At 66.7% G+C, this 112,144-nt stretch carries 105 protein-coding genes, 2 tRNA genes and 6 pseudogenes (2 of these 113 only partly in view); 67 read left to right on the plus strand and 46 right to left on the minus strand.

The window, feature by feature from the left end; genetic code table 11:
* From ISN38_RS18030 to ISN38_RS18050, 5 genes are all read left to right on the plus strand, one after another.
* On the plus strand, positions 1–1,106 hold the 3' portion of the coding sequence (locus tag ISN38_RS18030) for a cytochrome b (protein WP_003468206.1). 157 nt of this gene lie to the left of the window's left edge; the window shows 1,106 of its 1,263 coding nt (coding positions 158–1,263); the start codon falls outside the window, past its left edge; the stop codon is at positions 1,104–1,106.
* Positions 1,099–1,251, plus strand: a complete 153-nt coding sequence (locus ISN38_RS18035; protein ID WP_003468207.1) for a hypothetical protein — start codon at positions 1,099–1,101, stop codon at positions 1,249–1,251. Before ISN38_RS18030 ends, ISN38_RS18035 begins: the two co-directional genes overlap by 8 nt.
* The gene (locus ISN38_RS18040; RefSeq protein ID WP_047325029.1) at positions 1,248–1,994 is read left to right on the plus strand and encodes a cytochrome c1; all 747 of its coding nucleotides are present in this window, start codon (positions 1,248–1,250) and stop codon (positions 1,992–1,994) included. The genes ISN38_RS18035 and ISN38_RS18040 overlap by 4 nt, the downstream gene beginning before the upstream one ends.
* A 170-nt stretch (positions 1,995–2,164) precedes the next feature.
* Positions 2,165–2,800 carry a glutathione S-transferase N-terminal domain-containing protein gene (locus tag ISN38_RS18045; protein WP_003468210.1) on the plus strand — a complete coding sequence of 212 codons (636 nt, stop codon included), beginning with the start codon at positions 2,165–2,167 and terminating at the stop codon, positions 2,798–2,800.
* Between the two features lie 79 nt (positions 2,801–2,879).
* Positions 2,880–3,314 (plus strand): ClpXP protease specificity-enhancing factor, encoded by a 435-nt coding sequence (locus ISN38_RS18050; RefSeq protein ID WP_003468214.1) that lies wholly within the window; start codon positions 2,880–2,882, stop codon positions 3,312–3,314.
* 255 nt (positions 3,315–3,569) lie between these two features.
* Here the strand turns inward: ISN38_RS18050 and ISN38_RS18055 are convergent, their stop codons facing one another.
* The 4 genes from ISN38_RS18055 to ISN38_RS18070 form a co-directional block, all read right to left on the minus strand.
* On the minus strand, positions 3,570–3,914 hold the full coding sequence (locus ISN38_RS18055) for a DUF3301 domain-containing protein (protein WP_003468219.1): 345 nt from the start codon (positions 3,912–3,914) through the stop codon (positions 3,570–3,572).
* A gap of 271 nt (positions 3,915–4,185) precedes the next feature.
* Entirely contained in the window at positions 4,186–5,256 is a 1,071-nt protein-coding gene (locus ISN38_RS18060; protein ID WP_003468221.1) for a DUF2272 domain-containing protein, read from the minus strand.
* 64 nt (positions 5,257–5,320) lie between these two features.
* Positions 5,321–6,199, minus strand: coding sequence for a carboxylating nicotinate-nucleotide diphosphorylase (gene nadC / locus ISN38_RS18065; RefSeq protein ID WP_047325028.1), 879 nt, complete (start codon positions 6,197–6,199; stop codon positions 5,321–5,323).
* Complete coding sequence (locus ISN38_RS18070) at positions 6,196–6,465, minus strand: Trm112 family protein (RefSeq protein WP_003468224.1); 270 nt, start codon at positions 6,463–6,465, stop codon at positions 6,196–6,198. The genes nadC and ISN38_RS18070 overlap by 4 nt, the downstream gene beginning before the upstream one ends.
* A 58-nt stretch (positions 6,466–6,523) precedes the next feature.
* On the opposite strand from ISN38_RS18070, the gene purE reads away from it, so the two are divergent.
* Together purE and ISN38_RS18080 are read left to right on the plus strand one after the other, a co-directional pair.
* Positions 6,524–7,027: a 5-(carboxyamino)imidazole ribonucleotide mutase gene (purE, locus tag ISN38_RS18075; protein WP_003468225.1), complete on the plus strand. Its 504-nt coding sequence runs from the start codon at positions 6,524–6,526 to the stop codon at positions 7,025–7,027.
* Positions 7,024–8,175, plus strand: coding sequence for a 5-(carboxyamino)imidazole ribonucleotide synthase (locus tag ISN38_RS18080; protein ID WP_003468227.1), 1,152 nt, complete (start codon positions 7,024–7,026; stop codon positions 8,173–8,175). Before purE ends, ISN38_RS18080 begins: the two co-directional genes overlap by 4 nt.
* 106 nt (positions 8,176–8,281) lie before the next feature.
* Here the strand turns inward: ISN38_RS18080 and ISN38_RS18085 are convergent, their stop codons facing one another.
* Complete coding sequence (locus tag ISN38_RS18085) at positions 8,282–8,860, minus strand: superoxide dismutase (protein ID WP_047325027.1); 579 nt, start codon at positions 8,858–8,860, stop codon at positions 8,282–8,284.
* 127 nt (positions 8,861–8,987) lie between these two features.
* Between ISN38_RS18085 and grxD the strand changes: the two genes are divergently transcribed.
* The 5 genes from grxD to ppnN all read left to right on the plus strand — a co-directional run bounded on the left by grxD (position 8,988) and on the right by ppnN (position 15,777).
* Positions 8,988–9,308 (plus strand): Grx4 family monothiol glutaredoxin, encoded by a 321-nt coding sequence (gene grxD / locus ISN38_RS18090; protein WP_003468232.1) that lies wholly within the window; start codon positions 8,988–8,990, stop codon positions 9,306–9,308.
* Between the two features lie 14 nt (positions 9,309–9,322).
* Complete coding sequence (locus tag ISN38_RS18095) at positions 9,323–10,045, plus strand: SDR family NAD(P)-dependent oxidoreductase (protein WP_058362958.1); 723 nt, start codon at positions 9,323–9,325, stop codon at positions 10,043–10,045.
* Positions 10,042–10,641, plus strand: coding sequence for a MarC family protein (locus tag ISN38_RS18100; protein ID WP_003468237.1), 600 nt, complete (start codon positions 10,042–10,044; stop codon positions 10,639–10,641). Before ISN38_RS18095 ends, ISN38_RS18100 begins: the two co-directional genes overlap by 4 nt.
* A 347-nt stretch (positions 10,642–10,988) precedes the next feature.
* Positions 10,989–14,279, plus strand: coding sequence for a TonB-dependent receptor (locus ISN38_RS18105; protein WP_230811713.1), 3,291 nt, complete (start codon positions 10,989–10,991; stop codon positions 14,277–14,279).
* A gap of 109 nt (positions 14,280–14,388) precedes the next feature.
* Positions 14,389–15,777 (plus strand): nucleotide 5'-monophosphate nucleosidase PpnN, encoded by a 1,389-nt coding sequence (gene ppnN / locus ISN38_RS18110; RefSeq protein WP_003468240.1) that lies wholly within the window; start codon positions 14,389–14,391, stop codon positions 15,775–15,777.
* On the opposite strand, the gene ISN38_RS18115 is transcribed toward ppnN, so the two are convergent.
* A complete protein-coding gene (locus ISN38_RS18115; RefSeq protein ID WP_038237519.1) occupies positions 15,767–16,801 on the minus strand; it encodes a sensor histidine kinase in 1,035 nt (344 codons plus the stop codon). The two genes, ppnN and ISN38_RS18115, sit on opposite strands and share 11 nt — an antisense overlap.
* A 222-nt stretch (positions 16,802–17,023) precedes the next feature.
* On the opposite strand from ISN38_RS18115, the gene ISN38_RS18120 reads away from it, so the two are divergent.
* From ISN38_RS18120 to ISN38_RS18150, 7 genes are all read left to right on the plus strand, one after another.
* Complete coding sequence (locus ISN38_RS18120) at positions 17,024–17,530, plus strand: GspH/FimT family pseudopilin (protein ID WP_003468243.1); 507 nt, start codon at positions 17,024–17,026, stop codon at positions 17,528–17,530.
* Between the two features lie 14 nt (positions 17,531–17,544).
* Positions 17,545–18,015: a type IV pilus modification protein PilV gene (gene pilV, locus ISN38_RS18125; RefSeq protein ID WP_003468245.1), complete on the plus strand. Its 471-nt coding sequence runs from the start codon at positions 17,545–17,547 to the stop codon at positions 18,013–18,015.
* Positions 18,012–18,971, plus strand: a complete 960-nt coding sequence (locus ISN38_RS18130; protein ID WP_038237521.1) for a PilW family protein — start codon at positions 18,012–18,014, stop codon at positions 18,969–18,971. Before pilV ends, ISN38_RS18130 begins: the two co-directional genes overlap by 4 nt.
* A 2-nt stretch (positions 18,972–18,973) precedes the next feature.
* On the plus strand, positions 18,974–19,540 hold the full coding sequence (locus ISN38_RS18135; protein ID WP_039005208.1) for a pilus assembly PilX family protein: 567 nt from the start codon (positions 18,974–18,976) through the stop codon (positions 19,538–19,540).
* Between the two features lie 11 nt (positions 19,541–19,551).
* Positions 19,552–23,286: a pilus assembly protein gene (locus ISN38_RS18140; protein ID WP_051036311.1), complete on the plus strand. Its 3,735-nt coding sequence runs from the start codon at positions 19,552–19,554 to the stop codon at positions 23,284–23,286.
* Entirely contained in the window at positions 23,286–23,714 is a 429-nt protein-coding gene (locus ISN38_RS18145) for a type IV pilin protein (protein WP_047325024.1), read from the plus strand. The genes ISN38_RS18140 and ISN38_RS18145 overlap by 1 nt, the downstream gene beginning before the upstream one ends.
* Positions 23,715–23,800: 86 nt before the next feature.
* Positions 23,801–23,877: transfer RNA gene (locus ISN38_RS18150), tRNA-Asn, on the plus strand.
* 131 nt (positions 23,878–24,008) lie between these two features.
* Here ISN38_RS18150 and ISN38_RS18155 read toward each other — a convergent pair.
* From ISN38_RS18155 to avrBs3, 3 genes and pseudogenes are all read right to left on the minus strand, one after another.
* Positions 24,009–25,159 (minus strand): IS3 family transposase gene (locus tag ISN38_RS18155; RefSeq protein WP_206712231.1). Its coding sequence is split into 2 segments (ribosomal slippage): positions 24,009–24,904 and positions 24,904–25,159, totalling 1,152 coding nucleotides; the frame shifts between segments, so codons are not numbered across the junction.
* Between the two features lie 79 nt (positions 25,160–25,238).
* Positions 25,239–25,408 (minus strand): annotated as a pseudogene (locus ISN38_RS18160) (IS5/IS1182 family transposase); the annotation flags it as partial.
* Positions 25,409–25,550: 142 nt separating this feature from the next.
* Positions 25,551–27,632, minus strand: a pseudogene (gene avrBs3, locus ISN38_RS18165) (type III secretion system effector avirulence protein AvrBs3); the annotation flags it as partial.
* Between the two features lie 64 nt (positions 27,633–27,696).
* On the opposite strand from avrBs3, the gene ISN38_RS18170 reads away from it, so the two are divergent.
* Positions 27,697–27,990 (plus strand): transposase, encoded by a 294-nt coding sequence (locus tag ISN38_RS18170; RefSeq protein ID WP_038237253.1) that lies wholly within the window; start codon positions 27,697–27,699, stop codon positions 27,988–27,990.
* Positions 27,987–28,847: an IS3 family transposase gene (locus tag ISN38_RS18175; protein WP_206711954.1), complete on the plus strand. Its 861-nt coding sequence runs from the start codon at positions 27,987–27,989 to the stop codon at positions 28,845–28,847. The genes ISN38_RS18170 and ISN38_RS18175 overlap by 4 nt, the downstream gene beginning before the upstream one ends.
* A 42-nt stretch (positions 28,848–28,889) precedes the next feature.
* Here ISN38_RS18175 and ISN38_RS18180 read toward each other — a convergent pair.
* Positions 28,890–30,143: pseudogene (locus tag ISN38_RS18180) on the minus strand (type III secretion system effector avirulence protein AvrBs3); the annotation flags it as partial.
* A 242-nt stretch (positions 30,144–30,385) separates the two neighbouring features.
* Positions 30,386–31,411: pseudogene (locus tag ISN38_RS18185) on the minus strand (IS5 family transposase).
* A 9-nt stretch (positions 31,412–31,420) separates the two neighbouring features.
* Here ISN38_RS18185 and ISN38_RS18190 point away from each other — a divergent pair.
* The 3 genes from ISN38_RS18190 (at position 31,421) to ISN38_RS18200 (ending at position 34,095) form a co-directional block, all read left to right on the plus strand.
* Positions 31,421–32,191, plus strand: a complete 771-nt coding sequence (locus ISN38_RS18190) for an NAD kinase (RefSeq protein WP_087960525.1) — start codon at positions 31,421–31,423, stop codon at positions 32,189–32,191.
* A gap of 123 nt (positions 32,192–32,314) precedes the next feature.
* Complete coding sequence (locus ISN38_RS18195; protein ID WP_003473694.1) at positions 32,315–33,280, plus strand: 5'-nucleotidase; 966 nt, start codon at positions 32,315–32,317, stop codon at positions 33,278–33,280.
* Positions 33,277–34,095 (plus strand): spermine/spermidine synthase domain-containing protein, encoded by an 819-nt coding sequence (locus ISN38_RS18200; RefSeq protein ID WP_053008594.1) that lies wholly within the window; start codon positions 33,277–33,279, stop codon positions 34,093–34,095. Before ISN38_RS18195 ends, ISN38_RS18200 begins: the two co-directional genes overlap by 4 nt.
* A gap of 98 nt (positions 34,096–34,193) precedes the next feature.
* On the opposite strand, the gene ISN38_RS18205 is transcribed toward ISN38_RS18200, so the two are convergent.
* The 8 genes from ISN38_RS18205 to can all read right to left on the minus strand — a co-directional run bounded on the left by ISN38_RS18205 (position 34,194) and on the right by can (position 43,414).
* Entirely contained in the window at positions 34,194–34,730 is a 537-nt protein-coding gene (locus ISN38_RS18205; protein ID WP_003471809.1) for a DUF2939 domain-containing protein, read from the minus strand.
* A 277-nt stretch (positions 34,731–35,007) separates the two neighbouring features.
* A complete protein-coding gene (locus tag ISN38_RS18210; protein ID WP_108084885.1) occupies positions 35,008–35,694 on the minus strand; it encodes a DUF2461 domain-containing protein in 687 nt (228 codons plus the stop codon).
* On the minus strand, positions 35,691–37,130 hold the full coding sequence (sbcB, locus tag ISN38_RS18215; protein WP_206712232.1) for an exodeoxyribonuclease I: 1,440 nt from the start codon (positions 37,128–37,130) through the stop codon (positions 35,691–35,693). Before sbcB ends, ISN38_RS18210 begins: the two co-directional genes overlap by 4 nt.
* A gap of 163 nt (positions 37,131–37,293) precedes the next feature.
* Positions 37,294–38,658, minus strand: coding sequence for an FAD-dependent oxidoreductase (locus ISN38_RS18220; RefSeq protein WP_108084886.1), 1,365 nt, complete (start codon positions 38,656–38,658; stop codon positions 37,294–37,296).
* A gap of 49 nt (positions 38,659–38,707) precedes the next feature.
* Positions 38,708–39,979, minus strand: coding sequence for a kynureninase (gene kynU, locus ISN38_RS18225; protein WP_108084887.1), 1,272 nt, complete (start codon positions 39,977–39,979; stop codon positions 38,708–38,710).
* 37 nt (positions 39,980–40,016) lie between these two features.
* Positions 40,017–42,152, minus strand: a complete 2,136-nt coding sequence (locus ISN38_RS18230) for an FUSC family protein (protein ID WP_206712233.1) — start codon at positions 42,150–42,152, stop codon at positions 40,017–40,019.
* Between the two features lie 32 nt (positions 42,153–42,184).
* Entirely contained in the window at positions 42,185–42,709 is a 525-nt protein-coding gene (locus ISN38_RS18235) for a 3-hydroxyanthranilate 3,4-dioxygenase (protein ID WP_003473717.1), read from the minus strand.
* Between the two features lie 42 nt (positions 42,710–42,751).
* Complete coding sequence (gene can / locus ISN38_RS18240; protein WP_003471820.1) at positions 42,752–43,414, minus strand: carbonate dehydratase; 663 nt, start codon at positions 43,412–43,414, stop codon at positions 42,752–42,754.
* 275 nt (positions 43,415–43,689) lie between these two features.
* Between can and ISN38_RS18245 the strand changes: the two genes are divergently transcribed.
* The 9 genes and pseudogenes from ISN38_RS18245 to ISN38_RS18285 all read left to right on the plus strand — a co-directional run bounded on the left by ISN38_RS18245 (position 43,690) and on the right by ISN38_RS18285 (position 49,544).
* The gene (locus ISN38_RS18245) at positions 43,690–44,229 is read left to right on the plus strand and encodes a glycoside hydrolase family 108 protein (protein ID WP_003471823.1); all 540 of its coding nucleotides are present in this window, start codon (positions 43,690–43,692) and stop codon (positions 44,227–44,229) included.
* Positions 44,230–44,350: 121 nt separating this feature from the next.
* Positions 44,351–44,944 (plus strand): DUF2589 domain-containing protein, encoded by a 594-nt coding sequence (locus tag ISN38_RS18250; protein WP_047325018.1) that lies wholly within the window; start codon positions 44,351–44,353, stop codon positions 44,942–44,944.
* A 12-nt stretch (positions 44,945–44,956) separates the two neighbouring features.
* Positions 44,957–45,586 (plus strand): DUF2589 domain-containing protein, encoded by a 630-nt coding sequence (locus ISN38_RS18255; protein WP_003471825.1) that lies wholly within the window; start codon positions 44,957–44,959, stop codon positions 45,584–45,586.
* A gap of 39 nt (positions 45,587–45,625) precedes the next feature.
* Positions 45,626–45,886, plus strand: a complete 261-nt coding sequence (locus ISN38_RS18260) for a hypothetical protein (RefSeq protein ID WP_003471826.1) — start codon at positions 45,626–45,628, stop codon at positions 45,884–45,886.
* A complete protein-coding gene (locus ISN38_RS18265) occupies positions 45,886–46,344 on the plus strand; it encodes a hypothetical protein (protein WP_108085324.1) in 459 nt (152 codons plus the stop codon). The genes ISN38_RS18260 and ISN38_RS18265 overlap by 1 nt, the downstream gene beginning before the upstream one ends.
* Entirely contained in the window at positions 46,337–46,531 is a 195-nt protein-coding gene (locus ISN38_RS18270) for a hypothetical protein (protein ID WP_108084888.1), read from the plus strand. The genes ISN38_RS18265 and ISN38_RS18270 overlap by 8 nt, the downstream gene beginning before the upstream one ends.
* A 41-nt stretch (positions 46,532–46,572) precedes the next feature.
* Positions 46,573–47,352: a hypothetical protein gene (locus ISN38_RS18275; protein WP_108084889.1), complete on the plus strand. Its 780-nt coding sequence runs from the start codon at positions 46,573–46,575 to the stop codon at positions 47,350–47,352.
* 206 nt (positions 47,353–47,558) lie between these two features.
* Positions 47,559–48,462 (plus strand): annotated as a pseudogene (locus ISN38_RS18280) (hypothetical protein).
* Between the two features lie 371 nt (positions 48,463–48,833).
* Positions 48,834–49,544 (plus strand): response regulator, encoded by a 711-nt coding sequence (locus ISN38_RS18285; protein WP_003472146.1) that lies wholly within the window; start codon positions 48,834–48,836, stop codon positions 49,542–49,544.
* A gap of 167 nt (positions 49,545–49,711) precedes the next feature.
* Here ISN38_RS18285 and ISN38_RS18290 read toward each other — a convergent pair whose 3' ends face one another.
* From ISN38_RS18290 to asnS, 4 genes are read right to left on the minus strand one after another with little or no spacing between them, the layout of a single operon-like run.
* Positions 49,712–50,338, minus strand: coding sequence for an FMN-binding negative transcriptional regulator (locus ISN38_RS18290; protein WP_003472145.1), 627 nt, complete (start codon positions 50,336–50,338; stop codon positions 49,712–49,714).
* A 7-nt stretch (positions 50,339–50,345) separates the two neighbouring features.
* The gene (locus tag ISN38_RS18295) at positions 50,346–50,660 is read right to left on the minus strand and encodes a hypothetical protein (protein ID WP_003472144.1); all 315 of its coding nucleotides are present in this window, start codon (positions 50,658–50,660) and stop codon (positions 50,346–50,348) included.
* Positions 50,657–50,962, minus strand: coding sequence for a hypothetical protein (locus ISN38_RS18300; RefSeq protein ID WP_003472143.1), 306 nt, complete (start codon positions 50,960–50,962; stop codon positions 50,657–50,659). Before ISN38_RS18300 ends, ISN38_RS18295 begins: the two co-directional genes overlap by 4 nt.
* A gap of 19 nt (positions 50,963–50,981) precedes the next feature.
* On the minus strand, positions 50,982–52,382 hold the full coding sequence (gene asnS / locus ISN38_RS18305; RefSeq protein ID WP_003472142.1) for an asparagine--tRNA ligase: 1,401 nt from the start codon (positions 52,380–52,382) through the stop codon (positions 50,982–50,984).
* Between the two features lie 141 nt (positions 52,383–52,523).
* Here asnS and ISN38_RS18310 point away from each other — a divergent pair, with 141 nt between their 5' ends.
* Entirely contained in the window at positions 52,524–52,877 is a 354-nt protein-coding gene (locus ISN38_RS18310) for a HesB/IscA family protein (protein WP_038239536.1), read from the plus strand.
* Positions 52,878–52,892: 15 nt separating this feature from the next.
* Here the strand turns inward: ISN38_RS18310 and ISN38_RS18315 are convergent, their stop codons facing one another.
* Positions 52,893–53,681: a 4'-phosphopantetheinyl transferase family protein gene (locus tag ISN38_RS18315; protein ID WP_058363415.1), complete on the minus strand. Its 789-nt coding sequence runs from the start codon at positions 53,679–53,681 to the stop codon at positions 52,893–52,895.
* A gap of 434 nt (positions 53,682–54,115) precedes the next feature.
* On the opposite strand from ISN38_RS18315, the gene rpsF reads away from it, so the two are divergent.
* The 5 genes from rpsF (at position 54,116) to zipA (ending at position 59,885) form a co-directional block, all read left to right on the plus strand.
* Positions 54,116–54,550, plus strand: a complete 435-nt coding sequence (gene rpsF, locus ISN38_RS18320) for a 30S ribosomal protein S6 (protein WP_003473337.1) — start codon at positions 54,116–54,118, stop codon at positions 54,548–54,550.
* Between the two features lie 11 nt (positions 54,551–54,561).
* Positions 54,562–54,792, plus strand: coding sequence for a 30S ribosomal protein S18 (rpsR, locus tag ISN38_RS18325; protein ID WP_003473336.1), 231 nt, complete (start codon positions 54,562–54,564; stop codon positions 54,790–54,792).
* Positions 54,793–54,907: 115 nt separating this feature from the next.
* The gene (gene rplI, locus ISN38_RS18330; protein WP_003473782.1) at positions 54,908–55,357 is read left to right on the plus strand and encodes a 50S ribosomal protein L9; all 450 of its coding nucleotides are present in this window, start codon (positions 54,908–54,910) and stop codon (positions 55,355–55,357) included.
* 227 nt (positions 55,358–55,584) lie between these two features.
* Positions 55,585–59,088: a chromosome segregation protein SMC gene (gene smc, locus ISN38_RS18335; protein ID WP_206711955.1), complete on the plus strand. Its 3,504-nt coding sequence runs from the start codon at positions 55,585–55,587 to the stop codon at positions 59,086–59,088.
* A 59-nt stretch (positions 59,089–59,147) separates the two neighbouring features.
* A complete protein-coding gene (gene zipA / locus ISN38_RS18340) occupies positions 59,148–59,885 on the plus strand; it encodes a cell division protein ZipA (RefSeq protein ID WP_058363902.1) in 738 nt (245 codons plus the stop codon).
* 400 nt (positions 59,886–60,285) lie between these two features.
* On the opposite strand, the gene ISN38_RS18345 is transcribed toward zipA, so the two are convergent.
* Positions 60,286–61,410, minus strand: a complete 1,125-nt coding sequence (locus ISN38_RS18345; RefSeq protein WP_108084890.1) for a pyridoxal phosphate-dependent aminotransferase — start codon at positions 61,408–61,410, stop codon at positions 60,286–60,288.
* 243 nt (positions 61,411–61,653) lie between these two features.
* Between ISN38_RS18345 and ligA the strand changes: the two genes are divergently transcribed.
* The 5 genes from ligA (at position 61,654) to gyrA (ending at position 70,238) form a co-directional block, all read left to right on the plus strand.
* Positions 61,654–64,170, plus strand: coding sequence for an NAD-dependent DNA ligase LigA (gene ligA, locus ISN38_RS18350; protein WP_206711956.1), 2,517 nt, complete (start codon positions 61,654–61,656; stop codon positions 64,168–64,170).
* Positions 64,171–64,210: 40 nt separating this feature from the next.
* The gene (epmA, locus tag ISN38_RS18355) at positions 64,211–65,170 is read left to right on the plus strand and encodes an EF-P lysine aminoacylase EpmA (RefSeq protein ID WP_004425998.1); all 960 of its coding nucleotides are present in this window, start codon (positions 64,211–64,213) and stop codon (positions 65,168–65,170) included.
* Between the two features lie 141 nt (positions 65,171–65,311).
* Positions 65,312–66,019, plus strand: a complete 708-nt coding sequence (locus ISN38_RS18360; protein ID WP_038237548.1) for a DUF3011 domain-containing protein — start codon at positions 65,312–65,314, stop codon at positions 66,017–66,019.
* Between the two features lie 120 nt (positions 66,020–66,139).
* Complete coding sequence (gene mtnA, locus ISN38_RS18365) at positions 66,140–67,204, plus strand: S-methyl-5-thioribose-1-phosphate isomerase (RefSeq protein ID WP_058358642.1); 1,065 nt, start codon at positions 66,140–66,142, stop codon at positions 67,202–67,204.
* Positions 67,205–67,415: 211 nt separating this feature from the next.
* Positions 67,416–70,238: a DNA gyrase subunit A gene (gene gyrA, locus ISN38_RS18370; RefSeq protein WP_004425995.1), complete on the plus strand. Its 2,823-nt coding sequence runs from the start codon at positions 67,416–67,418 to the stop codon at positions 70,236–70,238.
* Between the two features lie 218 nt (positions 70,239–70,456).
* Here the strand turns inward: gyrA and ISN38_RS18375 are convergent, their stop codons facing one another.
* On the minus strand, positions 70,457–71,311 hold the full coding sequence (locus ISN38_RS18375) for a tetratricopeptide repeat protein (RefSeq protein WP_004425993.1): 855 nt from the start codon (positions 71,309–71,311) through the stop codon (positions 70,457–70,459).
* 143 nt (positions 71,312–71,454) lie between these two features.
* Between ISN38_RS18375 and ISN38_RS18380 the strand changes: the two genes are divergently transcribed.
* Both ISN38_RS18380 and ISN38_RS18385 read left to right on the plus strand, forming a co-directional pair.
* Complete coding sequence (locus ISN38_RS18380) at positions 71,455–71,862, plus strand: hypothetical protein (protein WP_003473808.1); 408 nt, start codon at positions 71,455–71,457, stop codon at positions 71,860–71,862.
* Positions 71,863–72,201: 339 nt separating this feature from the next.
* Positions 72,202–73,173: an IS110 family RNA-guided transposase gene (locus ISN38_RS18385; RefSeq protein ID WP_047324345.1), complete on the plus strand. Its 972-nt coding sequence runs from the start codon at positions 72,202–72,204 to the stop codon at positions 73,171–73,173.
* Between the two features lie 211 nt (positions 73,174–73,384).
* Here ISN38_RS18385 and ISN38_RS18390 read toward each other — a convergent pair whose 3' ends face one another.
* From ISN38_RS18390 to hutI, 7 genes are all read right to left on the minus strand, one after another.
* A complete protein-coding gene (locus tag ISN38_RS18390) occupies positions 73,385–74,011 on the minus strand; it encodes a TetR/AcrR family transcriptional regulator (RefSeq protein ID WP_058362653.1) in 627 nt (208 codons plus the stop codon).
* Positions 74,011–74,268 (minus strand): acyl-CoA-binding protein, encoded by a 258-nt coding sequence (locus ISN38_RS18395; protein WP_039009703.1) that lies wholly within the window; start codon positions 74,266–74,268, stop codon positions 74,011–74,013. Before ISN38_RS18395 ends, ISN38_RS18390 begins: the two co-directional genes overlap by 1 nt.
* A gap of 121 nt (positions 74,269–74,389) precedes the next feature.
* Positions 74,390–75,145 (minus strand): hypothetical protein, encoded by a 756-nt coding sequence (locus tag ISN38_RS18400; protein WP_047325011.1) that lies wholly within the window; start codon positions 75,143–75,145, stop codon positions 74,390–74,392.
* Between the two features lie 233 nt (positions 75,146–75,378).
* On the minus strand, positions 75,379–77,046 hold the full coding sequence (gene hutU / locus ISN38_RS18405) for a urocanate hydratase (RefSeq protein ID WP_004425984.1): 1,668 nt from the start codon (positions 77,044–77,046) through the stop codon (positions 75,379–75,381).
* A 64-nt stretch (positions 77,047–77,110) separates the two neighbouring features.
* Entirely contained in the window at positions 77,111–77,992 is an 882-nt protein-coding gene (gene hutG, locus ISN38_RS18410) for an N-formylglutamate deformylase (protein WP_206711957.1), read from the minus strand.
* Between the two features lie 96 nt (positions 77,993–78,088).
* Positions 78,089–79,630 carry a histidine ammonia-lyase gene (gene hutH / locus ISN38_RS18415; RefSeq protein ID WP_004425982.1) on the minus strand — a complete coding sequence of 514 codons (1,542 nt, stop codon included), beginning with the start codon at positions 79,628–79,630 and terminating at the stop codon, positions 78,089–78,091.
* Positions 79,627–80,829, minus strand: coding sequence for an imidazolonepropionase (hutI, locus tag ISN38_RS18420; RefSeq protein ID WP_004425981.1), 1,203 nt, complete (start codon positions 80,827–80,829; stop codon positions 79,627–79,629). The genes hutH and hutI overlap by 4 nt, the downstream gene beginning before the upstream one ends.
* 63 nt (positions 80,830–80,892) lie before the next feature.
* Between hutI and ISN38_RS18425 the strand changes: the two genes are divergently transcribed.
* From ISN38_RS18425 to ISN38_RS18435, 3 genes are all read left to right on the plus strand, one after another.
* The gene (locus ISN38_RS18425; protein ID WP_004425980.1) at positions 80,893–82,290 is read left to right on the plus strand and encodes a formimidoylglutamate deiminase; all 1,398 of its coding nucleotides are present in this window, start codon (positions 80,893–80,895) and stop codon (positions 82,288–82,290) included.
* 34 nt (positions 82,291–82,324) lie between these two features.
* The gene (gene hutC / locus ISN38_RS18430) at positions 82,325–83,056 is read left to right on the plus strand and encodes a histidine utilization transcriptional repressor HutC (RefSeq protein ID WP_004425979.1); all 732 of its coding nucleotides are present in this window, start codon (positions 82,325–82,327) and stop codon (positions 83,054–83,056) included.
* 164 nt (positions 83,057–83,220) lie between these two features.
* Complete coding sequence (locus ISN38_RS18435; RefSeq protein WP_004425978.1) at positions 83,221–85,209, plus strand: SDR family oxidoreductase; 1,989 nt, start codon at positions 83,221–83,223, stop codon at positions 85,207–85,209.
* 107 nt (positions 85,210–85,316) lie between these two features.
* Here ISN38_RS18435 and ISN38_RS18440 read toward each other — a convergent pair whose 3' ends face one another.
* The 3 genes from ISN38_RS18440 to ISN38_RS18450 all read right to left on the minus strand — a co-directional run bounded on the left by ISN38_RS18440 (position 85,317) and on the right by ISN38_RS18450 (position 88,516).
* Positions 85,317–86,321: a restriction endonuclease gene (locus ISN38_RS18440; protein ID WP_206711958.1), complete on the minus strand. Its 1,005-nt coding sequence runs from the start codon at positions 86,319–86,321 to the stop codon at positions 85,317–85,319.
* A 201-nt stretch (positions 86,322–86,522) separates the two neighbouring features.
* A complete protein-coding gene (locus tag ISN38_RS18445) occupies positions 86,523–87,158 on the minus strand; it encodes a phasin family protein (protein WP_003473848.1) in 636 nt (211 codons plus the stop codon).
* Between the two features lie 83 nt (positions 87,159–87,241).
* The gene (locus ISN38_RS18450) at positions 87,242–88,516 is read right to left on the minus strand and encodes a patatin-like phospholipase family protein (protein WP_038237550.1); all 1,275 of its coding nucleotides are present in this window, start codon (positions 88,514–88,516) and stop codon (positions 87,242–87,244) included.
* Positions 88,517–88,603: 87 nt separating this feature from the next.
* Between ISN38_RS18450 and ISN38_RS18455 the strand changes: the two genes are divergently transcribed.
* The gene (locus tag ISN38_RS18455) at positions 88,604–89,323 is read left to right on the plus strand and encodes a DUF8198 family protein (RefSeq protein WP_004425972.1); all 720 of its coding nucleotides are present in this window, start codon (positions 88,604–88,606) and stop codon (positions 89,321–89,323) included.
* Between the two features lie 58 nt (positions 89,324–89,381).
* On the opposite strand, the gene ISN38_RS18460 is transcribed toward ISN38_RS18455, so the two are convergent.
* On the minus strand, positions 89,382–89,657 hold the full coding sequence (locus tag ISN38_RS18460) for a polyhydroxyalkanoic acid system family protein (RefSeq protein WP_003473856.1): 276 nt from the start codon (positions 89,655–89,657) through the stop codon (positions 89,382–89,384).
* Between the two features lie 119 nt (positions 89,658–89,776).
* Between ISN38_RS18460 and ISN38_RS18465 the strand changes: the two genes are divergently transcribed.
* Positions 89,777–90,574, plus strand: coding sequence for an FHA domain-containing protein (locus ISN38_RS18465; protein WP_047325008.1), 798 nt, complete (start codon positions 89,777–89,779; stop codon positions 90,572–90,574).
* Here ISN38_RS18465 and msrQ read toward each other — a convergent pair.
* A complete protein-coding gene (gene msrQ / locus ISN38_RS18470) occupies positions 90,543–91,178 on the minus strand; it encodes a protein-methionine-sulfoxide reductase heme-binding subunit MsrQ (RefSeq protein ID WP_003468300.1) in 636 nt (211 codons plus the stop codon). The two genes, ISN38_RS18465 and msrQ, sit on opposite strands and share 32 nt — an antisense overlap.
* A 94-nt stretch (positions 91,179–91,272) precedes the next feature.
* Complete coding sequence (gene msrP / locus ISN38_RS18475) at positions 91,273–92,241, minus strand: protein-methionine-sulfoxide reductase catalytic subunit MsrP (protein WP_047325007.1); 969 nt, start codon at positions 92,239–92,241, stop codon at positions 91,273–91,275.
* A 149-nt stretch (positions 92,242–92,390) separates the two neighbouring features.
* Between msrP and serC the strand changes: the two genes are divergently transcribed.
* From serC to aroA, 3 genes are all read left to right on the plus strand, one after another.
* Complete coding sequence (gene serC / locus ISN38_RS18480; RefSeq protein WP_206711959.1) at positions 92,391–93,476, plus strand: 3-phosphoserine/phosphohydroxythreonine transaminase; 1,086 nt, start codon at positions 92,391–92,393, stop codon at positions 93,474–93,476.
* A 78-nt stretch (positions 93,477–93,554) separates the two neighbouring features.
* Complete coding sequence (pheA, locus tag ISN38_RS18485; RefSeq protein ID WP_003468293.1) at positions 93,555–94,739, plus strand: prephenate dehydratase; 1,185 nt, start codon at positions 93,555–93,557, stop codon at positions 94,737–94,739.
* A gap of 211 nt (positions 94,740–94,950) precedes the next feature.
* Positions 94,951–96,264 (plus strand): 3-phosphoshikimate 1-carboxyvinyltransferase, encoded by a 1,314-nt coding sequence (aroA, locus tag ISN38_RS18490; RefSeq protein WP_003468292.1) that lies wholly within the window; start codon positions 94,951–94,953, stop codon positions 96,262–96,264.
* Positions 96,265–96,347: 83 nt separating this feature from the next.
* Here the strand turns inward: aroA and ISN38_RS18495 are convergent, their stop codons facing one another.
* Together ISN38_RS18495 and ISN38_RS18500 are read right to left on the minus strand one after the other, a co-directional pair.
* On the minus strand, positions 96,348–96,566 hold the full coding sequence (locus ISN38_RS18495) for a hypothetical protein (RefSeq protein ID WP_003468291.1): 219 nt from the start codon (positions 96,564–96,566) through the stop codon (positions 96,348–96,350).
* A gap of 105 nt (positions 96,567–96,671) precedes the next feature.
* A complete protein-coding gene (locus ISN38_RS18500) occupies positions 96,672–97,331 on the minus strand; it encodes an energy transducer TonB (protein WP_003468290.1) in 660 nt (219 codons plus the stop codon).
* Between the two features lie 141 nt (positions 97,332–97,472).
* Here ISN38_RS18500 and serS point away from each other — a divergent pair, with 141 nt between their 5' ends.
* The 7 genes from serS to ISN38_RS18535 all read left to right on the plus strand — a co-directional run bounded on the left by serS (position 97,473) and on the right by ISN38_RS18535 (position 104,558).
* On the plus strand, positions 97,473–98,753 hold the full coding sequence (gene serS, locus ISN38_RS18505; protein ID WP_003468289.1) for a serine--tRNA ligase: 1,281 nt from the start codon (positions 97,473–97,475) through the stop codon (positions 98,751–98,753).
* 562 nt (positions 98,754–99,315) lie between these two features.
* Positions 99,316–100,302 carry a LysR family transcriptional regulator gene (locus ISN38_RS18510; RefSeq protein ID WP_003468288.1) on the plus strand — a complete coding sequence of 329 codons (987 nt, stop codon included), beginning with the start codon at positions 99,316–99,318 and terminating at the stop codon, positions 100,300–100,302.
* 218 nt (positions 100,303–100,520) lie between these two features.
* Positions 100,521–100,610, plus strand: a tRNA-Ser gene (locus ISN38_RS18515).
* An 83-nt stretch (positions 100,611–100,693) separates the two neighbouring features.
* Positions 100,694–102,160 (plus strand): site-specific integrase, encoded by a 1,467-nt coding sequence (locus ISN38_RS18520; protein WP_206711960.1) that lies wholly within the window; start codon positions 100,694–100,696, stop codon positions 102,158–102,160.
* A 308-nt stretch (positions 102,161–102,468) separates the two neighbouring features.
* Positions 102,469–102,822, plus strand: coding sequence for a site-specific integrase (locus ISN38_RS18525; RefSeq protein ID WP_241753968.1), 354 nt, complete (start codon positions 102,469–102,471; stop codon positions 102,820–102,822).
* Between the two features lie 69 nt (positions 102,823–102,891).
* The gene (locus tag ISN38_RS18530; protein WP_206711961.1) at positions 102,892–103,455 is read left to right on the plus strand and encodes a hypothetical protein; all 564 of its coding nucleotides are present in this window, start codon (positions 102,892–102,894) and stop codon (positions 103,453–103,455) included.
* A gap of 488 nt (positions 103,456–103,943) precedes the next feature.
* Positions 103,944–104,558 (plus strand): hypothetical protein, encoded by a 615-nt coding sequence (locus tag ISN38_RS18535; protein WP_206711962.1) that lies wholly within the window; start codon positions 103,944–103,946, stop codon positions 104,556–104,558.
* A gap of 65 nt (positions 104,559–104,623) precedes the next feature.
* Here ISN38_RS18535 and ISN38_RS18540 read toward each other — a convergent pair whose 3' ends face one another.
* Both ISN38_RS18540 and ISN38_RS18545 read right to left on the minus strand, forming a co-directional pair.
* Positions 104,624–105,112 carry a hypothetical protein gene (locus ISN38_RS18540; protein ID WP_206711963.1) on the minus strand — a complete coding sequence of 163 codons (489 nt, stop codon included), beginning with the start codon at positions 105,110–105,112 and terminating at the stop codon, positions 104,624–104,626.
* A gap of 1 nt (position 105,113) precedes the next feature.
* Positions 105,114–106,121 carry a toll/interleukin-1 receptor domain-containing protein gene (locus ISN38_RS18545; protein WP_206711964.1) on the minus strand — a complete coding sequence of 336 codons (1,008 nt, stop codon included), beginning with the start codon at positions 106,119–106,121 and terminating at the stop codon, positions 105,114–105,116.
* Between the two features lie 166 nt (positions 106,122–106,287).
* Between ISN38_RS18545 and ISN38_RS18550 the strand changes: the two genes are divergently transcribed.
* From ISN38_RS18550 to ISN38_RS18560, 3 genes are all read left to right on the plus strand, one after another.
* A complete protein-coding gene (locus ISN38_RS18550) occupies positions 106,288–106,620 on the plus strand; it encodes a GrlR family regulatory protein (RefSeq protein WP_206711965.1) in 333 nt (110 codons plus the stop codon).
* Positions 106,621–106,865: 245 nt separating this feature from the next.
* Positions 106,866–107,159: a transposase gene (locus tag ISN38_RS18555; protein ID WP_038237253.1), complete on the plus strand. Its 294-nt coding sequence runs from the start codon at positions 106,866–106,868 to the stop codon at positions 107,157–107,159.
* Positions 107,156–108,016 carry an IS3 family transposase gene (locus ISN38_RS18560; protein ID WP_060748765.1) on the plus strand — a complete coding sequence of 287 codons (861 nt, stop codon included), beginning with the start codon at positions 107,156–107,158 and terminating at the stop codon, positions 108,014–108,016. The genes ISN38_RS18555 and ISN38_RS18560 overlap by 4 nt, the downstream gene beginning before the upstream one ends.
* 41 nt (positions 108,017–108,057) lie before the next feature.
* Here the strand turns inward: ISN38_RS18560 and ISN38_RS20515 are convergent.
* The 3 genes and pseudogenes from ISN38_RS20515 to ISN38_RS18570 all read right to left on the minus strand — a co-directional run.
* Positions 108,058–108,273 (minus strand): annotated as a pseudogene (locus tag ISN38_RS20515) (hypothetical protein); the annotation flags it as partial.
* The gene (locus ISN38_RS18565; RefSeq protein WP_206711966.1) at positions 108,270–108,584 is read right to left on the minus strand and encodes a hypothetical protein; all 315 of its coding nucleotides are present in this window, start codon (positions 108,582–108,584) and stop codon (positions 108,270–108,272) included. The gene ISN38_RS18565 and the pseudogene ISN38_RS20515, both read right to left, overlap by 4 nt.
* A 71-nt stretch (positions 108,585–108,655) precedes the next feature.
* Positions 108,656–109,432, minus strand: coding sequence for a hypothetical protein (locus ISN38_RS18570; RefSeq protein WP_206712234.1), 777 nt, complete (start codon positions 109,430–109,432; stop codon positions 108,656–108,658).
* A 108-nt stretch (positions 109,433–109,540) separates the two neighbouring features.
* Here ISN38_RS18570 and ISN38_RS18575 point away from each other — a divergent pair, with 108 nt between their 5' ends.
* The 3 genes from ISN38_RS18575 to ISN38_RS18585 form a co-directional block, all read left to right on the plus strand.
* Positions 109,541–109,876: a helix-turn-helix domain-containing protein gene (locus tag ISN38_RS18575; RefSeq protein WP_206711967.1), complete on the plus strand. Its 336-nt coding sequence runs from the start codon at positions 109,541–109,543 to the stop codon at positions 109,874–109,876.
* A gap of 167 nt (positions 109,877–110,043) precedes the next feature.
* Positions 110,044–111,135: a nucleoid-associated protein gene (locus ISN38_RS18580; RefSeq protein ID WP_206711968.1), complete on the plus strand. Its 1,092-nt coding sequence runs from the start codon at positions 110,044–110,046 to the stop codon at positions 111,133–111,135.
* 9 nt (positions 111,136–111,144) lie between these two features.
* Positions 111,145–112,144, plus strand: the 5' portion of a protein-coding gene (locus ISN38_RS18585; protein WP_206711969.1) for a hypothetical protein. It continues 263 nt past the right edge of the window; only the first 1,000 of its 1,263 coding nucleotides appear in the window; it begins with the start codon at positions 111,145–111,147; its stop codon lies off the right edge, out of view.

Raw genomic sequence — 112,144 nt, forward strand, 5'->3', positions numbered from 1 at the left:
TGGTGCTGGTCAACCAGATCGTCACCGGCATCTTCCTGACGATGCACTACAAGACCAGCGCGGCCGAGGCGTTCAACTCGGTCGAGTACATCATGCGCGACGTCGAGTGGGGCTGGCTGATCCGCTACATGCACTCTACCGGCGCCTCGCTGTTCTTCATCGTGGTGTACCTGCACATGTTCCGCGGCCTGCTCTACGGCAGCTACAAGAAGCCGCGCGAGCTGGTGTGGATCCTCGGCATGCTGATCTACCTGGTGCTGATGGCCGAAGCGTTCATGGGCTACGTGCTGCCGTGGGGGCAGATGTCGTTCTGGGGCGCCAAGGTGATCATCTCGCTGTTCGGCGCGATCCCGGTGATCGGCAACGGCCTGACCGAGTGGATCATGGGCGACTACCTGCCGTCCGACGCTACCCTCAACCGCTTCTTCGCGCTGCACGTGATCGCGCTGCCGCTGGTGCTGTTGCTGCTGGTGGTGCTGCACCTGGGCGCGCTGCACGAAGTCGGCTCCAACAACCCCGACGGCGTGGAGATCAAGAAGGGACCCAAGGGCAACCGCTGGGATCCGAACAAGCCGGCCGATGGCATTCCGTTTCATCCTTACTACACGGTCAAGGACCTGGTCGGGGTCGGCTTCCTGCTGCTGATTGGCGCCTTCATCATCTTCTTCGTGCCGGCCTTCGGCGGCCTGTTCCTTGAGCACGATAACTTCACCGAGGCCAACCGCCTGGTCACCCCCGAGCACATCAAGCCGGTGTGGTACTACACGCCGTATTACGCGATGTTGCGGGTGGTGCCGAACAAGCTCGGCGGCGTGCTGGTGATGTTCTCGGCGATCGCGATCCTGTTCCTGGTGCCATGGCTGGACCGCGCCAAGGTCAAATCGATCCGCTACCGCGGCTGGCTCTCCAGGGTGATGCTGGGCGTGCTGGCGGTGTGCTTCGTGTGGCTCGGGGTGATCGGCTCCGGCCCCGGCACCGATGCCAGCGAGACCATCATCGGGCGCGTGCTGACCGTGCTGTACTTCGGGTTCTTCCTGACCATGCCGGTCTGGACCACGTTGGACCGGACCAAGCCGGTGCCGGAGCGGGTGACCACCCATGATTAAGCCCGTGATTGCCGTGCTGGCCTGCTTCGCGAGCGTCTCGTTGCTGTCCGCCATGCGCTACCTGCTGCCGTTGGGGCAGATCGCGTTCTGGGGCCGGCAGGCGCTCGGCTCCTGGTTCGGTGCGATGGCGGAGGGATCCCTATGAGCAAGCGCCTGCTGTCCGCCCTGGTCTGCTTCGTCTCCGCGCTGCTGTTGTCCGCCTCGGCGCTGGCCGCAGAGGGCGGCGCCACCCAGCAGGCCGGCAACGACCTCGGCGACCGCGCCTCGCTGCAGCGCGGCGCCAAGCTGTTCATGAACTACTGCTCCGGCTGCCATTCGCTGAAATACCTGCGTTATTCGCGCATGGCCGAGGATCTGGGCCTGAGCGAGGACGAGGTGATGGCCAACCTCAACTTCACCGGTGCCAAGGTCGGCGAGCACATCGAGGCGGCGATGCCGCACGATGCGGCGACCAAGTGGTTCGGCAAGGCCCCGCCGGACCTGAGCCTGATCGCGCGCGTGCGCGGCACCGACTGGGTCTATACCTACCTCAAGTCGTTCTACCTGGACCAGTCTCGCCCGTTGGGCTGGAACAACAAGCTGTTCGCCAATGCCTCGATGCCCAATCCGCTGTGGGAACTGCAAGGCCTGCAGCAGCCGATCTACGGCAAGGCCGAGCAGCCCGGTGTGGACAAGCCGGTGGAGCGGCTGCAACTGGCCTCGCCAGGCAGGGAAACGCCGGCGCAGTTCGACCAGACGGTCCGCGACATCAGCAATTTCCTCGAGTATGCCGGCGAACCGGCGGCGCTGAAGCGGCAGAGCCTGGGCGTGTGGGTGGTGCTGTTCCTGGCGCTGCTGACCTTCCTCGCCTATCTGCTGAAGAAGGAATACTGGAAGGACGTGCATTGAGCGTCGGCCGCGGTGCCGGCGCCCTGTCTGCATCGTTGCTGACCCGATCCCCTGTTCATCCTATTGGCTTTTGCGAGCGAGGGTTGCACACTCAGGGGCCGTGATGACCGTCAGCAGGGTGTTGGCGGCATCGATGCGGCCGGCGGATTCCGGTCGTCGGAGAGCCTTTAATGGCGGCGAGTGTGCGTATGCGAAATACCTTGACGTTGTTTTCTTCCACGGATGACGTGCTGTGCCACCGCGTGCGTCTGGTGCTCGCCGCAAAGGGCGTGACCTACGATTTCGTGGCGGTGGATCCGCAGAATCCTCCGGAAGACCTGATCGATCTCAATCCCTACCATTCGGTGCCGACGCTGGTTGAGCGCGAGCTGGTGCTGTACGCCGCCTCCGTGGTCAGCGAATACCTGGACGAGCGCTATCCGCATCCGCCGCTGATGCCGGTCGATCCGTTGTCGCGCGCGCGCCTGCGCCTGGCCATGCTGCGCATCGAGCACGACTGGGTGCCGCAGGTGCAGGCGATCCAGCTCGGCAACAAGGCCCAGGTCGAGGCTGGGCGCAAGCGGCTCAAGGAGCTGCTGACCGCCTCGGTGCCGCTGTTCAAGGCCAGCAAGTTCTTCCTCAACCCGGAAATGAGCCTGGCCGATTGCGCGATGGCGCCGATCATCTGGCGCCTGCAGGCGCTGGACATCCCGTTACCCAAGGACGGCAAGGCGATCGAGGACTACGGCAACCGCATCTTCCGCAATCCCGGTTTCATCCGCAGCCTGACGGATCAGGAAAAGAAGCTGCGCGACCTGCCGGCCTGATGCTCCGGCCGCGCGTGGCGCATCCGATATTTCCCGAGTTGCGCCGGCGCCTTCGCGTGCCGGCGCGTAGAATTGGCGCATGACCGACGATATTTCCCGCATGACCAGCCATCGCCCGTACCTGTTGCGTGCACTGGTGGAGTGGATCAACGACAACGGCATGACCCCGCACATCCTGGTGGATGCGGGCCTGCCCAACGTGCAGGTGCCGCCGAGCGCGGTCAAGGACGGCCGGGTGGTGCTCAACATCGCCGAACGCGCGGTGGTGCGGTTGCAGATCGACAACGACGGGGTCAGCTTCACCGCGCGCTTCGGCGGCGTCAGCTATCCGGTGCAGGTGCCGATGGCCGCGGTGCTGGCGGTGTATGCGCGCGAGACCGGGCAGGGCATGGCGCTGCCGGACGACATCCACGGCGCCGGCGAGCCGCCGGGCGACGACACCCCGCCGCCGCGGCCCAGCGGTTCCGACGATGGTGCCGGTGGCAAACGTCCGCATCTGCGCGTGGTGAAGTAACGGCGACCTCGGGTCCGCGCCGGCGCGGACGTGGCCGGAGCGATGGTCCGTCCGCTGTTGGTGTCGATGCCGCAACGATCGCGCCCACCGCCAGACGCTGCGCAGCATTCGCCACGGTTCCCGCACGCCAACGCCAGGGTGGATCGCGCGCTCTGTAGGAGCGCCTTCAGGCGCGACCGGCATCCATGCAAGACATGCGATCTGCCCTGCTGGACCTCTTGCCGACCCCGTCTTCGCGAACCATGAAGCGGTGCCTCACTCGCGCGGCGCACGTCCTTCGTGCAGCGCCGTCACCGTGGCCACCGAGGGGCCGGTGAAGGCGATCAGCTGATCGCCGAGCAGCACCAGGCGGCCGCTGTGGCGATCGACGCCATCGTAGGAGTAATCGAAGCGGAAGGTCCGCTCGAAGCCGAGCCAGCCGCTGGGCAGGCGCCGCAGGCGCAGGCCGGTGCCGTGCACGCTCTGGTCCAGCCACTGCACATCGGCGGCCTTGCAGGCATTGCGGCCGAGACTCTCGGCGCGTTCGGCGGCGGCGCGCGACGCGTTCCAGAACGCGAACACCGCAGCGCCGGCAATCATCCACAGGATCAGGCTAGGCATGCGTCACTGTAGCGAGGCGCGGGGTGGGGCGGCAATGCTTGGTTGGGGACTCGGGACTCGGGACTCGGGACTCGGGACTCGGGACTCGAAGCCGGAGCCGGGGCATGGATTCGAGGAGGCGTGGATTTCGAGCGGGGAGTTTGCGTGTACGGCTCATGGCCTTTTGTGGGAGCGACTTCAGTCGCGACGGGCCTCACCGACTGTCTACTGCGACCGATGGCCCGAGGCGAACCGGCATGGATGCGGAAGGTCGCAAGCGGTCGATAAGACGCTAGCGCTCCGGCAGCGGTTCGGTCGCTTGCGATTGCGGCACGGGTGTCGCCGGTGCCGCGGCCGGCGCAGTGCCGGATGCCGGCGCTGGCGCCATCGGCGCAGCGGCCGGCAGCGCGGCCGGCTCCACTGCGGGAACCACACCCTGCAGCGCCAGCGGCCGCAGCTGCGCCTGCGGTTGCAACTGCAGCAGCGCCGCCCAATCCTGGCGATTGAAGTCGCACAGTTCCTCCCGGCCGGGCGTACACTCCAGGCCGGCGCCGTCGTCGCCGACCTGGTCCTGCGCCAGTGGTGCCTCCAGTTGTAGGCGGCCGGCGCGGTCCAGCGGCAACTTGCGCATGGTCACCGCGTTGAGCACGTTGCCGCCGATCAGGTACAACGTGTGGTCGCCGCCGACGTTGGCCGCGACCACGATGTCGCAATGCGACTCCCACGGCAGCGCGCCGCCGCGCGCCAGCGCCTCGCGCAGCCCGGCCGCGCCCAGCGGCTGCTTGCGCCCGCGCAGGAAGCACAGTAGGTCGCCCGGCGCCGGCTTGTCCTGCTGCGGGTCGGCATAGCGGTAGGGCAGGCCGTCGCTACCGGCCTGGTAGGCGGCGCGGATGTAGTCGATGTGCCGCACCGAGGAATGGAAGCCATCGACCCCGGCGCGCACCATCGCCCAGGACACGAACGCCGCCGACCACGGGTTGTCGACCAGGAACGCACGGCAGTCCGCCTGCCGGTAGCGTGAGCCGTCCAGCTGCTGGCAGCTGGTGGCGCCGTCGCTGCCGCCCATCGCGTCCAGCGTGCCGCTGTCGCGCCAATACGCGGCCACGCGCTGCCAGGCCTCGATGCCGTGATCGGCCAGATAACTGCGCTCGGCCTCGGTCACGCGCAGGCCGGCGAGCCGGCCGTTGCTATCGATGAACGGCCGCCACCACAGCCGGTGCTCGTTGCAGGCGGTGTGCACGATGGCCACCGCGGCCGGGCTCAGGCCGAAGCGCGGCGGCAGATCGCACACCTCCGCGGCGGCCGCGCGGCCTGCGGGAAACAGGGCGGCGGCACACAACAACGCGAACCAGTGGCGGGCCATCGGCGAACTCGGGGAATAGGGAATGTGCGCAGCGTCGCAGAGCGGCGGGACCGCGGCCGTGAAGTCAGTGCGGCGGCGGTCCCAGCTTCAGCGACAGATCCACCGCCTGCACGTGCTTGGTCAGCGCGCCGATGGAGATGCAGTCCACGCCGTCGGCGGCGATCGCGCGCACGCCGTCCAGGTCGACGCCGCCGGAGACCTCCAACGGAATCGCCCGGTGGAACGGCGCCGCCGCGGCGATCGCCACCGCTTCGCGGCGTTGCGCCGCGTCGAAATCGTCGATCAGGATGCGGTCGCAGCCCACCGTCAACGCTTCGCGCAGTTGCGCCAGCGTTTCCACTTCGACCACCAGCGGCAGCTGCGGCCACTGCGCACGCGCCGCCTGCACCGCCGCGCTCAGCGAACCGGCGGCGTGGATGTGGTTTTCCTTCAGCATCACCGTGTCGTACAGGCCGAAGCGGTGGTTGCTGCCGCCGCCGCAGCGCACCGCGTACTTCTGCGCCAGGCGCAGGCCGGGCAGGGTCTTGCGCGTGTCCAGGATGCGCGCGCCGGTGCCGGCGACCGCGGCCACGTAAGCGGCGGTCGCGGTGGCGGTGGCGGACAGGGTCTGCAGGAAGTTCAGCGAGGCGCGCTCGGCGCTGACCAGCGCGCGGCTGCGCCCGTGCAACAGCGCCAGCACGGTGCCGGCGGCCACGTGCTCGCCCTCGGCGATGTGCCAGTCGATCCGCACCTGCGGGTCCAGTGTGCGGTGGCAGGCGTCGAACCAGGGCCGGCCGGCGATCACTGCGTCCTGCTTGCACAGCAGGTAGGCGCGGTCGGCGCGGTCGGGCAGCAGCGCGGCGGTGACGTCGCCGCTGCCGATGTCCTCGGCCAGCGCGCGTGCCACATCGGCGTCGATCGATGCCTGCGCCGGCGGCTGCAGCGGCGCCGCGGCGCCGCTCATTTGCCGGGGAAGTCGGTGAGCTGGGCGGTGCCGATCGCTTCTTCGGCCAACAGCACCGGGATGCCGTCGTCGACGCGGAACAGCTGCTTGCGGTCGCGGGTGATCAGCGCCTCGCGCAGCGCTTGCGCCTGCGGGCTGCCGTCGGCGCGCTGCACGCCGCCGGCGGCGATGGCGCGGTTCAGCGCCTCCAGCCCGCGCGCATCCAGCAGGGCCAGCGGTTGGCGGGTATCGGGCGAGCACAGCAGGTCGAGCAGTTTGCGATCCATCCGGTCTTCGTCTTGCGTGGAAGACGGCTAGAATACGTCTTTAAGGCAGGGGACGGCCATGACCTCCAAGCAAACCACGCCGCTCGTCGGCATCGTGATGGGTTCCCGCTCCGACTGGGAGACCATGCAGCATGCAGCGCAGAAACTCGATGCGCTGGGCGTGCCCTATGAAGTGAAGGTTGTGTCCGCGCACCGCACTCCGGACGTGCTGTTCGCCTATGCCGAAGCGGCCTCCACCCGCGGCCTGCGCGCGATCGTGGCCGGCGCCGGCGGCGCGGCGCACCTGCCGGGCATGCTCGCGGCCAAGACCGCAGTGCCGGTGCTCGGCGTGCCGGTGCAGTCCAAGGCGCTGAATGGCCTGGATTCGCTGCTGTCGATCGTGCAGATGCCGGCCGGCATCCCGGTCGCCACGTTCGCGATCGGCAACGCCGGTGCGGCCAATGCCGCGCTGTTCGCCGCGGCGATGCTGGCCGCCGAGCATGCCGACATCGGCACCGCGCTGCACGCCTTCCGCCAGCGCCAGACCGACGAGGTGATGGCCAAGGACGACCCGCGCCAATGAGTACCACTGTCGGAATTCTGGGCGGCGGCCAGCTGGCGCGCATGCTCGCCGTTGCCGGCGCGCCGCTGGGCCTGCGCTTCGTGATGCTGGATACGGTGGCCGACGCCTGCGCCGGGCAGGTCGCGCCGCTGCAGGTCGGCGACTACCGCGACGAGGCGGCGCTGGCCGCGTTCGCGGCCAAGGTCGATGTGGCCACCTTCGATTTCGAGAACGTGCCGGCGGCCAGTGCCGAATGGCTGGCGGAGCGGGTGCCTGTGTTCCCGAATCCGCGCGCGCTGGCAGTGGCGCAGGATCGGCTGGCCGAGAAGACCCTGTTTCGCGAACTGGGCATTCCGGTGCCGGATTTCGCCGCGATCGACAGCCGCGCCGAACTGGACGCTGCGTTGGCGCAGATCGGCACCCCGTGCATTCTCAAGACCCGGCGCCTGGGCTACGACGGCAAGGGCCAGTTCCGGATCAAGTCCGCGGCCGACGCCGATGCGGCCTGGTCCGCGTTGGGTGCGCAGGCGACCAGCGTGGGCCTGATCGTGGAAGCCTTCGTGCCGTTCCAGCGCGAGATCAGTGTGGTCGCGGCGCGCGGCCGCGACGGCGAGTTCCGCACCTGGCCGCTGACCGAGAACTGGCATGTGCAGGGCGTACTGTCGGCCAGTCTGGCCCCGGCGCAGGCCGATACGGCGCTGCAGCGGGCCGCCATCGCCCATGCGCAGGCGCTGGCCGAGCGCTTGCAGTATGTGGGCGTGTTCGCGCTGGAGCTGTTCTGTCGCGACGGCGAACTGCTCGCCAACGAGATGGCGCCGCGCGTGCACAACTCCGGCCATTGGACCATCGAAGGCGCGGAGACCTCGCAGTTCGAGAACCACCTGCGTGCGGTGCTGGGCCTGCCGCTGGGGTCCACGCGCATGCTCGGCCATGCCTGCATGCTCAACTGGATTGGGCAGATGCCCGACGCCGTGCCGGTGCTGGCGCAGCCGGGCGGACATTGGCACGACTACGGCAAGGAAGCGCGCGAAGGCCGCAAGGTTGGCCACGCCACGTTGCGCGAGGACACGCCTGAGGCCTTGGCGCAGGCGCTGCAGACGGTCGGCGCGCAGTTGCAGCGCGACGACCAGGTCGCCCCGGTGATCAAGGCGCTGCGCGCGCAGGGCTGAGCGGGTGCCGACGGCCGCGCCCCGGCCATGCCTGTGCGTGGTTGGGCGTGGCTGGGGCAATGCAACGATGCCGCCGGCCAGTCAGATCGAATCCCGAATCCCGGCTTCAAACCATGTTCGCCGTCACGAACTCCCAGTTCACCAGCTTCCAGAACGCTTCCAGGTAGCGCGCACGGTCGCCGCGGTAGTCGATGTAGTAGGCGTGTTCCCATAGGTCGCAGGCCAGCAGCGGGGTGTCCTCGCCGGTCAGCGGCGAGCCGGCGTTGACGGTGGCGAGCAGCGCCAGCGTGGCGTCCGGGCGTTGCACCAGCCACACCCAGCCCGAGCCGAACACAGCCAGCGCCATGTGTTCGAACTCGGCCTTGAAGCGGGCGAAATCGCCGAAGTTCCTGGCGATGCGCTCGCCGAGCGCGCCGCCAGGTTCGCCGCCGCCGCGCGGACGCAGTCCACGCCAATAGAACGCGTGGTTCCATACCTCGGCCGCGTGATGGAACAGGCGGCCCTGGGTGCGGCGCACCAGGTCCTGCAACGGCAGGTCGGCGAATTCGCTGCCGGCGATCTGGGCATTGAGCCGTTCCACCAGCGCGCGCTGGTGCTGGCCGTGGTGCTGGTCCAGGGTCTCGGCGGACAGGTGCGGCGCCAGCGCCGCGCGGTCGTACGGCAGGGGAGCGAGTTCGATGGCCATGGATCCTCTGGAGCGGTTTCGGGGGCGTGTTTCGGTACTGCCATGCGCAGGGCTTACACTATGCTGCTACGCGAAAGTCTAGCCGACCGCCAAGGTCGTTCTTTCGCCCCAGCAGGAGAAAACCCGCATGCAGGTGATGGAGCGCATCCAGGCCGACGTCGAACGCCATCCCATCGTGTTGTTCATGAAGGGCACGCCGCAGTATCCGATGTGCGGGTTTTCCAGCCGCGCGCTGCAGGCCCTGCTGGCCGCCGGCGCCGATCGGCTGCACACCGTCAATGTGCTCGACGAGCCCGAGATCCGCGCCAATCTGCCCCGCCATTCGAACTGGCCGACGTTCCCGCAGCTGTTCATCCACGGCGAACTGATCGGCGGCTGCGACATCACCATGGAACTGTTCGAATCCGGCGAGTTGCAGCGCATTGTGGCCGAGGCCTACCAGCCGTGACAGCGGCGGCGGCGATGCACGCGGGCGCGCTGGCGCAGCGCGTGGTGTTGGTGTGCGGCGCCGCCGGCGGGCTGGGCAGTGCCGCGGCCATGGCCTGCGCCCAGGCCGGCGCCACGGTGGTGCTGCTCGGGCACAAGCCGGCGCGCCTGAACCGGGTTTACGACGCGATCGCCGCCATCGGCGCGCAGCCGCTGCTGTATCCGCTGGACCTGCTCGGCGCCACGCCGGAAGACTATGCGACGCTGGCCGAGCGGCTGCAGGCCGAGCTCGGGCGGTTGGACGGACTGCTGCACTGCGTCGCCGATTTCGTCGGCCTGACCCCGCTCGAACACGCCGACCCGGCGCAGTTCGCGCGCGCCATCCACATCAACCTGACCGCCCCGGGCTGGCTGACCCAGGCTTGCCTGCCGCTGCTGAAGCAGGCGGCGGACGCGGCGATCGTGTTCGCGCTCGATGACCCGGCGCGTGTCGGCCAGGCTTACTGGGGCGGCTACGGCGTGGCCCAGCATGGCCGCCGAGGCCTTCTGGCGACCCTGCACGGCGAACTGGCGGCCTCGACGGTGCGCGTGGCCGGACTGCAGCCCGGGCCGATGCGCAGCGCGCTGCGCGCACGCGCCTACACCCACCAGGAAGACCTGGACGCGGTCGATCCGGCGCACTACGCGGCCGCCTGCGTGGAACTGCTGGCGCCCGCCGGCGCCGCGCACCGCGGCGCGATCTGGAATCCCCTGGCATGACCATCCTGTCGGCAGCCTTGCTGCTGTTCCTGATCCTCGACCCGCTGGGCAACATCCCGGTATTCCTCAGCGTGCTCAAACCGTTGCCGGCCAAGCGCCAGCGCGTGGTGCTGGCGCGCGAACTGCTGATCGCGCTGGGCGTGCTGATGGCGTTCCTGTGGGGCGGCAAGTACGCGCTGGAAGTGATGCACCTGCGCCAGGAATCGGTGTCGATCGCCGGCGGCATCGTGCTGTTCCTGATCGGCATCCGCATGATCTTCCCGCGCCCGGAAGGGCTGATGGGCGAGATCCCCGACGGCGAGCCGTTCATCGTGCCGCTGGCGATCCCGCTGGTGGCCGGGCCGTCGGGCATGGCCGCGGTGATGCTGATGGGCAGCAACGAACCCACCCGGCTGGGCGAATGGAGCCTGGCGCTGATCCTGGCCTGGATCGGCACCTCGGCGCTGCTGTTTTCCGGCACCCTGCTGTACAAGCTGCTCGGCATGCGCGTGCTGATCGCGGTCGAGCGGCTGATGGGCATGCTGCTGGTGGCGATCTCGGTGCAGATGTTCCTGGACGGCCTCGGCGTCTATCTGAAGCTGCCGGTCGCCGGCTGAGCGGCGGTCCGCCGCGCGCCTGCGCGGTGCCGTGCCATCTCTCTCGATCCGTGCCGATGCTGCGATGCGCAGGATAGTGGCGGCGATCGCACGCCAGCTGCGCTGGCGCCAACGCCACGACCACGCAAACTGTGATGTAGAGGACGTCATGTCCATTTGTTCCAGTTCGTCACGTTTCGGCAACAAATCGGCACTATGGTGTTAAGCTGATGTTAAACCTTGCGGGGGATCTAGCAAGGGGGCACGAACCTCATTCCGCTGCCGTGCGCCGACCAGGACGGCGCGCTATGCGCATTTCGTCAACTTCCATCGAGGCTATTGCAATGACTCAACCCCGCCGTCTCCGGATGTCCAAGCTCACCCTTGGCCTCGTTGCTGCGCTCGCCGCCGCCCCTGTGTTCGCCCAGAGCACCTCCTCCGGCATTGGTGGCATGGTCACCCACAATGGCCAGCCCGTCGCGGGCGCCGAAGTGACCATTACCCACGTCGAATCCGGAACGGTCAGCCGCGCTAGCACCGATGCGAGCGGCCGCTACAACGCGCGCGGCTTGCGCGTCGGCGGCCCGTACAACGTCACCATCACCAAGCCGGGCGATGGCACCCAGACCCAGGAGGGCATCTATCTGGGCCTGGATCAGGTCGCCAGCGTCAATGCGCAGCTGACCGGCGACGTCGCCACGCTGGAGTCGATGCAGGTCACCGCCGCACGCGGTTCCGAGGCGTTCACCTCGGACAACAAGGGCATTTCCACCAACCTGTCGCGCGGCGATCTCGACCGCACGCCGATGCCGGACCGCTCGATCCAGAACGTGGTGCGTTCCGATCCCCGCGTCGTGGTCACCGACCGCGATCGCGGCGCGTTCTCGGCAATGGGCCAGAACAATCGCTACAACAGCATCACCGTCGACACCATCAGCGCGGGCGATCCCTTCGGTCTGAACGACAACGGCCTGCCGACCAAAGGCACGCCGATCTCGCAGGACGCGATCGAGAGCTACAACATCTCCACCGCCAACTTCGACGTCGCCACCCGCCGCGGCGTGGGCGCTTGGGTCAATGCCGTCACCAAGAGCGGTACCAACGATTTCCACGGCTCTGCCTACTACGTCTACCAGAACGCCGACGACATGATCGGCAAGGGCGAGACCGACGCCAAGTGGACCGGCTACACCAAGGACACAACCAAGGGCGCGACCCTGGGTGGGCCGATCCTCAAGGACAAGCTGTTTTTCTTCGCTTCCTACGAGGAGAGCAAGAAGGAGGCCCCGGGCGCGATCTGGGGCACCTCCGATTCCAGCGCCATCAGCAAGGTGAGCGGCGTAACCACGGCGCAGCTCCAGCAGATCACCACGACCGCGCAGAACCTCGGGCTTTCGCCGGGCGACGACGGTTCGGCCAGCACCGACATCGAAAGCAAGCGCTACCTGGCCAAGCTCGACTGGAACATCAGCGACTACCACCGCGCCAGCCTGCGCTTCAGCCGTACCGAAGAAGACGAGCCGATCATCACCGCCAGCAGTTCCACACAGCTGAAGCTGTCGAGCAACTGGTACGTGTTGAACAAGACCAACACCAGCTATGCGCTGAGCTTCTACGACGACTGGAGCGAGAAGTTCTCCACCGAAGCGTCGGTGGGCTACAGCAAGTTCGAGCAGGACCGTGCGCCGCTGGTCGGCGGCTACCAGCCCGAAATCACCGTGCGCACCAGTGGCGCCGACACCGGCAGCAGCGTGCTGCTTGGCACCGACTATTCCAGCCAGGCCAATGTGCTCAGCGTCAAGAGCTGGAACGCGTACTTCGCCGGTAGTTGGTTCCTCGGCGACCACGTGGCCAAGGCCGGTATCGACTACCAGCAGGACGAGGTCTACAACCTGTTCCTGCAGCGCTACAACGGCACCTACGCCTTCAACTCGATCGCCGATTTCGCCAGTGGCACCTATCGCCGCTATCAGCTCTCGCAGCCGGCCGCAGGCTATACCCTGGACAACGTCGCCGCCATCTTCAAGATGAAGCAGTACGGCCTGTTCCTGCAGGACACCTGGCGGGCGACCGATCGCCTGTCGATCCAGTACGGCCTGCGCTACGACGTGCCGAAGGTCAATCCGATGCCGACCTACAATCCGTGTTTCGCCGCGGACGCGGGCGTCACCGGCAATTTCGGCGCGTGCGGCCTGCGCGCGACCCCGGCCAACGCCAACGCGTCAGTGGGCGGCTTCGGCTTCTCCAACACCGGCACCATCGACGGCAACAGTGTCCTGCAGCCGCGCTTCTCCTTCAACTACGACCTGGATACCGAGCGCCCGACGCAACTGCGTGGCGGTGCCGGTCTGTTCGTCTCCAACACGCCGGCGGTATGGGTGGGTAACCCCTATTCCAACAATGGCGTCGCTGTGACCACCTACGACGTCAACCGTCGTAAGACCGCCGCCGATCCGGCGTTCAGTGCAGATCCGTTCGGCCAGAACGTCCCGGGCGGCACGGTGACGCCGCCGGGCCTGGGCAGCTCGAGCATGACCGTGAACGTGGTCGATCCCAACTTCAAGCTGCCGGCCGTCTACAAGTACACCCTGGGCCTGGACCACCAGCTGCCGTGGCAGGACCTGGTGTTCACCGCGGAATATCAGCACCTCGACGTCGACAAGGGCATCCTGTATCAGGATCTGAACATGGGCGCGCCGACCGGCACGCTGCCGGATGGACGCTACACCTATGCACGCTTCCCGAACCAGGCACCGGGCAGCACCAACACCGCGAACTGGAACAAGAATGCGTCGTTCAGCAACGTCATCTATCTGACCAATACGGACAAGGGTAAGTCGGACAACTTCACCGTATCGCTTAAGAAGCCCTTCGACGGCACCTGGAGCGCGATGCTGGCCTACACCTACAGCCGCGCCACCGAAGTGAACCCGGGCACCTCCAGCGTCGCCTACAGCAGCTATCAAAATCGCGCCTGGTACAACCCGTCCGACGATGCCGCTGGCATTTCCAACTACTCCATCCCCAACCGCATCATCGCGCAGCTGAGCTGGGAGCATAAGTTCTTCGGCGACTACGCGACCCGCGTTTCCGCGTTCTACGACGGCCACAACGGCGCGCCGTACAGCTGGGTGTTCGGCAACGATGCCCAGGGCCTGGGTCTGTCGTCCGGCCGCTCGCTGGCTTACGTGCCGTCCGGTCCGAACGACGTGGTCTGGGCCAATGCGACCTCGCAGCAGCTGTCCTCGTCGTTCTGGGAGTACATCGGCAAGCATCCGGAGCTGGCGCGCTACAAGGGGGACGTTGCCGAGCGCAATTCCTCGCGTGCGCCATGGGTGAACCAGTTGGACATGTCCTTCAGCCAGGAAATTCCCGGCTTTGCCAAGGGCCACAAGGGCGAGATCCGTCTGGACATGTTCAATGTGCTGAACATGCTCAACAAGGATTGGGGTGTGGAGCACCGTGCCGACTTCCCGCTGGTACGCAACCTGGCCAACGTGGCCGGCGTCACCGCCGACGGCAAGTACATCTACGATATCTCCAGCACCAGCCTGTACAACCGCAACGGCACCTATGCGCCGACCGATCTGGCCATCAACGAAACGCAGAACCCGTCGCAGCGCTGGTCGCTGCTGCTGACGCTGCGCTATACGTTCTAACCGGGTCTTCGCGCAGGCGTTACACGAAACGGCCGGGGTAACCCGGCCGTTTTCTTTTGCGGAGGCTGACGCTACAGTCGCCGTTGACGACAACGACAAGAATTGCGATATGACGACGAGCAATACGGCGGCACGGGCGCTGCCGGTAGTGGATGCGCGGATCTACCCGCGCGGCGCCCTGGACATCCTCTCGCGCGTGGAAGTGGTGCGCCTGCGCGACGCGTCCAGCGGAGGCCTGCACGAACTGCTGCGGCGCTGCGCGCTGGCGGTGCTGACCAGCGGCAGCGCGTCCGACGACCCGCGCGCCGCGCGCGACCTCTATCCGGACTTCGACATCCAGGTGGTGCAGCGCGATCGCGGCGTGCGCATCGACCTGCTCAATGCGCCGGCGATGGCGTTCGTGGACGGGGAGATCATCAACGGCGTGGCCGAGTTGCTGTTCGCCGTGGTCCGCGACCTGGCCTACATGGCCATCGAACTGGGGCCGGAATCGGCCGCCGACTTGGAGTCCGGCGAGGGCATCACCAATGCCGTGTTCGGGCAGCTGCGCAACGCGCGCATCCTGCAGCCGGCCGATCCCAACCTGGTGGTGTGCTGGGGCGGCCATTCGATCTCGCGCGACGAGTATCTGTACACCAAGCAGGTCGGCTACGAGCTGGGCCTGCGCGGGCTGGACATCTGCACCGGCTGCGGCCCGGGCGCGATGAAGGGGCCGATGAAGGGCGCCACCATCGCCCATGCCAAGCAGCGCAAGCACGACAACCGCTACATCGGCCTCACCGAGCCGGGCATCATCGCCGCCGAGTCGCCGAACCCGATCGTCAACCACCTGGTGATCATGCCGGACATCGAGAAGCGCCTGGAGGCCTTCGTCCGCATCGGCCACGGCATCATCGTGTTCCCCGGCGGCGTCGGCACCGCCGAGGAGATCCTGTACCTGCTCGGCATCCTGCTGCGCGAGGAGAATCGCGCGTTGCCGTTCCCGCTGCTGCTGACCGGCCCGACCATCGCCGCGCCGTATTTCCAGCAGATCGACCGCTTCCTGCGCCTGACCCTGGGCGAGATCGCCACCTCGCGCTACGAGATCGTGGTCGGCGATCCGGTCGCGGTGGCGCGCAAGATGGCCGAGGGCATCCAGGAAGTGCGCCTGCACCGCAAGGAGCAGAAGGACGCGTTCTACTTCAACTGGTCGGTGGACATCCCGCTGGAATACCAGCGTCCGTTCGTGCCGACCCACGAGGCGATGGCCGCGCTCGATCTGCATCACGGCCGCCCGCCGCACGCCCTGGCGGCGGATCTGCGCCGCGCCTTCTCCGGCATCGTCGCCGGCAACGTCAAGGAAGACGGCATGCGCCGCATCGAGCAGTACGGCCCGTTCGAGATCCATGGCGACGCGGACATGATGCAGGCCCTGGACGCACTGCTGCGCGCCTTCGTCGAGCAGCGCCGGATGAAGATCTCCGGCGAGTACCGGCCTTGTTATCGGGTCATGGCCTGAGTTCGATCCGGATCGTCGCCACGAACAACGCGTCGTCCTCCAGGCCCGTGCTCAGGACGCCGCCCTGCATGCTTTCCAGGCGCGTGCGCAATGCCGACAATCCGACCCGGTGGCCACGACCCAGGTGCGGCGTGGAACCGGCCGGGGGCAGCGTATTGCTGACCTCGATCTTCAGTCGGTTGTGGGCTTGGCCGATGGCGATGCGGATCTCGCCGCCATCGGGCGAGCATTCGATCCCGTGATGCACTGCGTTCTCGACCAGGGGTTGCAGCGAAAGCCGCGGGACTCTGGCCTGCGGCAGCGGCGACGGCAGCTCCCAGCGCACGCGCAGGCGCGGTCCGAAACGAATGGCTTCGATGTCGAGATAGCGCCTCGCCAGGTCGATCTCGTCGTCGAGGCTGACCAGGTCGGGCGTTGCCAGCGCGGCGCGGAACAGATCGGATAGATCCATCAGCAACTGCTCGACTTGCTGCGGTTGGCGATGCACCAGCATCACCGCGGTATTGAGCGTATTGAACAGGAAGTGCGGCTGCACGCGCGCGGTGAGCGCGTCGATTTCCGCCTGCTTGGCGCGTTCGACCAATTGCTTGATGCGGATATGGTTGTTCAGCGCAGCCATACCGAGCAGGCCGATCAGCAAGGTGATGCCGGACAGCTGCAGCGAGAGCGTCAGCCATGCTGCGGTCGACAGCTGCCAGTAGTCGCCGAACGCAGACAGGATCACCCAGCTGATCAACCAGGTCAGCAACTGCATCAGGCCAAGCGTCGCGGCAGTGATCGGCAGGATGCCTCTGCCGGCCAGGGCGCGGCGCAGCATCAGCAGGCTGGCCAGGGTCAGCAATGCCACCCATTGGATACCGAGCGAGGCCAGGCCGAAGTAGACCCAGCGGTTTCCCCCTGGGCCCTGGCTCGGGGTCAGCGCCAGAATGGCGGCGATGCATTCGCCGGCCATGACGATCCAGATCAGCGTGGATGGTTGCTTGAGCACTTGCAACTGGTCGTTCGAGTACGCGGGGGAGGGCATCGAGAGCGGGCGGAGGAGGGCGGACGCGCATCATGCCGGCAACGGCGCCGGTTCGCACGATCCGTCCAGCCGCCCATATCCGCCATCCGTCGGCAATGGCTGGTGCGGCGGCGGTACACCCGTTAGTGTTCGCCTGGGGAAATTTGGGGAAACGATATGTGTGTTCCTGAGCAGCGCCGCCTTGCCGTATCCAGGCTGCGCGGGTTCACGCTGGTAGAGCTGATGGTCACGGTCGCCGTGCTGGCGATCATCATGGCGTTGGCATTTCCCAGCTTCACCATGCTGATCCGCAGCAACCGCTTGACCAGCACCGCCAATGAGTTGGTCGCCGCCTTGCAGGTATCGCGCTCGGAGGCGGTGCGCCTGAACGGCGGGGTCAGTCTGTGCCGCAGCGACAACGGCAGCACCTGCGCCAGCGGCGGCGACTGGACCCATGTGCTGACGGTGGCGCGCGACGGCACCGTGTTGCGGACAACGACGCTGCGCACCGGCCTGTCCGTTTCCAGTTCGGCACTGGATGCGCTGGGCGACAAGCTCACGTTCAATGCCGACGGCATTGCCCGCGACAGCAACGGTACGCCATTGAACAGCGATGCAGTGCTCGTCGTTTGCATGCCGGTCACCAGTCCCTCCGACAACGTGCGCAGCGTGTCCATGAGCGGGGGCAGTCGGATTTCCATCGCGCGTAGTTCGAACGGCGGCCAGTGTCCGGGCCAGACCGCTCCTTGACAAGCAGAGGCGCCATGAAACGATTCCACAGCGGCAGGAACATCGCCGGCGTCACCCTCATCGAGGTGATGATCTCCGTGCTGATCCTCGGGATCGGCATGCTCGGCGTGGCCGCGATGCAGACCACCGCGCTACGCAACAACCAGAGCGCGATGCAGCGCAGTCAGATCGTCATGCAGACCTACACCATTCTGGATGCGATGCGCGCCAACCGCGACGCTGCGCTGATCGGCAAATACAACACTGCCGGCATGGTCTGCAAGCCGCCGACCGGCGGCAGCCTGATCCAGAATGATCAAGCCGCGTGGCTTGGCGCTCTGCAAAACACCATCGGCGGCGATCCCACGACGACCTGCGGTTCTATTGCATGCCTGGATGGCAAATGTAAGGTCAGCATCCAGTGGGACGATAGCCGTGCTGCAGATGCCAGCCAGTCCCGTATTGGTAGTGCCACGCAAACGCTCGATACGGTGACGCAGCTGTGAAGCCTTCTTTTCTTCGCACCTCACCGTCCCGTCAGTCCGGCTTCAACCTGGTCGAACTGATGATTTCGATGCTGCTCGGCTTGCTGGTCGTCGGCGCTGCCATCGGCATCTTCCTGTCCAATCGCAAGGCCTACGCGGCCACCGAAGGCCTGAGCCGGGTGCAGGAATCGGCCCGCATCGCCTTCGAAATGATGGCCCGGGATATCCGAGAGGCGGGCGGTAACCCCTGCGACTCCGGGTTGCCTGTGGCCAACGTACTGTCTGATCCCACGTCCGAGTGGTGGAAGAACTGGGCGCAGCCGCTGCAGGGCTTCGACAACAGCGGCCCGCCGGGTATCACCTCCAAGAGCGGCACCGATGCGATCCAGGTCCTGTCCGCAAGCAATGGTGGCGCCACCGTCACTGCGCACAACGCCGGCAGCCAGACCCTGACGCTCAACGCCGCCGCCGCCGATCTTCATACCAATGCGGTGATGTTGCTGTGCGACCGACAACAGGTTGCAGTGCTGCAAGCCGATGGCGTCTCGGGCACCAGTGTTACCTACAAGAGCGGCGCCTTGAACGCATGCAATCGGCTAGGACGTCTGCCGGGAGTCTGTGCTGCCGGCTCCAATAACTACACCTACGAGATGAATTCCCTGCTGACCGAGTTGCGCGCGGTGCGTTGGTATGTCGCGGACAACCCGCGCGGCACCTCGCTATACCAGGCTGTGCTCGGGCCGGGCGGCACGGTCAACGCAAACGAAATCACCGAAGGTGTCTCGAATTTGCAGTTCGAGTATCTGGTTACCGGAAAGAGCGGCTACGTCACAGGCGCTGCCGTCGCTGATTGGGCCAACGTGGTTGCGGTCAAGATCACCATGACGGTCAATTCCGGGGACGCCGTGAGCAGCGACAACACGCCGCTGTCGCGTGAATTCACGACCATCGTGAGCATCAGGAACAGGAATTCGTGAGCATGCATTCGTCCATCCGTCGGCAATCCGGCATCTCCCTCATCATCGTGCTGCTGCTGCTGCTGGTCATGACCTTGCTGGGCCTGGCCGTGCTGCGCAGCACGTTGCTGGAGGAGCGGATGTCTTCCAACATGCGTGACCGCAGTCTGGCATTCCAGGCGGCGGAAGGCGCGCTGCGCGATGCGGAAAAAGTCATCCAGGGCGCCGCAAGCGGCAATCCCGTGGGATTCAACTGCTCATCCGGCACTACCGTCTGCCCTGCCATACCGAGTAATACCTATACCGGCAATGTCAGCGGATGCACGCTGGGTGCCGAAGAATGTTGGGTGGATGCCAAAATCGCCCAGACGTTGCAACCCGGCCCCCCGCAGTACTACATCCAATACCTGGGTCAGCGCACCAGCGAAGACCAACTGGGCCTGGGGTCGAGCGTCAATCAGAATCAGTACGGCGGTGCCGGCGGTACCTCGCTCGAACACTACTACCGGATCATCGCGCGCAGCGCCAGCCCCGCGGCCGCAGATGGGCGCGCGATCGTCGTCCTGCAAACCAACGTCACCGTCAAGTAAAGGCCTTCACCATGACCAGTCGGGCAAAAAATGCGAAGCGCAGGGACTCGTTCCTCGCCGTGGCGGCAGGTCTCCTGATCGGGACCATCGGTGGTGCGGGCGCGGAGGTCGACGTGTCGCAATCTCCGCTGTACGTGGGCAGTGACGTGCCCGGTAATCTCGCGCTGGTGCCTTCGGTTGAGTATCCCACTGCGATTAGTGTGGCCAACCTGGGCGATTTTGTGGTTGGTACGAAATATGTGGGCTATTTTGACTCGTCCAAATGTTACAAATACCACTACGAAGAGATTGAGGCCAATCGCTATTTTTACCCGGTCAATCGGACCGAGGCTCAGCCCAACGCTAATTATCAGTGCGATGCAGATGGCTATTGGTCGGGAAATTTTCTCAATTGGGCTGGGACTCAGACTATCGATCCATTCCGTTCGGCATTGACAGGTGGATATCGCGTGGTCGATACGCCGACTACCACCGTGGTTGAGAAGGCAATCGGCGAGCGGGTCGATGTTAGAGATTTCCCGAGGCGCACGGTGTCCGATGCCAATACAGTGAAGGGGGGCATCGCTTCCAAGTGGAGTAGCCTCAAGATTCGTGTAGATGGACTCGGCAGCCAGATGTGGATCACGAAGAATGTCGATGTGGTTAACACTACCAATATCAACACTTCTTTGATATATCCATACAATCCAGCAATACACACATTGGACGGTAGCTGTGTAAGCTACGATAGCAAAAATAAGTGCGTTCTAACCGACGATAACGCGGTTTTTGCCGTAAGTGTGCGAGTCAAGGTCTGCGACAGTTCCGCAGGATTGGAAGATAATTGCGTCAAGTATTCGCAGGGCTATAAGCCAGAAGGGCTGATTCAGCAGTATTCGCAACGGATAAAATACAGCATATTTGGATATTTGAATATCGATGGTAATGGAGTTGATACAGGGGTCTTGCGTGCCAGGCAGAAGTTTGTAGGGCCAAAAACGTATGCGCCGGAGCAAGGGCCGGCAACTAATCCAAATGCTGAGTGGGATCCAACGACGGGCGTGCTTGTTGTAAATCCGGACAAGGCGGATGCGGATGCGGCGACGCTTCTCGTTGGCGCAAGCAAGCCTATCATCAATAGTGGTGTCATCAACTATCTGAATAAATTCGGGCAGATGAAGACGGGCAAGAACATCAAAAGTAATGACGACGTCAGCGAGCTTTATTACGCGGCCTTGCGGTACTTCAAAAAACAGGGTGATGTAGCCGCCTACTCCGCCTTTACCAGTGCTGATGCCAATGTGCGCTATCAGCAGGCGGATGCTTTTCCTGTAATCAATAAATGGAATGATAAAAAGCTCGACCCCATATCGTATTGGTGTCAGACGAACGTTATTCTTGGTATTGGTGACACCAATACCCATAACGATAAAAACCTTCCGGGCAATCAAGGGTATGGTGGTACTAGCCTTAGCAATGAGCCTGCGATGCCGCAGGAGGTTAAGAATGACAAGGCCGTCGATGTCGTCAAATTGCTGACCAATATCTTGAAGATGGAAGGGCAGTCTGATGCGACTGCGTTGTCGCGTGCAACTTCCGCTAATTTTAACGGAAATGGAAATTCTGGATATATTGCCGCGCTCGCTTATCATGCGCATACTCAGGATCTGCGCTCTGATCTGCCGGGAATCCAGACTGTATCGACGAATTGGGTGGATGTGGTCGAGGGCGGCGACTACAAAAGCAAAGTGAAGAATCAATATTGGTTGGCTGGAAAATACGGCGGTTTCACCGTTCCGGCAGGATATGATCCTAACACTAATATCAAGCCCCTTGCGATTGAGGCTTGGTGGACGAATAGGGAATATGTTGGTGGCAATAAGGATTTCCAACGTGCTGACAATTTCTATGTCGCAAACGAAGCCGCGAAGATGGTCAGCAGCCTTAAAAGCGCTTTCCAGCGTATCCTGGATCAACTGAGGGGTTCGGCGGCGTCACTTTCCAGTAATACGACGAAATTGGAATCTGGCGCGATGGCCTATCAATCATCGTTTTACGCCGGTACGTGGCGTGGCGATGTTGCAGGGTACAAGGTCGATCGTTCCAGCGGTGCGCTTACCCAGGCATGGAGCGCTGGCGAAAATTTTCCTTCCTGGAGTAGTCGGGTCATCAAGTTCGCCAGTGCTGGCGTTTTGAAGGATTTCAACTCTTCGAATCTGTCTGGTACTGCTCTCTCTACTGCGACCCAGGCGCAGATTGATTATTTGCGAGGGGATCGTTCCAACGAGAAGTCCAACACCAACGGTACGCTACGCACGCGGACCGGCATCCTGGGCGACATCGTCAATTCGCAGCCGGTTTATGTGGGCTCGCCGAATGCGCGGCTCTACACCACAGCAAGCTTTACCGGCGCGAGTGCATACGCCTCGTTTGCCGCTGCCAAGGCGACGCGCACTCCAATGCTTTACGTGGGCGCCAACGACGGCATGTTGCATGGTTTCGACGCTGGCTCTGGCGCCGAAAAGTTCGCGTTCGTGCCAGCGGCGGCGATGAACGGCCTGCTGAAATACACCGATCCCGGGTACCAGCATCGCTACTACGTGGATGGGGAGCTCACCGTTTCCGACATCTACGATACGGCGTCTGCGAGCTGGCGCTCCATTCTGATTGGAACCATGGGGCGCGGCGGCAAGGGCATGTTCGCGCTGGACGTCACCGATCCTGACAACATTTCCCTGCTGTGGGACAAGACCTCTACCGACCTTGCTGCGCTGGGGAACAATCTTGGCAAGCCGATCATCGGGCAGCTTGGCAACGGCCAGTGGTATGCAATGGTCGGTAATGGTCCCAACAATAGCGGCGATTCGGCCGATCTGGTGCTGGTCAACATTCTGAGCGGGGACTCCAGCAGCATTGCGACCGGCGCGGCTGGCGACAATGGCTTGTCCTCGGTGCTGGCGTGGTCCTCGAACAACGACTACATCGTCGATCGAATCTATGCCGGCGATTTGAAAGGCAATCTGTGGCGCTTCGACATGACTGGTGCCTCCGGCAAGGCGACGCGCCTGTTCACTGCGCAGTACGCTGCCAAGACTCAGCCGATCACCGCTGCGCCAACCGCGGCAAAGGATCCTTCGACAGGATTGACCTGGGTATTCTTCGGTACCGGTAAGTACTTGTCCGATGGAGATATTTCCAACAAGGACGTGCAGACCTGGTATGGCTTGATCGATCGCGGTAGCGCGATCGCGTCGGATCGCTCCACCTTGAACAAGGTCGATATCGAGCAGCAGGGTGTCGTGAACGGGTATGCCGTGCGCGTCATCGAAGATCAGCCCAGTCCTGGCGTGAATGGCTGGTACATGGACTTGATCCCCCCTTCCGGAACGGCGGAGGGCGAGCGCATGGTGGTGTCGAATTTCTTCCAGGGGACCGCGTTGATCGGCACTACTCGGATACCCGACTCGGGCGATGTCTGTAGTCCCAGCGGCAAGGGCTTCGTGATGGCGATCAATCCGTTCACGGGCGGGCGCATGCCGCAGTCGTTCTTCGATCTGGACGGCAGCGGTGGCTCCAGCACCGGAGATACCTTGAATGGCAAGCCTGTTTCCGGGATCGGGCTGAACAGCAGTCCCAACAGCCCCATCTTCATCGGCAATCAGATGCAGATCGGTCTGGACAATGCCAGTACGATCAGTCTTGGCACCAATAGCAGCGCGCTCAGCATGAAGCGCGTGTCCTGGCGTGAACTTCTGAGGAACGATTGATGCGTCCCCTTCTTGGCACTCCTTCGCGGCAGCGCGGCTTCACCCTCATCGAAATCATGATCGTGGTGCTGATCGTGGGCATCCTGGCGGCCATCGCCTTCACCAGCTACCAGGCCTATGTTGTCAAGGCGCGCCGGTCTGCTGCGGCGGTATGTGTGCAGCAAGGAGCGCAGTTGATGGAGCGCCAGTACACACTCAAAATGTCGTACCTCAACGAGGACGGAAATCCACCTAAAGCTCCGGTGTGTGACGCGGGCGTAGACCGGTTCTACACAATGAGCTTTACTGGTCAGCCAACCGCCAGTACTTTCAAGCTCACAGCCACGCCCACCGACTTGCAGAAGGACACGAAATGCGGTGCGCTGAGCCTCGACCAGACTGGCGCCCGCACGACATCAACAGGCGCGAACGAAGCTGAATGCTGGTGATGGAGTAGGAAGCTTAGCGCTGGAGGGGGGAGGCTGCCTTGCCCCCCTTGTCATGCCCCTAAGGCCTCTATACAATGCGCCTCCCCGCCCGAATAGCTCAGCCGGTTAGAGCACTTGACTGTTAATCAGGGGGTCGTTGGTTCGAGTCCAACTTCGGGCGCCAGAAATATCAAGGGCTTGCGGATCATCCGCAAGCCCTTTTTCGTTGCAACACGAAAATTGCCGTGAAAATTAGGCCCCTTTAGGGGTCGTTGGCAGCAGCGCTCGGTGGACTGGCCAGAGTTCCGTAGACACTCAGTTGCGGCTCTGCGCGTAGCGCCTTTCAAACTCTACAGGTGACAGCCCGGCAGCGGAACCATGCCGGCGGATCGGGTTGTAGAACATCTCGATGTAGTCGAACACGTCCGATGCTGCCATGGCGCGTGTCGGGTAGATCCGCCGCTTGATCGGCTCCTTCTTCAAGACGCTGAAGAAGCTCTCGGCCACGGCGTTGTCGTGGCAGTTCCCGCGTCGGCTCATGCTCGGCACCATCCGGTGCGCTTTCAGGAACGACTGCCAGTCGCTGCTGGTGAACTGACAGCCCTGATCCGAATGCACCAGCACACCTGGGCCCGGCTTGCGCCGCCAAGCTGCCGCCACCAGCGCCTGCAGTACCAGATCGCTGGTCATCGTCGACGCCGTCGCCCAGCCGACGATCTGCCGCGAGTACAGATCCATCACCGTCGCCAGGAACAGCCAGCCCTCGTAGGTCCTGATGTAGGTGATGTCCGTGACCCAGACCTTGTTCGGCGCCTGTGGCGCGAATTCCCGGTTGAGCACATTGGTCACCACGCCCACGGGACCACCGTGATGACGTGGCTTGCGGCCGTAGCCGACTTGGGCACGCAGGCCTTCTGCTTTCATCAACCGCAGGACGCGGTGCCGGCTGCAGCGCTCGCCGGCCTCGCGCAGGTCCAGGGTGATCTTGCGATAGCCATACACCGTGCCGCTGGCCAGCCAGTGGTGCTTGATCAGCCCCAGCAGACGCTGATCTTCGCGCTCGCGAGCACTGGCGCCATGGCGCAGCCAGGCGTAGTAGCCACTGCGTTGCACGTCCAGCACCCGGCACATCGCCACCAGACGGAACTCCCGGACGTGCGCGCGCATGAACGCGTACTTCGCCCTTACCCCTTGGCAAAGTACGCGGCGGCTTTTTTTAGGATGTCGCGCTTCTCGGTTACCCGCCGCAGCTCAGCCTTGAGCCGGCGGATCTCGGCCGAGTCGCTCGGCGCGGCCGGGGCTCCAGGGGCCGGTACCGTCTTCTTGGCCGCCTGCACCCAGCCATACAACGTGTGCTTGGGAATCCCTATGCGGGAGGCGACGTCAACCACCGTGAAGCCACGCTCGATCACCTGCCTCTCCGCCTCGGCACGGAACTCATCCGTGTACTGCTTGCTGTTGCCCATAAACACCTCGGTCATTGCCATCAATTATGGCAACTGGATGTCTACGAAAGGCTGGCCGGTCCAATCCGCAGTATTGTCTCAACCGGTACGGCTGATGCCCAGGTTGGCCCCAAAGCGGATAATGCGGTTCGATCAGCGTCAGCAGGGCCTTCCACGGCACCATCTGGTCCATCTCTCCGACAAAAACATTTCCCGGCGCGTCCGCTTGCGCCTGCCGTTGCCCTCCACATCGCCGAAGGTACGCTGCATCGCCGTCGTTCCGCTCGCTCCGGTGTCATCAATGAGGAGCGGCAGGGATTCTGGCAAAAACAGCCAACATTGAGCTACCCCACTGTCAGTAAAGAATTTTTGGCGGATTCCTGTCGACCTTTGATGCCGATCCGGCGGAGCCTCAATGAGGCAATAGCGTCATCAACCATGCGATCTCCTCTTGGTCGAATACCGGGAAATCTTCCGCTGCGCCTGCGAAGGGATCCGCATCTTGCTCACAGAACGCAGCGCTGGACGCTGCCAGTTCGCCGTCCGTCGGCATGCCAGGATCCGGGAGGCCGCCGATCCTGGTACGCTGGCGTTTTACGCCCCAGCTACTGAGGCGGAGCAAAGGCGGTGCATCGCGCTGTTCGGGAACGAACACCTCGGCAGCCTGCTGTGCAGAGGAGCGGTTGACAGAACTCTCTGATCGGGACCGTTTGCGGTTGCTTGCCCGAGCCCGGTCTGCCTCGTGAATTGGGCTGGGCGCGTCCAGTTCACGCTCCAGGGAATCGGCGAATGCATCCACGGACTCCTGGCTCGGAGTTTGAGCCGAAGCAGAGGACGGCTTCGCCCCTTTCACCCCTAATGCTTGAAGGATGCGGTGCCAACGCTGGGAGGCTGGGGGAAGCGTTCCACTGATGGCTTCGAGTTCTGTGACGCCCACACGGCGAAATAGCTGCAACAATCCTTCCCTGCTCATCTCAAACCGCGTCATGGCTTCATGAAATGCTTGCGCTGGGTGGGAGTGGCACTGGAAAAACCCCAGCACGCGAACCACTTGCGCGTGGTCGGCAACCAGATGGGCCGTGCCTTCGGGAACACGGTTATGGGTTCTTGTGACCAATGCCGGCGCGTGCGGCAATCCCTTTTTCACCGCATCCAGCGCAGGACGTCCGCCGAGGCAGGCCAAGGCGACGAGGCGGTCGTTGGTCAACGCGGCCAAGGCCGGATCAGGGCTGGATAACTGGGCAAAAATACTTTCCAGCGCCTGCTTGCCGCCATCTTGGCTGGCGATGGCTACCACCTGGTCCGGGGTCAGGCCATAGGGGGGCTGGCACAGCACCGGCAACAGCCGCTCCACCGTTTCCAGCGCCTGTTTGCTACCGCCATTGCTGGCGATGGCTATCACCTGGTCCGTGGTCAGGCCATAGGGGGGCTGGCACAGCACCGGCAACAGCCGCTGCACCGTCTCCAGCGCCTGCTTGGCACCGATATTGCTGGCGATGGCCACCACCTGGTCCGGGATCAGGCTATAGGGGGGCTGGCACAGCACGGGCAACAGCCGCTGCACCGTCTCCAGCGCCTGCTTGCCGCCATTATTGCTGGCGATGGCCACCACCTGGTCCGGGGTCAGGCCATAGGGGGGCTGGCGCAGCACCGGCAACAGCCGCTGCACCGTCTCCAGCGCCTGCCTGCCGCCATCGTGGCTGGCGATGGCCACCACCTGGTTCGGAGTCAGGCCATAGGGCGGCTGGCACAGCACGGGCAACAGCCGCTGCACCGTCTCCAGCGCCGGCTTGCCGCCGTAGCTGGCGATAGCCACCACCTGTTTCGGGGTCAGGCCATAGGGGTGCTTGCACAGCACCGGCAACAGCCGCCGCACCGTCTCCAGCGCCGGCTTGCCGCCATGATTGCTGACGATGGCCACCACCTGTTTCGGGGTCAGGCCATAGGGGTGCTTGCACAGCACCGGCAACAGCCGCCGCACCGTCTCCAGTGCCGGCTTGCCACCGCCATTGCTGACGATGGCTATCACCTGGTCCGGGGTCAGGCCATAGGGGGGCTTGCACAGCAGGGGCAACAGCCGCTGCACCGTCTCCAGCGCCTGTTTGGCGCCCTTATAGTTGGCGATGGCCACCACCTGCTTCGGGGTCAGGCCATAGGGGGGCTGGCACAGCACCGGCAACAGCCGCTGCACCGTCTCCAGCGCCTGCCTGCCGCCATCGTGGCTGGCGATGGTCACCACCTGGTCCGGGGTCAGGCCATGGAGCGGCTGGCACAGCACGGGCAACAGCCGCTGCACCGTCTCCAGCGCCTGCTTGCCGCCATGATTGCTGGCGATGGCCACCACCTGGTTCGGGGTCAGGCCATAGGGGGGCTGGCACAGCACCGGCAACAGCCGCTGCACCGTCTCCAGCGCCTGCCTGCCGCCATCGTGGCTGGCGATGGTCACCACCTGGTCCGGGGTCAGGCCATAGGGCGGCTGGCACAGCACGGGCAACTGAACCTGTCCCACTGAAACGGACGCCAGGAAGCGATACTTTCACCGCAACCTGGAGGTTTCCATGCAACGCATTACCCGTCGTCGCTACACGGACGATTTCAAGGCCCAGGCGACCGCCTTGGCGGAGTCGGTTGGTCGCGCCAAGGCGGCCCGTCAGTTGGACATGTCGGTCAAGACGTTGGGCAATTGGGTGGACGCTGCGCGTGCCGGCCGCCCGTGCAGTTCTCCCAGCCGCAAGCCGGTGAGTGAGATGGAGAGCGAGCTGGCTCAGCTACGGGCCGAGAACGCCACGCTCAAAATGGAGCGCGAAATCCTAAAAAAAGCGACGGCGTTCTTCGCCAGGGAGTCCAAGTGAGGTACGCCTTCGTCGCGCGTGAGCGGACTCACTATCCGATCCGGATGTTGTGCCGCGTGCTGGCGGTGTCGGTCTCCGGCTTCCATGGGTACCTGCACCGCCGCGATCGCCCGGACCCGGAGGCGGCCCTGCGCGCCGACCTGCGCACGCTCCACGCCGGCAGCCGTGGCACCTACGGACGCCCGCGCATGGTCCGTGCGCTGCGCGCATGCGCGCACGCCGTGGGCCACACGCGCGTGGCCCGGCTGATGCGGGAGGAGGGGCTGCGTGGCAAGACCAAGGGGCGCTTCACGCCGCGCACGACGGACAGTCGGCATGGCCAGCCGGTGGCCGAAAACCGTCTGGATCGTCAGTTCGCTGTGGACAGCACGGTGCCGGCCTGGGCCGGTGACATCACCTACGTCCCGACCCGCGAGGGCTGGTTGTATCTGGCCACCGTGCTCGATCTGCGGACTCGGCAGGTGCTCGGCTACAGCCTGTCCGAGCGGATGCCCGACGATCTGGTACGGCAAGCGTTCCTCAATGCCTGGTCGGCCTCGCCGGTCGGTGCCGGCGTGCTGTTCCACTCCGACCGCGGCAGCCAGTACGCAAGCGGCGACTTCGGCAAGACGCTGGCCGCGCACGGCTTCGTGCCGAGCATGAGCCGCAAGGGCAACTGCTGGGACAACGCCGTCGCCGAGAGCTTCTTCGCCACGCTCAAGAACGAAGAGGCCACCGGCGTCTACGAGACCCGGGCCGCTGCCCACGCCGCCATCGCCAGCTACATCCATGGCTTCTACAATCCCACGCGCTTGCACTCGGCGCTTGGATACCTGTCCCCCAACGACTATGCCAAGACACTGAAGCAAGCCGCTTAACCCCCTGCTTCTTGGCGTCCGTTCTCAGGGGGCAGGTTCAAACAGCCGCTGCACCGTCTCCAGCGCCTGCTTGCCGCCATTATTGCTGGCGATGGCCACCACCTGCTCCAGGGTCAGGCCATAGGGGGGCTGGCGCAGCACGGGCAACAGCCGGTGCACCGTCTCCAGCGCCTGCCTGCCGCCATCGTGGCTGGCGATGGCCACCACCTGCTCCGGGGTCAGGCCATAGGGCGGCTGGCACAGTACCGGCAACAGCCGGTGCACCGTCTCCAACGCCTGCTTGCCGCCATTATTGTTGACGATGGCCACCACCTGGTTCCGGGTCAGGCCATAGGGGGGCTTGCACAGCACGGGCAACAGCCGCTGCACCGTCCCCAGCGCCAGCTTGCTGCCATGATTGCTGACGATGGCCACCACCTGGTCCGGGAGCAGGTGCAGTGGGGCGCCAGTCAGCGCATTGCGCGATGCATGCACGGCCTCCACCGCGTTCACGCCGCCACGTTTTGCAATCTTGAGGAGTTGGCCTGTGACCAACTGTAACGGTGGAGCTCTCAACTCTTCCGCCACCGTGAGCAAGGCCTCCAGGGCCCGTGCGCCCGACTTCTGTTTGCCGACGCCGACGATGTCTTCGTGTGTCGCCTCTGGCAACGCCGCAATCATCTCCGAATACCTGGCCGCTATGGTCCCTAGCGCTGGCGGGTGTTTGCTGAGCTCAACGATGTGCGCGTGTGTAAACCCATGGCCGACCAGTGCCTCGTGGTGCTGCGCCAATGTCGAACGCACCTTCGGTTTGATCTTCTCCTGTTGCTGCTGGCTGTAGCCGAACGTGCCTAGATCCACATGCGCGGCAGGCAAAGCGTCGGAGGTCTGGGCAGAACGCCGCCGCGCCGCCGCTTTGGTGCGCGGCGGCGCGGCAGTGATCGCCGCACTTGCTGAGGGCTGCGGGTCATCTACTGCACGCAGACCCGATTGCACCTCATCCCCCTCTCCTGGAGCAGACTCTGCACGAGCAGCGCCGAAGGAAGGCAATGAATCAAAAGGCGATCCAGCAAAAAGCGACGGATCAATCTGCTGACGTAGCAGGCCGCTCAAGCTGCCCGCTGAAAACGCCGGCGAGCGTGCAGGGGAGGGCGGCGGACTGGTCCGGGATACCATCCGCCGAGCGGGCAAGCCATCCAGGGGACTGCTTGCAGGCGTAGACACCAACCGATCCGCGATGGGCTGGACCGCATCCGGCTGAGATCCGGCCTGAAGCTCGCGAGCAGTACTTGGCGTGCGGGAGCGAATAGGCTCCATCAGTCATTCCTCTTTCAAAGAAGGCGGATAACTTGCAAATGCAACACGTTGGCAGTCCGCGCCAAGCATGAGGGTTGAAACAACGGGGCCAGAGAGAAGTATCCGTTTGAATCAGACATCTCCTCTGGCCCTGAGTTTTCCTTAGAATATCAATGCTAAGCTGCAATGCGTGGCTCAACTGGGCATCGATTCGCCGGAAGAGCGGAAATTTCGCGGTTTAGGGATGCTCTGATCAACGCTTCCTAAAAAGAAGGGTGGCAGCTTTTTGTCGATAAGCGGTTTCTCAGCGCATATTGGGACTCATCCCCAGATGATAGGCGCATGCTTCCCGCAGCAGGCATCAATTGCTTTCGCTCCATCCACAGGTTCAACAGCGCAAACAACGTCAACACCTGTGAGCACCCGAAAGGATGTTCGACCTGCGCGTGCAGGCTGGCTTTGGCGTGCTTCCGGCGCTTGGCCCACTTCCCTTCGCACTTGCTCTTGATCTGCTTCAGCTTCAAGGGTCTTTCTGCGATCAGAGAACGCAACTTGCGCTTGCTCGCCCTCTGCCCGCGCTTCTTCAGCCCGGTGTAGCCACACTGTCACCGCTGAGCGTGTCTTCCTTGCCATGCAATAGCCTGTGCGCCTGTGCGACGTCGGCCACGTTGGCTGCCGTGTGCATTCCAGGTCGTGCATCAACTCCGGAGTCATCGTCCACGCCAGAGTGCGCCTTCATCCCGAAGTCGTACTGATTTCTCTTCTTGGGCTGGTGCATCTGCGGATCGCGTTCGCTGTCCTTAGTTCTTGGTCGGACTGGGTGCACAGATAATCGTTGCGTCCACGATGGTCCCACCCCGCAAGCTCTGGCCCTGGCGCGACAGATGCGCGTTCACCCGGTTGAACAGCTGGCGCGCCAGATCGTGCCTCTCCAGCAACCGGCGAAAGTTCAGGATCGTGGTCACCTCCGGCACGTCATCCAGACCGCCGATCTTGGCAAAACGGCGCATCGCGACCGTGCCGTACAGCGCCTCCTCCGCTCCAGGGTCGCTCAGCGCGTATCACTGCTGCAGAACGTGGATCCGCGGCATCGTCTCCAACCGGTAGGGCTGACGCCCAGGCTGGCCCGAAAGCGGGCAATGCGGTTCGATCAGCGTCAGAAGGGCGTTCCACGGCCGGCATGGCGCGGACCGAGTTTGTTCGGCTCGCCGTTGCGACTGTTCGAGTCCAGGCGTGCGGGCGAGGGCGCGCGGGTCACCGGCGCGCCGGGTATGATCGAGGCCATGAATACTTCCGCGCTGCCTTCCGCTCCCCGTATCTGTTTTCTCGCCAGCACTGCGCCGCCTGCGGTGCTGGCGCGCGATAAGTTGATCGCGCGCTATGGCGACTGTGCGCCGGCCGAGGCCGATGTGCTGTGCGCGCTTGGCGGCGACGGCTTCATGCTGCAGACCATGCACCGCCACGGCGGCCTGGGCAAGCCGGTGTTCGGCATGAAGCTGGGATCGGTCGGTTTCCTGATGAACCAGTACCGCGACGACGACCTCGGCGTGCGCCTGGCGCAGGCCGAGCCGGCCAAGCTGCGGCCGCTGGAGATGCTGGCGCAGACCGAGTCCGGCACCACCACCGGTTCGTTGGCCTACAACGAAGTGTCGCTGCTGCGGCAGACCCGCCAGGCCGCGCATGTCAGCATCGACCTCAACGGCCAGACCCGCGTCGATGAACTGATCTGCGACGGGGTGATGGTGGCCACGCCGGCCGGCAGCACCGCCTACAACTCCTCAGCGCACGGCCCGATCCTGCCGCTGGGTTCGCACACGTTGGCGCTGACTCCGATCGCGCCATACAGGCCGCGGCGCTGGCGCGGCGCGATCCTCAAGGCCGACATCGAGGTGCGCCTGCGCGTGCTCGACCCGTACAAACGCCCGGTCAGCGTCACTGCCGACTCGCATGAGACCCGCGACGTGGTCGAAGTCACCATCCGCGAATCGCGCGACCGCCTGGTCACCTTGCTGTTCGATCCGGAGCACAATCTGGAAGAGCGGATCTTGAGTGAGCAGTTCATGGTGTGAATGCCGGGGCTCGGGACTCGATAAACGCAACTGCTGCTTGGCGTGCTTCGATCGCATGGCCGGTGCCGGCTAAACTTCCGTTATGGGACGCTTTTCGAGTCCCGAGTCCCGAGTCCCCCAAAAATGTCCGACAACGCCCCCCGCCTGCTCACCGTCGCGATCACCTCGCGTGCCCTGTTCGATCTGGAAGAGGGCCATGCCCTGTTCGAGAAGGAAGGGGTGGAGGCGTACAGCGCCTATCAGCGCGAGCGCGAGGACGATGTGCTGGCGCCGGGCGTGGCGTTTCCGGTGGTGCGCAAGCTGCTGGCGCTGAACCAGGGTACGCCGCCGGAGACGCCGCCGGTGGAGGTGATCCTGCTGTCGCGCAATTCCGCCGACACCGGGCTGCGCATCTTCAATTCGATCCAGCACTACGGGCTGGGTATCGTCCGCGCCACCTTCACCTCCGGCGAGGCCACCTGGCCCTACGTCAAGCCGTTCGGCACCGACCTGTTCCTGTCCGCGAATCCGGAATCGGTGCGGCGTGCGCTGAGCCACGGCATCGCCGCGGCGACGATCCTGCCCAAGGCGCCGGGCGAACATGCGCAGGAGGCGGCCGCGGCGGCCGGGGCGATCGATTCCGAGCGCCTGTCCACGCAGCTGCGCATCGCCTTCGATGGCGATGCGGTGATCTTCGGCGACGAGGGCGAGCGTTTTTCGCGCGAGCAGGGCGTGGAAGCGTTCGGCCGCTACGAGCGCGAGAACGCGCGCGAGCCGCTGACCGGCGGGCCGTTCCGCAATTTCCTGTCCGCGCTGCATGCCTTGCAGTCCGCGTTCCCGGCCGGCGAGGCCTCGCCGATCCGCACCGCGCTGGTCACCGCGCGTTCGGCGCCGGCGCACGAGCGGGTAATCCGCACGCTGCGCGAGTGGGGCGTGCGCCTGGACGAGGCGCTGTTCCTCGGTGGCCGCCACAAGGGGCCGTTCCTGCAGGCGTTCGGCGCCGACATCTTCTTCGACGACTCGCAGCACAACATCGACAGCGCCGCACGCGAGCGCGTAGCCGCCGGGCACGTGCCGCACGGCGTGGCCAACGTCATCGCCAAGCCGTGAGCGCGGCCTCCGGCGGCAACCGCGGCGCAGGCGGTCGCTGGGCCACGCTGCGCCGGCTGCTGTGGCCCGACCGCGCGCAGGCGCACGCGCTGCACCCGGGACGGCCCTACCTGGAACGCGGCTGGCGCTACACCAGCCTGCAGTTCAAGGGCGAGGTGACGCAGAGCCGGATGCTCACCTTGTGGCCGCACCTGCTGGAGGTGGGCTATACCCGCAGCATGCTCGGCGCGCTGCTGCTGCGGCCGGATCCGCACTGCATCGGCATCGTCGGCCTGGGCGGCGGCTCGCAGGCCAAGTTCTGTTACCGGCACCTGCCGCAGGCGCGGATCGAGGCGATCGAGGCCGATGCCGACGTGCTGGCGCTGCGCGATGCGTTCCACATCCCGGCCGACGATGCGCGCTTTCAGGCGCTGCACGGCGACGGCGCGCAGCTGCTGCCGCAGCGCGGCGGCCGCTACGATCTGTTGCTGCTCGATGCCTACGATGCGGACGGCATCCCCGCGGCGCTGCGCACGCGCGGTTTCTACGATGCGTGCCACGCCGCGCTGACGCCCGGCGGCGTGCTGGCGGTGAACCTGTACGCCACCGACACCCGCCAGCACGTGGCGCACTTGCGCAAGATCTTCGGCGGCCGCGTGCTGCGGATGGACGAGCCGGAGGGCGACAACCATGTGGTGTTCGCCTGGACCGGCGATGTGCAGGCGCTGGATGCGCGCGCCGCGCTGGCGGGCCTGCCGTGGCCGGCGCGCTGGCAGTTGCGGCCGGCGTTCCAGCGCCTGCAGCGCGCGCTCGATGCGACTGCCTGGCGCCGCTGAGCGGCGCGTCGCCACCTGTAGGAGCGGCTTCAGCCGCGACACACCGGTGCAGAAGGGAATGCGGCTTCGGTGTAATCAAGTCGCGGCTGAAGCCGCTCCTACAGGGGCAGCAGGATGTTGCTGAGCTTCCAGCGCAGCCCGTCGCGGGTGAAGACGCACGGCACTGCGGTGCCGTCGGCGGTGTGGAGGGTGGCGACGAAGCGCGAGGTCGATTCGAAGCGGTGTTCGGCCTGCCGCAACGGTTGCGGCGGACGCGGCGCGGCGTAGGTGTCGCCGCCGACGGTGTCGCCGCTGGCGCGTTTCCATAGCGCATCGCCTTGCAGCAGCGCGCCGATCCCGGCCGGGGTGACCATCGCATCCACGCCGATGCCGCTGACGCTGCCGGCCAGCGACAGCAGCGCGCCGCCGAACAGGCCGGACTGCAGGTCCGGCCCGGCACGGCGCAGCAGCGCATCGTCCACCTGCGCCTTCAGGTTGACCCGCAGGGTGGGGAAGTCGACGTAGCGCTCCAGCGCCGCCGCATCGCGCTGCTGCAGCGCCTGGCTGATGCCGCGGATCGCCAGATAGGGCCCGGCGACGACATAGCCGCCGAGCGCGAGCAGGGCGAGGAACAGCAGCGCCAGCCATTTTTTCATTGTGTGCCTCGTGCGGTGGCAAGCTTTTGCAGGAGCGGCTTCAGCCGCGACGAACGCAGCCAGGAACCTTGGCGGTTTTGCTTGTCTGTCGCGGCTGAAGCCGCTCCTGCAGTGCACCCTGCGAGCAAACCGCAAGCGCCTTGTAGGAGCGGCTTCAGTCGCGACGAACGAAGCGGTGGACGTGCCGCGACCGGGCGGCGTCGGGACTGAAGTCCCTCCCACAGTGCACCCTGCCAACAGGCCGCAAGTTCCTGTGCCTGTGGGACCACGGCCATCTCTAGAATTCCAGATCCAGCGCCGCGCACAGGTAGTCCACGAACGGGGCCAGCGTCTGCAGGTCGGCCGCCACCAGCGCGCGTAGTTTCGGCCCGGTCATGGTGGCGTCGTCGAGCTTGCGCCAGAACACCCAGTTCTTGTGCTTGAGGTCGTCGATGAATTCGAACTCGGCGGGGAAGCCGCGCGGCGGCCGCACCAGCATTTCCGTGGCCTCGAAATCGAAGCGGCGGCGCAGCTTGGGCGCGTGTGCGGCGGCTTTCCAGCTGCCGGGGTTGTCGAAGATGAACTGGCGCACCTTGCGCTGCGTGTCCGCTTCCGGATGCCACAGGCCGGCGCCGACGAAGCTCTCGCCCGGTTGCAGATGGAGGTAGAACGACGGCGCCGGCACCTGCTTGCGCCGCTCGTGGAACAGGCGCGCGCCCTGCCAGGTCTTGTACGGCGATTTGTCGTGGGAGAAGCGCGCGTCGCGATGGATGCGGAACAGCGAGCCGCCGACCCCGCGCGGGTCGGAGCGGAAATGGTCGCTGACCTGGGCCAGGTCCGGCTGCAGGTCGGTGATTAGGCGCAGGAACGGCTGGCGCACGTGTTCTTCGTACTTGTGCCGGTTGTCGTTGAACCAGGCCTTGTCGTTGTGCCGCGCCAGGGCACGCAGGAACTTGAAGCTGGCGTCGCTGAAATAAGAGGTCATAGGGTGCGTTGCAGGTCCTGGCCCCAAGCGGCCAGCTGGTCGAGCAGAGCCTGCTTGGTAGCATCGTCGGGGTGAGCCAAGCGTAAATCGGCGAGCTGCGCGTCGTAACCGTCGAAGCCCAGTTCGGACAGGCCGCTGTCGCCGTGCAGGCGTTGGCGCCTGTAGTCGTCCCAGCGGCCCTGCTCGGCGATCGACAGCGTCTGCGGCCAGTTGCGCGCGCGGTAGCGGAATAGCAGTTCGGGCAGGCGCGGATCGCGGAAGCCGTGCTCGAGCGGCGCCAGCTGCGCCGGCGGGGTGGCGCGGACCTGCGCCATCGCGCGCTTGTCGGTGTCGGCCAGGAAACCGTCGTACAGCGAGGCATCCACGTCGGCCGGGGCCGATGCGCGTTCGTTGCCGAACACGCGGCGCACCTTCTCGGCCAGTTCCGGCCCGGCCTCGCGCAGGCGCGCGGCTTTGGCCAGGATCTGCGCCGGGTCGATCTGCAGGCGCGCGAAATCCGGATCGCGCAGATGCGACCAGGCGACCAGCGCCGGCGCCTTGTTCAGGTGCACTTCCTTCAACGGGATGCGCTGTTCGCCTTCGGGCAGGTCGGCCTGCGGCGTGTACAGGCGGTCGGCGATCTGCTCGGGCGTATAGCGCAACAGCGGTTCGATATCGCCTTCCAGGTCGAACACCAGCACCCGGCTGTCGATGCGCGGATGCCGCGCCAGCGGCAGCACCGGCGCCGCGCACAGGCGTGCGGCCGGATAGCGCATCGACACGTGCAGCACCGGCTGCATCGCCACCACGTCGAGCAGGCCGCCGCAGAAGCGCTTGTCGCGCAGTTTCAGCGCGTAGTCCCACAGCCGCGGCTGGTGTTCGCGGAACAGCCGCGCCATGCCGATGGTGGCGTGGACGTCGGACAGCGCCTCGTGCGCGTCGCCGTCGCGCACGCCGTTGGCCAGCGCCAGCTGCTCCAGCTTGAACGAGGTGGCACTGTCCTCGCGTTGCGGCCAGACGATGCCGTCCGGGCGCAGCGCGTGCATCAGCCGCAGCATGTCCAGCAGGTCCCAGCGCGAATTGCCGCCGCGCCATTCGCGCTCGTACGGGTCGTGGAAATTGCGGAACAGGCCGTGGCGCACGAACTCGTCATCAAAGCGCAGCGAGTTGTAGCCCAGCGTGCAGGTCTGCGGCCGCGCCATCTGCTCGGCGATGCGCGCGAACGCGTCGGCCTCGTTGACTCCATCGCGCAGCGCCTGCTGCGGTGTGATGCCGGTGATCAGCGTGGCGATCGGCGAGGGCAGCAGGTCGTCGGCCGGCTGCACGAAGAAACTGATCGGCTCTTCGATCGGGTGCAGCGCCGCATCGGTGCGCAGCGCCGCGAACTGGGCGATGCGCGTGCGCCGCGGATCGGCGCCGAAGGTTTCCAGGTCGTAGAAGAGAAAGCTGTCGGGCATTGTGAAGTCGGCGGTATGTGGTAGTGGATCGTCGGCCTCGGCTGCGTTGCCGCTTGCGTTACGCATAGGCCGGCTTTTGCAGGAGCGGCTTCAGCCGCGACCAACGCTACCGGGAATGCCGGTCGCGGCTGAAGCCGCTCCTACAGGGTAAGGCAAGATTGGCTCAATGCGCGCTTTCCAGTGGCGCCAGGCGCGCGTGCACGCTGCGTTCCAGCCAGGCCCAGTCGATCCGCGACAGATCGCTGTGGCCCTGCGTGGCCTGCACCAGGATCTGGCGCTGGATCTCGCTGCGCTCCAGCGCCAGCGCATACGGCGTGCGCAGGAAGGTGACCATGGTGTAGTGCGGCACGAAGCGGGTCGGATGGCGCGTCTGCAGCGCCTGCTCCAGTTCGCGCTGCAGCAGGAAGCCGGCATCGCCGACGCGGTCGCGCATCTCGATGTAGTTCTCCAGCGCCATCTGCTGGATCGCGCTGGCGTTGGGCTTGCGCTCTGCCTCGAATGCGGCGTAGGCACGGCCCAGGTTCGGCTCGCGCTGCAGGTGCGCGGCCAGGGCCACGCAATCCTCGAATGCGCAGTTCATGCCCTGGCCGTGGAACGGCACCATCGCGTGCGCGGCGTCGCCGAGCAGCACCGCGCGTGCGTCCAGGTGCCAGCGTTCCAGGCGCAGCGTGCCGAGCAGGCCCGGCGGGTGCTGTTCCCAGTGTTCGGCCAGTTGCGGCATCAGCGGCAGCGCATCGGCGAAGTCGCGTTCGAACAACGCCAGGGCTTCCGCGCCGCTGCGGGTGGTGGCGAAACTGGGCTCGCCTTCGTTGGGCAGGAACAGGGTGACGGTGAAGGTGCCTTCGTCGTTGGGCAGGGCGATGCACATGTAGTGCCCGCGCGGCCAGATGTGCAGCGCATTGGCCTCGATGCGGAAGCTGCCGTCGGCGTTGGGCGGGATTTCCAGTTCCTTGTACGAATGGTCCAGGAACTCGGTGTGCTCGGCCATCGGCGACTTGCGCTGCATCGCCGCGCGCAGCGCCGAGCCGGCGCCGTCGGCGCCGATCATGCTGTGGAAGCGAATGTCGTGCGGCTGGTCGTCGCGGTCGTCGATGAAGCGCGCGTAGCCGGCGTCGAAATCCACCGTGTGCAGGCGCCGGTAGAAGTGGATCTGCGCGCCGGCCTGTTCGGCCAGCTGCAGCAGGGTGATGTTGAGGTCGTTGCGGTGCACCGACCAGATCACTTCGCTGTCGTCGCGGCCATAGCGCTGCAACTGTTGGCGGCCGTCGGCGAAGTGCACCATGCGCCCGCGCATCATCACCGCCTTGGCCATCACCGCGGCGTCGGCACCGGCCTGGCGCAGCGCATGCAGGCCGCGTTCGGCCAGCGCCAGGTTGATCGAGCGGCCGCGCTCGTAGTCCTGGATGCGCGGGTCGCCACGGCGTTCGTAGACGGTGACGCGCCAGCCCTGGCGCGAGAGCAGGAGGGCGAGCAGGGAGCCGGCCAGGCCGGCGCCGATCAGGGTGATGCTGCGGGGGGAGGCGCTCAAGGAAACATCCGGCAAGACGCGCGGCCGCGGCCGCGCAGAAGGGGGCGGCTCAGACGCCGGCCCAGGTTTCCACTTCTTCGACGAAGCGGTAGATGTCGCGATAGCGGGTGTACAGCGGCACCGGGCTGATCCGGATCACGTCCGGTTCGCGCCAGTCGCCGAGTACGCCGACCGATTGCAGGTATTCGAACAGCGCGCGGCCGCGCTCGCGCCCGCCGATCACGCGCAGCGACAGCTGGCAGCCGCGCTGCGCCGGGTCGGCCGGAGTGAGGATCTGCAGGGTCTCGGCCAGGCGCGCGTGGATCAGCGTCTCCAGGTAGCCGGTGAGCTGCAGCGACTTGCGCCGCAGCGCCGGCAGCCCGGCGCGTTCGAACAGCTCCAGCGAGGCGCGCAGCGGCGCCATGCTCAGGATCGGCGGATTGCCCAGCTGCCAGCCGTCGGCGCCGGGCGCGGCGACGAACTCCGGCCCCATCTGAAAACGCGTGCGCTTGTCGTGGCCCCACCAGCCGGCGAAGCGCGGCGTGTCGCCGTGGCCGTGGCGCTCGTGCACGAAGGCGCCGGCGACCGCGCCGGGACCGGCATTGAGATATTTGTAGTTGCACCACACCGCGAAGTCGGGCGCGGCGTCGTGCAGGGTCAGCGGGATGTTGCCGACTGCATGCGCGAGATCGAAACCGACCGCGGCGCCGGCCGCGCGCGCCAGCCGCGCCACCGCGTCCAGGTCGAAGGCCTGCCCGGTGCGGTATTGCACGCCCGGCCACAGCACCAGCGCCAGGCGCGGGCCGTGTTCGCCGATGGCGCGTTCGATTGCCGCCAGCGACACGATGCCGTTGGCGCCATCGGGTTGCACCTCGATCAGCTCGGTGGCCGGATCGAAGCCGTGGAAGCGGATCTGCGAGGCCAGCGCATGCTGGTCGGACGGGAACGCGCCGGCCTCGATCAGGATCGCCGGGCGCTCGCGGGTGGGGCGGTAGAAGCTGACCATCAGCAGGTGCAGGTTCACCGTCAGCGTGTTCATCGCCACCACTTCGTGCGGCAGTGCGCCGACCAGCTGCGCCAGCGGCGCGGCCAGCAGTTCGTGGTAGGTCATCCACTGCGTGTCGCCGCTGAAGTGGCCTTCCACCGCCAGCGTCGACCATTTGTCCAACACCTCCTGCACCGCGGCGCGGGCGCCGCGCGGCTGCAGGCCGAGCGAATTGCCGACGAAGTAGGCCTGGTCGGCACCTTGGTGCTGCGGGAACAGGAATTCGTCGCGCAGCTCGCGCAGCGGGTCGGCGGCGTCGAGCGCGGTGGCGTGGTCGCGGGTCAGGATATGGTTCATCGGCAGCGGGCAGCGGGCAGCGGGGCGAGGGCACAGTCTACCGGTCGCGCTGCGGCGCTTCGTCGGCGGCCGCGGCGGCCACCGGCAGCATGGCGCCGCGCAGCAGGTGGGTGAGGGTGCTGACGCTATCGGCGACGCGGTCGCTGGTATCGGCCAGCGCGGCCAGCGCCGCGCCGTCGCCGGCCTCCTGCAGGTGCGCGGCCAGCGCCTCGGCCAGGCGCCGTTCGTCGTTGCGCAAGGTCGCCTGCGCTGGCGCGGTGCCGCTGCGCAGGCTGTCGGCCAGTTGCGTCAGCGCCGCATGCGCCTGCTGCCGGAACTGCTCCAGCTCCGGCAGCTGCGGCAGCGACGGGCTGTCGCGCAGCACCGCCTCCAGCGCCAGCGAAGCGCGGAGCAGGCGGTTGCCGTTGGCCAGGACCGATTCGGCCAGGGTCAGTTCGCGCAGGTTGCGTTTGCGCCGCGGCTCGCCGCGCAGGCGCTCGATCGACGCCTGCACGTTGGTGCGCGCGGTGCGGGAGGCGGCGCGGGTCTCTGGCAGCGCCTGCAGGCGGCCTTCGAACAGCGCGGCCAGATGGTCGCGATAGGCCAGCAGCAGCTGCGCCAGGGTGGCGCGGATATGCCGGCGCTCCCAGGTCGGCCACAGTGCGTAGGCGACCAACGCCAGCGCGCTGCCGAGCACGGTGGCCTGGATGCGTTCGCCGATCGCCTCGCCCGGGGCCATGCCCTCGAACGACAGCAGCAACACCAGCATGCCGGTCAGCGAGGCCACGCCGAGGCCGTAGTTGACCTGGGTCAGCAGGCGGAAGCCCAGGCAGAACACGGTCAGCAACAACAGCCGCAGCACCGCGCCGTCCATGCTGAAGTGGGCCAGCACGGTGGCCAGCAGCAGCCCGGCGAAAGTACCGGCCACGCGCAACGCGCCGAAGCTGAGGGTGCCGCCGAAATCCGGCTTGAGCACGATCGCGGTGGTCATCGGGATCCAGTAGCCGTGCGGGATCGCCTGCCAGCGTGCGAACAGCACCGCCAGGCTCAGGCACACGCCGCAGCGCAAGGCATGCCGGAACGCGACCGAGCAGAAGCCGAGGTTGGCGCGCAGGGTCTGCAGCGGCGCCAGGGGACGCAGCGCCGCCGGCAACCTGGCCTCGGCCAGCTCGGCCTGGATCTCGCCGCGGCTGCTGGCCCAGTGGCCGTTGCGCACCAGCGCGCGCAGTTGCCCGCCCAGGCCCTGCACGCGGGCCACGGCGATGCGCAGCAGGCGCCGCTCGCGGGTGTCCGCGGCTTGCGCCTGCGCTTGCGCCAGCGCGTCGGCCAGATCGTCGAAGCCGGTCATCGAGGCCTCCGCCGCGGCCGGGTCCTCGGCGTTGTCCAGCGCGTGGGCGAGCTGGTCCAGCACCACCGCGCTGCGTTCCAGCACGCGCTCGATCGGCAGCCGCGCGGGCGACACCTCGTCCAGGCGCCCGTGCAGGTCGGCCAGGGTCAGCAGTTCCAGCCGCGCGCGTTCGCACAGCTCGGCGATGATCCGGAACGACTGCACCGCCAGCCCGCGCGAGCGATGCTCGCCGTGCAGCATCACCATCGCCTCGAGCACCGCCTCGGTGGCCGGCGGCGCCAGCGTCGCGCTCGGCCGCTGGCGGGCGATGCCGGCCAGCTGGCGCATCAGTTCGGCCAGCGCGAACCGCTCCGGGCGGTAGCGCTGCAGCGGCCAGGCGGCCAGCGCCATCAGCATCTGCAGCACGCCGCCGGCGAAGATCAGCGCGGCCACGCCGACGCTCTGCGCCGCCGGCAGGCGTACGTCGGCGCTGACTACCAGCAGGATCATGCTGGTCAGCCCGACCCGCGCCGCGACCGGGCCCAGCGCCACCAGCAGGCCGCCGCCCAGCCCCAGCAGCAGCGCCGCCAGCGCCAGCGCCGCGGTGTGCGCGCCGATCAGCATGCCCAGCAACGCCGCGCCGCCGGCGGCCAGCGCCGCCATCAGCATGCGTTGCATGCGCGCACGGTACGGCCCGGGCTGGTCGGAGAACATGGTGTTCAGTGCGCCGGTGGCCATCGCCAGGCCGAGTTCGGCATGGCCGCCGGCCACGCCTACGGCGAGCGTGGCGACCACCGCGAAGGTGTTGCGCAGGGCCACGCGCAGCGGAACGTCGCGCGGCTTCAGCGCGATCAGGCCATGCAGCAGCGCGGACCCGGCACCGCGGTCGGCGAGGGCGCTCACGGCGCGGTGGCGGGCGCCGGCAGCGGGTGCACCTGTCCGCACTGGTCGCAGGTGCGCAACGCCTCGGAGGCGTAGAAGCGCGCGAATACCGGCGGGAAATCGGTCTCGATGTTGCGCAGCGGGAAGTAGTCTGCGTACAGCAGGTGATTGCAGCGTTCGCAATACCACTGCAGGCCGTCGTTCTCGTGCGGCAGGCGCCGGCGTTCGATCACCAGGCCCACCGAATCGGGCCCCCGCTGCGGCGAATGCGGCACCTTCGGCGGCAGCAGGAAGGTCTCGCCGGCGCGGATCGGGATCTCGCGCACCGCGCCGTCTTCCTGGATCTTCAGCAGCATCTCGCCCTCGAGCTGATAGAACCACTCAGGGCCTTCGTCGTAGTGGAAGTCCGTGCGTGCGTTCGGCCCGCCGACCACCATCACGATGAAGTCGCCGGCATAGATGCACTTGTTGCCCACCGGTGGTTTCAGCAGGTGCCGGTGGTCTTCGATCCAGGCGTGCAGGTTCAGCGGGGCGGGCAGCATGCGGGGTCCTTGGGTGGTCGCGGCGGCGCGGACGCCGCCGGATCAGCGATCCTCGCGGTCCTGGCAGATCCGCGCCAGTGCCGCATCGTAGCGCGGCGCCAGGTCCTCGATGCGCTCCAGTTCCATGCCCAGGTCGTGCACGCGGCCGTCGCGCAGGCTGTAGACCCAGCCGTGCACGGTCAGTTCCTGGCCGGCCGCCCAGGCGTCGCGCACGATCGAGGTACGGCTGACGTTGACCACCTGCTCGAGCACGTTGAGTTCGCACAGCCGCGCGTGCTGCAGGGTCAGATCGCCGGCCTGCTGCAGGCAGCCGTCGTGCTTTTCGGCCACGTCGGTGACATGGCGGATCCAGTTGTCGACCAGGCCCAGGCGCGCGCGGGTCAGTCCGGCATGCACGCCGCCGCAGCCGTAGTGGCCGACCACCAGGATGTGCCGGACCTTCAGCACTTCGACCGCGAACTGGATCACCGACAGGCAGTTGAGGTCGGTATGCACGACCACGTTGGCGATGTTGCGGTGGACGAACACCTCGCCCGGCGCCATGTCGATGATCTGGTTGGCCGGTACTCGCGAATCGGAGCAGCCGATCCACAGATATTCCGGGGTCTGCTGCTTGGACAGGCGGCCGAAGAAGTCCGGATCCTCGCGATTGATTCGCTCGGACCAGGCGCGGTTGTTGTGCAGTAGCTGATCGATTTTGCTCATAGCCGCGCATTATTCCAGAAGCCGGCGCGCGCATGCAGCCGCGATGGCAGCGCCGGGCGCATCGGTTCATCGGCCAGCGCGCCGGGCGCCGGCACACACGCCTGCGTATGGGGCGGCGCAGCGCGCGGCGGGGGTGCGGGCGACACCGCGCCGGCAGGGCACGCAGGCTCAGCGTCTGCGCGCCGCCGTATCGGGTTTTTGCCGATCCCGCCGCCTGCGCCCGCTCGCCACACTTCCTCCAAGCCCGCTGACGGGCGCACTCCTGGAGGATCGCAATGGCCGACTTCAACGCGTTTTTCCCTACCTTGCTCAAGCACGAGGGCGGCTTCGTCAACGATCCGGTGGATCCGGGCGGCGCCACCAACAAGGGCATCACTTTGGGTACCTTCCGCCTCTACGCCAAGTCGCTGCTGCAACTGGAACCCAGCCTGGACAACCTGCGTGCGCTCAGCGACGCCCAGGCCGCGGTGATCTACAAGGCCTGCTACTGGAATGCGGTGCACGGCGACGAGATCGCGCTGCAGCCGCTGGCCGAGATCCTGTTCGACTTCCAGGTCAATGCCGGCAGCAACGCGACCAGGCTGCTGCAGCGCGTGCTCAACGACCAGAAGCCGACGCTGCAGTTGCCTGCGGATGGCAAGTTCGGCGCGGCCACCCTGGCGGCGCTGCAGGCGGCCGACCAGCGGGACCTGTATACGCGCTACAAGCAGGGCCGCCGCGACTACTACCGGCGCCTGGTCGATGCCAAGCCCGCGCTCGGCAAGTTCCTCAGGGGCTGGCTGGCCAGGGTCGACGCGTTTCCCGATCTGAACTGAGCGTGCGCCGCCGCGCCGCTGCGCACGCATCCCGCTGCCGGCGCGGCGGGTGCGCCAGCGTGCTGCGCGACACCGATCCGCTGCCGTCGCCGACGGCAGCCCCCTTTCTCCAGGAGCGAACATGGCTGGGCAGACCGCATTGAATGACCTGATCGAAGCGTTGGCCGGTGCGGTGATCGAGGCGCAGGACCGCATCGAACAGCACCAGATGGCCAACCTCGGCGATTACTTCGACGAGTTCCACCGGCCCAAGAGCGTGATCATCCGCCTGCCGTCGCAGCATCCGCAGGCCGGCGAGGACGACGAGGACTACTACCGCGCGCCGCTGCTGCCGCTGGTCTCGACCAATGTGCTGCGGATCAAGGACGTGGAGATCAGCTTCGACGCGCAGCTCGGCGACATGGGCGGGCTGCAGTCCAGCGAAGGCTTCTACGCGCCGCCGCCGCCGGCAACCGATCCCGCCGCGGCGCAAGGCGCCTGGCGCTCCAAGCGCAGCGCGGCCAAGTCCAGCGTGCGCGTGGACACCAGCGCCAGCGCGAAGAGCCAGCGCCACAGTGCCGTCCACGTGGTGTTGCGCGTGGAAGGGACCGAACCAACTGACGGAGCGGCCAGGCTGATGAATCACCTGGCGCAGACGCAGGGCGTGTTCAAGACGGTCATGGCCGACAAGCCGACCGCCGCGGGCACGGACGATGTCACCAATCCACCTACCTAAGGAGTTACTGCAATGCCTGACGAACTCGTAAACATCTCCAGTCAGTTCAAGGGTCTGCCGATGGCCGACCTGATCGGCGGTCCGCTGGATGCGGCCTGCGACGCGCAGGTCAAGCTGGCCCGCGCCACCGCCGATTTCATCCGCGTCATCGGTTTCATGCCGCCGGACGCCGGCAGCACCGATCCGCAAGCCCTCGGCGCCACCCGCACCGCGAGCTTCCGCTTCAAGCGGCCGGTCGACGACCCGACCACCGCCGGCGGCATCGCCGAAGAAGAAGTGGAGCTGGAAGTGCCGTTGCTGGCGATCGTCAATGTGCCCAGCCTGAGCATCCGCACCGTGGACGTCACCTTCGACATGGAAGTGAAGTCGTCCTTTTCCGAGAAGTCCTCCACCGACGCGTCGGCCTCGCTGTCGGCCGACATGGAATTCGGCTGGGGCATGTTCAAGGCCAAGGTGCATATCCAGGGCTCGGTGGCCACGCACAAGGAGAACACCCGAAGCTCCGACAACGCGGCCAAGTACCACGTCTCGGTGCACGCCGAGGACCGGGGCATGCCGGAAGGCCTGGCAAGGGTGATGGACATCCTGCAAAGCTCGGTGGCGCCGCGCAAGGTCGGCGCGCCGGTACCGGTTGCCGCGTAAGGCACTAGTTGGACCATCTCGTCGGGGGACTCGTCAACGATGTTCGACCTCACTGAAGTCAAGTTCGTCAAGCGGGTCGTGGTCGGCAGCGACAACCCGACGCAGATGCAAACGCCCGAGCAGGTCGAAGCGGCCCGGGCCTTGCTCAACCGCTGCCTGAGCGATACGCCGAAGGGCGCGATCATCGGCACCGAAAAGAATTTCGCCGTGCTCCAGGTCGGCGAGCACCAGGTGGTGATGCAGTGGCTGTGCTACCACGTGGGATTTCCGCGCAGGCCCGCCTGGCTGAAGGACGAATGATGCGCGCGCTGCGCTGCGAGTTCGATCTGTTGCTGCAGGGCCTGTCGGCAGCGTTGCTGGATGCGCAACAGCGCTGCCGTGCCCGCCACGAACAGGTGTTGCGGGCCTGCTTCGGCGGCGAGGCCACGCTGCCGCTGGCAGCGGCCACGGACGACGCGCCGTCGCTGCAGATCCCGTTGTGGGAACTGCGGGCCTTTCAAACTCCGCAGATCGGGCAACTGACGCTGGCCTTCGAGGTCGAGCTGGCTGTGCTGGACATGCCCGACGAAGCGCCGCGCCTGCTGTTGCAGGTGCTGCCGCGCAAGCCGCGGCGACCCGGCCACCGCCTGCAGATCGTGTTCGAGGGCACGCACGCGCCGCTGGGCGAAGTGCTGTTCGACGGACAGCGGCTGAAACTCTGGAACCTGCAGCGCCCACCTGGCGCGCAGCAACTGCCCACGGAGCCAGAGCATGCCTAGACACGGTTTTGTCCTGTCGCGGCGCGACACCGACCAATGGTGCCGGGAGCTGCGGATCGACCTGCTGTCGCTGGCCCGCGCGCAGCGCCGACGGCGGCGCAGGCGCATCGCCTCGGCGCTGTTCGCGGTGCTGTCGGCATGCGCCGCGTTGCTGGCCATCGCCTATTTCTTCGCGCTGCCGTGGTGAGCGGCGGCCGCTGTCCCATCCATTCCCAACAGGAGAGTCGCATGGCCATCCAAACGCGTCGTTTGCCGCCCCCACGCCGCTGGCCGGCGCTGTGCCTGGCGCTGGCGTTGCCGCTGAGCGCCAGCGCCGCACCGTTGCCGCCATCGGCACCTGCAGCGCCTGCAGCGCCCGCAGCACTGCCGGCCGGCGACTGGCGCGGCAGCCTGGCGCTGGATGCGCGGCGCATGGCCGCGGTGCAGCTGCTGCAAAAAGCCGGCAAGACCCGCCTGCAGTTCGGCGCGCCGCTGAACTGCGGGCTGAACCTGCTCGCGCAGGACGGCGCTGCCTACCGTCTGGAGTCGATCAACGGCGGCATCTATTGCGACAGGCTGCTGGGCAAGACCCTGACCGCGCAGCGCAGCGCCGACGACCTGCAACTGCGCATCGACGGCACGCCGCTGCCGCTGCTGCTGCTGCTGCACAGCTTGCCGGCGCCGGCGAGTGCGCTGCAGGGCAACTGGCGCCTGCTCGCAGGCACCAGCGGCGCCAGCCGCCCCGCGGCGCTGACCCTGAAGATCGCCGCCACGCCGTTGGCGCCCGGTGCCGCCGTGGCCACGCTGCGCTACGGCAGTCCGCGCGATTGCCAGATCGAAGCGCGCTATGCCGGCACGCGCGACACCACCGTGGTGCTGTCGCTCGGCGTGAACGACGCCGGCTATTGCGGGCGTCTGAGCGATGGCCAGGCCGAACTGCAACCGCAGCAGGACGGGAACGTCAGCCTGCAGATCTTCGACCGCCTCGGCACCCGCGCCGACAGCGGAACCCTGCAGCGCATGCCTTAGCCCGGGCGACCTCCGCCCCCCGCCACACGGCGGCGGGGCAGCACGCCTCTGTCGCCGCCGGCCCCTCCAGGAGTGCTCCGATGAACGCATGGATCCAGCCCCTGGGCGCGGCGGCACGGCGCTGGCTTGCCGGCGTCGGCACGGCCGCCGCCGCGCGGGTTCCGCCGCCGGGCATCCTGCCGCAGCTGCGGGTGGAGTGCGAGGCGATGGCGCGTTACGCGCTCGAACACGGCATGGCGGTTCCGCCGGAACTGGTTGCGCGCCTGTCGGCGTTGCTGGACGGCATCGCGCCCAGCGCCGCCGGCAGCGAGCACGGCGCGTACGAGCTGGCGGTGACGCATCGGCGGCTGGCGCAGATCATCCGCCCGGCGACGCCGCAGGCGGTGTTCGCTCGATGCCGAGCGCCGCCGCCGGCACTGGGCGACCTTGCTCGGCCCCTTGCCGCTGGTGCGCGCGCTGACCGCGACCTCGCTGCTGTTCCTGTTCGCGGTGGTGGCATCGGCCTTGTCCGATGATGTCAGCGCCGACAACGTGCGCCTGGGGTTCCTGGATTCCTCCGGCAGCGTGCTGCTGTGGAATGCCGTGTTCCTGCTGTCCTGCGCCGGCCTGGGCGCCTCGTTCTCGTCCCTGTTCCATGTGCATCGCTACGTCGCCAACGCCATCTACGATCCCAAGTTCGACGCGTCCTACGGCGCGCGCATGATCCTGGGCCTGATCGCCGGGCTGATCCTGGTCGAGGTCCTGCCCGGCGACCTGTTCGAGAGCGGCGGCATGCGCACGTTCGGCAAGCCGACCCTGGCGATGCTGGGCGGATTTTCCGCGACCGCGGTGTACCGGTTGCTGCAGCGCCTGGTCGATTCCATGGAAACGCTGGTGCGCGGCGACGCCGCGGCGCAGACCCAGGCGACGCTGGAGGTGCAGCGCGTCGGCAACGATTCCGAACGCATGCGCTGGCAGGGCGAACTGGCCGCGCAGCTGATGGCGCTGCAGCAGTCGATCGACGCCGGCACGCCGCCTGCCGCAGTCCAGCAGCGGCTCGCCGAGTTCGCCCGCGCGATGCTGCAGGCGGACAACCCGGCGCTTCCGGCCGCGCTGCCGAAGCCGGACTGATCGCCGCCGCCGCCACGCCGCTGCCGGCGCCTGCCGTTGCGCCGCCGGCGGCGTGTTCGCGTGCGCGCCGGCGGCGCGGCAGGCACGACGTTTTCTCCGCTGCCAAGCACACGTTGCGCGCCGTTGCGATAGCGCCTGTCTACGCATCGAGACGAATGCGCGAATCTCTGCAAGTTCAGGTATGGCCGCCACCCATATCAGCCTGCGGCCGATGGCTGCGATTGCGCGGCGTGACAAGCTGATTGTGCCGCGCAAGTGAGGTAACGCTGTCGCATCGGCTCAAAAGGGGCGTGTCGCGCCGCAGGGAACGCGTGTTTTCGCGCGGCGGCGAGGAGCGTAGGGAGATCCATGGCGAGGACAACGGATAGAGAATGAAAACACGTATCGTGATTGCCGCCGACCGCAGCATCGTGCTGGAGGGCATGGTCGCCCTGTTGAACAACACGCCGGACATCGACGTGGTCGGCCATGCCGCCGACGGACTGGAATGCGTGCAACTGGTGACCAGGAGCCAGCCCGACATCGTGCTGATGGACGTGATGCTGCCGGGCCTGAACGGGATCGAGGCCACGCGCAGGCTGCTGCAGCGCAGCCCGCAGAGCAAGGCGATCTGCATCGCCGCCTCCGATGCCGCCGCCAACGTGCGCGCGGTCATCGATGCCGGCGCCAAGGGCTACCTGGCCCGCAACAGCACCTTCCACGAACTGCTGCGGGCAATCCAGCAGGTCAGCAACGATCAGTTGTACATCAGCCCGGGCCTGTCGCAATCGCTGGTCAGCGAGTACCGCTGCCCGCAGGGCGACGCCGTTTCCGCCTATACGCTGCTGACCTCGCGCGAACGCGAAATCGTGCAGTTGCTGTCCGAAGGCCTGTCCACCAAGGAAATCGCCGCGCGGCTGCACATCAGCGTCAAGACCATCGGCACCCATCGCGAGCACATCATGCTCAAGCTCGGCATGCACGGCATCGCGCAATTGACCCGCTATGCGATCCGCGAAGGGCTGTCGCCGCTGGACGGCGGAATGGCGACCACCGGACGGGCGGACAGCGACCGGCAGCGGCTGCTCAGCAACTGCGGCTGAGCGGCGCGTGCAAAAGCCCCTCTCCCCTCGCGAGAGGGGTTGGGGTGAGGGTCCGGCGCGAAGCGACTCGCAGCGTTGGGAGCACGGGGCTGAGCCCGTACCCTCATCCGCCCCTTCGGGGCACCTGCCCCCGAAAAGGGGGCCATGGGAGACGGAACCGGCGCCGCTCAGCCGTGCGGCAGGCGCTCGCGCATCAGCGCGGCGACCGCCTGCGCGCCGGGATCGGCCTGCGCCTGCAGCGCCTGGCGCACCGCGTCCACGTTGGCGCACGGATGGTTCTGGCTGAGCTTGAATTTCAGTTCCACCCGCTCCGGCTCGAAGCGGAAGCCGATGATGCCGCGCAACTGGCGCCGTTGCGCGTTGTCGTGCGGCTCGAAGCGCCAGTCGCTGCCGAGCGCGCGCTCGTGGCGTTCGCTGAGCCGCGCCACCAGGTCGGCCAGCAGCGTTTCGTCGTCGCTGACCTGCAACCGGCCATGCAGCTGCGCGGTGGCGTAGTTCCAGGTCGGCACCCGCGCCATCGCCTTCTTGTCCGGATACCAGCCCGGCGACACGTAGGCATGCGGGCCATGCACGATCAGCAGCGCCGGGCCGCAGTGCCGCGCCTGCGGATTGGCACGCGCCCAATGGCCCTCGATCACGATGCTCGCGCCGTCGCGGCGGTACAGCACCGGCAGCGGGGTGGCGCAGGGCAGGCCGTCGTCGCCGACGGTGGCCAGGGTCGCGAACGGATCGCGCGCGATCAGCGCGTCGAGCGCGCCCAGGTCGGTTTCGGCGAACGCTGGCGTGATATGCATCGGCGGCTCAGGTGCGCGTGCCGAGGGTCTGGGTCATGCGCCCGCGCAGCGCCGCATCGTCGTCGGCCTGCGGCGGCGCCACTTCATGCAGCGAGAAGCCGCGCGCCAGCGCATCGTCCTCGTCCAGGCCGTCGTAGGCGACGAACTCGGCGTCGAACAGCGCCGCCTGCGCGGTGTCCTCGCTGTCGTAGCTGAGCGTGTTGCCGTCGCTGTCCAGCACCTCGGCGGTACCGGCCGCGCGCACGCGCAGGCGCGCCCACACCAGGATGCGGCCAAGGCTGGCCAGGTACCAGCGGTCTGCGGCGGGTGCGTCTAAAGTCATGGAATCACCAGGGAAAGCAGCCAGAGCAGGGCCGCCATGCCCAGGCCGAAGAAGATGGTCAGCAGCGACAGCCAGGCCGGCGTCGCCAGCCCGGACAGCAAGCGGTCGCCGAGCGGGCGGTAGCGCCGCGCCAGCAACCAGCCCAGCGCCACCGGCTTGAGGAAGGCGCCGGGGCCGAACGCGGCCACCAGCGGCGGATGCCGGTCGCGGATATGCACCAGGGTCAGCGGCCAGAAGATCAGGAACGCGCTGAACCCGGCGATGGCCACGCCGACGAAGCACAGCGCGAAGAACAGGATCATGGTGCGTCCTCTGGATGCCTCAGAACTCGGCGCTGCCCGGCGCGCGCGGGTAGGGGATCGCATCGCGGATGTTGCTCAGCCCGCAGACGTAGACCACCAGGCGCTCGAAGCCCAGGCCGAAGCCGGCGTGCGGCACCGTGCCGTAGCGGCGGAAGTCGCGGTACCAGCCGTAGTGCTGCGGATCCAGGCCGAACTGCACCATGCGTGTGTCCAGCACGTCCAGGCGCTCCTCGCGCTGGGCGCCGCCGATGATCTCGCCGATGCCCGGGGCCAGCACGTCCATCGCCGCGACGGTCTTGCCGTCGTCGTTCAGGCGCATGTAGAAGGCCTTGATGTGCTCGGGGTAGTTGGTCACCACCACCGGGCGGCCGACGTGCTGCTCGGTCAGCCAGCGCTCGTGCTCGGTCTGCAGGTCCAGGCCCCATTCCACCGGGAACTCGAACGTGTGCCCGGACTTCTGCAGCAGCGCGATTGCGTCGCCGTATTCGATGCGCTCGAACGGCGAGTTGATGAACGTCTCCAGCTTGCTGATCGCGGTCTTGTCCACGCGCTCGGCGATGAACGCCAGGTCGTCGCCGCGCTCCTCGAGCACCGCGCGGAACAGGTACTTGAGGAAGTCCTCGGCGACTCGCGCGTTCTCGGCCAGGTCGGCGAAGGCGATCTCCGGCTCGATCATCCAGAACTCGGCCAGGTGGCGGGTGGTGTGGCTGTTCTCGGCGCGGAAGGTCGGGCCGAAAGTGTAGACCTTGCTCAGCGCCAGGCAGTAGGCCTCCACGTTGAGCTGGCCGGACACGGTCAGGAAGGTTTCCTTGCCGAAGAAGTCGCGGCCGAAATCGACCTGGCCCTTGCCGTCGCGCGGCAGGTTGGCCAGGTCCAGGGTCGACACGCGGAACATCTGCCCGGCGCCTTCGGCGTCGGAGGTGGTGATGATCGGGGTGCTGATCCAGTTGTAGCCATTGTGGTGGAAATAGCGGTGCACCGCCTGCGCCAGGCAGTTGCGGATGCGGGTGACCGCGCCGAACAGGTTGGTGCGCGGGCGAAGGTGCGCGACCTCGCGCAGGAATTCCAGCGAATGCGCCTTGGGCTGGATCGGGTAGGTCTCCGGGTCCTCGACCCAGCCGACCACCTCGATGCTCTCGGCCTGGATTTCGAAGCTCTGGCCCTGGCCCTGCGAGGCGACCAGGCGCCCGCGCGCGATCACCGCGCAGCCGGCGGTCAGCCGCTTCACGTCCGTCTCGTAGTTGGGCAGCTCGGCCGGCGCCACCACCTGGATCGGCGCGAAGCAGGAGCCGTCGCTGACGTTGACGAAGGACAGACCCGCCTTGGAATCGCGCCGGGTGCGGACCCAGCCGCGTACCGTCACTTCGCCGCCCGCCGGGATCTTCCCGGCCAGCGCATGCTCAACGCTCACCACCGTCATGACTTGAATCCTCGCCGCAGCGACTCGATATGGAACGGGCAAGTGTACTGGCTGAACCGCGGCGCTTGCGAGGCGTGGCGCGCATCCGCCGCCGCGCTTCCTCCCTATAATGACCGTTCGCTGTTCCCGGAGTCGTTCGCCATGGCCATCCACCTCACTCCCGTCGCCTTCGAGCGCGTGCAGCGCTTCGTCGCCCAGACCCCGGGCGCGCTGGGCCTGCGCTTCGGGGTCGAACGTACCGGTTGCTCGGGTTGGGGCCATGTCACCGACCTGGCGCGCGAAGCGCACCCGGACGATGCGGTGTTCGAGCAGGACGGCGTGCGCATCTACGTCGATGCCGCCAGCCTGCCGCTGGTCGACGGCACCGAGATCGATTTCGCCAAGCAGGGCCTGGGCGAGACCTTCATTTTCCGCAATCCCAACGCCACCGCCGAATGCGGCTGCGGCGAGAGCTTCACCACCGCCGCCGAGCATGCGGCCGCCGCCGTGTCCTGAGCGCCGGCGCCGCGCTCACCACGCGTAGTGGGTCAGCACCAGCTGCGTATCCAGGTCCAGGCGCGCGAAACCGATCTCGCAGCGCTGGCCCTCGACGAACTGCGCGCATAGCGTCTCGGTGAGCCGCAGGCGCAGGCGCTGCTGCGCCAGGTCGACCGCACACACCCGGGCCGCGGCGAAGTCGAAATAACGCCCGACCGCGCCGAACGCGGCCTTGAACAGGCTTTCCTTGGCCGAGAACAGCGCGGTCAGCAATGCATCGTGCGGCCATTGCGCATCGGCCGCGGCGGCCAGCAGGCTTGCTTCCGTCGTATCGATCGCCACGCCCAGCACCGCCTCGCGCGCGGTGGGCGCGAGCAGCCGTTCCAGGTCGATGCCGATGCCGCGGCCCTGGCTGGCCGGCAGCGCCACTGCCGCGGCGCAGCCGCCGCTATGGGAAATGCTGCCCAGGCTGCCGGTTGGCCAGCGTGGCGCGCGCGTCGCGTCGATCGTGATCTCGGCCTGCGCCTGCGCCGGGCCCAGCGCCTCGCCCAGCGCCAGCCGCGCGGCCAGGCGCCCGAACAGGAATTCCGCCTGGCGCTTGCGCACGCTGCGCGCGACGCTGTCCGGGCAGGCGATCGCGGCCGCGGCGAAGGCCTGCAGCCGGAAGCGCTCGGCATCGAAGGCCAGTGCGTACAGCGGCGTGCCGTCGTCCAGCAGGTAGCGGCGTGCGCTACGCAGGGCCGTGGCGACTGCCGGCGGCAGGTCCAGCTGCAGCGGCTGGCCGACGCGCAGGGCAGGGGCGGTGTGCGGGCGGGCGTTCAACGCGCTTGCCTGGATGACGTGCCGCAGGGCCAGGCGCGCGCAGCGCGGCGTTCGGCGCGGCACACCCGCGCAGGCCGGGCCGCAGGGGCGCGGCCTGCGGCAGCGGGCAAGGCCGGTGGCCGCGCACGCAGGCGTGCAGGACCAGGCGTAGCTTCGGTGGCTGAGGGCGCGGGCAGTGTGCTGTTCACTCCGCCAGTGTCGCAAAACCGGCGTCGGCGCGGCGGCGGCGACGACGGCGCGCGCAGCGTCTGCCGTGGGAGGCGTCCCCCTGCCTGCTGGGCATAAAGCCCCCCAACTTGCGGCCCGGCCCCTGCGCTGCCATACTTTCTGGCTTCCTGCGCCCGTTGTGGCGGGATTCCTTGCCCCACCGCACCCGTCCCGGGCCTCGCGGGGGGCTGTCCGGCCCTCGGGCCACATCCGAAAGGTATAACCACATGAGTCGTCATTACGAAATCGTGTTCCTGGTCCATCCGGACCAGAGCGAGCAGGTCCCGGCCATGATCGAGCGCTACAAGTCGCTGGTCGAGAACGGCAGCGGCACCATCCACCGCCTGGAAGACTGGGGCCGCCGCCAGCTGGCGTACCCGATCCAGAACCTGGTGAAGGCGCACTACGTCATGCTCAACATCGAAGTGGACCAGGCCATCCTCGCCGAACTGGTCGAGAGCTTCCGCTTCAACGACGCCGTGCTGCGCCACCTGGTGATCAAGCGCGACGGCCCGGACACCGAGCAGTCGCTGATCATGAAGAGCAAGGACGAGAAGGGCGACAAGCCCGAGCGTAGCGAGCGCCGTCGCCGCGACGACGAGGAAGGCGATGCGCCTGCCGCCGCCACCGAAACCGACGGCGACGCCGCCGAAGCCGCCTAAGGAGCACTGCCATGTCCAAGTTCTTCCGTCGCCGCAAGTTCTGCAAGTTCACCGCCGAGGGCGTCAAAGAGATCGACTACAAGGATCTCAACACCCTGCGCCAGTACCTCACCGAGAACGGCAAGATCGTGCCGAGCCGCGTGACCGGCACCAAGTCCAAGTACCAGCGTCAGCTGGCCACGGCGGTCAAGCGCTCGCGTTTCCTGGCGCTGATCCCGTACACGGACAACCACGATATTTAATTTGATCGGCGGGATTTTTCCATTCCCGATTCCCGGCAATCCCATCCCCGTCCTATTCGGACAGCGTGCGTTGCGTCGGTCGCGAGCCGGCGCTAACGAATAACGGAGCAACACCATGCAACTGATTCTTCTGCAGAAAGTGACCAACCTGGGCGGCCTCGGCGACAAGGTCGACGTCAAGCCGGGCTATGGCCGCAACTTCCTGGTACCGCAGGGCAAGGCCGTGCCGGCCACCGCCGCCAATATCGCCGAGTTCGAGGCCAAGCGCGCCGACTACGAAGCCAAGGCGCAGTCGATCCACGCCGACGCCGAGGCCCGTGCGGCCAAGCTGGAAGGCGCCAGCGTGACGGTCAAGGCCAACGCGTCCACCGAAGGCAAGCTGTACGGCTCGGTCGGCCCGCGCGACATCGCCGAGGCGTTCACCGCCGCCGGCCTGCCGCTGGAAAAGGGCGAAGTGGTGCTGAGCGAAGGCGCGTTCCGCAACATCGGCGAGTACGAGGTGCTGGTGCGCCTGCACGCCGACGTCGAGACCACGGTCAAGGTCGTGGTGGAAGCCGAAGCCTGATCCACGGTTTCCAGCTGTACCGAAACGGGCACCGCAAGGTGCCCGTTTCGTTTGCGGCCTCCGGCCCCGGCCTCCGCTGGGTGCCGTTATACTCATCGGTTCGTGCCTGTTTCCTGTCCGGCGATCGTAGTCGTATCAAGGGCTTGGAAGCGGGACTTCACCTGGATATTCATTAGCGGCAGCGTGTGCCGGCATGCCGGCCGCGCCTGCCATGGATTGCCTGCCCCATGCGCCTGTCGACCATCAAGCTGTCCGGCTTCAAGTCCTTCGTCGATCCGACCACGCTGCACCTGCCGACCAACATGACCGGCATCGTCGGTCCGAACGGCTGCGGCAAGTCGAACATCATCGACGCGGTGCGCTGGGTGATGGGCGAAAGCTCGGCCAGCCGCCTGCGCGGCGATTCGCTGACCGACGTGATCTTCTCCGGCTCCTCGGCGCGCAAGCCGGTGTCGCAGGCCACCGTGGAGCTGATCTTCGACAACTCCGACCACACCATTTCCGGCGAGTACGCCTCGTTCAACGAGATCTCGGTCAAGCGTCAGGTCAGCCGCGACGGCAGCAGCAGCTATTACCTCAACGGCACCAAGTGCCGGCGTCGCGACATCACCGACCTGTTCCTGGGTACCGGCCTGGGCCCGCGCAGCTACTCGATCATCGAGCAGGGCATGATCAGCCAGATCATCGAGGCGCGCCCGGAAGACCTGCGCGTGTACCTGGAAGAGGCCGCCGGCATCTCCAAGTACAAGGAGCGACGCAAGGAGACCGAGACCCGCATCCGCCATACCCGCGAGAACCTGGAACGCCTGGGCGACCTGCGCGAGGAGATCGGCAAGCAGCTCGAGCACCTCAAGCGCCAGGCGCGCCAGGCCGAGCAGTACCAGGCGCTGCAGGAAGAGCGCCGGGTCAAGGATGCGCAGTGGAAGGCGCTGGAATACCGCGGCCTGGACGGCCGCCTGCAAGGCCTGCGCGAGGCGCTGGGCCAGGAAGAGACGCGCCTGCAGCAGTTCATCGCCGAACAGCGCGACGCTGAAGCGCGGATCGAGACCGGCCGCGTGCGCCGCGAGGAAGCCGCCGACGCCTTGAGCAAGGCCCAGGCCGAGGTCTACCAGGTCGGCAGTACGCTGGCGCGCATCGAACAGCAGATCCAGCACCAGCGCGACCTGTCGCAGCGCCTGCACAAGGCGCGCGACGAAGCGCAGCTGGCGCTGGCCGAACTCGGCCAGCACATCAGCGGCGACGAGGCCAAGCTGGCGCTGTTGCGCGAGTCGGTGGACATCGCCGGGCCGCAGCTGGAGCAATTACAGGAAGACAACGACTACAAGCAGGAAGCGCTGCGCGAGGCCGAGGCCAGACTGGCCGACTGGCAGCAGCGTTGGGAAACCCACCAGCGCTACACCGCCGAAGCCTCGCGCGCCGGCGAAGTTGAGCGCACCCGCGTCGATTACCTTGACCGGCAATCGTTGGAAGCCGAGCGCCGCCGCGAAGCGCTGGCCGCCGAGCGCGCCGGGCTGGACCTGGACGCGCTGGCCGCGGCCTTCGAACAGGTGGAGCTGCAGCACGAGACCCAGCGCGCCGCGCTGGACGGGCTCAACGAACAGGTCGAAACCCGCAAGCAGGCGCTGACCGCGCTGCAGGAACAGCAGCGCGGCGCGCAGGCCGAGCTGGCCGAGGTGCGCAAGCAGGCGCAGGCCGCGCGGGGCCGGCTGTCGTCGCTGGAAACCCTGCAGCAGGCCGCGCTCGGCCAGGAGCAGGGCGCCGCGGTGGCCTGGTTGAAGGCGCGCGGGCTGGATTCGGCGGCGCGCGTGGGCGAGCGCATCAGCGTCGAAAACGGCTGGGAAAACGCGGTCGAAGGCGCGTTGGGGCAATTGATCGAAGGCGTGCTGGTCGCTGCGCCGGAGACCCTCGTCGATGCGCTGGGCGAACTCGGCGAAGGCCGCATCGCGCTGGTCAGCAGCGACGAAGAGGCCGGCCACTTCGCGCCGACCTCGCTGGCCGCCAAGGTGCAGGGCCCGATTGCGATCCGCCGCCTGCTGTCGCGGCTGCACGCGGCCGAGGACCTCGCCGCCGCCCGCGCCTTGCTGCCACAGCTGGGCGAGTGCGACTCGGTCATCACCCGCGACGGCGCGCGCCTGGGCGAGGGCTGGCTGCGCGTGTCGCGCTCCGGCGCGGCCAAGCAGGGCGCCTTGCTGCGCGAACGCGAGATCCAGGCGCTGCGCGGCCAGATCGACGCGCTGCAGGACCGCGAAGCCGAGCTGGACCAGCGCCTGGCGCGCCTGCGCGAGCAGTCGCTGGCCGCCGAGCAGCAGCGCGAGGAAGCGCAGCGCCAGCTGTACCAGGCGCACCGCAGCGTGTCCGAACTGGCCGGGCAGTTGCAGAGCCAGCAGGGCAAGGTGGACGCCGCGCGCACCCGCATCGCGCGCATCGAGACGGAGATCGCGCAGCTGCTGGAAACCCTGGACAGCAGCCGCGAGCAGGCGCGCGAGGCGCGTTCCAAGCTGGAAGACGCGGTCACCAGCATGGGCGACCTGGAAAGCACACGGCACGCGCTGGAAAGCGAGCGCCGCCAGCTCACCGAAGCGCGCGACCTGGCCCGCGATGCCGCACGCCGGGTGCGCGAGGCCTCGCATGCGCTGGCCCTGACCCTGGAATCGCAACGCACCCAGATCGCCTCGCTGAGCCAGGCGCTGGAGCGCATGGGCAACCAGCGCGGGCAACTGGATTCGCGCCTGGGCGAACTCAGCGCGCAGCTGAGCGAAGGCGATTCGCCGGTGCATGCGCTGGAAGCCGAGCACCAGGCCGCACTCAGCGAACGCGTGCGCACCGACCGTGCGCTAGGCGAGGCGCGTGCCCTGCTGGACGGCATCGACAACGAATTGCGCGGCCTGGAACAGACCCGCCAGCAGCGCGACGAACAGGCCCTGGCGCAGCGCGAGCGCATCGCCCAGCGCCGCCTCGACCAGCAGGCGCTGGTGCTCAGCGCCGAGCAGCTGTCGGCGGCCGTGGTCAAGGCCGGCTTCGTGCTCGAAGACGTGATCAACGGCCTGCCCGAACAGGCCGATCCGGCCGAATGGGAGCAGGCGGTGCAGCAGATCGACGGACGCATGCGCCGCCTGGAGCCGGTCAACCTGGCCGCGATCAGCGAATATGGCGAGGCCGCGCAGCGCGCCGAGTATCTGGAAGCGCAGGACGTCGATCTGAACACCGCGCTGGAGACCCTGGAGGATGCGATCCGCAAGATCGACCGCGAGACCCGCGGGCGGTTCAAGGACACCTTCGACCGGGTCAATGCTGGCGTGCAGGCGCTGTATCCGCGCCTGTTCGGCGGCGGCCACGCCTATCTGGAACTCACCGGCGAAGACCTGCTCGACACCGGCGTGGCGATCATGGCGCGCCCGCCCGGCAAGCGCGTGTCCAGCATCTCGCTGCTGTCCGGCGGCGAGAAGGCGATGACCGCGGTGGCGCTGGTGTTCGCGATCTTCCAGCTCAACCCGGCGCCGTTCTGCCTGCTCGACGAGGTCGACGCGCCGCTGGACGAAGCCAACGTTGGCCGCCTGGCGGCGATGGTCAAGGAAATGAGCGAGAAAGTGCAGTTCCTGTTCGTCAGCCACAACAAGGCCACGATGGAGGCGGCGCACCAGCTCAGCGGCGTCACCATGCGCGAGCCGGGCGTCAGCCGCCTGGTCAGCGTGGACCTCGAGGAAGCCGCGCGTTTGGCGGGCGCGGCCTGACGTGACATGCTAAATACCTTGTCTTCCCCCTACGCACCCCTGCCGGAGTAACCCCCGTAATGTCCGACATGGTACTGCTGCGCATCGGCATCCTCGCCGCCGGTCTGTTGCTGATCGCGGCGATCTTCCTGTTCGGCCGCCCGAAGAAACCGACCCAGGGCCGGCGCGTGGAACCGGCCGACCCGGCCGCGCCGCGGCGCGAGCCTTCGCTCGGCGATGCCGCGGTTGCCGCCGACGGCGACGCGCTCGCCGCGCCCGACCAGGACGGCGCCCTCGGCCAACCCGAACTGGGCCTGTCCGCCGCCGAAGCGGCCACCGCCGAACTCGGCAAGCGGCCGAGCCAGGACTTCGACAAGATCGTGTCGCTGTACGTCGCCGCGCGCGCCGGGCAGGTGCTGCGCGGCGAGGACATCGTCGTCGCCGCGGAGAAGACCGGCCTGGTGTTCGGCCACATGAACGTGTTCCACCGCCTGATCGAAGGCCATCCGGAGCGCGGCCCGATCTTCAGCATGGCCAGCATCATGAAGCCGGGCAGCTTCGACATGGCCCACATCCGCGAGATGGAGACCCCGGCGATCGCGTTCTTCCTGACCCTGCCGGCGCCGCTGACCGCGCTCGACGCCTGGGAAAAGATGCTGCCGACCGTGCAGCGCATGGGCGAACTGCTGGACGGCGTGGTCCTGGACGACAGCCGCAACGCCCTCGGCCGCCAGCGCATCGCCCACATCCGCGACGAACTGCGCGCCTACGACCGCCAGCACCAGGCGCCGCCGTTGACGAAGGCGCCGCGTTGGTAGGTTCTGGACTCGGGACTCGGGACTCGGGACTCGGGACTCGGGACTCGGGACTCGGGATTTTCGCAAGTTCGCCGCATTTCTGCTTTTCTGTAGGAGGGGCTTCAGCCCCGACGCGTTACCGGTAAGGCGTCGGGGCTGAAGCCCCTCCTACAAAAAAAGCGGCTGCGCCGGAGCTGCAAAAGAAGCCGCTTTTTTTAAAAAAATCGGCCCTTTTTGCATCAAATCGCTTGACATCGATTTACCCCGGGACATCATCCTGCCGTCCCGAGTCCCGAGTCCCGAGTCCCGAGTCCCGAGTCCCGAGTCCCGAGTCCCGAGTCCCGAGTCCCGAGTCCCGAGTCCCGAGTCCCGAGTCCCGAGTCCCGAGTCCCGAGTCCCGAGTCCCGAGTCCCGAGTCTCGCTACTTGCGCGCTTTCAAGAACGCCTCACGAAACCGCAGCATCTCCGCCTCGCTGCCGACGGTGACGCGTACCAGCTTCGGCCAGACCGGCCAGCTGCGGCCGATCATCACGCCCTGCTTGCTCATCGCCTCGGCGAATGCCTTGCCGTCGCGCTTGACGTCGACCATGAAGCAGTTGGCCTGCGACGGCAGGCACGTGTAGCCCTTGCTCTGCAGCCAGGCGATGGTCTCGTTGCGGATCCGCGCGTTCTCCGCGCGCCGCAGCGGCACCAGTTGCACGTCGCTCAGGCTGGCGATGCCGGCGGCGACCGCGGTCACTGCCACCGGGTTCTGGCCGAACGCCGCCAGCTTGGTCAGCAACCCCGGCGAGGCCACCGCCAGGCCCAGGCGCAGCCCGGCCATGCCGTACAGCTTGGAGAAGGTGCGCAGCACCAGCAGGTCCTGGCGTTGGCCGATCAGGTCGATCACCGAGGGCTGATCGCTGTAGTGGATATAAGCCTCGTCGACCAGCAGCACGCTGGAAGCCGGCTTGTTGGCCAGCAGCCATTCGATGTCGGCGCGCGCGGTGACCGAGCCGCTGGGGTTGTTCGGGTTGCACAGATAGATCAGCCCGGCGTTCGGATCAGCGCTCGCCATCGCCTTGACGTCGTGCGCGCCATCGGCGCGCAGCGGCACCCGCCGCACCGGCGCGCCGTGCGCGGCGGCGACATCGGCCACCGCCTCGAAGGTCGGATCGGCCACCACCACGCCGGCGCGGGCCGAGGTGAACGCGCGTGCGGCGCGGTTGAGCGGGTCGCTGGAGCCGGGATACACCGCGACGTGGTCGCTGGGCAGTTGCTGCGCGCCGGCGAACAGGGCGATCAGGTCGTGCTGCAGCTCGAACAGGTAGCGTCCGGCGCGCTGCAGGATCGCCTGCGCCGCATCCAGCGCGGCCGGCGCCGGACCCAGCGGGCATTCGTTGAAATTCAGGTACACCGGATCGGCGGCCGGCGCCACCCCGGGCGCTGTGACGGCCGCCGCCTTGCGCTTTGCCGCCTCCGCGCCGGGCGCCAGGCCCAGTGCGCCGACCGCCAGCCCCGAGGTGGCGAGGGAAAGGAAGGAACGGCGCGAAACAGGTAGCGACACGGCACTCTCCAGGTAAAACGTTGTAGCAGGGAAAGGCAAAGCTAATGTTCTCTTAACGTTCGGGCAAGCTGGGACAGGGGGGCCGGGACCGGGGACCCGAAGAACGGAAGTCGGTAGAGCTTCCGATTGCGACGTTGCGCTTTTACGGGTCCCCGGTCCCGAAGCCGGACACCCCACATTTCCCCTAGCCAGGCACCCAGTTACTATCGCCCCCTTTCCGTCACCGGACTCTGGCTGCCGCGCATGACCGCTCCATCCGATCTCCAGCAGCGTGTCGCGGCGTTGCGCCAGCGCATCGAAGACGCCAACGACCGCTACTACGTGCACGACGATCCCACGATCACCGATGCCGAGTACGACGCGCTGATGCGCGAACTGGAAGCACTGGAAGCCGAACACCCGCAGCTGGCGCGCGCCGACTCGCCGACCCGCACCGTCGGCGCGCGGCCCGACGGCGGTTTCCCGGAAGTGCGCCACGCGATCCCGATGCTGTCGCTGGCCAATGCGTTCGAGACGCCGGGTGTGGCCGATGCTGCCGACGACCGCGAACGCTTCGCCGAAGTCGCCGATTTCGAGCGGCGCATCGAGCGCGCGCTGGACCTGGCCGCGCCGGTGTTCTCGGTCGAGCCGAAACTGGACGGCCTGGCGATCAGCCTGCGCTACGAGGAGGGCGTGTTCGTGCGGGGCGCCACCCGCGGCGACGGCAGCACCGGCGAGGACGTCACCGCCAACCTGCGCCAGGTGCGCTCGGTGCCGTTGAAGCTGCGCGACCTGGGCACGCCGTTTCCGGCGGTACTCGAGGTGCGCGGCGAGATCTACATGCCGCGCGCCGCCTTCGCCGCCTGGAACGCCAAGGCGCTGGAACGCAACGAGAAACTGCTCGCCAACCCGCGCAACGGCGCTGCCGGTTCGCTGCGCCAGCTCGATCCGGCGGTCACCCGGCGGCGGCCGCTGGCGTTCTTCGCCTATTCGGTCGGCGAGGTGCGTGGCCTTGAACTGCCCGAGACCCATTCGCAGACCCTGGCGCTGTTGCGCCGCTATGGCTTCCCGGTGGCGACCGAGGCCGCCACGGCAACCGGCTTCGACGGCCTGATCGCGTATTTTCGCCAGATCGGCGCCAGGCGCGACACGCTGCCGTACGACATCGACGGCGTGGTCTACAAGCTTGATGATTACGACCAGCAGGCGGCCATGGGCTTCGTCTCGCGTGCGCCGCGCTGGGCGCTGGCGCACAAGTTCCCGGCGCAGGAGCAGTCCACCGTGCTGCGTGCGATCGAAGTGCAGATCGGCCGCACCGGTGCGGTCACCCCGGTGGCGCGGCTGGAGCCGGTGCAGGTCGCCGGCGTCACCGTCACCAACGCAACCTTGCACAACGCCGACCAGATCGCGCGGCTGGACGTGCGCGAAGGCGACACCGTGATCGTGCGCCGCGCCGGCGATGTGATTCCCGAGGTGGTGCGGGTCATCGAGGAGCGAAGGCCCGCCGGCACGGTGCCGTGGACGATGCCGACCGCGTGTCCGGTGTGCGGTTCGCACATCGTGCGCGAAGAGGACGCGGTGGCCTGGCGCTGCAGCGGCGGGCTGGCCTGCGCCGCGCAGCGCAAGGAGGCCGTGCGCCACTTCGCCTCGCGCCGGGCCATGGACATCGAAGGCCTGGGCGACCGCCAGGCCGATGCCTTGGTCGAGTTCGGTTTCGTGCAGTCGCTGGCCGATCTATACGCGCTGAGCGTGCAAGACCTGGTGCGGATGAAGGCGGCACTGGACGCGGCGACCGCGGCCGATCTGGTGCAGGCCGTGAACGACAGCAAGGGCGCGATGACGCTTGATGCGCAAGGGCAGGTGCTGCTGGCGCAGGAATCCCCTGACTGGAAGCGCGCCGACTTCCTGCGCGCGCATCTGGCCATGGATCTGAGCGGCAAGCTGGCGACGAAATGGGCGGAGAACCTGGTCGCCGGCATCGCCGCCAGCTGTGCCACCACATTGCCGCGGTTCCTGTTCGCGCTCGGCATTCCGCACCTGGGCGAGACCACCGCCAAGGCGCTCGCGCACTGGCTGGGATCGCTGCACTTCGTGCGCAGCACGCCGGCGGTGCTGCTGCAGGCGCTGCCCGATATCGGCGGCGAGGTCGCTCGCTCGATCGCCACGTTCTTCGAACAACCCGGCAACGCGGCCGTGGTCGATGCGCTGGTCAAGGCCGGCATCCGCTTCGCCGACGAAGGCGCACCGCCAGCGGAACTGCGCGAACGCCTCGGCCTGGCGCACCTGCTGACCACGCTGCCGGTGGACAAGCTCGGCGGCAAGAGCGCGCAACGGTTGGCTGCGACCTACGGCACGCTCGATGCGCTGCTGCGCGCCAACGAAAGCGGCTGGACCGGCGCCGGGCTGTCGGCGGCGGGCGCGGCCAACCTGGCCGCCTATCTGGCCGATGACGCGAACGTGCAGGCCTTGCGCCAGGCCGATGCGGCGATGCGGCGCCTGCTCGATGCGGCGCCGGCGCAGGCCGCGCGCCGCGCCGCGCCGCTGGACGGGCAGACCATGGTGCTGACCGGGACCTTGCAGCAGCTCAGCCGCGACGCGGCCAAGGCGCGGCTGGAAGCGCTGGGCGCGAAGGTCGCCGGCAGCGTATCGAAGAAGACCAGCGTCGTCGTCGCTGGCGCCGAGGCCGGTTCCAAGCTGGACAAGGCGCAGGAGCTGGGCGTTCCGGTGTGGGACGAAGCGCAGTTGCTGGCCTTGCTCGGCGAGCTCGAGGGGCAGGGATGAGCGGCTTGCATCCATCGCGCTCGTTCTGCGGATCGCCGCGATGAATAACGCCGTGGATATCGCGGCACTGCGCCTGCGCGCCGCGCTCAACGCGCGCATCCGCGCCTTCTTCGCCGCGCGCGACGTGCTCGAGGTGGAGACCCCGATGCTGTCGGCGGCCGGCAACACCGAACCCAACATCGACAGTTTTCAGACCCGTTTCAGCGGCCACGTCGATGCCGGCCCGGCGCTGCGCTGGCTGCGCACCTCGCCCGAATATCCGCTGAAACGGCTGCTGGCCGCCGGCGTCGGCGACTGCTACGAACTGGGCCGGGTGTTCCGCAACGGCGAGGCCGGCGGCCGCCACAATCCCGAGTTCACCATGCTCGAGTGGTACCGGGTCGGCTGGAATCATCTGCAACTGGTGGACGAGACCGTGGCGCTGGTGCGCGAGGCGCTGGCGCTGGTCGCGCGCACGGCCACGTTGCACGTGGTCACCTACCGGCAGCTGTTCCTAGATACCCTGGGCATGGATCCGTTGCTTGCGCCGTTGCACGCGCTGCAACAGCCGTTGCGCGACGTGCGTATCGACGCGGCGGGGCTGAGCCGCGACGACTGGCTCGACCTGCTGATGACCCATCGCGTGCAACCGGCGTTCCCGGCCGACCGCATCACCGTGGTTCACGACTGGCCGGCCACGCAGTGCGCGCTGGCGCGCATCCGCGACGAGCACCCGCCCATGGCCGAGCGCTTCGAGCTGTACCTGGGCGGCTACGAACTGGCCAACGGTTACCACGAACTCAACGATGCCGCCGAACAGCGCCGCCGCTTCCTGCACGATCACGCGCTGCGCCGCGAGCGCGGCGCGCTGCTGCCGCCGCTGGACGAGCATTTGCTGCATGCCTTGCCGGCGCTGCCCGATTGCGCCGGCGTCGCCGTCGGCGTGGATCGTCTGCTGATGGCGATGCACGGCACCGCGTCGATCGGCGATGTGCTCGCCTACGATTTCGCGCGAGCCTGAACCCGCACCGGGTTCGTGTAGCATGTTCTTGCTTTGTCGACATCGATGATGGTTTGATCCAGCCCAGCATGCGCTCGGCGCGACATGTCGATGGTGTCGTCTTCCGTTGTTCAGGTTCTACGCACAGAGGCAGAGCCAAGCATGAAGTGGTCGTATCGGCTCGGTGGCTGGTGGTGGTTGGGATTGGCGGTTTCCGCGTGTCCGGCGAAGGCGCTTGCGCAGGTGCCGGACGGTTACGACGCGGCGGTGGTGCGCTGCGAATCGCGCGACATGAGCTGGGTGCATTGTCCGATGCCGACCGAGCGGGGCGTGGAACTGGTCCGGCAACTGTCCGACAACGACTGTATCCGCGGCAGCGAATGGGGCTCGGACAGCACCGGGGTGTGGGTGACGCTGGGCTGCCGCGCCGAATTCCGTTCCAATCCGCCCGAGCCCTCGCGCAACGCGATGCGCCGCGTGTTGCGTTGCGAATCCGACGGCCGGCTCGAAAGCTGCTCGGTGATGCTGCGTGGCGCGCCGGTGCGGCTGATGCGCCAGCTGTCCTCGGTGCCGTGCCGCGAAGAACGCAGCTGGGGCGTGCGCCGCAACGAGATCTGGGTGTCGCGCGGCTGCCGCGGCGAGTTCGAGATCGGCGCCAGCGACGGGTCCGGCTTCCCGGTCGGCGCGCGCCCGGTGCTGTGCGAGTCCAAGGGCCGTTCGCTGCGGCGCTGCGGGGTCAGCGTCCGCAACGGCGTGCAGTTGCGCCGGCAGCTGTCCGGCACCGCCTGCGTACAGGACGACAGCTGGGGCTGGGACCGCGACGGCATCTGGGTGGACAAGGGCTGTCGCGCGGAATTCAGCGTCAACTGAGCGCGGCCTGCAGGTCCGGCCGTTCCATGGCGCCGCCGCCGTCGCATTTGCGAATCCGCGCTTTCCCACCGCCGGATGGCTGGTCATCCTCAAGAATCCCGCGCCGTTTACAATAGACCGATGAACGCCGCCCTCGATATCGATTACGCCCGCTACGACCACATCCGCCCGATCCTGTGGACCGGCGAGGCGCTGGAACTGCTGGACCAGCGCAAGCTGCCGTTTGTGGTCGAGCACCTGCAATGCACCGACAGCGACCAGGTCGCCGACGCGATCCACACCCTGGCGGTGCGCGGCGCACCGGCGATCGGCATCGCCGCCGGCTGGGGCGTGGTGCTGGCCGCGCGCGCGGTGCAGGCCGACGACGGCGCACAGGCGCTGGCCAGGCTGGAACCGGCGCTGCAGCGGCTCAATGCGGCGCGACCGACCGCGGTCAACCTGGCCTGGGCGCTGATGCGCATGCGCAACACGCTGGCGGCGGCCGGCGCCGACTGGCGCGAGGCGATCGCGCGGCAGGCGCAGGCGATCGCGGAGGAAGACCTGGCCGCCAATCGCCACATGGGCGTGCTCGGCGCGGCCCTGATCGCGCCCGGCAGCGGCGTGCTGACCCATTGCAATACCGGCTCGCTGGCCACCGCCGGCTTCGGCACCGCGCTGGGCGTGATCCGCGCCGGCATGGCCCAGGGCCGCATCGCCAAGGTGTTCGCCGGCGAGACCCGGCCGTGGCTGCAGGGTGCGCGGCTGACCGTGTGGGAACTGCAGCAGGACGGCATCGACGCGACCCTGATCGCCGATTCGGCGGCCGCGCACCTGATGAAGACCGGGGTGGTGCAGTGGGTGATCGTCGGCGCCGACCGCATTTGCGCCAATGGCGACACCGCCAACAAGATCGGCACCTACCAGCTGGCGATCGCCGCGCGCCACCACGGGGTCAGGTTCATGGTGGTGGCGCCATGGTCCACGGTGGACATGGAGACCGCCGACGGCGCGCAGATCGAGATCGAGCAGCGCGACCCGGGCGAGTTGTTCGGGCTGGGCGGGATGCGCACCGTGGCCGAGGGCATCGCCGCCTGGAACCCGGTGTTCGACGTGACCCCGGCCGCGCTGATCGATGCCATCGTCACCGAGCGCGGGGTGATCGAGCGGCCGGATCCCGAGCGCATGCGCGCCGCGTTCGGCGGCTGAGCCGCGGCAACCGTGCCGAACGCCCAGCACGGCCCCGCAAATCCACGCAAGTGCTTGTTCGGGCCGGCAAAAACCGGGCATTCGCACGCCTGTCATGATAGAATCCGGCGGTTCGATCGACCGCCGCGCGCCGTAGATTTTCGGTGCCGGCAGGCCCGCTTGCCGCGGGCCGGCGTCCTGGTCGATTAGCCACCAGACTTACGGAACCCGAATGGCAGAATCCGCCAAGGAAATCATCCAGGTCAACCTGGAAGACGAGATGCGCAAGAGCTACCTCGATTACGCGATGAGCGTGATCGTGGGGCGTGCCCTCCCGGATGCGCGCGACGGCCTCAAGCCGGTGCATCGCCGCGTGTTGTTCGCGATGAACGAGTTGGGCGCGCACAGCAACAAGCCCTATTACAAGTCGGCGCGTATCGTCGGCGACGTCATCGGCAAGTACCACCCGCACGGCGACCAGTCGGTGTACGACACGCTGGTGCGCATGGCGCAGCCGTTCTCGCTGCGCTATCTGCTGGTGGACGGGCAGGGCAACTTCGGCTCGGTCGACGGCGACTCCGCGGCGGCCATGCGCTACACCGAGGCGCGCATGTCGCGGCTCACCCACGAGCTGATGGCCGACATCGACAAGGAAACCGTCGATTTCCAGCCCAACTACGACGAGAAGGAACTGGAGCCGACGGTCATGCCGACCCGGTTCCCGAACCTGCTGGTCAACGGTTCGGCCGGCATCGCGGTGGGCATGGCGACCAACATCCCGCCGCACAACCTGACCGAGACGATCAACGCCTGCATCGCGCTGATCGACAATCCGCAGATCGATGTGGACGGGCTGATGGAATACATCCCTGGCCCGGATTTCCCCACCGCCGGCATCGTCAACGGCACCAGCGGCATCGTCGCCGGCTACCGCACCGGCCGCGGCCGCGTGCGCATGCGCGCCAAGGCCGAGATCGAGATCCAGGACAACGGCCGCGAAGCGATCGTGGTCAACGAGATCCCGTACCAGGTCAACAAGGCGCGGCTGATCGAGAAGATCGCCGAGCTGGTCAAGGAAAAGAAGCTCGAAGGCATCAGCGAACTGCGCGACGAGTCCGACAAGGACGGCATGCGCATCTACATCGAGATCAAGCGCGGCGAAGCCGCCGATGTGGTGCTGAACAACCTGTACCAGCAGACCCAGATGGAGTCGGTGTTCGGCATCAACATGGTGGCGCTGGTCGATGGCCGCCCGCAGCTGATGAACCTCAAGCAGATGCTGGAGGCGTTCGTCCGCCACCGCCGCGAAGTGGTCACCCGCCGCACCATCTTCGAGCTGCGCAAGGCGCGCGCGCGCGCGCACATCCTCGAAGGCCTGACCGTCGCGCTCGCCAACATCGACGAGATGATCGAGCTGATCAAGACCTCGGCCAACCCGACCGAAGCACGCGAGCGCATGCTGGCCAAGCGCTGGGACGCGGGCCTGGTCGGCGCGCTGCTCGGCGCCGCCGGCGCCGATGCCTCGCAGCCGGAAGACCTGCCGGCCGGCGTCGGCCTGCTCGCCGACGGCTACCAGCTGACCGAAGTGCAGGCCACGCAGATCCTGGAAATGCGCCTGCACCGCCTGACCGGGCTGGAGCAGGAGCGCCTGACCGAGGAATACAAGCAACTGCTGGACGCGATCGCCGGCCTGATCCGGATCCTGGAAAACCCCGACGTGCTGCTGCAGCTGATCCGCGAGGAACTGCTCAGCATCCGCGAGGAATACGGCGATGCGCGCCGCACCGAGATCCGCCACAGCGAGGAGGACCTCGACATCCTCGACCTGATCGCGCCGGAAGACGTGGTGGTGACGCTGTCGCACGCCGGCTACGCCAAGCGCCAGCCGGTCAGCGCCTACCGTGCGCAGCGCCGTGGCGGCCGTGGCCGCAGTGCGGCGGCGACCAAGGAAGAGGATTTCATCGACCAGCTGTGGCTGGTCAACACCCACGACACGCTGCTGACCTTCACCAGCAGCGGCAAGGTGTTCGCGCTGCCGGTGTATCAGTTGCCGGAGGCCGGCCCGAACGCGCGCGGCCGCCCGATCATCAACTGGATCCCGCTGGAGAACGGCGAGCGCGTGCAGGCGGTGCTGCCGGTGCGCGACTATGCCGGCGGCCGCTATGTGTTCTTCGCCACCCGCAACGGCATGGTCAAGAAGACCCCGCTCAGCGACTTCGCGTTCCAGCGCAAGGCCGGCAAGATCGCGATCAACCTCGACGAGGGCGACGCCCTGGTCGGCGTGGCGCTGACCGATGGCGAGCGCGACGTGCTGCTGTTCGCGTCCAACGGCAAGACCGTGCGTTTCTCGGAACGACCCAAGGACGATGAAGCCGAGGACGGCGCCATCGAAGAAGGGGCGGGCGACGACGACGTCGTGCTGGCCGAGGCGGTGGAAGACGGCGACGACGCGCGCAGCCCGCGCCGCAAGAGCCGTGGCGGGGTCAAGCCGACCGGCCGCAGCAGCCGCGGCGTACGCGGCATCCGCCTGGCCAGGAGCGAATACGTGGTCAGCCTGATCGTGGCCGAGCCGGCCGAGGGCCAGGACGAGGATGCCGAGGACGTGGAGCCGGCACTGGAGGTGGACGCCGATGCCGAGGTCGTGGTGCGCAACGGCGACGAGCCCGATGCCTACATCCTCACCGCCACCGAGAACGGCTACGGCAAGCGCACCCCGCTGGCCGAGTACCCGCGCAAGGGCCGCGGTACGCAGGGCGTGATCGGCATCCAGACCAGCGAGCGCAACGGCAAGCTGGTCGGCGCGGTGCTGCTGAGCACCAGGGACGAAGTGCTGCTGATCTCCGATGGTGGCACCCTGGTACGCACCCGCGCCTCGGAAATCTCCCGCGTCGGCCGCAATACCCAGGGCGTGACCCTGATCCGCCTGTCCAAGGGCGAGAAGTTGCAGGCGGTGGAGCGCCTGGACGGGTCGCTGGTCGAGGAAGAGCCGGCCGAGCCGATCGTGGGCGAAGACGGCAGCGTCGAGGCCGTCAGCGAGTTGCCGCCGGAAAACTGATCGCGCAAGCGAGAGCGGTAGATGACGCCGGCGCAACGTCGGCGTCGTCGTTTCCAGCGCGGGGTGAGAGTACGGCGCAAAGCGTCTCGCGGAGTTTGGGTGCACGAGGCTGCGCCCATACCCTCATCCGGCCCTGGGCGCCGCCTTCCCCCGAAAAGGGGGCCATGGTCCCGATGGGAGAAGGAAACAGCCGCACATGCATGGCCCTGCGGCAGCGGCTACTCCAACTGCGCGCGCGCGAACGCCGCGTCCAGGGCTTCCATCGCGTCGCGCGGCTTGAGCTTGGCCGCTTTCTCGAATGCGCCGGCGGCGTCGTCCTCGCGCTTGTCGCCGTGCAGCAGCAACAGCACGTTGGCGTATTCGACATGCGCGATCGGCGCATCCGGGGTCAGCTTCAGCGCCTGCTGGATGTGCTGTTCGGCGGTCGCGGCCTTGGCGCCGTAGGTCAGCCCGCCGATCATCGCGCCGACCTTGCCGATGATCTCGGCGTGGTACAGCGCCAGCGCCATGTGCGCCTCGGCGTGCTTGGGTTCCAGCTCCAGCGCGGTCTCCAGCGATTGCCGCACCTTGCCGGCGATGCCTTGCTTGAGCGCCTTGACGATGCTCAGGCCCTGGCTGTAACGGCCCAGCGCGAAGGCGTGGCGGTAATGGCTGTTGGCCTCGTCCGGCAGTGCGGCGATCGCCGCCTCGGCCAGCGTCGCGGCTTGCTGCAGACGCTGTAGTTTTTGCTTGTCGTCCTCGACCAGGTAGCTGGCGTGGATGCCCAGCGCCTTGACCGCGACCGACGCGCCGAACACGCCCAGGGCCTGCCCGGCGCCGTAGGCCTGCTGGAACTGGCCCTGGTGGAAGGCGCGCCAGGCCTCGATCAATGCGGCCGACAGCGTGTCCGCAGCGTGGCCCTTTGCAGCCTTGCCCGCTGCGGCGAGCATGGCCTGCGCGCGCGCCAGGTCGGGGTAAGGCTCGCGGTCGCCGGCGTGCAGCTTGGGCCAGGCCTTCTTCAATGCTTCGCCCGGATAGGCGTAGGCCTTGGCGTCATACGGAAACGGTGCCCATGCGGTCGGTGTCGCTGCCATGCCTGGCCTCCCTGGAGTTCGCAGCGAGCATGGCGCCGCCATGGCCGCCTGGCAAGCGTCGCTGCGGATAGTGTGTTTGCTCAAGCCGCTGCCGCCAGCATGCGTCGCATCGGTGCCGGTGTCGGCATCCAAGGAGACCTGCGATGGCGACCAAGAAGCGTTCAACTTCCGCACCCCGGCCCGAAACCCTGGCGCCGCGGCACCTGTGGCTGGCCGGCCTGGGCCTGCTGTCGCTGACCCGCAAGCGCGCGCAGGCGGCCGCGGCCGATGCCGCCAGCGGCGCGAATACGCTGAAGGCGCTGGTGGCGCAGCTGGCCGACGACGCCGAAAGCAGCGTGCGCGAAGGCGCCGCGGCGCTGCGCGGCCAGGTGCAACCGCTCAGCGCCGAGGTCGAGGCGCGGCTGCAGCCGGTGTTGGTCAAGCTCGGCCTGCAGCCCACGCCGCGCGCCACGCCGCGCAAGCGTCCGGCGGCGACCAAACCCGCCAAGCGCGCGACCAAGAAGACCGCTGCGCCGCGCCGCGTGGCGAAGCGCAGCGCACGTTCGCAGTGACAGCGAACGGCGTTGCCGCCGGATGTGGGAGCGCTTCGGGTGCCGGCACCGCGATCCGAGTGTCGTGTGCTGGATTCTGTCGCGGCTGAAGCCGCTCCTTGTATCTGGACATAGGGCCCCTACGGCGTTATGTCTTCCGACTGATCATCGGAGGAGGTGCCGGAAGTCCAGTCGCTCCTGAAGCTTCGAGCTTGTGCTGTAGATCGGCTCCCGCCCTCCGTTTGCTGGCCCACGATGTCCGTACGGTATCCAGAGTCCGCCGCTGGCGTGAACTCGCATCCACAAGGCAGGACCGGGCGCAGCGATGATCGTGTTCACCCCACGATGGAGGAATCGCTCATGTCCCCAGTCGTCGGCATCGACGTCGCCAAACGCAGTTTCGACCTGGCTATCGACCTGGCCAACAGCAAGTACCGCACCAAGGCCAAGCTCCCCAACGATCCGAAGGGCTTTCAGATCCTGCAGACGTGGCTGCAAACCCATGCGCAGGCGGACAGCTGGATCGTGATGGAAGCCACCGGCACCTACCACGAGGCCCTGGCCGAGTTCGTGTATGGGTTGGGATACCGCGTGTGCGTGCTCAATCCGGCGCAGATGGCGCTGTATGCACGCAGCCAGCTAACCCGGGTCAAGACCGACCGCAGCGATGCCAAGCTGATCGCCAGCTACGGCCAGCGCCATGCGGCCCAGCTGCGGCCCTGGCAGCCCGATCCGCCGGCGCTCAAGCGGCTCAAGGCGCTGGTGCGGCGCCGGGACGACCTGTTGCAGATGCTGCAGATGGAGCGCAACCGCTTAGACGTCGCAGCACTGGTGGTGCGCGACTCGCTCCTGGAGAACATCGGCCAGTTGCAGGCGCGCATCGCGCAGATCGAACGGGCCATCGACGACCAGATCGATCAGGACCCCACCTTGCGTGGGCAGCGCGAACTGCTGGTGAGCATCGACGGGATCGCCGGCACCAGCGCGGCGTTGATGCTGGCGGAACTGGGCAATGTGGAGCGCTTCGCCCATGCCTCGGCAGTGACCGCCTTTGCCGGGCTCAACCCCCGGCTGCAGGAGTCCGGCAAGCGTCAGGGCCAGGTCTGCATCTCCCGCACCGGCTCCCCGCGCCTGCGCGCCGGCCTGTTCCTGCCGGCCTTGGTCGCCATGACCCACAACCCAGTCGTCCGTGCGCTGAAGCAGCGCATGCGCGAGCGTGGCAAGGCCAACAAGCAGATCATCTGCGCCGCCATGCGCAAGCTGCTGCACATCGCCTACGGCGTGCTCAAATCACGCACGCCCTTCGATCCTCAAAAGACCCTTGTCTGTTAGGGAGGAAGACGGTATCTACAGTGCACCCAGCAGGCGATCCGCAGGCCGTGTAGGGGCGGCTTCAGCCGCGACAACGTCCGAAGCCCGAAGGCCCGCCGCTGCGCTCGTCGCGACCATCGGCGTCGCCGCGGTAGATCGCCGGGATCGTGTCCAGCCAGGGGCGCAGCCGTTCGATGTCCAGGGTCGGATCAGCGCGTGCAGCCGCGCCGGCTCAGTCCAGATAGGCCTGCATCAGCGTGGTCAGATGCGCGCGCTCGGCCTCGCGCAGGAACGGGCTGATCAGCCGCATCACCTGCACGATGCCGTGGCGGATCGCCAGTTGTTCGTCCTTCTCGCCGCGCGCGGCGGCGTAGTTGAGCCAGAACGTTGCCACCACCAGCACATTGGTGGAGATGCCGCCCAGTTCCTGCGCGGTGGCGCGCAGCGCCCCGGCCTGCGCCAGGCCCTGGAACACCGCCTGGGTGCTGTCGTCGGCGCGGCGCAGGATGCGCGCGAAGCGCAGGCGCAGGCGCCGGCTGCGGCTGAGGATCTCGATCAGGTCGCGGTACAGGAAGCGGTAGTCCCAGATGCACTCGAACACCAGGTGCAGTTGCAGCCAGATGTCCTCCAGCCCGGGCAGGCGCGCGCTCGGCAACTCCAGCGCCGCGTCCATGTGCTCCTCGTAGCGCGCGAACAGGTGCTCGATGATGTCGTCCTTGTTGCGGAAGTGGTAATACAGATTGCCGGGGCTGATCTCCAGCTCGTCGGCGATATGGTTGGTGGTGACGTGAGGCTCGCCCTGCGCGTTGAACATCGCCAGCGCGGTGTCGAGGATGCGCTGTCGTGTATCGCGCGCCATCAGGCCAGCAGCTTCTTCACCAGGTCCACGTACTTCTTCTGCGCCTCGGCCTGCGGCATGCCCTTGAGCTTGGCCCAGGCCTCGTATTTGGCGGTGCCGACGAAATCGAAGAAGCCGGGCTTGGCGCCGGCGACATCGCCTTCCGCGCCCTGTTTGTACAGCGCATACAGGCGCAGCAAGGTGTCGTTGTCGGGACGTTCCTCGCGCTGCCTGATGTCCTTGGCCGCTTTCTCGAAGGCCGCCTTGATGTCCGCCATGCTGCTGCTCCCGCCCTGATCGGAACGCATCACAGCACGCGCGACCGGCCCGGTCAACGCTGCGGCATGGCGGCCCGGCCTGGCGGCATTGCCGCGTGCGCAGGTAGCGCGCGGGCCTGGGTCAGGCCAGGGATGCCGCGTGCGCGGGCTCGCCGGCCTGCGTCTGCGCCTGCCCGGCCAGCGAGGCCTTGGCCGCGATCGAGCGGATGGCGTCGGTCACGTCGGCGAGCGGGACGTGGCTGCTCAGGCGCTGGAAGGTGTCGCGGCTGTTGTAGCCGGAGCCGTCCTTCAGGTACTGCTCGTACATCGACAGCAGTTCGGTGCAGGCGGCGGTCAGGGTATCCACGTTGCCCCTGGTCAAGGCGTGGCCGATCTCGTCCATGCTGTGCAGGCAGTCGGACAGCCAGTGCAGGTCGTAGCGCGCGCTGCTCGACTCCGGCGCGTTGTGGCCGCGGCTGTAGGCGCTGTAGCGGCGGATGCTCCTGGCCACTCGCGCCACGTGCGCGAGCAGCGTGCCGATCTCGGCGGAAATGTCCAGGCGCTCCATCACCAGGATCGGCACCGTGGGCCGTTCCATGGCTTCCTGCGCTGCGTGCGGTTCCTGCGTCTCTTCCAGTGTCTGCGCTTCCAATGTCTGCGCTTCCAGTGTCTGCCGCAGGCCGGCATAGGCCTGTTGCAGCGTCTCCAATTCGCGCGCGCCGGCCGCCGCCCGCGCCTTCAGCTGCGACAGCGCGGCCTGGTAGCGCTCAATGGCGTCCTGCGCGCTGGCCTGTTCCTGTTGTTCGCGGCGCAGACGGTCGAAAAACACCCAGGCTAGAACCGAGGCGGTGAGCGCCCAGAGTCCGATGGCAGGAACCAAGTAGATCAGGACGCCCATGAAGGCTCCTTGAGACGTTGCCTGTATTTTCGGCACTGTGCCGGCGAACTTGAGCGCGACGATGGCGATGCGTGACGGCGGTCGTGCTGCGTGTGCATGGGCCTGCACGCCGATGCGTTGGCGCTGGCTCCGATGCAGTCGATTCGCCCGCGCGGCATCGGCGCAGATCGGGTCCACGACGGACGCTGTGCCGGCCGCCCGTCACGATTGGCCGCTTGCGCCAGGCAGCGGCCTCAGCCCAGGATGCCCGGCAGATCCAGTCCCTTTTCCCTGGCGCAGTCGATCGCGATGGGGTAGCCGGCATCGGCATGCCGCATCACGCCGCTGGCCGGGTCGTTCCACAGCACGCGCGCGATGCGCTTGGCCGCCGTCTCGCTGCCGTCGCAGACGATGACCATGCCAGCGTGCTGGGAGAAGCCCATGCCGACGCCGCCGCCGTGGTGCAGCGAGACCCAGGTGGCGCCGCTGGCGGTGTTGAGCAGGGCGTTGAGCAGCGGCCAGTCGGACACGGCGTCGGAGCCGTCGGCCATCGCTTCGGTCTCGCGGTTGGGCGAGGCGACGCTGCCCGAATCCAGATGGTCGCGGCCGATCACCACCGGCGCCTTCAGTTCGCCGTTGGCCACCATCGCGTTGAACGCCAGCCCCAGGCGGTCGCGATCGCCCAGGCCGACCCAGCAGATGCGCGCCGGCAGGCCCTGGAACTTGATCTTCTCGGCGGCCATGTCCAGCCAGCGGTGCAGGTGCGGGTTGTCCGGGATCAGTTCCTTGACCTTGGCATCGGTCTTGGCGATGTCCTCCGGATCGCCGCTCAGCGCCGCCCAGCGGAACGGGCCGATGCCGCGGCAGAACAGCGGGCGGATGTAGGCGGGTACGAAGCCGGGGAAGTCGAAGGCATTCTCGACGCCTTCTTCCAGCGCCATCTGTCGCAGGTTGTTGCCGTAGTCCACGGTCGGCACGCCCAGCGCATGGAAGGCGAGCATGGCGCGGATGTGGTTGGCCATCGAATCGCGCGCGGCGGCTTCCACCTCCTTCGGCGCGCTCGCGCGCTTTGCGTCCCACTGCTCGACGCTCCAGCCCTGCGGCAGGTAACCGTTGACCGGGTCGTGTGCGGAGGTCTGGTCGGTCAACAGGTCCGGCTTGACCCCACGCACCAGCAGTTCGTCCAGCACGTCGGCGACGTTGCCGAGCAGGCCGACCGACAGCGGCTTCTTCGCCGTGCACGATTCCTCGATCAGGCGCAGCGCTTCGTCCAGGTCGTCGGTCCAGGTGTCCAGATAGCCTGTGCGCAGGCGCATCTCGATGCTGCTCTTGCGGCATTCCACCGCCAGGCACGAGGCGCCGGCCATCACCGCGGCCAGCGGCTGCGCGCCGCCCATGCCGCCGAGGCCGCCGGTGAACAGCCACTTGCCGGCCAGGCTGCCGTTGTAGTGCTGGCGGCCCATTTCCACGAAGGTCTCGTAGGTGCCTTGCACGATGCCTTGCGCGCCGATGTAGATCCAGCTGCCGGCGGTCATCTGCCCGTACATCGCCAGGCCTTTCTTATCCAGTTCGTTGAAGTGGTCCCAGGTGGCCCAGCGCGGCACCAGGTTGGAATTGGCGATCAGCACGCGCGGCGCATCGGCGTGGGTGCGGAACACGCCGACCGGCTTGCCGGACTGCACCAGCAGGGTCTGGTCGTCGTCCAGGCGCCTGAGCGCGGCCACGATCGCATCGAAGGATTCCCAGTCGCGCGCGGCGCGGCCGATGCCGCCGTACACCACCAGTTCCTGCGGGCGCTCGGCTACGTCCGGATGCAGGTTGTTCATCAGCATGCGCAGCGGCGCTTCGGTCAGCCAGCTCTTGCAGCTGAGGGTGCTGCCGGTGGGCGCGTGGATGGTGCGGGTGGGGTCGAGGCGGGTCATGCGGATTCCTTGATTTGAAGAGTCCGCACATGCAGGTGCGGAGGTTTGCGAAGGATTCGCAGCGTCAAACGTTCGTGGAGGGCGGTGCGGCGGCTGGCGAGGAATGCGCGCTGTCGCGGGCGAAGTCCAGGCACGCCTGCAGCACCTGTTGCAGCACCGCACGCAGCGGCGCGGCGTAGTCCGGTTGCCACGGCGAGGGCCAGTTGTCCGGTGTCACCTCGTCTGGTTCGTGTATGTAGCCGCGGCAAGCCAGTTCCATCTGGATTGCATGCACGCCGCGCCGAGGTGCGGCGTGGTGGCGCGTGCTCCAGCCGCCCTTGAAGCGGCCGTTACGCACGTGGCTGGAGCCGCTACCGGCGCAGACCCGTTCGACCGCATCGGTCAGCGCCGCGGCGCAACTGGTGTCGTTCGCGCCTGATGGGCCGGCGCTGCCGATGTTGAACTGCGGCAGTTCGCCGTCGAACAGGTGCGGGATGCGCGAGCGGATCGAATGCGCGTCGTAGACCACGATGGCCGGATGACGCGCGCGCAGGCGCTCGATCTCCGCGTCGAGCGCGGCATGGTAGGGATCGAACCAGCGCGCGCGGCGCGCGGCGATCTCGTCCGCGTCCGGCGCGGCGCCGGGGCGATACAGCGGTTGCGCGTCGAAGGTGGTCAGCGGGCACAAGCCGGTGGTGTTCTGCCCGGGATACAGCGAGGTGCCGCCGGGATCGCGATTGACGTCGATGACCGAACGCGAGATCGCGGTGCGCACGGTGGTGGCGCCGAGCGCGGCGGCGAAGGCGTACAACTGGTCCACCCACCAGTCGGCATCGCGTTGCGCCAGCCATGGCGAGACGAAGCGATCGGCCAGCGCTGCCGGCAACTCGGTGCCGGTGTGCGGAAAGCTGACGATCAGCGGCGCGTCGCCACGATGGAGGGTGAGCCAGTCGGGGAGGGACGTCATAAGGCCTCGCGTTTTGCGTGCTTTCTGTAGGAGCGGCTTCAGCCGCGACCGGGCATTACCGGTGACGCCCGGTCGCGGCTGAAGCCCCTACAGGGGTCATGATCCGGACGTTGCATCGGGCAGGGACATATCGACCGCCGCCGCCAGCGCGCCAGCACGCACCAGTGCCGTGGCGGCGAGCATGTCCGGATGGAAATAGCGGTCGTCCTGCAGCGCCGGCACCTGCGCGCGCAGCAGCGCGCGTGCCGCTTCCAATGCGGTGCTGGAGGTCAGCGGCGCGTGGAAGTCGCAGCCCTGCGCGGCGGCCAGCAGTTCGATGCCGACCACGTTGGCCGCGTTCTCGGCCATCGCCAGCAGGCGGCGTGCGCCGTGCGCGGCCATCGACACGTGGTCTTCCTGGTTGGCCGAGGTCGGGATCGAATCGACGCTGGCCGGGTAGGCGCGCTGCTTGTTCTCCGACACCAGCGCCGCGGCGGTGACCTGCTGGATCATGAAGCCGGAATTGAGCCCCGGCTTGGGAGTCAGGAACGCCGGCAGCCCGGACAGCGCCGGATCCACCAGCATGGCCACGCGGCGCTCGCTGATCGAACCGATCTCGCAGATCGCCAGCGCCAGCATGTCGGCGGCGAAGGCCACCGGCTCGGCGTGGAAGTTGCCGCCGGACAGCGCCTCGCCGGTGTCGCTGAACACCAGCGGATTGTCGGACACACCGTTGGCCTCGATCGCCAGCGTGGTCGCGGCCTGGCGCATCACGTCCAGCGCCGCGCCCATCACCTGCGGCTGGCAGCGCAGGCAGTACGGATCCTGCACGCGCACATCGTTGTCGCGGTGCGAATCGCGGATCGCCGAGCCGTGCATCAGTTCGCGCAACGCAGCGGCGGTGGCGATCTGCCCGTGCTGGCCGCGCAGCGCGTGGATGCGCGGATCGAACGGCGTGTCCGAGCCCTTGGCCGCTTCGGTGGACAACGCGCCGGCGACCAGCGCGGCGTGGAACACGCGTTCGATCTCGAACAGCCCTGCCAACGCGTAGGCGGTGGAGAACTGGGTGCCGTTGAGCAGCGCCAGGCCTTCCTTGGCGCCCAGCGCCAGCGGCTGCAGCCCGGCCTGCGCCAGCGCCTGCGCGGCCGGCAGGCGCTGGTCGCCGACGAAGGCTTCGCCGACGCCGATCATCACCGTGGCCAGATGCGCCAGCGGCGCCAGATCGCCGGACGCGCCGACCGAGCCCTGGCACGGCACCACCGGCACCACGTCGTGCTGCAGCAGCGCTTCCAGCAGCGCGAGCGTAGCCGGACGCACGCCGGAGGCCCCTTGCGCCAGGCTGGCCAGCTTCAGCGCCAGCATCAGCCGCACCACCGGCACCGGCATCGGCTCGCCGACCCCGGCCGCATGCGACAGCACGATATTGCGCTGCAAGGTGTCCAGGTCCTCGCGCTCGATACGCACGCTGGCCAGCTTGCCGAAGCCGGTGTTGATGCCGTACACCGGCGCGCCCTTGGCGACGATCGCTTCCACCGTCTGCGCGCTGCGCAGCACCGCTTCGGCGCAGCCGGGATCCAGGCGCACGCCGGCGCCGCGATACACGGCGCGCCACTGCGCTAGGCTCACCGCGCCCGGGCGCAGCACGATCTCGTTGCTCATTGTCCCCTCCAGATGCGCGCATGCAGCGGGTTGAAGCCCATGCGGTAGACCAGTTCGGCCGGTTGTTCGATGTCCCAGATCGCCAGGTCGCAGTGCAGCCCGGCGCGCAGCCTGCCGACCTGTTCGTAGCGTCCAAGCGCGCGTGCCGCCTCGCGGGTGAAGCCGGCGATGCATTCGGCCACGCTCATGCGGAACAGCGTCGCCGCCAGATTCATCGCCAGCAGCGGGCTGGTCAGCGGCGAGGTGCCGGGATTGCAGTCGGTGGCCAGCGCGCGCGGCACGCCGGCGGCGCGCAGTGCGGCGATCGGCGGCAGCTGGGTGTCGCGGGTGAAGTAGAACGCGCCCGGCAACAGCACCGCGACGGTGCCGGCGGCCGCCATCGCCGCGATCCCGGCGTCGTCCAGGTACTCGACGTGGTCGGCCGAGCGCGCGCCGTAGCGTGCCGCCAGCGCCGCGCCGCCCTGGTTGGACAACTGCTCGGCGTGGATCTTCAGCGCCAGGCTATGCCGCTGCGCGGCCTGGAACACCTGCTCGGTCTGCGCGAGGGTGAAGGCCAGGTGCTCGCAGAACACGTCCACCGCCTCGGCCAGGCCTTGCGCGGCGACCGTGGGAATCATCCGTTCGCAGACCTCGTCGATGTAGGCCTGCGCGTCGGCGCCCGGCGGCACCGCGTGCGCGCCGAGGAAGGTAGGCGACACCGCGACCGGGCGCAGTTCGCTCAGGCGCCGCGCCACGCGCAGCATGCGCAGTTCGTCGTCCAGGGTCAGTCCGTAGCCCGACTTGATCTCCACCGTGGTCACGCCTTCGGCCAGCAGCGCATCCAGCCGCGGCAGGCTGGCGGCGAGCAGCGCGGCCTCGTCGGCGGCGCGGGTGGCGCGCACGGTGGCGACGATGCCGCCGCCGGCGCGGGCGATGTCGGCATAGCTGGCGCCGAGCAGGCGCTGTTCGAACTCGCCGGCGCGATTGCCGGCGTAGACCAGGTGGGTATGGCAGTCGATCAGGCCCGGACCGATCCAGCGCCCGCCGCAATCGACGCTGCGTTGCGCGGCCAGCGGTGCTGGCAGCGCCGCGGCCGCGCCGGCATAGACGATGCGGCCATCGCGGCAGGCGACCACGCCGTCGCGGACCAGGCCCAGGCCGCCATCCTCGGCGTCCAGGGTCATCAGGTGGGCGTTGTGCCAGAGCGTGTCGCAGGGCATGGTCACGGGCGGGCTCGTCGGTTATTTTGTATATACAATATTGTGGTCGACGGAGGGTGTCCAGTGCAGACCCTGGCGCAGCAACAGGTGGGCGGGAATGAGCAGGCGAGCGGTTTCTGGTGCGCGCAGGCGCTGCTGCCGGAGGGCTGGGCGCGCGATGTGCGGGTCGAGGTCCGCGGCGGGCGCATCGCCGCGGTGCAGTCCGGCGTGGCAGCGGTATCCGGCGACCACACGTTGGCGATTGCCGTGCCCGGGCTGGGCAACCTGCACAGCCACGCCTTCCAGCGCGGCATGGCCGGGCTGACCGAGGTCGGCGGCCGCAGCGGCGACAGTTTCTGGAGCTGGCGCGAGCTGATGTACCGCTTCCTGCAGCGGCTGGACCCGGACAGCATGCAGGCCATCGCCGAACAGGCGTACGTGGAGATGCTCGAGGCCGGCTTCACCCGGGTCGGCGAATTCCATTACCTGCACCACGCCGCCAATGGCCGGCCATATGCCGACCGCGCGGAGATGGCGCAGCGCCTGGCCGCCGCCGCGCAGGCCAGCGGCATCGGCCTGACCCTGCTGCCGGTGTTCTACGCGCATGCCGATTTCGGCGGCGCCGCGCCGAACCCGGCGCAGCAGCGCCTGATCCACGACCTGGACGGCTATGCCGCACTGCTCGACGGCAGCCGCCGCGCGCTGCGCGGCCTCGACGATGCGGTGCTCGGTATCGCCCCGCACAGCCTGCGCGCGGCGACCCCGGACGAACTGACCGCGCTGCTGCCGCTGTGCGATGGCCCGGTGCACATCCACATCGCCGAGCAGACCCGCGAGGTCGAGGCCTGCCTGGCTTGGAGCGGGCAGCGGCCGGTGCAATGGCTGCTGGCGCATGCGCCGGTGGATGCGCGCTGGTGCCTGGTCCACGCCACCCATGTCGATGCCGCCGAAGTGCAGGCGATCGCCGCCAGCGGCGCGGTGGTCGGCCTGTGCCCGATCACCGAGGCCAATCTCGGCGATGGGCTGTTCCCGATGCGCGCATTCGTCGCTGCCGGCGGGCGCTTCGGCGTCGGCTCCGATTCCAATGTGCTGATCGATGCGGCCGAGGAATTGCGCCTGCTCGAATACGGTCAGCGCCTGCAACTGCGCGGGCGCAATGTGCTCGCCGGCGACGCCGCGCAATCCAGCGGCGGTTTCCTGTTCCGGTCCGCCGCGCACGGCGCGGCGCAGGCGCTGGGCGTGGTGCAGGGCCTGCAGGTGGGCGCGCCGGCCGATCTGGTCGAACTGGATCCGGCGCATCCGGCGCTGTGCGCGCGCAACGGCGATGCCTGGCTCGACAGCTGGATCTTCGCCGCGCGGCGCGGCGCGGTGCGCTCGGTCTGGCGCAACGGCCGCGCGCTGGTGCGCGACGGCCGCCATCCTCGCCGCGAGGCGATTGCCGCGGACTATGCGCGCGCGCTGACCGCGCTGCTGGACGCATGATTCGTCTGCGCCATGCCGTCGCGCGGGAGCGCCGATGAACCAGGCCCGGCCCGCGGCGACGCTCAACCACCGCATCCGCCGCGACATCGAAGGGCATATCCGCAGTGGCGAGTGGCCGCCGGGCCATCGCATTCCTTCCGAGCACGCGCTGATGGCGCAGTACGCCTGCTCGCGGATGACGGTCAACAAGGTGCTGGCGATGCTGGCCGACGCCGGCATGATCGAGCGCCGCCGCCGCGCCGGCTCGTTCGTGGCGCGGCCGCATCCGCACATGGAGCAGGTGGCGCTGGAGATCCCCGACATTCCGGTCGAGGTCGCCGCGCGCGGCCATGCCTACCGTTTCGAATTGATCGAACGGCGCCAGCGCACGCCGCGCGCCGCGTTGCCGCAGGAGGCCGAGGTCGCCGCCGCCGGCACGCTGCTGTCGCTGCACTGCCTGCATTTCGCCGACAGGCGCCCGTTCGCGCTGGAGGAGCGGGTGATCAATCCGGTGGCGGTGCCGGAAGCGCTGCAGATGGATTTCGCGGTCGTCGTGCCCGGCAGCTGGCTGCTGCAGCACGTGCCGTGGACCCGCGCCGAGCATCGCATCAGTGCGGTCGGCGCCAACCCCGCGCAGGCGGCGCGTTTGCAGGTGGCGGCCGGCACCGCCTGCCTGCTGATCGACCGGCAGACCTGGCGCGGCGAGCAGGCCGTGACCTTCGTGCGCCAGGTGTTCCTCGGCGACACCTACGACCTGGTGGCGCGATTCTCGCCGGGCGCACGCTGAGCATCGCGCGCCGCGTCGATCGGCGCTGTCCGGTGCTGCGCCGCCACATGGCCCGCGCCGCGCGCCATACCGCCGCGTGCGTTTGTCCTGCCTGCCGCACTCTGGCAAGTTAGCGCCCAGGACGAGGCGCGGGGCCGCGGCCGCAGCACGAGGAATGGTTCGGCATGACGTATTTCGTTACGGGCGCCACCGGTTTCATCGGCCGTTATCTGATGGCCAACCTGATGCGGCGCAAAGGCCTCGTCCACGTCCTGGTGCGCAAGGAGTCGCAACGCAAGTTCGATGCGCTGGTGCGCGAGCAGGGTTGGGACGCCAAGCGCCTGGTCGTGCTGCACGGCGATGTCGGCGCCGACTGTTGCGGTCTGGACGCCGCGCAACGCAAGGCGCTGCACGGCAAGGTCAAGCACGTCTTCCATCTGGCCGCGCTGTACGACCTCACCGCCAAGGCCGAGGCGCAGCGCGTGGCCAATCTCGACGGTACCCGCAACGCGCTGGAGCTGGCGGCGCAGATCGGTGCCGGCATCTTCCACCACACCAGCTCGATCGCGGTGGCCGGGATGTATCCGGGCATCTTTCGCGAGGACATGTTCGAAGAGGCCGAAGGGCTGGACGATCCCTACCTGCGCACCAAGCACGATGCCGAGGCGCTGGTGCGCGCGGAGACCCGGATCAAGTGGCGCATCTACCGCCCGGGCATGGTGGTCGGCAATTCGCGCACGGGCGCGATCGACAAAATCGACGGGCCGTACTACTTCTTCCCGCTGATCAAGAAGCTGCGCCAGCTGCTGCCGCCTTGGGCGCCGATGCTCGGCATCGAGGGCGGGCGTATCAACCTGGTGCCGGTGAATTTCGTCGCCGATGCGATGGACCACATCGCGCACAAGCCCAAGCTCGACGGCCATACCTTCCACCTCACCGATCCGGAGCCACTGCGCGTGGGCGAGGTGCTCAACGCGTTCTGCCGCGCCGGCCACGCGCCGGAGATGACCTTGCGGGTGGACGCGCGGATGTTCGCGTTCGTGCCGGCGGGGATCCGCGCCGCGGTCGGCGGGCTGCCGCCGATCCGCCGCTTCATCGGCATGCTGCTGCGCGATTTCCGCATCCCACGCGAGGTGCTGAAGTTCATCACCTATCCCACCCGCTTCGACAGCCGCGAGACCGAGCGCGCGCTGAAAGGCAGCGGCATCGCCGTGCCGCGGCTGGAAGACTACGCCTGGCGCCTGTGGGACCACTGGGAACGGCACCTGGATCCGGACCTGTTCGTGGACCGCACGCTGAAGGGCAAGGTGCGCGGCAAGGTGGTGCTGATCACCGGCGGTTCCTCGGGCATCGGCCTGGCCACCGCGCAGCGCGTGGCCGAAGCCGGCGCCACCACCATCATCGTCGCCCGCGGCGAGCAGGAGCTGTTCGCCGCACGCGATGCGATGAACGCCAGGGGCGGCAAGGTGTTCGCCTACACCGCCGACCTGTCCGACCTGGCCGGCTGCGATGCGCTGCTCAAGACCGTGCTCGAAGCGCACGGCCATGTCGATGTGCTGATCAACAACGCCGGCCGCTCGATCCGCCGCTCGATCGAACTCAGCTACGACCGCTTCCACGATTTCGAGCGCACCATGCAGCTGAACTACTTCGGCAGCCTGCGCCTGATCATGGGCGTGCTGCCGGGCATGACCGGGCGGCGCAAGGGTCACATCATCAATGTCAGCTCGATCGGCGTGCTGGCCAATTCGCCGCGGTTTTCCGCCTACGTGGCGTCGAAGGCGGCGCTGGACGCATGGAGCCGCTGCGCGCAGGGCGAGCTGTCGGGCAAGGGCATCAGCTTCACCACGGTCAACATGCCGCTGGTGAAGACGCCGATGATCGCGCCGACCAAGATGTACGACAGCGTGCCGACACTGAGCGTGGAAGAAGCCGCCGATCTGATGGTCAAGGCCATCATCGAGCGCCCGAGCCGGGTGGCGACGCGGCTGGGCATCTTCGCCGCGCTGGTCAACGCGGTGGCGCCGAAGGCCTATGAGGTGGTGATGAACACCGCCTTCGAACTGTTCCCGGACTCGGCCGCGGCCAAGGGCGACCGCAAGGCGCTACGCGAGGCCAAGCCCAGCCAGGAGCAGATCGCGTTCGCGGCGTTGATGCGGGGGGTGCATTGGTGAGGCCGGGACGCGGGACTCGGGACTCGTAAAAGCGACAGCGGCTCGATTTGCCGGCCGGGTATCGGCACTCGACGGACAATCCGCTTTTACGAGTCCCGAGTCCCGACTCAAAACGTCCTACATTGCCGCCAACGCACCGGCTCGTCGCGGTCGGGGCGCGGATTGAGCTGGATGCGCGCGGTGCGCAGCGAGGGATAGCGTTCCACTTCCTTGCAGATCCGCGGCCAGACCTGCGCGTCGTCGCCGCGGCGGTCGATCACCAGCGTCATCTGGGTCTGCCAGATGCCGCGGATCACGCCGGGCGTCTTGGCCAGGGCCTTGGATACCGACTGCCGATAGGCGGCCTCGGTGGCGGGGTCGGGTGCGGCGTTGGCGGCCGGTTCGGCCTCGGCCACGGGGGTAGCTGACGGCGCTGTCGCAGCGGCGGACAAGGTGCTTGGCGCGGGCGGCGCTGCTGCCGGCTTGGGTTGGGCGGGGGCAGGGAGCGCCGCGACGGATGCCGCGTCGGCGCTGCGCTGCTGCAGCGCCAGTCCGCCCAGTCCCCTCAGCAGGCCCAGGGTCAGCACGGCCAGTGCGGCGATCGCGGTGTGCCGCTGCGCGCGGCGGCGGCTGGCGCCGATCACCCCGTCCTCCAGTTCGCTCGGCAGGTAGCGCTTGAGCATCGGCCAGATGCGTTGGCCGTCGAGGATTTCCACCGACTGTTTTTCCGCCGCCGCGATGCCGTCGCGCTGCACCTTGCCCTCTGTGACCAGGATGCCGCCCTGCGCACCCATCAGCCGTGCCGCCGCTCCCAGTTCGTTGACCGCGGCCGAGCCGATCCGGTAGGCGCGACCGTGCTTGCACGACAACAGCCAGCGCGCGTCGCCGCGGGTCATCACGAAGTCGCTCTGCGGTTCCTTGGACACGTCCTCGTCGGCCACCGCGTCGTGCAGGTCGCGTTGCTCGCGCATCGCGCGCCGCACCATGCGCGAAAAATCGCGCCAATGCAGTCCGGCCAGAGCATTCAGCCCGGCGGTGGTCTCGTTCTCGCGGCGCCGGACCACCCACAGATAGAGCGTGGCAGCGAGCCATGCGGCCACTGCCAAGACCGTTGCCACTATCCAGGAAAACATGCTCGCACCCGCGTAACGCTATTCGATGACGCCAGTTTATCGCCAGCGTGTCACAGCGCCGGCAAGGCGACAGCGGGGAACGGCGGACAGAAAAAGACCCGCCAGTTCGAAGCCGAGAGGGGAGGGGAGCAAACGGTCTTCAGATGGACTGGCGGGTCCGTCCCAATTTTCGGAAAAAACCTGCTGCTTTGCAACAAAACCTTATTCAGCGGGCGTCTGCGCCGCGGTGCGCTTGCGGCTGGCGCGTTTCGGCGCGGGCGTGGCGCTGGCCACGACCGGACCGGCACGGCGTCGCGCCGGCGCTGCCTGCCTGGTCGGGCGGGACTTGGGTGTGGCGGTCTTTGCCGCCTTTCTGGCTGCCGGCCCTTTGGCCGGCGCCTGGCGTGCACGACGACCGCTGCCCAGGTTGCGCAGTTCGGCATTCAAAGCGTCTACGCGATCGACCAGCGTGCCGAGGTCTTCGCGGCTTGGCACTTCCAGCCTGCGCAATGCGCGTTGCACCCGGTCCTCGAACACCTTCTCCAGCCGGTCCCAGGTATCGGCGGCGCGTTCGCGCGCCTGGCCGACCCGGTTCTCCACCACGTCGCGCACCGCATCGACGCCGCCGCCGGCCAGCTTGCGCGTGCTTTGCTCCAGGGTCAGGCCTTCCTTGACCAGGGTTTCGAACAGCTTGCCGCCTTCGGCCTGGGCGCGGCCGAACGCGCCGACCCCGGCCAACCACACCTGTTGCGCCGATTCGCCCAGGCGCCTGGACAGCTTTTCCGCCTGCGCCTGCAGGCCCTCGTCGCTGGCGGCGGCGGTCTTCTTCTTGCGTGCGGATTTCTTCAGAGTGGCCATGACGATGCGGTTCCTTCGGCGGTTGGGGGGCTGGATGCGAGACTCACGGCGTTGGTTAGAGCAATCACACCAGCGCCGGCGCCTCAGTCGGTGGAAAGCGGCGGCGCGCGCCGGGTGCGGCGGCTGGCGCGGCGCCGGGAGATGACCTGATCGACGTCGTCGAGCGCGCGGCGCAGGCGGGCGGTGGCTTCGGTGGTGCGCCCTTGCTGCACGTCCACCCCGTCGGTGAAGGTGCGCTGGCGATCGTTGAGGATCTCGTGGCGCAGGGCGATGCCGTGCGCGGCCAGCATCGGTTCCAGCACCTCGGCGTTGCGGCGCAGGTCGGCCAGGGTGTTGCGATAGGCCAATTGGCAGACGCGGTGGCGCGCTGAATAGCTGAACAGATTGGTGAAGAACAGTTCGCTGTTGTCGGCATTGGGCTCGAATACCAGCTGGTCCACGCGCGGGTATTGCTGTGCGTACTTCTCCAGCCCGACCTGCATGCGCGATTGCAGCAGGGTGCGGAAGGTCTGCGACAGCACCGCCGGCAGGCCGCCGCTGAGCAGCCGCGCGCGGTCGATCTGGCCGTTGCAGCGCGGCGCGTGGGTGGCGTCGTAGGGTACCAGCGGATTGATCCCGATCATCAGGTCGATGCCGCGCTCCAGCAGGGTGGAGGCGTGCATCGTGCGCCGCAGCGCGCCGTCGACGTAGTGGCGGCCGTCGATCTCCACCGGCGGATACAGACCCGGCAGCGCGGCGCTGGCCTGCACTGCCAGCGAGATCGGCACCTGGTCCATGCCTGGTTCGCCGAAACGCACGGTGCGGCCGCTGTCCAGGTCCACCGCGACCACGAAAAGATCGGTGTCCAGCGCGCGGAAATCGTTGCTGCGGCCGCGCCGGCTGAACACGTCCTGCATGAAGCGCTCGACCCCGGCGTTGTCGAACAGGCCGCTGGGCACCAGCCCGCCAAAGCGGGTGATCAGGTCCGACCAGCGGGTCTTGCGCGGCTCGGTCAGCAGGTCGTGCCACCAGCCGTAGGCGAGCTTGGGCAGGGTCGCGGCGCGGCGCAGGTATTCGTAGACGTTGGGGCGCAGGAAATCCTCGGGCCGGAAACGCGCATCGTCGCTGTTGCCGGTGACGAAGATCCTGCAGATCTCGGCGCTGCTGATGCGATTGGCCAGGCCGGCGGTCAGGAACGCACCGGAACTGACCCCGACGTAGCAGTCCAGCCGGGTCAGGTCGAGTCCGTCCAGGGCCTCGTCCAGCGCGCGCAGCGCGCCGAGTCCGTACATGCCGCCGATCGGGCCGCCGCCGGCGATGGCCAAGCCGATGCGGCCGTGGGAACGGGGGCGTGGCGAGGCGCTGTGGAGGGAAAGCATGCGCGGTCCGCGAAGGGCGTTGGTCGGAGTGTAGCCGAGCGGCATGATGCTTGCGGTCACGTCCGGCGACCAGCATCATCGGCGCCCATGGCGCGCAGCAATCCCGTCCTGGAACGACTTGGCCGCCGTTTGGCGTGGCATCAGGCCGTGCACGATCCGGCGCGCGAGCCGCGCAACGCGCTGCGCTGGCTGCAGGAGCTGCGGCGCTGGCAGACGCAGCGGCTGGAGCGTAGCTTCGAGCACTTCCTGGAAGACCCGCAGCGGCGCCCGGCGGCGATGTTCTTCCTGACCGACGTTTATGGCGACCGCGACTTCAGCCGGCGCGATGCCGACATCGTCAAGGTGCTGCCGATGATGCAGCGGCTGATGCCGGCCACGCTGCTGAACACGGTCGCCGACGGCATCGAACTGGGCGTGCTGACCCACGCGCTGGATCTGCGCATGGCCGAAGCGTTGCACGCGCTGGCGTCACGCCGCAAGCGCCTGGACGAGGCGTTGTACGCCGAGGCTTACCGGCACACCGGCCTGCGCCGCCTGCGCCTGCACCAGATCGACCTGATCGCCAGCGTCGGCCTGGGCCTGGCCACTGCGGTGCACACCCCGGGCGTGCGCATGCTGCTGCGCTTCGCGCGCGGCCCGGCCAAGGCGGCGGGACTGTCGGAGCTGCAGGGGTTCCTGGAACGCGGTTTCGACGCGTTCTCCAAGCTCGGCGACGCCGAAGGCTTCATCGGCGATATCGAGACCACGGAGCGTGAAGTGTCGCGGCGCCTGTTCGCCGCACACCCGGAGCCGTTCGCCTTCGACTGAGCGGCGCGTCTTACCCTCACCCCAACCCCTCTCCCGGCGGGATAAGGGCTGTTACTGCTCAGCCCAGCTTTTCGGCCAGCACGCGGCGGATCTCGCTTTCCACCGTGCCCTTCAGCGCCGACAACAGAAAGCCCAGCTCGGCGGTGACGTGCACCTGCTTGGGCAGCAGTTCGATACGCCCGTCCACGCCGGAGCGCGAGAACAGCAGCGCATCGCCGTCCCAGCGCGATTCCAGGTCGAAACGTTCGGATAGCTTCTTGGCGGCGTCTTCGATCGCCTTGCGTGCCTGTGCGGGGGTCTTGCCGTGGTCGTGGCGGATGTCGATGCTGGACATGCTGGCTCCTGTGCGGGCACGCGGCCCATGGAAAAGATCAGGCATTGTGCGTATGCGCGCAGTGTTGTCCAGGCGCGGCACGCTTCTTCAAGCGCGGGCAACCTGCTAGGCTCCCCGCCGTGCCCGACCTGCAAGTCCATTTCAGCAACCGCCAGCAACCCGACCGACCCTTGCGCGCGGGCGTGCACCGCATCGTGCGGCAGGCGTCCGGGCAGGTGCGCGTGGTCGACGACACCCGGGGCGCGCTGCTGCTGGCGCAGTTCTGCCTGGACCGGCGCGGACTATGGCTGCAGGTGGCCAACGGCGCCCGCGGCATCCACGTGAATGGCCGTCCGGTGCGGCGCATGGCGCTGTTGCGCGCCGGCGACGCGGTCTATGCCGATGGCGTGGAAATGGTGGTGCAGGGCGCGTGCGAGCCGCTGCAGCGCCTGCCCGATGCGGCCGAAGGCGAGGGCGACGATCCGCGGCTGGTGCTGCGCGGGGTCGGCGGCCAGCACCATGGCCGCAGCTATACCCTGGACCGGGTGCGCAGCATCGGCCGCCTGCGCGACTGCGACATCTGCATCGACGATCCGGCCTTCGCCGAACGCCATGCGCGCCTGGAGCGGCATGGCGAGCGCGTGCTGCTGCGCGGGCTCGGCGATGCACAGACCCAGGTCAACGGCAATGCGGTACGCGATTGCTGGCTGCAGCCGGGCGACCAACTGGTGTTCGACACGCAGCACCGCTTCGTGCTGGAGGTGCCGCAGGTGGTCGCCGGCGAGCCGCTGAAGCACGATCCGGCCCGCGTCGCGCCGGCCGCCGCAGCGGAACCCGCACCGCGCCCGGCCACCGCTTTGCGCTGGCCGTGGCTGCTGCTCAGCGCCTTGCTGCTGGCCGCCGCGCTCAGCGGGCTGCTGTGGTTCGGCGCGCGCTGAGCGCCCGCCAGCCGCGCCAGCCCAGCAGCAGCGCCAGGATCGCCGCGTACAGCAGCGGTTCGCGGATGTCCGATTTCACCAGCCACCAGAAGTGCAGCACCGCCAGCACGCCGATCGCGTAGATCGCCTTGTGCAGCTTGCCCCAGTTGCGCTTGAGCCGGCGCATCCAGCCCTGGGTGGAAGTGATCGCCAGCGGGATCAGCAGCAGCCAGGCGATGAAGCCGACGGTGATGTAGGGACGCTTGACGATGTCCTCGAAGATCTGCGCCCAGTAGCCGCGCAGGTCCAGACCCAGATACACGCCCAGGTGCACGCAGGCGTAGAAGAACGCGTACAGCCCGAGCATGCGCCGGAACCGCAGCAGCACCGATTGCCCGCTCAGCTGCCGCAGCGGCGTGATCGCCAGGGTCAGCAACAGCAGCCGCAATGCCCACAGCCCGGTGCGGTGCTCGATCTCGGCCACCGGATCGGCGCCGAGCGCATCGCTGCCGCTCTGCCACACCTGCCAGAACTGCCAGCCCAGGTAAGCCAACGGCGCCAGCGCCAGCACATGGACCATGCCCTTGGCCGCGATCAAACCAGAGGGCCCGGACTTCACCGCCATGTCGCGACTGCCCCGACCAAGCAACGCGCCCGCCCAACGCCGAAACCGCCGGCTTTTTCCGGGCCCCGAGTCCCGAGTCCCGAGTTCCGATCGTTCAATACCATTTCTTCAGATCCATCCCCGCATACATCCCCGCCACCTGCTCGGCATAGCCGTTGAACGGTCGGGTCGGGATGCGTTCGGCGAACAGCTTGCTGGCCTTGCCGGCGATGCGGCGCTCGGTCTTCTGGCTCCAGCGCGGATGGTCCACCGCCGGATTGACGTTGGAGAAAAAGCCGTACTCCGACGCCTGCAATTCGTGCCAGGCGGTTTCCGGCATGCGCTCGACGAAGCGGATCTCGACGATCGACTTGATGCTCTTGAAGCCGTATTTCCACGGCACCACCAGTCGCAGCGGCGCGCCGTTCTGCTGCGGCAGCGGCTTGCCGTACAGGCCGGTGGCGAGCAGGGTTAGCGGGTTCATCGCCTCGTCGATGCGCAGGCCTTCCTTGTACGGCCAGTCGATCGAGCGGTAGCGGATGCCGGGCATCTGTTGCGGATCGGCCAACGTGGTGAAGGCCACGTACTTGGCCTTGGAGGTCGGGCCGAAGCGCTTGAGCACCGCGGCCAGCGGCACCCCCAGCCACGGGATCACCATCGACCAGCCCTCCACGCAACGCAGCCGGTAAATGCGCTCCTCCGGGCTGCTGCCCTTGAGCAGGTCGTCCAGCGCCAGCGTGCCGGGCTTTTCGCATTCGCCGGACACCTTCACCGACCACGGCGCGGTGCGCAGGGTCTTGGCGGCTTTCGACGGATCGGTCTTGTCGGTGCCGAATTCGTAGAAATTGTTGTAGCTGGTGACGTCCTCGTAGCGGGTCAGCTCTTCGCTGGTGCGAAAGCCGCTGCGCGCCTGTTCCGGGGTCACCACGGTCTTCGGCGGGGCCGGCGGCTCGGCGTCGGCGCAGCCGACCAGGCCGACCGCAGGCGCCAGCGCCAGGGCCTGCAGCAGCCGCCGCCGATCGCGGTAGAGCGCCTCGTCGGTGATCTGGCGGCTGGGGATGTTGAGCACATCGCGCAATGACATGGCTGACTCCTGGAGGGGCGGACGAGCGCCGACGACTTCAGCACAGACTACGCGTGGGCGGGGTCAATGGATGCAAATGCAACCTAAATTGTGCGGGCCGCAAGCTGCTGCGCTGCGGCATACTAGGCGTCTTGTCCGATAGGTGCCCCATGACACGCGCGTTCAATTTCAGTGCCGGCCCTGCTGCATTGCCGGAATCGGTCCTGCGCCAGGCGCAGGCGGAAATGTTGGAGTGGAACGGCGTGGGCGCCTCGATCGTGGAGTTGAGCCACCGCGGCGCCGAGTTCATGGCGGTGGCGGCCGAGGCCGAGGACGATCTGCGCCGCCTGATCGGCATCTCCGACGACTACGCGGTGCTGTTCCTGTCCGGCGGCGCCACCACCCAGCAGGCGCTGCTGGCGCTGAATTTCGCCGCGCCCGGGCAGACCGTGGACTACGTGGTGACCGGGCATTGGGGCAAGACTGCGATCAAGCAGGTGACTCCGTACGCCAACGTGCATGTCGCCGCCAGCAGCGAGGCCGGCGGCTTCCATGACATCCCGCCGCGCGCCAGCTGGCAACTCAGCGCCGATGCCGCCTATGTGCACATCACCGCCAACGAGACCATCCACGGCGTCGAGTTCCGCGACGCGCCGGACGTGGGCGCGGTGCCGCTGTTCGCCGATTTCAGCTCCAGCATCGCCGCCGAGCCGATCGACGTGTCCAGGTACGCGGTGATCTACGCCGGCGCGCAGAAGAATCTGGGGCCGGTCGGAGTGGCCGTGGTCATCATCCGCAAGGACCTGTTGCAGCGCAGCGGCCAGCCGCGTGCCGACATCTTCGACTACCGCTCGCACGCCGCGCGCGATTCCATGCTCAACACGCCGCCGACCTGGAACTGGTACCTGGCCGGGCTGGTGTTCAAGTGGATGCTGGCCGAGGGCGGGGTTGAAGAGTTCGCGCGCCGCAACCAGGCCAAGTCGGCGCTGGTGTACGCGGCGATCGACGGCTCTGGCGGCTTCTATCGCAACGACGTGGTGGCCGGCGCGCGCTCGCGGATGAACATCCCGTTCTTCCTGCCGGACGACACCCTCACCGCGCGCTTCGTCGCCGAGTCCAAGGCCGCCGGATTGCTGGCGCTGAAGGGCCACAAGGCGGTCGGCGGCATCCGCGCCTCGCTGTACAACGCGATGCCGGTGGCCGGCGCGCAGGCGCTGGTCGCCTTCATGCGCGACTTCCAGCAGCGCAACGGCTGAGTCATCCCCCTGTAGGAGCGGCTTCAGCCGCGACCGGATGCCTCACGGGCGCTCCGGAACATCGAGGAACCACGATCCATGGCCGCAAAGCCGAACAAATCCCGAACCGCAGACGCCGAATCGAGCAAGCCGGCCAAGCCGGGTAAGCCGAAATCGACCGCCATCGCCACGCCCGCCACCGCGGCGCCGGCGCTGGCCGATGTGCGCGCCAAGATCGACGAGATCGACCGCACCATCCAGGCACTGATCGCCGAGCGCGCGCAGTTCGCGCACCAGGTCGGCAAGGCCAAGGGCAAGCTCGCCGCGGCGGTGGACTATTACCGTCCCGAGCGCGAGGCGCAGGTGCTGCGCATGGTGGTGGACCGCAACCAGGGCCCGCTCAGCGATGAAGTGCTGGTGCATGTGTTCCGCGAGATCATGTCCGCGTGCCTGGCGCAGCAGGAGCCGCTGAAGATCGGCTATCTCGGCCCGGAAGGCACCTTCAGCCAGCAGGCGGTGCTCAAGCATTTCGGCCGCTCGGCAGTGGGCCTGCCGATGGCGACGATCGAGGAAGTGTTCCAGGAAGTGGAGAGCGGCAACGCCGATTTCGGCGTGGTGCCGGTGGAGAATTCCGGGCAGGGTACAATCCAGGTCACGCTGGACATGTTCCTGACCTCGAACCTGAAGATCTGCGGCGAGACCGAGCTGCGCGTGCACCAGTACCTGCTGTCGCGCAATGGCCGGCTGGATGCGATCGAGCGTATCTATGCGCATCCGCAGTCGTTCGCGCAAACCGCCGGTTGGCTGCGCGCGCATTTGCCGAAGGTGGAGAAGATCCCGGTGTCGAGCAATGCCGAGGGCGCGCGGCGCGCGCGCAATGCCGAGGATGCGGCAGCGATCGGCGGGGAGAGTGCGGCGCATGTGTATGCGCTGAAGAAGGTGATCATGAAGTCGATCGAGGACGACGACGACAATACGACGCGCTTTCTGGTGATCGGCCGGCAGATCTTTCCGCCGTCGGGCCACGATCGCACGTCGGTACTGGTGTTCATCCACGACAAGCCGGGTGCGCTGTTCGATGTGCTGAGTCCGTTCGCGCGGCATGGGATCAGCATGAACCGGATCGAGTCGCGGCCTTCGCATCAGGCGAAGTGGGAGTATGGGTTCTTCATCGATCTGGCCGGGCATGTGGAGGATGAGTCGATGAAGCAGGCGCTGGCGGAGTTGAAGGCGCATTCGGCGCAGATCAAGGTGTTGGGCTCTTATCCGGTGGCGGTGCCTTGATCTGCTCTTTGCGACTGCTGTAAGTGGTTTGGCGGTAGAGCAAAAGCAAAAGAAAGAGCAAAGGCTTTCGCGCTTTGCGCGACTTACTTGTTCAAAGCGAACGGCAACAGCGGCAGCAACAACGCAAGCAACGGCAAGATCAATAGCGGCGGCAAGATCAACAGCAACAGCGGGTCCGCCGGACGGGTGGCTGGCAATCTCAGGAATAGTGATGAGCAACGAGCAGTACTGGATCGCGACGAAGGGCTCTGCTTTGCGGGGGACGTTGAATATGCCGGGCGACAAGTCGGTCTCGCATCGGGCGGTGATGTTCGCGGCGCTGGCCGATGGCGTGTCGCGCATCGATGGGTTCCTGGAGGGCGAGGACACGCGGTCGACCGCGGCGATCTTCGCCAAGCTGGGGGTCAGGATTGAGACGCCGTCGCCGTCGCAGCGGATCGTGCACGGGGTCGGCGTCGATGGCTTGCAGGCGCCGCAGGGCGAGCTGGATTGCGGCAATGCCGGGACCGGCATGCGGCTGCTGGCCGGATTGCTGGCGGCGCAGCCTTTCGATAGCGTGCTGGTCGGCGATGCGTCGCTGTCCAAGCGGCCGATGCGCCGCGTCACCGAGCCGCTGGCGCTGATGGGCGCGCGCATCGACACCGACGCCAACGGCGTGCCGCCGCTGCGTATCCATGGCGGGCAGCCGCTGCACGGCATCGACTTCGCCTCGCCGGTGGCCAGTGCCCAGGTCAAGTCGGCGGTGCTGTTGGCTGGGCTGTATGCCGATGGCGTCACTTCGGTGCAGGAAGCGCATCCGACCCGCGACTACACCGAGCGCATGTTGTCCGCGTTCGGCGTGGAGATCGCGTTCGAACCCGGCCAGGCGCGCCTGCGCGGCGGCCAGCGGCTGCGCGCCACCGATATCGCGGTGCCGGCCGATTTCTCCTCAGCGGCGTTCTTCATCGTCGCCGCCAGCATCGTTCCCGGCTCGGACATCATCCTCAAGGCGGTCGGCCTCAATCCGCGCCGCACCGGCCTGCTCGCCGCGCTGCGGCTGATGGGCGCGGACATCGTCGAGCACAATCACAGCGAACATGGCGGCGAGCCGGTGGCCGACCTGCGCGTGCGCTACGCGCCGCTGCGCGGGGCGCAGATTCCCGAAGCGGTGGTGCCGGACATGATCGACGAGTTCCCGGCGCTGTTCGTCGCCGCCGCCGCCGCGCAGGGCCAGACCGTGGTCACCGGCGCGGCCGAGCTGCGGGTCAAGGAATCCGACCGCCTGGCCGCGATGGCCACCGGTCTGCGTAGCCTGGGTATCGTGGTCGACGAGACGCCCGACGGCGCCACGATCCATGGTGGCCTGCTGGGCGGCGGCGTCATTGAAAGCCACGGCGACCACCGCATCGCGATGGCGTTCTCCATTGCCGGCCAGCTGGCCGATGGCGAGGTGCGGATCAACGATGTGGCCAACGTGGCGACCTCGTTCCCGGGCTTCGACACGCTGGCGCGCACTGCCGGATTCGGCCTGGTCGCCAGTGTCTGAGGCGAGTCGCGGCCGGTAGTACACGGTCGCCTCAACGCTCGATCACCACCGCAGGGCGGTGAATCCAGGGTAGGAAGCGGGGTTTACAGAGCGCGCGGTGGATCGCTGGCCGGCGTCGCCGGAGCCGGCGCACTGGAAGGGGTCGGGTCTGCGCGATCGCGGCCCAGCCACCAACCGCTGGCGACCAGCACCAGCGCGATCACGACGATCCATGCCCACGGCGACCCATGATGGACGTGCGGACGCCCTGCGTCATCGTGCTTGCGCGGATACAGCTCCTGCGTATCGTGCGGTCTGGACATGGGCGTGCTCCTGCGGCGTGGGACGCGGGCAGTCTTGTCCCGATACGGTTAGCGGTGTGTCAGCCGCCCGTGAACGACGGACGCGCGCCGCAAGCGCGGTTCAGCTTACTGAGCCGGCTTGAAATCGAACGGAATTTCGAGGCTGCCGGCCACCGCCTGTCCCTTCTGCTGCGCCGGACGGAAGCGCCAGCGGCGCACCGCTTCCATCGCCGCGCGGTCCAGTTCGCGCGAACCGCTGCGCCTGACCAGGGCCACGCCGCCGGGGGTGCCGCTGGCGTCCACCTCGACCCGCACCACCACCGTGCCGCTGTCGCCGCGGCGCAAGGCCGCCGGCGGATAGCGCGGCGGCGGTTGCCCTTCCAGCGGCACCGGACGATCGCCCGGTGCCAGTGCGGTGGCGTTCGTCCCCGCAGCAGCGCCCTCGCTGCCGCCGGGCAGCGGCGCCATCGCGTCGGCCGGCGGCGGGGCAGGTGGCGCGGTCTCGACCAGTTTCGGCGCATCCTCCGCTGCCGGCGGCTGGGCTTGCGGCATGTCGCTGGCGCCGCTGCCGGCGGGAAGAGGCTCGGGCAACGGCTTGACCTCCGCCGCATCCTGCTGCACCTGCGCCGGCTGCGGCTTGTAGAAGTGGTTGTCCTTGCGCCCGACTAGCCACACACCCAGGAACAGCAGCAGCCCGGCGCAGAAGGCGATGCCGACGATCACGAGGAGGCGGCGCGGCAGGCGCAGCACGATGCCGCTGTTGGACGACGGAGGCGACGTGGACATGGGACTCACCATAGGCAACCGCTGGATTCTGGCATAGCCGCGGTTAATCGGGTGCGCAGCGGGGCGTAGCTTCCCTGTTTCGGCAAAAGCGCGGCCGACAGGCGATAATGCGCGGCTCCGATCCATCCACGTGCCGCGCCCATGCTCGATCCCGTCCTGCTCCGTCAACAGCCCGCCGATCTCGCCGAGCGCCTGCGCACCAGCCGCGGCTATGCGCTGGACGTGGCCGCCCTGGAAGCTCTGGAGGCCGACCGCAAGCGCATCCAGGTGCGGACCCAGGAATTGCAGAGCCTGCGCAACAGCCGTTCCAAGGCGATCGGCCAGGCCAAGGCCAAAGGCGAGGACGTGACCGCACTGATGGCCGAAGTGGTTGGATTCGGCGACGAACTGAAGGCCTCCGAACAGCGCCTGGATGAGATCCGCGCGCAGCTGGAGACGCTGGCGCTGGAGATTCCCAACCTGCCGCAGGCCGACGTGCCGGCCGGCAAGGACGAGGCCGACAACGTCGAGGTGCAGCGCTGGGGCACGCCGCGCGCGTTCGAGTTCGATGTCAAGGATCATGTGGAACTGGGTGCTCGCCACGCATGGCTGGACGGCGAGACCGCGGCCAAGCTGTCGGGCGCGCGCTTCACCGTGCTGCGCGGGCCGATCGCGCGCCTGCACCGCGCGCTGGCGCAGTTCATGCTCGACTTGCACACCGGTCCGCACGTATACCAGGAAACCAACGTACCGGTGATCGTCAACGCTGACAGCCTGTACGGCACCGGCCAGTTGCCCAAGTTCGAAGAGGACATGTTCGCCACCCAGTTGGGCGAGCAGAAGCGCTACCTGATCTCCACCTCGGAAATCTCGCTGACCAACCTGGTCCGTGACGAGATCGTCGAGGCCGAGCGCCTGCCGCTGCGCATGACCGCGCACTCGCTCTGCTTCCGCTCCGAGGCCGGCAGCGGCGGCCGCGACACCCGCGGCATGATCCGCCAGCACCAGTTCGAGAAGGTGGAACTGGTCAGCATCTGCCGTCCCGAGGACAGCGCCGCCGAGCACGAACGCATGACCCGCTGCGCCGAGGTGGTGCTGGAAACGCTGGGGCTGCCGTATCGCAAGGTACTGCTGTGCACCGGCGACATGGGTTTCTCGGCGACCAAGACCTACGACCTGGAAGTCTGGCTGCCGTCGCAACAGACCTACCGCGAGATCTCCTCGTGCTCCAACTGCGGCGACTTCCAGGCGCGGCGCATGCAGGCGCGGTGGCGCAATCCCGCCACCGGCAAGCCGGAACTGCTGCACACGCTCAACGGTTCCGGCACCGCGGTCGGCCGCGCGATGATCGCGGTGATGGAGAACTACCAGAACGCCGACGGCTCGATTGACGTGCCCGACGCGCTGCGTCCGTACATGGGTGGTATCGACCGCATCGGTTGAGCCGCAGGCCCCGCGCAAGGCGGCGCGACCGCCGGTCTTGCGGCAGTATCCGGCGGCATCTGTGGGAGCGACTTCAGTCGCGACGGGCATTACCGGGAAAGCCTGTCGCGACCGAAGTCGCTCCCACGGCCGTTGCCAATTGACGAAAACCGCTCTGGTTTGGCGTCCTGCGCCTGGCCGCTGTGCGGATGCGTGGCTGCGTATTCGCCCACCCTCTGGCAAAGATTTCCATCCGACCTGCCATCCCCGGCACTTCGCTCGCCTGCGTTCGGAGCAAGACGCGTTCGATCGGCAACCAAGACGCCGGTGTTGCTGCATGCTTGAATCGCTGCGAACGACCCAGCAGCCACTGGCCGATGCAAAGCACAGGGCCGGGGCAGGGCGTTCACGCGATCGCGCTGTCGCAAAACGGGAGCTGCTGCGTCGTTGCTGCCGGAACGGGCCGCCGCCGCTGCGTTCGCGATGCGCCATGTCAGCCATGCCCGATTGCACAGCCTTGATCGTTGTGGGAGTAGAATGAACCCAACGCGATTTCATTCATCGTTCTAAATATCGAAAGAACATGCACGATCTCAACGACCTGTACTACTTCGCGATGGTGGTCGATCACGGCGGTTTCGCCGCCGCCGAGCGCGCCCTGGGCATTCCCAAGTCGCGCCTGAGCCGCCGCATCAGCCAGCTGGAAACCGATCTGGGCGTGCGCCTGCTGCAGCGCTCCACGCGCCGCTTCGCGGTCACCGACCTGGGCATGAGCGTGCACCGCCACGCGCAGATGATGCTGGCCGAGGCGCAGGCCGCGCGCGAGGTGGTGGACCGGCTCAGCGCCGAGCCGCGCGGCCTGGTGCGGGTCAGCGTGCCGGTGTCGCTGGCGCAGATGCAGCTGCCCAAGCTGCTGCCGATGTTTCTGGACCAGTACCCGAAAGTGCGCTTGCAGTTGAACATCAGCAACCGCCGCGTGGACATCATCAACGAAGGCTACGACGTCGCGCTGCGCGTGCGCTCGCGCCTGGACGACGACGGCAGCCTGGTGATGCGCAGCTTCGGCCAGGTGCAGGAACTGCTGGTGGCCAGCCCCAAGTACCTCGACCGCGCTGGCCGTCCCAAGGATCCGGAAGAACTGTCCGCGCACGTGACCTTGAGCATCAGCGAAGACGAGGCGCGGCAGCGCTGGGAACTGCACGGACCGGCCGGCGAAGTGCGCCGCGTCGACCTGCAGCCGCGCGTGGCCGGCTTCGACTTCCCGCTGCTGCAGTCCATGGTCAAGGACGGCTTCGGCATCACCCTGCTGCCGGAAACGGTCTGCGCCGACGCGGTGCGCAACGGCGAACTGGAAGTGGTGCTGCCGGAATGGTCGCTGCCGCAGGGCATCTGCCACGCCGTGTTCGCCTCGCGCCGCGGCCTGCTGCCGGCGGTACGCGTGTTCATCGACTTCCTCGCCGAGCACCTGCCGCGCCAGATCGAGGGCTCGCGCCTGCACTGCGGCAGCTGCCCGGAGCGGGTCAAGGCCAAGCATTCGACCCTGGGCGCGATGGCTGTCGAGGCCGGCTGAGCAAAACCCGAGCCGGCTTAGCAAAACCGGCGCGGCCGTGCGAAAATGCGCTGCGGCACGCTAGCGCAGCATCGAGATGTCTTTGGCGATGCGGCCGTCAACGTGGCGCGATGACGTTGCGGCTGAAAGCGCAGGGTACCGGCACTATCCTGCAGGCATGCAGGCATGCAGGCATGCAGGCATGCATTCGTCCGGCGTGACGCGGCCTGATTGCAATCGGAGAGATGGCCGAGCGGTTTAAGGCACCGGTCTTGAAAACCGGCGAAGGGTCAAACCTTCCGTGGGTTCGAATCCCACTCTCTCCGCCACTAGATCCTAAATCATTGATTTGAAATTGAAATCTTGATTTGGGTCGATTGGAAGGCAGGAAGCATGCAGAGGAAACGCTCGCATGCGCATTCCACATCACTTGAGCCGGTCTGCCACCGGCCGCTGGTCCTTCGTCCAGCGAGTCCCTGTCGATCTACAGGCGGTGCTCGACTGCCGGCTGATCAAGCGCACCCTTAGGACAAAAGACCTCGCCCAAGCCCACGTGCGTGCAGTGGTGCTTGGGTCGGGATATGCTCGGCTCTTCGCACAGTTGAAGGATCAACGCGTGGCCAAGCTCAGCAAAACGGATGCTGATCTGCTGATCGCTCGCCTGACGAGCGCCGAGAACCTCCAAGAGCTCACGTTGAATCGGAGCCGCGCCCCAGACGGCACGGTCACGGAGCAGTGGCAGATCGATAGCCCAAAGGATCTGAAGCTCTATCGCCTTCTGATGGAGCTCGAGGCGATGGATGCGGAGAATGCGCGGTCGCGTCCCTTGCCAGCCATGGCCCAATCCACTCCGATGCCGGCGCCTCGCGGTCCGGTCGCCTCAGCAGCGGCGCCCGCCATTGAGACGATGACGCTCGGCAAGGCCCGAGACGCGTTTCTGGCGACGCTCAAGCCTTCCTCGCTGCCCAAGACCTACACCATCAAAAAGACGGCCATTGAGGCGCTCGTGGCCTTCCTGGGACCGAAGGCAAAAGTCCACGCCATTACCCGCTCAGATTTGGCGCGCTGGTATCAGGACATGCGGGAGAAGGGCGCATCAACGCCCACGCTCACGAACAAGCAGTCCTATATTGGTGGCAAAGGTGGATTCTTCGAGTGGGCAATGGCCTCGGGCCACTACCCGCGAGGTGACAACCCTGCATCCGGCCATGTCAGCTATTCCCAGCGCGAGAAGCGGGCCCGTAAGAAGCTCGGGTTCAAGGCTTACGACAGGACCCAGATCCAAGCCCTGTTTGCACCAGACGCGCTCGCCAAGCTGTCAGAGTCCGCCCGCTGGGCATCGCTCCTTGGACTCTATACGGGTGCCAGGGCGTCCGAAGTGGGGCAGCTCCTTATCAAGGACGTGTTCGAGGAGGACGGCATCGCGTGCATCCGAGTGTCTGATGAAGGCGAACACCAAAAGGTCAAAACCGAGGTTAGCCTCAGAACGGTCCCGCTTCATCCCGAGCTGCTGAAAATGGGCTTCCTTGAATGGGTCGATGGGAAGCGAAAGGCTGGTCAGACAAGATTGTTCCCGGCCGCGAAGGCGACGGCGGTCAATGGGCAAGGCAACTGGATCACCAAAGCCTTCAGTCGGCACTTGGCTGAGGTGGGAAAGGGTTGGGAGCCGGCGAAAAGAGGTTTTCACTCGCTGAGGAAGACTTTCATCCAGGAGTTACAGGGCGCTGGGGTGGTGTCGGAGCTAAGAGCCCAGATCGTGGGGCATGAGCTAGATGACGAGCATCATTCGACTTACAGTCGGCCGTTTACAGTGACCGAAAAGCTCCATGGCTTTGGCCAGTGTCCGGGGCTCGATTCCGTGGACTTCCGGGCTCCTTGAGTGGAGGGTTATGTTGGTCGTAATTTAACTTGCCCTCTCGCACCAAGGAAATTAAGTGGATGCTTTACGGTTTCCGCCGTAGATCGTCACACCCGGGATGGTTGGCATGAAAGCTGACAGACGCCTCGGCTTATCTCACCGAGCCGCGCTATGCTCCAGACTTCAGAAGACATCAGGAGGATTCGAATAGTGCTTAACTCAAGGATCGGGGGCGGTCTATGTGTTGCTTCGCGCCCTTCGTTCATAGGAAATGCCCGTAAGTGCGGGTCTTCCATGTGCCTAGACCTCGGTTGGGCCTGTTGAAGCAAGTGGAGCAGCTCAAGGCCGCCAGCGAGGCAATGCTCTTCCCTAAACTGAGCTTCGACGCCAAGAACGGCCCGGCGGGCCGGACCCAGCACGCGTTCTCACGCTATCTGGTCGAGCTGGGCATCAAGGCGCGCAGTGGCGGCAGGCTGGGGCACCAAAGCTTCCGGGACACCGTCATCGGTGCGCTGAAGGCTGCTGGGGTCCACCGGGAGATGCGGGAGCAATACACCTGGCACGAGTTGTCGGACCGGCAGGAGCATGCCCATGCGTATGAAACGGAATTCGCGCCGTGCGTCTTGGCGGAAACGTATCACCCGAAGCTGAGGTGGGCGGTTAATCCGCGTCTGATGGATTGAGCTATAGGGTAGGTTGCGCAACTCAGAAAATACGGCGCTTTTTATTCAGTCTCTTAGTTAGGACCAATCATGACCCGTGAAGGTATTAGCAGCGAAAAATCAAGTGGGCAGGCAATGTCGGCAAGAGTTGTTGTAGGAATGGCTCATTCCAAAGCGGATTCTGGCGATTGGAAATCTAAGGGCTATGCCCTGATTGGGGTGGTTCCTAATGGATTATTTAAGGGGTTTTTTGAAACGCCCGAGGCTGCGAGGGCTGAGTTGATATCGAACGGATGGGAGGAAGTGCACTCAAATGTTCAAGCTGCATGGGAGCTCCCCTTGCGTCAAGATGAACTATCTGAGGGACTACCGGAGAGGCGCGAGCAGCGGCAGCGTAGGGCTTTTTCAGTTCAAACCTATGTTGCTCGCGCGTTTTCAGAAGATGGAATAAGGCTCTACGAAATCATAGTTTATGACGAGCATGGCCATGCTTTGCCTGCCCATGAGCAGCCGATGCGCCCTTTTCTCATCATCGAAGGTGGGCGTGTAGTGTTGGCCATGACTAAGGCTGAGGCCACCGCTGGGTTCAAGCATTACTGCGAAATGATTAAGGGTCGCAACTTGAAATCTGGGTTTTCTAATAAGTTCAAGTAGGTGGCAGGTTATTGCTCGATTTGAGTGGGGTCGTAGGGGACGTCAGATATGTTTTGGTCTTTCCACAGTCGCCCTGGTTGCACATAGTCATGGATGTGTTCTTGCCAATTGCTAACGGCTGCCCTGACGGCTGCGTTGGCTTCAAGGACGGCTTCGTCAACTGGCAGCCTCGTCAAGGCAGCTAGGAAGGCACGGTTCCAGAACTCTTCGATTGTCATTGCAGCCATGTCGTAGGGTGGGTAGGCTTTAATAGATCGAATTTTGGCTTTGTCAAATTACCAATGACTCAACCGTCTCTCGCTACATTGGAAATGCTTGACTGGCGGCGGCACGCTACCGGCTTTTGTATGCCTCAACGTTTTATAGGCAAGCAACCGACACCCGGCTGCTGGTCTGGCCTTGCCTACCAGGGAAGCTGTGGTGGCGGATCTTGAAGGACAGTTGGATTACCTGACGATAGTCTTCTTCTTTCGGCCCGGAACCTTCCCATGAGCATCCTCAATGTATTGCTACGCCCTGACCAGCTGCTCATTGCGGTCGACACCTGGGCGGAGGATGCGCTGACTCAGAAGCCGTCGGCGGGCGCCAAGCTGCTGCTCATCCCACAACACAATCTGGTGCTGGCTAGCCGTGGCTCAGCCCAGTTTTTCATGAAGATCTACGAACTGTCCCTTCAGGCGAGCTTCCGCGCCGACTTCGCCATGGAGCAGCTGATGGCCGAGCTCGGGCTGGTTATGGACCATCTTTGGCCGGACTACCTTCAGGCGGCTGCGGAGGCGGGCATAGCGCGAGACATCCTGCATAGCGAGCTCGTTCTGGGCGGCTGGTCACCGAAGAACGGCCGGATGATGGCGACGGCGTATGCCAAGGATGCGGGAGGTGGTCCGGCACGGGTGCAGCCGCTGGAAGGCGGTGTGGCGTCGCCTGGGGAGCCGCTTCGGGGGCGGGAAGATAGCTTCGAGCTTGGGGCCGTCTTGGAGGCTGGGCGGCTGCAGGCGGCCTATCTCAACGAGAGTATGGGGCGGACCGTTGCTGGTGGGAGACTTCTGGTCGCCGATCTGCGTAAGGGGCAAGCGACCATCACCGATTTGGCGGAACTGTAATGCCTCCTTCAAGCCTCGACCCGGTGTCGGCCTCATCGGTCGCACCGGTAGTTGATGGAGCTCGTTTACCGAGGGGGTCCAAGGGGCGCATCAGGACCCTGTCCGATCTGCCAGAGCACCCGCTTTTCGTGTCCGCTGCCTAGAACGACCTGCCACTTTGCGAATCCGGCAGAGAGGTTTCCCGTCGAGGGTAGGTCGGTCTCAAGGAAAATGCCGTCAAAGCCACCGAACGCGTGAGCCTTAGCCCTCGCGAGGAGGGATGTTCCCTCTCTGACCAAATTTCCGGGGAGAGAGCGCGAATAGTCTGCGCTGAACACGCTCGTCTCGTCGATTTCGATGCGAACTCCAGGAAACACCAGCCCAACCCAGCGGTCGGCACCGACGGCCTCGAACCAAGTGAACTGGTGGCTACCAGTCAGGATCAGGACGGCGTTTTTGCCCATCTTGGACGTGCCGATGAGCAGGGCCTCTTCTGAATCGTGCCTTGGCAGGATGAGCGAAAGAAGAGCGCAGGAACTCGCACTTCCTACCGTGAATTCGCTGGTCGAAATCATCTCAACGCCTGCGTGGATGGTTGCTTTGGCTCTGAAGTGGGCCGATGAGCTGCTCCCAAAGCACCTCCGCGGCCCCCTCCTGCGTCAACTTTTGCCCCCGATTTGATCCATACGAGGACATGCCCATGCTGGTGAGAAACAGGGATTGATCATCGCAGTCCACCGATAGCGACTCGTTGTAAGAGTTGCTATCGAGCGTCTCACCTTGAACGTAGTTGATACCTCCGAGCATCCCGCCCAAGTAGATCGTTGCCCGAGCGACGTCGTTCCCATCTTGGTAAATCGTGGAGAAGAAACGGTTGGCATCGATTCGTCGGAACGATCCTTCGTAGCCCGGGTTACGTTCTTCAAGCTCGTTGAGCGAGTTCTCGAAGTGCTTCGCGATGTATTCGAACGTTTCCGCCTTGAATTGATCTTTGTCCCGTTGCGTGAAGGTCTTGGCGAGACGCAAGTTGCTCGACCTCGGGCCTGGCCTTGCTTGAGTGATGCTTTCAATGGTCGAAGGTCCAGCCATGACCGGAGAGGCCAGTGCTTTGTTTGGCGCAACTGGCTTGGCCTGCTTGGCCGAGCGCTGTTTGGCGGCAGCTCGGACGGCTTGGGCCACATCCAAAAACGCTTCGTCGATATCCGCCCATTTCTTCACGGGTTTGCCATCCTGCGGAGCTGCCATCAGCTTCCCAAAAGGCGCGTGGTGCCAGTCGCAGGCTCTCAGAATGACGGGGATGACGGTTGCCTCACCCAACTCATGCCGTTCCAGGGCCCGAGTCATCTCCTTGTCGTAGCAGTAGTCCGACGCAATGAAATCCGGACTTACAAGGAGGAGGATGATGTCATCGCTATTGATGTGATTATCGATCGTCTTGTCGATTTCTTGGCCAGCAATGATGCGGCGGTCATGCCAGGTCTCAATGATCCCTTGGCGCTTGAGCATCGCGAGCTGCTTCTCGAGCTGGTCGCGGAGTTCTTCGTCTGCATGGCAATAGGAAAAGAAGACGCTAGGCAAGATCATGCTCCTTCAGGCGCTGGGCGGAGACTCGTGGGCCGATTCTATCCAAAGCAGGGGACCTAGGCTCATTGGACTGGTTGATGTTCCGCTGAGTATGGCTTGTGGCTGTCGCGGCTGATGCGACTGGAGGATGATCTGATCGTATCTCCTACCCAGTGGAGGTGCGGCAATGAAAGACGGCATTTACCATGTTCGTTTCTCGTCGAACATGCAGGGAGTGGGCGAGGGTATCGCCGTGTTCAAGGGAGAGGGTGTCAATGGCGGCGATTCCGGCTACACGTATTCAGGATCTAAGCAGGGCGACGACGCCGGGTTCACGGCCAAGCTGACCATCAAACGCTGGGACCCAGGGTCTGAATCCGTGTTTGGCGGGCTCGACCAGTTCGAGCTTGAATTCCGCGGTGATGCAACGGCAGCGGGCTTTTCTGCCAAGGGCAGCATCGTTGGGCGCTCTGACGCCACTTTGGTAGTGGAAGGGCGCTACTTAGCCCCGGCGGTCTAAGCATCAGAAACGAGAAGGCCCCCAGTTGGGGGCCTTCTTTGATCCGGCGGCTGCTTAGGACTGGGTCAGTTGCGCATAAAGCACAAAGAGGAACATCGGCAACCCGCTCAGCACGGCAAATGCCCCCAATGCGCCCATCAGGGTGAGCGCCGTCATGACCCACCACTGCCACCAAGTAAAACTGAACCTGTCCCACTGAAACGGACGCCAGGAAGCGATACTTTCACCGCAACCTGGAGGTTTCCATGCAACGCATTACCCGTCGTCGCTACACGGACGATTTCAAGGCCCAGGCGACCGCCTTGGCAGAGTCGGTTGGTCGCGCCAAGGCGGCCCGTCAGTTGGACATGTCGGTCAAGACGTTGGGCAATTGGGTGGATGCTGCGCGTGCCGGCCGCCCGTGCAGTTCTCCCAGCCGCAAGCCGGTGAGTGAGATGGAGAGCGAGCTGGCTCAGCTACGGGCCGAGAACGCCACGCTCAAAATGGAGCGCGAAATCCTAAAAAAAGCGACGGCGTTCTTCGCCAGGGAGTCCAAGTGAGGTACGCCTTCGTCGCGCGTGAACGGACTCACTATCCGATCCGGATGTTGTGCCGCGTGCTGGCGGTGTCGGTCTCCGGCTTCCATGGGTACCTGCACCGCCGCGATCGCCCGGACCCGGAGGCGGCCCTGCGCGCCGACCTGCGCACGCTCCACGCCGGCAGCCGTGGCACCTACGGACGCCCGCGCATGGTCCGTGCGCTGCGCGCATGCGCGCACGCCGTGGGCCACAAGCGCGTGGCCCGGCTGATGCGGGAGGAGGGGCTGCGTGGCAAGACCAAGGGCCGCTTCACGCCGCGCACGACGGACAGTCGGCATGGCCGGCCGGTGGCCGAGAACCGTCTGGATCGTCAGTTCGCTGTGGATAGCACGGTGCCGGCCTGGGCCGGTGACATCACCTACGTCCCGACCCGCGAGGGCTGGTTGTATCTGGCCACCGTGCTCGATCTGCGGACTCGGCAGGTGCTCGGCTACAGCCTGTCCGAGCGGATGCCCGACGATCTGGTACGGCAAGCGTTCCTCAATGCCTGGTCGGCCTCGCCGGTCGGTGCCGGCGTGCTGTTCCACTCCGACCGCGGCAGCCAGTACGCAAGCGGCGACTTCGGCAAGACGCTGGCCGCGCACGGCTTCGTGCCGAGCATGAGCCGCAAGGGCAACTGCTGGGACAACGCCGTCGCCGAGAGCTTCTTCGCCACGCTCAAGAACGAAGAGGCCACCGGCGTCTACGAGACCCGGGCCGCTGCCCACGCCGCCATCGCCAGCTACATCCATGGCTTCTACAATCCCACGCGCTTGCACTCGGCGCTTGGATACCTGTCCCCCAACGACTATGCCAAGACACTGAAGCAAGCCGCTTAACCCCCTGCTTCTTGGCGTCCGTTCTCAGGGGGCAGGTTCAAACCGACGTCCCGCGCCTGAGCTGCGTATGTCTCGATTGGATACCGCAGAGCCGCCTTCCGGGTTGCGCATCGGGCCATGAGTGGCCCAACGACGAACCCGAAAGGTCCCAGGAAGAGCAGGGTCAGCGAATACCACCAGAAGAACCGGGTGCGCGGGGTCATCAACCTGCGAGAAGCGGGTTGCGGATGGACCGAAAGCGGAGGGGGCACGCTCATTTGGCGTAGGCCTTCCAGGTCCCGTCTTCTTTGACATAGCGCAGGTTCTTGCTCACCGGGATGGGCACTTGGCGGCCGCCAATGTCGATCGATACTTTTCCGGTCGTGTCACAACGGAAGCCCGCCATGTCCTTGGCCTCCATGCATCCCGTGAGCTGGAAGTCCTGGATCTCCTCGACCTTGCCCGCTCCACTCTGCGTTAGAAGGGTGGCCAGTGCTTTCTCGGCATCGTCGTTGGACGGCGGGCCGCCGCAACCTGACAGGGTCAATGCAATGGCCAAGCCGGCCAGGGTGAGCCATGGTGATTTCATCTTTCGTTCCTTGATTGGTGTGGCGTGGGTGGCAGGCACCTGCCGCCCACGTAGGTTGCGAAGGTGGCGGACTACTTGGCGCGGTTGCCCTCCGGTTTGAAACCAGCGAGCCACATACGGCCGTCCTTGAATGGGGTCAATAGTCCAGAGGGACCGGGGTGCAGATCCGAGGTCTGGATGAAGCCGCTGACCCATGCGACGCGCAAGGCCACGTCGACGGCGCGGTCCGACACACCAGGACGGCTGACGTTGACGACGAAAGGCTGGCTTGGCGGGTTAGGGCCGGTGGAACGGGTGGCCCCGGTGTTGGGCTTGCCGGCAGGCACTCGAACGCCCATCAGGCTGTCGCGGCCCTTCCAGAGTGCCGAGGTGTTGAGCTCGGCCGTGTCGCCCAGGTCATCTGTCTCGGTGAGTGCGGCTTCTGCGCAAGTCCGGAACGTTTCCACTGTCGAGGCATTGGCACTGGTCCAGATCCGAGCCTCCACCGTCCAGCAGGGCAGGGAGGTGCCCCATTCTTCGAACGTCAGGGCGACCCGGGGCCAGTCGAGTCGTCCTTGCTGGGCCAACTGGTGGTTGTCACCCTTGAAGAGGCCAGGCAGCTTCCCAGTTCCGGTGATGGGCGCATAGATGGACCCAGAGGCGCTCGATTGCTTTCCCGCAACGCGTCCTTGGGGCTTCGCTCCCAAGGCCTGCTGCCCCGCGTCTTTCAAGCTAGCGCCCAACTGGCGGAAGAAGCCGGGCTTGACCTCTTCGGAGGCCGCGGGCCGAGCGGCTTGCGCCCAGCTCAGTGCACTGGGCGCTAGTGCCAAAGCGATGAGCGCAACAACTCCATTTGGTGAAAGCGTCATAGGTTCTCTCATGGTCCAGCATCGTCGCTGTATCTGCCATATTGGCAGATAAGTGCGTTATGATGCTAGCCAGTGCAGACTTGGGAGTCAGTCTCACGTCAGATCCCCATGCCTGCATCTCTTCCCCCGGTATCCATCTTCGGTCGTCGCCTAAGGGCGGCCCGGCGTGTCGCGGGGTTGTCGCAGGTCGAGCTGGGAGCCTTGCTGGGGATGAACGAAAAAGCAGCGTCTTCCCGTCTTTCGCGCTACGAGCGGGGGGAGCGGGAGCCTGACCATGAGACGTTGGCAGCGCTCAGTGAGGCGTTGGGCGTTCCTCCAGCCTATTTTCATGCTAGTTCGGACGTCCTCGCCGAGGTCATCCTTCTCGTGGCTCGCTTGCCTGCGGAGCGACAGAAGGGGGTTCTCGATCTCCTCAGAAACCACTTGGCCTCTCCGCCGGCATAGGCTGGGTTGGAACTAGACTCGTGCTGTTTCAGAGAGGCCCATCCAGTATGGTGTTGGGTAGCTCGGGGCATCCGAAGATGCCCTTTCGTCTGGCTGGATCTTCGGCGGGGTGTCCATAGGCCCGAGTGATACCATTGCCCCCTGAGCCAATAGGGGGCAAGGCAGTTATGGATAGACTGGTTTTCGCGGTAATTCACTCTCTGGAAAAAGAGGCTCAGTCCAACACTTCACGAGTCCGGCACGCGCCTGGGCCGTTGGACGTGTCAATCAGCCAGGTTCAGTCGCTCGGACAGCAGCTGTCGCGTCTCGTCGGGCGAGACGGGAGCACCGTATTCTGGGGCCAGTTCGGAACGAACAATCGAGAGGGGCAGTTCCCGGGCGCAGTGGAAAACTTGACTGCCAGCTCTGATCTGGCAACGTTCATGACGCTTACAGAGGTGGCCATGGCGGAACTTGTGGCTGCTGCGGGAAAGGAGCTTTTGTCGACTGGCGGTTACGTGTTCTTTATGGTCTACGAGGTCAACGCGACGCCGTTCCTGCTTGTGGCGATGATCAAAGAGCGCGGAGCCTTGAGCCTGTCGCCTGACATGGTTCCGACTGATATCCGTGAACTCGATTTGTCGAAGCTGCACCAGGCCGCGCGTATCAATCTTGCAAGGTATGAGCAGGCGCTGAGTGCTGGCTCTGCTGATGCCGGCGCTGACGAGGAAGAAAGAACCTATCTTTGCTTCGTTAACAAAGGTGCACGCAATGAAGTCGCCAAATATTTCATTGATGCGCTGGGGTGTGAAAAAGGCGTTTCATCTAACCGAGCTACCAGATCCGCAATCGATGCTGTAAAGAAGTTTGTCTCTTCCAAGAAGGAGATCAAACCTCTCGCTCGTAAGGTAAGAAGAGCAGTCATTGATCACATGGCAGCCTTGCCGCAGGGCGCCGTAATGACCGTGGGCACGCTGGTGGCAGTCGTGCGCGTTGCGCTGGGAGATGAGCTGGTTGAGCACGTTGAAGGATTGAGCGAATACCTAAACGGTGAGGATGGACAGGTTCCAGAATCCTTCGTGGTCAGCGCGCAATACCTCAAGTCCGTTACACGGATTACGGCTCAAGCGGAAGGGTGGCGCCTGTCCTTCGAAGACACAGAAATCAGCGAGACGGAGGGACCTTTGATCTACAGCCGCGCTGATAAGTCACTCCGAATCCGGCGTCTGCCGGACGAGGCCGCAAAGAAAATTGAGGCAACCCTGGACCAGCGTGGCTAAGGACCAATCGTGTTTGAGAGCGTAGTTCGCCTATACCGTGCCGCCGGGAGACCTCCTGTAGAGGAGGGCACATTCTCCTATGACGGGCAGGCGTGTGACGTTGCGGGCGAGATCCAAGACTGCCAGGGGCTAGAGCGGAAGTTTGGGGGCTTCGAAGACGGCCCTCAGGCAGAAGGTGGGCAAATTTCATTCACTTGGAGGCTGCCGTCAAATGAGTTTGGACGCTTCTACGCTAACGTTTACGACTTTGTTGATGGGTCGGAGGTCCTCAGCTCAGGCGGCGTCCCAGAGAACTACTACCTCGTTCGGGAAGACATCCTTGGAAGTGCAGAAGAGCCGACGGCAGAGTTGGCGGCGGCTTTGCATCTGGGAAGGTTGATAGGCGGCTTGCTTAAGCTTTCCTTGAACACGGTGTCTGTGACAGCTAGCACCAAGAAGCTTCTATTTGTCCTTCCTGCGACGGGCGACGCCGGGCCCAAAACGTTCGAGATTGATACCAGGATAACTCGCGCCTGCCTGCAGGCTCCCAAGCCTGATATATCAGTCTTAGAGGCGCTCTTTTCTGGTGAAGAAGGCAGGCTGCACATCAACGAGCATAAGCAGCTGTTCCGTGTGGCTCTCACAAGCATCCTAGCGAAAAGGCGCGTAGACGCGGCTGAACCGGCCTTCCAATACTTGGTCTACTCGTGGCCGGATGTTGTCATGGCCTACGAGCTCAACGCAGAGTGTTACGTTCAAAAGTTCTCTTTTGAGAAGCTTCGTGGTGACGTGGCGCGCATCGAGCTCGATTACGCCACCCGGATGGCTGCGGTGCTCGGTGACAGCTCAGGAAAGCTGCTGGCGCTGCCCTTGTCGATCGGTGGCTTGGCCGCAGTCTGGTTGGCGGATGACGTATGGAGTGCCTCTGGACTTTGCCTAGGTATGTTGTTGGTTTCCCTCTTGCTGAGTGGCATCCTTCACAATCAGCGTCTTGCTTCAAAGCGAGTTGAGGCGGGGTTCAATCTTTCCA

Origin of the sequence: Xanthomonas translucens pv. undulosa (genome assembly GCF_017301775.1) — a bacterium.
Taxonomy (GTDB): Bacteria; Pseudomonadota; Gammaproteobacteria; order Xanthomonadales; family Xanthomonadaceae; genus Xanthomonas_A; species Xanthomonas_A translucens.

Bases quoted from the DNA above. Each gene is read 5' to 3' on its own strand.
- ISN38_RS18035 (WP_003468207.1), top strand. From the start codon at position 1,099: ATGATTAAGCCCGTGATTGCCGTGCTGGCCTGCTTCGCGAGCGTCTCG.
- ISN38_RS18040 (WP_047325029.1), top strand. From the start codon at position 1,248: ATGAGCAAGCGCCTGCTGTCCGCCCTGGTCTGCTTCGTCTCCGCGCTG.
- ISN38_RS18045 (WP_003468210.1), top strand. From the start codon at position 2,165: ATGGCGGCGAGTGTGCGTATGCGAAATACCTTGACGTTGTTTTCTTCC.
- ISN38_RS18050 (WP_003468214.1), top strand. From the start codon at position 2,880: ATGACCGACGATATTTCCCGCATGACCAGCCATCGCCCGTACCTGTTG.
- ISN38_RS18055 (WP_003468219.1), bottom strand. From the start codon at position 3,914: ATGCCTAGCCTGATCCTGTGGATGATTGCCGGCGCTGCGGTGTTCGCG.
- ISN38_RS18060 (WP_003468221.1), bottom strand. From the start codon at position 5,256: ATGGCCCGCCACTGGTTCGCGTTGTTGTGTGCCGCCGCCCTGTTTCCC.
- nadC (WP_047325028.1), bottom strand. From the start codon at position 6,199: ATGAGCGGCGCCGCGGCGCCGCTGCAGCCGCCGGCGCAGGCATCGATC.
- ISN38_RS18070 (WP_003468224.1), bottom strand. From the start codon at position 6,465: ATGGATCGCAAACTGCTCGACCTGCTGTGCTCGCCCGATACCCGCCAA.
- purE (WP_003468225.1), top strand. From the start codon at position 6,524: ATGACCTCCAAGCAAACCACGCCGCTCGTCGGCATCGTGATGGGTTCC.
- ISN38_RS18080 (WP_003468227.1), top strand. From the start codon at position 7,024: ATGAGTACCACTGTCGGAATTCTGGGCGGCGGCCAGCTGGCGCGCATG.
- ISN38_RS18085 (WP_047325027.1), bottom strand. From the start codon at position 8,860: ATGGCCATCGAACTCGCTCCCCTGCCGTACGACCGCGCGGCGCTGGCG.
- grxD (WP_003468232.1), top strand. From the start codon at position 8,988: ATGCAGGTGATGGAGCGCATCCAGGCCGACGTCGAACGCCATCCCATC.
- ISN38_RS18095 (WP_058362958.1), top strand. From the start codon at position 9,323: ATGCACGCGGGCGCGCTGGCGCAGCGCGTGGTGTTGGTGTGCGGCGCC.
- ISN38_RS18100 (WP_003468237.1), top strand. From the start codon at position 10,042: ATGACCATCCTGTCGGCAGCCTTGCTGCTGTTCCTGATCCTCGACCCG.
- ISN38_RS18105 (WP_230811713.1), top strand. From the start codon at position 10,989: ATGTCCAAGCTCACCCTTGGCCTCGTTGCTGCGCTCGCCGCCGCCCCT.
- ppnN (WP_003468240.1), top strand. From the start codon at position 14,389: ATGACGACGAGCAATACGGCGGCACGGGCGCTGCCGGTAGTGGATGCG.
- ISN38_RS18115 (WP_038237519.1), bottom strand. From the start codon at position 16,801: ATGCCCTCCCCCGCGTACTCGAACGACCAGTTGCAAGTGCTCAAGCAA.
- ISN38_RS18120 (WP_003468243.1), top strand. From the start codon at position 17,024: ATGGTCACGGTCGCCGTGCTGGCGATCATCATGGCGTTGGCATTTCCC.
- pilV (WP_003468245.1), top strand. From the start codon at position 17,545: ATGAAACGATTCCACAGCGGCAGGAACATCGCCGGCGTCACCCTCATC.
- ISN38_RS18135 (WP_039005208.1), top strand. From the start codon at position 18,974: ATGCATTCGTCCATCCGTCGGCAATCCGGCATCTCCCTCATCATCGTG.
- ISN38_RS18140 (WP_051036311.1), top strand. From the start codon at position 19,552: ATGACCAGTCGGGCAAAAAATGCGAAGCGCAGGGACTCGTTCCTCGCC.
- ISN38_RS18145 (WP_047325024.1), top strand. From the start codon at position 23,286: ATGCGTCCCCTTCTTGGCACTCCTTCGCGGCAGCGCGGCTTCACCCTC.
- ISN38_RS18170 (WP_038237253.1), top strand. From the start codon at position 27,697: ATGCAACGCATTACCCGTCGTCGCTACACGGACGATTTCAAGGCCCAG.
- ISN38_RS18195 (WP_003473694.1), top strand. From the start codon at position 32,315: ATGTCCGACAACGCCCCCCGCCTGCTCACCGTCGCGATCACCTCGCGT.
- ISN38_RS18205 (WP_003471809.1), bottom strand. From the start codon at position 34,730: ATGAAAAAATGGCTGGCGCTGCTGTTCCTCGCCCTGCTCGCGCTCGGC.
- ISN38_RS18210 (WP_108084885.1), bottom strand. From the start codon at position 35,694: ATGACCTCTTATTTCAGCGACGCCAGCTTCAAGTTCCTGCGTGCCCTG.
- sbcB (WP_206712232.1), bottom strand. From the start codon at position 37,130: ATGCCCGACAGCTTTCTCTTCTACGACCTGGAAACCTTCGGCGCCGAT.
- kynU (WP_108084887.1), bottom strand. From the start codon at position 39,979: ATGAACCATATCCTGACCCGCGACCACGCCACCGCGCTCGACGCCGCC.
- ISN38_RS18235 (WP_003473717.1), bottom strand. From the start codon at position 42,709: ATGCTGCCCGCCCCGCTGAACCTGCACGCCTGGATCGAAGACCACCGG.
- can (WP_003471820.1), bottom strand. From the start codon at position 43,414: ATGAGCAAAATCGATCAGCTACTGCACAACAACCGCGCCTGGTCCGAG.
- ISN38_RS18245 (WP_003471823.1), top strand. From the start codon at position 43,690: ATGGCCGACTTCAACGCGTTTTTCCCTACCTTGCTCAAGCACGAGGGC.
- ISN38_RS18250 (WP_047325018.1), top strand. From the start codon at position 44,351: ATGGCTGGGCAGACCGCATTGAATGACCTGATCGAAGCGTTGGCCGGT.
- ISN38_RS18255 (WP_003471825.1), top strand. From the start codon at position 44,957: ATGCCTGACGAACTCGTAAACATCTCCAGTCAGTTCAAGGGTCTGCCG.
- ISN38_RS18260 (WP_003471826.1), top strand. From the start codon at position 45,626: ATGTTCGACCTCACTGAAGTCAAGTTCGTCAAGCGGGTCGTGGTCGGC.
- ISN38_RS18265 (WP_108085324.1), top strand. From the start codon at position 45,886: ATGCGCGCGCTGCGCTGCGAGTTCGATCTGTTGCTGCAGGGCCTGTCG.
- ISN38_RS18270 (WP_108084888.1), top strand. From the start codon at position 46,337: ATGCCTAGACACGGTTTTGTCCTGTCGCGGCGCGACACCGACCAATGG.
- ISN38_RS18275 (WP_108084889.1), top strand. From the start codon at position 46,573: ATGGCCATCCAAACGCGTCGTTTGCCGCCCCCACGCCGCTGGCCGGCG.
- ISN38_RS18285 (WP_003472146.1), top strand. From the start codon at position 48,834: ATGAAAACACGTATCGTGATTGCCGCCGACCGCAGCATCGTGCTGGAG.
- ISN38_RS18290 (WP_003472145.1), bottom strand. From the start codon at position 50,338: ATGCATATCACGCCAGCGTTCGCCGAAACCGACCTGGGCGCGCTCGAC.
- ISN38_RS18295 (WP_003472144.1), bottom strand. From the start codon at position 50,660: ATGACTTTAGACGCACCCGCCGCAGACCGCTGGTACCTGGCCAGCCTT.
- ISN38_RS18300 (WP_003472143.1), bottom strand. From the start codon at position 50,962: ATGATCCTGTTCTTCGCGCTGTGCTTCGTCGGCGTGGCCATCGCCGGG.
- asnS (WP_003472142.1), bottom strand. From the start codon at position 52,382: ATGACGGTGGTGAGCGTTGAGCATGCGCTGGCCGGGAAGATCCCGGCG.
- ISN38_RS18310 (WP_038239536.1), top strand. From the start codon at position 52,524: ATGGCCATCCACCTCACTCCCGTCGCCTTCGAGCGCGTGCAGCGCTTC.
- rpsF (WP_003473337.1), top strand. From the start codon at position 54,116: ATGAGTCGTCATTACGAAATCGTGTTCCTGGTCCATCCGGACCAGAGC.
- rpsR (WP_003473336.1), top strand. From the start codon at position 54,562: ATGTCCAAGTTCTTCCGTCGCCGCAAGTTCTGCAAGTTCACCGCCGAG.
- rplI (WP_003473782.1), top strand. From the start codon at position 54,908: ATGCAACTGATTCTTCTGCAGAAAGTGACCAACCTGGGCGGCCTCGGC.
- smc (WP_206711955.1), top strand. From the start codon at position 55,585: ATGCGCCTGTCGACCATCAAGCTGTCCGGCTTCAAGTCCTTCGTCGAT.
- zipA (WP_058363902.1), top strand. From the start codon at position 59,148: ATGTCCGACATGGTACTGCTGCGCATCGGCATCCTCGCCGCCGGTCTG.
- ligA (WP_206711956.1), top strand. From the start codon at position 61,654: ATGACCGCTCCATCCGATCTCCAGCAGCGTGTCGCGGCGTTGCGCCAG.
- epmA (WP_004425998.1), top strand. From the start codon at position 64,211: ATGAATAACGCCGTGGATATCGCGGCACTGCGCCTGCGCGCCGCGCTC.
- ISN38_RS18360 (WP_038237548.1), top strand. From the start codon at position 65,312: ATGAAGTGGTCGTATCGGCTCGGTGGCTGGTGGTGGTTGGGATTGGCG.
- mtnA (WP_058358642.1), top strand. From the start codon at position 66,140: ATGAACGCCGCCCTCGATATCGATTACGCCCGCTACGACCACATCCGC.
- gyrA (WP_004425995.1), top strand. From the start codon at position 67,416: ATGGCAGAATCCGCCAAGGAAATCATCCAGGTCAACCTGGAAGACGAG.
- ISN38_RS18375 (WP_004425993.1), bottom strand. From the start codon at position 71,311: ATGGCAGCGACACCGACCGCATGGGCACCGTTTCCGTATGACGCCAAG.
- ISN38_RS18380 (WP_003473808.1), top strand. From the start codon at position 71,455: ATGGCGACCAAGAAGCGTTCAACTTCCGCACCCCGGCCCGAAACCCTG.
- ISN38_RS18385 (WP_047324345.1), top strand. From the start codon at position 72,202: ATGTCCCCAGTCGTCGGCATCGACGTCGCCAAACGCAGTTTCGACCTG.
- ISN38_RS18390 (WP_058362653.1), bottom strand. From the start codon at position 74,011: ATGGCGCGCGATACACGACAGCGCATCCTCGACACCGCGCTGGCGATG.
- ISN38_RS18395 (WP_039009703.1), bottom strand. From the start codon at position 74,268: ATGGCGGACATCAAGGCGGCCTTCGAGAAAGCGGCCAAGGACATCAGG.
- ISN38_RS18400 (WP_047325011.1), bottom strand. From the start codon at position 75,145: ATGGGCGTCCTGATCTACTTGGTTCCTGCCATCGGACTCTGGGCGCTC.
- hutU (WP_004425984.1), bottom strand. From the start codon at position 77,046: ATGACCCGCCTCGACCCCACCCGCACCATCCACGCGCCCACCGGCAGC.
- hutG (WP_206711957.1), bottom strand. From the start codon at position 77,992: ATGACGTCCCTCCCCGACTGGCTCACCCTCCATCGTGGCGACGCGCCG.
- hutH (WP_004425982.1), bottom strand. From the start codon at position 79,630: ATGAGCAACGAGATCGTGCTGCGCCCGGGCGCGGTGAGCCTAGCGCAG.
- hutI (WP_004425981.1), bottom strand. From the start codon at position 80,829: ATGCCCTGCGACACGCTCTGGCACAACGCCCACCTGATGACCCTGGAC.
- hutC (WP_004425979.1), top strand. From the start codon at position 82,325: ATGAACCAGGCCCGGCCCGCGGCGACGCTCAACCACCGCATCCGCCGC.
- ISN38_RS18435 (WP_004425978.1), top strand. From the start codon at position 83,221: ATGACGTATTTCGTTACGGGCGCCACCGGTTTCATCGGCCGTTATCTG.
- ISN38_RS18440 (WP_206711958.1), bottom strand. From the start codon at position 86,321: ATGTTTTCCTGGATAGTGGCAACGGTCTTGGCAGTGGCCGCATGGCTC.
- ISN38_RS18445 (WP_003473848.1), bottom strand. From the start codon at position 87,158: ATGGCCACTCTGAAGAAATCCGCACGCAAGAAGAAGACCGCCGCCGCC.
- ISN38_RS18450 (WP_038237550.1), bottom strand. From the start codon at position 88,516: ATGCTTTCCCTCCACAGCGCCTCGCCACGCCCCCGTTCCCACGGCCGC.
- ISN38_RS18455 (WP_004425972.1), top strand. From the start codon at position 88,604: ATGGCGCGCAGCAATCCCGTCCTGGAACGACTTGGCCGCCGTTTGGCG.
- ISN38_RS18460 (WP_003473856.1), bottom strand. From the start codon at position 89,657: ATGTCCAGCATCGACATCCGCCACGACCACGGCAAGACCCCCGCACAG.
- msrQ (WP_003468300.1), bottom strand. From the start codon at position 91,178: ATGGCGGTGAAGTCCGGGCCCTCTGGTTTGATCGCGGCCAAGGGCATG.
- msrP (WP_047325007.1), bottom strand. From the start codon at position 92,241: ATGTCATTGCGCGATGTGCTCAACATCCCCAGCCGCCAGATCACCGAC.
- serC (WP_206711959.1), top strand. From the start codon at position 92,391: ATGACACGCGCGTTCAATTTCAGTGCCGGCCCTGCTGCATTGCCGGAA.
- pheA (WP_003468293.1), top strand. From the start codon at position 93,555: ATGGCCGCAAAGCCGAACAAATCCCGAACCGCAGACGCCGAATCGAGC.
- aroA (WP_003468292.1), top strand. From the start codon at position 94,951: ATGAGCAACGAGCAGTACTGGATCGCGACGAAGGGCTCTGCTTTGCGG.
- ISN38_RS18495 (WP_003468291.1), bottom strand. From the start codon at position 96,566: ATGTCCAGACCGCACGATACGCAGGAGCTGTATCCGCGCAAGCACGAT.
- ISN38_RS18500 (WP_003468290.1), bottom strand. From the start codon at position 97,331: ATGTCCACGTCGCCTCCGTCGTCCAACAGCGGCATCGTGCTGCGCCTG.
- serS (WP_003468289.1), top strand. From the start codon at position 97,473: ATGCTCGATCCCGTCCTGCTCCGTCAACAGCCCGCCGATCTCGCCGAG.
- ISN38_RS18510 (WP_003468288.1), top strand. From the start codon at position 99,316: ATGCACGATCTCAACGACCTGTACTACTTCGCGATGGTGGTCGATCAC.
- ISN38_RS18520 (WP_206711960.1), top strand. From the start codon at position 100,694: ATGCGCATTCCACATCACTTGAGCCGGTCTGCCACCGGCCGCTGGTCC.
- ISN38_RS18530 (WP_206711961.1), top strand. From the start codon at position 102,892: ATGACCCGTGAAGGTATTAGCAGCGAAAAATCAAGTGGGCAGGCAATG.
- ISN38_RS18535 (WP_206711962.1), top strand. From the start codon at position 103,944: ATGAGCATCCTCAATGTATTGCTACGCCCTGACCAGCTGCTCATTGCG.
- ISN38_RS18540 (WP_206711963.1), bottom strand. From the start codon at position 105,112: ATGATTTCGACCAGCGAATTCACGGTAGGAAGTGCGAGTTCCTGCGCT.
- ISN38_RS18545 (WP_206711964.1), bottom strand. From the start codon at position 106,121: ATGATCTTGCCTAGCGTCTTCTTTTCCTATTGCCATGCAGACGAAGAA.
- ISN38_RS18550 (WP_206711965.1), top strand. From the start codon at position 106,288: ATGAAAGACGGCATTTACCATGTTCGTTTCTCGTCGAACATGCAGGGA.
- ISN38_RS18555 (WP_038237253.1), top strand. From the start codon at position 106,866: ATGCAACGCATTACCCGTCGTCGCTACACGGACGATTTCAAGGCCCAG.
- ISN38_RS18565 (WP_206711966.1), bottom strand. From the start codon at position 108,584: ATGAAATCACCATGGCTCACCCTGGCCGGCTTGGCCATTGCATTGACC.
- ISN38_RS18570 (WP_206712234.1), bottom strand. From the start codon at position 109,432: ATGACGCTTTCACCAAATGGAGTTGTTGCGCTCATCGCTTTGGCACTA.
- ISN38_RS18575 (WP_206711967.1), top strand. From the start codon at position 109,541: ATGCCTGCATCTCTTCCCCCGGTATCCATCTTCGGTCGTCGCCTAAGG.
- ISN38_RS18580 (WP_206711968.1), top strand. From the start codon at position 110,044: ATGGATAGACTGGTTTTCGCGGTAATTCACTCTCTGGAAAAAGAGGCT.